The following is a 115,343-nucleotide window of genomic DNA, read 5'->3' on the forward strand; positions in this document are numbered from 1 at the left end:
TGCTAGGTATGACGATTTTTAGCTCTATCATAGAGACGATTGGGGTGGGAATCATTATGCCTTTTATCACCTTTGCTTCAAACCCCTCAATGCTTTTGGAAAATCGCTATGGATCGGCAATTTTTAACTTTTTTGATTTTTCTAGTACGCAAACCTTTATGTTTGTCTTTAGTGGTGCTTTGATTGTGTTTTATCTCTTTAGATTGTTTTACAATACATTTTATAGCTATTCTATCAATCTTTTTGCCTATAGAAAATATCACAATCTAGCCTTTAGAATGTTTCAAAAGATTTTGAAATCAAGTTTTTTGGATTTCACCAACAAAAATTCTGACATTTTGAGGCGAGGTATCACAGGAGATGCATTGAATGCATCAAACTATATCCGAAACTTTTTACTTCTTTATTCTGAGCTTTTTACAATAGGCTTTCTTTACTCAATTTTGCTTATTGTGAGTTGGAAGATGACTATTGTTTTGACTTGTATTCTCTCTTTTAAAGTTTTTTTGATCACCCAAACTGTATCTAAAATCATCAAAAAGAAGGGAGAGGAGAGGGTGAAGATTGAGGGGGGATTTTTGGGACTGCTCTCTAATAGTTTTGGAAATTTTAAAATCATCAAAATCAAAGATGCAAACTCTCAGCTAGAGCAAGATTTTTTGGATAAAGGCTATAATCGAGCAAAGATTGAGGTAACTACTCAAACTTTGATTGAGCTTCCTAGAAACTTGCTTGAGACTTTTGGATTTGCTATCCTTATCTCTTGTGTGGCTTATATCCTCTATCGTTATGAGGATGCAAGTGCAGTATTGCCTATCATGTCAATGTATGCATTGGCACTTTATAAGGTATTGCCCTCAGTGAATAAAATCTTGAATTATTTTAATGGAATGAAATCAATGAGTAAATCCCTTGAAATCGTCTATGATGAGCTTAAAAACTTCCCACAAGAAGAAGGAGATGAGAAGATAAAATTTGATAGAGAAATCATCTTGCAAAATATTTGCTTCTCCTATATTCAAGATAAGCCTGTCATACAAAACTTTAATTTGCAGATAAAAAAGGGTGAAAAGATAGCCTTTGTTGGAGCAAGTGGAGCAGGGAAAAGTACACTTGTAGATATCATCACAGGATTTTATCAACCTAGTTCAGGCAAGATATTAGTCGATAATGTATTGCTTACTCAAGAGAATATCAAGGATTGGAGAAAAAAGATAGGCTATATTCCTCAAAGTATTTATCTCTTTGATGGAGATGTAGCAGAAAATGTCGCCTTTGGTTCAGTCTATGATGAGCAAAAAATCATTCAAGCCTGTAAAATTGCCAAAATTTATGACTTCCTAGAAGAGCATGAGGGAATCCATACAAGAGTAGGAGATGGTGGGATTAAGCTTAGTGGAGGACAGAAGCAAAGGATAGGGATAGCAAGAGCAATCTATGATAATCCTGAAATCCTAGTGCTTGATGAAGCGACAAGTGCATTGGATAATGAAACAGAGGAGAAGATTATGGAAGAGATTTATGAGCTTAGCAAAGACAAAACCTTGCTTGTCATTGCTCATAGACTAAGCACTGTGGAGAGATGTGATAGGAGGATTGTGGTGGAAAATAGCAATTTGGGAGGAGGAAGAAGTGAATAATCTAGCAAAAAATCATCTTAATATTGTCGTGCCTTGCTACAATGAAGAAAAAAGTTTAGAAAGATTTTATCAAGAAGCCTTGAGAGAGATTGTGGAAATCAAAGAAAAAATCAATTCAAGCATTACTTATTCTTTCATTTTTGTCAATGATGGAAGCAGTGATAACACATTGGAGATTATGCACATGCTTAAGGCAAGAGATTATAATGTAAGGATACTTGATTTTTCAAGAAATTTTGGTAAAGAATCTGCAATCTTGGCAGGTTTGCAAGAATCAAAAAGTGTTTTGGACTCTATGGGGGGGGGGGTGCAACGATCTTAATTGATGCAGATTTGCAAGATCCCATAGCTTTTATTCATTTGATGTATCAATCCTTTTTTGGAGGAAATGATATTGTGTATGCACGACGAACCAATCGATCGGGGGAAAGTTTTTTTCGTTCGTTGTGTGGCAATATGTTTTATCAAATTTCAAATTTCTTCAGTGAGGTAAGTATTCCAAACGGATCAAGAGATTATCGAATTTTATCCTACGATGCTCTTGAAGCACTTTTGCAAATGCAAGAATATCATCGTTTTTCTAAGGCTATGTTTGAGTGGATAGGATTTGAAAAGAAGTGCTTAGAGTATGAATATATTCCACGTCAAGAGGGGCAAAGTAGTTGGAATTTTTGGAAGCTTTTTAAATATGCAATTGAAGGATTTGTGAGTTTTTCTACCGCACCATTGCGACTTGCTTTTATTTTGGGATTTTTAGCAAGTTTTCTTTCAATTTGTTATGGGGGATACATTGCAATTGATACGCTTATTTATGGCAACGAAGTGAAGGGATATCCTTCTTTGGTATGCATTATTACTTTTTTTGGAGGATTGCAACTACTTGTTTTGGGGGTTATTGGAGAATATATCGCAAGGATTTATGAACAAGTCAAAAATCGTCCACATTATTTTTTGAAAAGGAATAAAAATGAAAAATAAAAATGTGATTTTGTTCTTCGCTCTCTTTTTTGTGCTTTTTGCTTTTAATATTGTCTTTCCTCCTCAAAGCGATGATGTGATTCATCAAATTACTGCAAATTCCAATCAGGGATTCTTTTATTCCTATTTTGCTTGGAATGGAAGAATTGGAGAGATTTTTTATACAGGCTGTCTTGCTTCAATTAATCACACCATTTGGTTTGATATTATAAATTCTCTAGTTGGAAGTATTTTTATTTTTGCTTTCTTCTTTGTAGTTTTCGCAAGACTACCTAAAAACAGGCTTGATTTCCTTACTTTTGCTTTGATTTGTTTAATGATAGTAAATATGCATTTTGCTGATATTTTTCTTTGGGGTGCAGGAAGTTTGAATTATTTGTGGGGGATAGGGTTAATAATATTATTTTTGATCCCTTATCGATTGTTTTGGGGAGGTGTTTTGGGGGATTATGTTAGGGAAGGAAGTGTGTTTGTATATTTTTGTCTTATACCAATATCGGTCTTTGCAGGGTGGTCAAGTGAGCATATTGGAGCTACATTAAGCTTTGTTTTGATTTTTACTTATTTTTATGCTTATTATAAAAAGGTTCAGTTGCCAATGTGGTATCACATAGGTTCTATTTGCTTTTTGGGAGGATGGCTGATTTTATTTTTTTCTCCAGGTAGTGCAAAAAGAGCTGCGGCTATTGCTGCAGATAATGGTTTTGTCCCATTTAAAGTATTTTTTTCTATGAATTTTTTGGAGAAAATAATGCTTTTTAATGAAGTTATGACAAATTTTATAAAGCGTGGTTTTGCTATTTTTTATTGCTGTTTTATTGCTTTTTTTGTCTATAAAATGAGAATCAAGATAAGTTTTTGGCGTTGTATTGCATTTGTCGGCTTCATTGTTTTGTCGCTAGTTGTAGCAAGACATGTGAGTGGTTTTATTGTTTGTGGATTGGTTTGTTATTTGATGTGGATACTTGCAAGACATGAGAGAAAATATTTTTTATTTTTACTGCTGTTTTTGATATGGATGTTGATTGCATTGACATTGTTTCAGTTGCGTGGAGATATTGCACATAGAGCCCATTTGGGTGATGGTTTGATTTTGGCTACTTTGATTGTTTTGATGTTTAGGGATATTTATCATTTTGTGAGATATAAGAATTTTTTGGAAAAGTTTTTGGGTGGCCTTTTGGTTGTAAGTGTAGTTGCTTGTTTTTGTAATTGGGCTTATGTTGGATACAACTGGCACAAGGTTGTCAAAATGGTTGAAGAGCAAAAAAGCAGAGGGATTAGAGAAGTTGTAGTTCCTGAGGAATTTTTTTACTCTTATTATTCAAAGGGTTGGGGTGCTCCAGATAAAGAACCCAATTGGATCAATTTGGTTTATGCTAGATATTTTGATGTTGATAAATTCATAGTTAAATGAAATCTCTGCTTCTCTATTGTCTTGTGGGGGTGATGAATACTTGCATTGGGTTTGGCATTATTTTTGCCTTGACATTTTTGGGAATTTTACCTGAGCTATCAAATTTTTTGGGATATTTTTTTGGGATTATTTTTTCTTTTTTTCTTAACAATGCCATTACTTTCTCTCAAAACAAGATAGATAAAAAACAGGGGTTGATAAGATTTATTTTGTCTATGAGTATTGCGTATTTGATAAATCTTGCAGTATTGTTTCTAAGCTATCGTGTTTTGGAGATTGATGTGTATTTCTCACAAATTCTTGCAGGGGCAAGCTACACGCTTTGTGGTTTTTTGATGAGTAGATTTTTTGTGTGGGCTAGGAGGTAGTTTTACCCCCTTATCCTATGACTCACAAATTTTGAATAGTTATCAATGATCCCTCCACCTTTGCGAAATCCTAGCCCACAGCCCTCATAAGCAAAAAACACATTGGGCTGATAGAAGTTGCCATTACAAGAGTTGAGGGGGTAGTATTCTTGATAAAGCTCTTTGTGGTTACCATAGATTCCCTCTTTTCCCTCTAGTAGCTCAAGAGTAGGGGAGAGGATTTCTACATTTGCCCCCTCTTATCCTAAAGTCTTTTCTAACTTTTTATCCAAAAAGATAGTATGGAAGAGTTCAATTTTTCTATGCTTTGCTATTTTATAAAGATGTTTGAGATGATTTGTTTCCATTCAATTTCTAAGAATAATACCCATTTTTGTTGTTATTTTTCATAGTATTAAATATTTATTTTACTTTTTATATATAAATAAAGAAAATCAATCCCTTTATTTAAATTAAGAATAAATAAAGAAAATTGATTATTCAATAAATGAATGGAGTTATATTATGAGTAAGAAACCATTGGTTAGCGTAATTATCCCCATCTACAATGTCGCACCTTATTTGAGAGAGTGCTTGGATTCTGTGCTTAATCAGACTTACGAAAATCTTCAGATCATCTTGATTAATGATGGAAGTACAGATGAGAGTGGAAGCATTGCAAGAGAGTATCTGAATGATGTGAGAGTGGAGCTCTTTTTTGTCAAAAATGGAGGTTTGTCAAGAGCTAGAAATCTAGGAATGTCTGAAGCTAGAGGGACATATATCTATTTTATTGATAGTGATGATTATATTGAGTGCAATTATATAGAAGAGATGGTAAGAGTGGCACAAGAGTGTGAGGTTGATTTTGTTTGTAATGAGCAGGTTATACATTTTGGAAGTTATTTAAAAGGATTGAAAGCAAAAGAAGATCCCAAGATTTTAATCCCAGATTCCAAAAATATTGCTATTGGTGGATCTGTGTGGAGATGTCTTTTTTCTAGAGAGCTGATAGAGAGGGTTGGAGTGAGATTTTTAGAGGGAAAAATCCATGAAGATGAAGGATTTTTATATATGCTTTTACCCTTTTGTGAAAGGTTTGCAATGTATTGTGGGAGTGCATACTTTTATCGCCAAAGAGAGGGCAGCATCATGGCAGGACACAAGAAGTTTAGAAGCTATGATTTGCTTGATGTTTTTGAATCCATCTATCTGTTTTATCAGCAAAAGGGTTTATTGCACCTTTTTGAGCCTCCTTATTTTTTTCTTGGTGAATGTGCTATTGGTTATGTCAATGAAGAAGAGTATATTCAAAGAGCTCAAGTATTGATTGAGAGATTGGGGATCAAGCAAGGGAGTGTTTCATTGACAAAAAGAGTGCTTAATCAGTTTAAATTTTTATTAAAGCCTCTGCTAATCCGCACCTTATGGAGGGCATAGGAATTATCCCCTTATCCTATGACTTACAAATTTTGAATAGTTATCAATGATCCCTCCACCTTTGCGAAATCCTAGCCCACAACTCTCATAGGCAAAAAACACATTGGGTTGATAAAAGTTGCCATTACAAGAGTTGAGGGGGTAGTATTCTTGATAAAGCTCTTTGTGGTTGCCATAGATTCCTTCTTTTCCCTCTAGTAGCTCAAGAGTAGGGGAGAGGATTTCTACATTTGCCCCCTCTCGTCCAAATGCCCTTTTTCTCACTTGCTTTTTGCCTGTGAGTGGCTCAAAGGAGCTTTCAAGCAAAAGAGGATGATTGGGGAAGAGATCCCAAAGGATTTTTAGCATTCTCTTGCTTTGGAAGAGTAGAGTATAGGCAGGATTGAGGAAGATTGTATTTTTGTTGTTCATCATCTCTTTCATCAGCTCTGCCATTTCAGGCTCTTCTATGACGATGTCCTCCCAAGGCACAAGCTTAAACCAAAATTCATAATTACTTCCATTATAAGACAACCCCTCACTTCCATTTAGAATCGCCTCATCAACATAGCAAAATTCTGTGCCAAACCCATAAGAGCTTGCAATATCTTGGAGAAATCGCACTGTTCTCTCTTCCTCATTGCTCCCCCTAATGCTGGAGAATAAAATCTTCCACCCCTCATATATTTCTGAAAACCTAGAGATATCTTCCCCTAGGGTAATCATTCTTTGAAAATTCTCCCCAATAGCTTCAAAAATATTATTGAATTGGAGATTTTCATCCATTCCATTGGCTTTGAGAACTGCCCATTGGATAATCGCACTCTCATAGAGCATTGTGGGGGTATCGGCGTTGAATTCAAGGAGTTTGATAGGAGTGCCATCAAGCCCACCTGCAAAGTCAAATCTCCCATAGATATGCCAATGCACCTCTTGTTCAAAGCTTTGCTTGATTGGCTCAATTAAGCTTGGAGGGATATCAAGCTCAAAAAATAGATTATTTTCTATCACATACTCCCCAGCCTCCACATACATATCATAAAGCTCATTTCCTGCCTCATAGAATGCATCGGCTTCTTCTTGAGTGATTTCTATAATCTCATTGCTGATGTATGAGCTTTCATCAGGATCTGTGTGCCAAGAGCAACCAAGATTTTCTAATGTGATGCTATCTAGTGCTTTACCTTCAATGATATGCATTTTTATCCTCCATAAGTGCTAGTGCGTGTGTTTGAGTTGCTTCCAAAGAAGCCACTTTTTCCACTGCTAGAGGTTGTGGCTCTTGAAGTGGAAGAGGGGTTGGAGAAGCTGTTTTTGCTTCGCTCATAGGCTTGAGGGGATTTGTAATTTCGCATTTGGTTTTGCTGATAGGTGGGGTTGTTGAAGAGTTTGTTGCCAATATAACTCCCCAGAATCGCCCCTGCTGCACTTGCTAGGAGTGCTCCACCAAGTCCTAGTCCTCCACCTGTGGGGTTTGTAAGTTCACTTGTGCCATTGTTGATCTTTTTCTCCTCTTCTTTGATGAGCTTATCAACTTCTTCTTGGGAGAGAATACGCTCATTGCCGTTTTTGTCTTTGACAATGATTCGAGTTTGGTCGCTTGGATATTCCTCAAGCACTTTGTAGCTCCCATCACTTTGCTCTTCTAGGATAACAAATGCCCCCTTTTTCTTGCTATCTTGCAAGACTTGAGAGACATTATTCTCAGAGCTTGACTTTTGGATATCACAACCATTGAGGGCTAGGATAGCTAGTGTGCTAAGCCCTCCAATCATTGCGTAATTAGAGATTTTTTTGAAGTGTTTGTTCATATTTAATCCTTTGGAGTGAAAGCCAAATTCTAGCAAAAAGTGAAAAACTAATGAGATAAAACCCCACTTTCAATGATTTGTTTCCTCAATGGCTCAATATCATAAGCTTCTACCTTTTTTTTCATTTCTTCAAAGTAGCTATCTACATTTTCAAGAGTGATTCTGTGAGTGTCATTTTTTATGGCATCAAGCATAAAGGAATTAATTTTTTCATCGTAATGGACTAAATCCACATATCTTGAAATATCATCAGGGATATTTGTATTGTCAAATCCATAAATTTTGATATTTTTTAGATGATATGACAATATCTTTTTGACAATCGGATAGAAATTTTGATCGTATTCAAGCTTATTGCTAAGTCTTGAAATTGGAGGAATGACTAAATAAAAGTTTGTATTTTGATATTTTTGAAGGGTGTCAATCAAATACTCTGAAAGTTTTTGATTGTTTGTTTTAAGGGTTGTATTTTGAAAAGACACTATTTTCTTTAAAATTGTATTGATTTCTGGATGATTAGAATTCTTTATCCAAGATTGTATCCCACCTAGACGACTTGTAAAAGCTATAGAATCAAAAATACTTGCAGGACGATCAAGTTTGTGTTTTCCTCTAATGCATGATTTTTGAATAAACAAACAGAAGAAAAATTTTTCATTTAAATATGTTTTAAAATCATTAAAGGGATTACCATCATAAAGATATAAAAATTTGTTCTCTCTCTTATTGTCGGATATCCATCCCGGCTCAATAGAAAAAATAACATCTTTTATGTCTTTTCTACTCATTGCGTAGTTTAGAATATCCAATCTTTCATTAATTACTCCTCCACTTATGGAGAGATTAACCCAATGGTTTCCTAGTTTTTGACTTGCTTCATTTGAAGAAGTATTAACCATCAAAGAGCTTCCAAGTATGATAGAGTCAAAATCATAATTGTTAATAATTCCCGCATTTTGATAATGCATATTCGAATCAAAAATGTCGTTTCTAAAATAGGGTTTATGATAAAACTGATAGGGGTCAAAAATATATAGAGCCAAAAAAAGCATGGATAAAGGAATGAGTCCAGAAAATAGTTGCCACAATAAATTTTTCATCAGAAGTGTCCTAGAAATTAAAATATAAAAATTCTTGAAGAGGAGAGAAATGAATGCGTATCAACGCATACCAAAATACAAAACTTATGATAACCCTCAGATTGTTTGATGGGGAAATAGACAGCTCCCTACTATTTTTACAAAAGAGAATTATTGGAATAGCAAAAGCAAAATAGACAAGCATTGCAATAGTGTCCGTAAAAATCCCACTGACATTAAAAAATGGATTGGGATAGAAAGTGAAAAGGTTATCAAACCCTATTTTTTTACACCACTCCAAAAGAGCGATGGGGAGAGCAATTCCATTCATCCCCACCATACTCTTTAGCATACTCATAGCCCCACTCACACTCTCACTTCTAAAAAACACCCAAGAGAGATTGATGAAGTTAAAAGCAAGAATCCAACACATTGCAGTATAGAGTTTGCTTCTAATCTCCTCTATCCCAAACACACTCTTTAAAATATTGCGATACACTCTTTGAACTACCATTGCACTTGCGTGTAATACTCCCCAAATAATAAACCCCCATCCAGCTCCATGCCATATTCCACTCAAAGTAAAGACAATAAAGACATTGACTAGCTCTCTACTAAATCCTCTCTTATTTCCTCCTAGAGGGATATAGAGATATTCAGTAAGAAATCTCCCCAAAGTCATATGCCATCTCTTCCAAAACTCTTTGATATTACTTGCTTTATAAGGAGAGTTGAAATTGATTGGCAAAGTGATTCCAAAAAATAGAGCAATCCCTATTGCCATATCACAATACCCACTAAAATCAAAGTAGAGTTGAAAGGTATAAGAGAGAGAAGTAAGCCAAGATTCTAAGAAGTTTAAAGTCCCTCCACTCTCCACTGCATTAAATCCATTATTGGCATAGATTGCAAAGTTATCAGCTACAACAACTTTTTTAAATAATCCAATAGAAAAGATAAACAACCCTCTAGCAAATCTCTCCCAATCCACTAGCTCCTTTCCTTTGCTTAGAAGTGAAGCAAACTGAGGCATCATCTCTTTGTGATGGACAATAGGTCCAGCAATGAGTTGAGGAAAGAAAGTGATAAAAAGGGAATAATCAATAAAATCAATCCTTTTTATCTCTTCACTTCTATAAGTATCTACCAAAAATGCAATCTGCTGAAAGGTTACAAACGAGAGTGCAAGAGGAAGAAGAATGTGAGGAAGAGGAAGTGAGAGAGAAAAGAGAGAATTGAGATTAGTTAGAAGAAAATCAGTGTATTTAAACCCTCCAAGCAATAAGAGATTGAAGATTATGCCAACAATTAGCCAAAGCTTTCTATATCCCCCCCCCCCTAGAGCAGTAGGAGTAGAAGCAATCTTTGTAGCTAAGAGATAATTAGCAATAATAGAGAGAAGCAAAATAGGAAGATAAGAGAGTTTCCAAAATCCATAGAAAAACAAACTCCCACACACTAAAAACACTTTAGAGGCTCTAAAGTATCCCAATCTCTTCAAAACATAAAAGCCTATAAGCATTATAGGGAGAAAGGCAAAGATGAAGATGTAGGAGTTGAAGAGCATTGGGAATCCTTATTTATAGTTTTGCATCGGAGGATTTTAGCACACCTTTAAGATCATAGATGACACTTTGAGAGTGGGTGTGCTGAGTTAAGTTAATGCCTTCAAACTCTTGATGAGCTACGCACAAAAGCACTCCCTCAAATCTCTCAGAGATATTGCAGAGAGAGGAGTAGAGTGGGGAGGAAGTGAGTTTGGCGACTTCCTCAGGGAGAGCTAGAGGATCAAGCAATGTGATTTCACACCCGTATTCTTGCAACTCCTTCACTACCTCAAAGACTTTGGAGTTGCGAGTGTCGTTGCAGTTTTCTTTGAAAGTTACTCCAAGGACAAGAATCTTTGCCCCTAAAATCTTAATGTCTTTGGCGATGAGGAGTTTGATGAGCTTTTGGGCGACAAAGTTTGGCATCGCATCATTGACTAGCCTTCCTGCTGAAATCACGCGTGGGTGATAGCCTAGTTGATGAGCTTTGTGAGTGAGATAGTAGGGGTCAATACTGATGCAATGCCCTCCTACAAGCCCAGGTTTGAAGGGAAGGAAGTTCCATTTGGTTGATGAGGCTTTTAGCACTTCTTGGGTGTCTATCCCTAGCTTATCGCAAATGAGGGCGATTTCATTGACAAAAGCGATATTGAGATCCCTTTGGGCGTTTTCTATCACTTTTGCCATTTCTGCTATCTCAATGCTTGGGGCAAGGTAAGTGCCTGCTGTGATGATAGAGGAGTAGAGAGCGTCAATCTCTTGGGCAACCTCAGGTGTGCTTCCACTTGTGATTTTTTTGATTTGGGGGAGTTTGTGGGTGTGATCTCCAGGGTTGATACGCTCAGGGGAGTAGCCCACGAAAAAGTCGGTATTGAATTTGAGCGAGGAGTATTGCTCCAAAATCGGCACACAATCTTGAAGTGTGCAGGTAGGGTAGGTAGTGGATTCATAGATGATGATATTTTGAGAGGAGAGGAGAGGGGCAATCATCTTGGAGGCATTGATGAGATAAGAAATATCAGGATTTTTGTATTCATCTAGAGGCGTGGGAACGGTGATGATGTAGATTTGAGCATTTTTGAGTGCATCAAGTGTGGAGTGAAAGCTAAGAAGAGTGGAGCTGGCAAAATCGCTAGAGCTGATTTGATGAGTGCGATCGTGATGCTCTTCTAGCTCTTTGATGCGTGTAGGGTTGATATCAAATCCAAGTGTGGGATATTTTTTGCCAAACTCAATAGCCAATGGAAGCCCCACATATCCAAGTCCGATAATTGCGATAGTTTTTGTCATATATTTACCAATAACATCCATCCTCAATTTTTTGGGCATTTTTAATTCTTTCATTTTGATTTGGATATACCCAATGCTCATTAAATAAGATTTGTCCAACAGAGGGTTGTTCTTTCTCCCATCTTCTACCCTTAATACCAAAGAGCAGTTGCAATGTTCCTCCACAATGGATGGCGATTTTGCCTATATTCTTGATTCTTGAGGCAAGAGGAAAGCCATATGCTCCACATCCAATCAAGGCAATATCAAAGTCAATTTTTGAAATTTCCTCACTCATCCAGTCCAATGCTTCAAACCAACTTTTAAATCGTTTATCAATCTCTCCACCAGCAGTTTGAACGGCTTGAAAAGTCTTGAGATTAAAACGAGGCAAAACCTTCTTGTTAATAAATAGTTTATCATAGTTTTTATATTGTGATTGAATGCTTTGTGCAAAAGGATGAACAACCAAGACTGTTGCATCTTTAAGGGCATATGAGAAAGGTGTTTCAGCATCAATGTTTGGACCAAAGAAGCTATAGCCTACTATCATTGGAGTTGCATTGCAAAAGTTTTGTATGAAATATTTTTCAAAGTCATGCCATCCATTCCATGTACCAAAAACATCACAATTAGATGTGGCTTGAATCATGATTTCATAAAATTTTTCTGCTGCTTTTTTTTTATCCTCAGATTGATCAATAAAGAATCCAGCATTGTTGCACAACTTATTCCACTCTCTATTAAAAAGGAGATCTGTGATACCACTTTTGTATAGAAGAAACATTCTCATAAAGTCGTGTTCTGTCGCTCCATACCTTCCCATCATTAAGGGTTTTTTATTTTTTAAAGCCGAAATAATCAAATTATATATAATTTCATCATTGCTAATTTTTTGTTGCTCAAATGGAGCCGAAGGTTTTTTAATAAAAGAAAATCTTCTTGCTAAAAAACCTTGTATCCAAGATAGTATATATGGATGCAATTCTCTATTCTTCAATAACGCACATAAATTAAACATTAGTTTGTCCCTATCAATTTAATGGAGTAATAATACCTTTTTTATTGGTTTTTTGCTAGTATTCTTGTATTTTGTGCAGTGTATGGGATGATTTTGTTTTTAAAAAAAGTTTGGTCTGAAATATTTAAAATTAAAAATACACATATTTTTACATAGAACTTTTAAAAAATAATTTAAAACTATTTTTTTTAAGAAAATATTGCAAAGAGAAATTATTGTTTGATAAAAAAGGTGGTCAGTGTTGTTTTAGCAAAAAGTTTATAATTTTTTTCAAGCATATAGTTATATATGGGATCATTAAAAATGTCATCAGAATATGTTTCAACCAAGACAATTTGTGGTGCGAAAGAGTCCCAATCAATATCTTGGAGTATTTCTAAATCCAAGCCTTCTGTATCTAATGTAAGCAAATCAATAGTTTGTCCTTTTGGAATGTATTTTTTAAAAATATTGTTAATATTTTCTATTCTAATTTTAGCTACATGAGAGAATGAATGATTCTTTTTTCTTTCTTGTGCAATTTGCTCATCAAAAGTGCTCAATGCAAAATCATGAAAGATAAAGAAGTCTTTGGTTGTTTTATTTGGATTTTTTTCTGTAGTAATTCCCACTTCCAAATTTATGTCTCGTTTGCGATACAAGTTAAAAGATCTCATGCTGCCAGGTGTTGCATCTATGTTGATTCCTCTCCAACCATTCTTGTATAAAAAATAAGTATTAGAGTAGCGAAATGGATGGTGTGCTCCAATATCTACATAAAAACCTTGGTAATTTGAATTTATCTTTTTCTGCAAAAAAGAGCGAAGTATCATATCTTCCCCTTCTTGAGAGTATGTCATCTTTGCATAGTGAGTTAGATGTGTTCCAATAAATAGAGTAATTTTTCTATATAGCCAATAGGGCAGAATTTTTCTGATAAAGCTTTTCATTCTTTTATCCTTTGGTAGAGTAGTTTTTAAAATTATACACTATAATATAGGCTCAATGTGATTTCAATCATTTTTTCTTTTGTAAAAAAAGATTGAAAACGATTTCTTGCTTTTTCACTTAATCCTTCATATTCTTCTTGAATTTTTAATATTGCCTGAGTAATTGCTTGCGGATCTTTTGGTGGGACAACAAATCCCGTCCTTCTATCTTGATTGATCCAATCGCTCCCTGAAGGTGAAAGTTTGGTGCAGACAAGAGGAAGTCCAGAAGCCATTGCTTCAAGCAAAACGATACCATAAGATTCTTGGAGTGATGGAAGGACAAAGCAATTGGCTTGTTGATAGAATGTTTTAAGCTTCTCTTGGGACTTTGCTCCAAGTAAAAAAACTCTATCTTGAAGCTTTAGAGAATTAATAAGTGTTTGAAGTTGGAGCTTATAGTGGGGTTTGCCATCACCGATGATATGGATCTGAAAATGTTTAGGTAGATATAAGGCACTTTTGATGAGATATTCAAATCCTTTGAGTGGTACAAGTCGTCCGACACTCAGGATAATATTTGATTGTTTTGTGGGAAGGGGTGTGGGGGTTGGAAAATCGATTCCTATGGGGATACAGACACATTTTTTTTTATGTCTTTGTAGATAGGGAGACTCTAGGATATATTTCTCACTTGTTGCAATAATTTTATCTGCACGATTGAGTATCCAAGATTGCAAAGGCAGAAAGAAATTGAGCAAAAACTTTTGATTAATAATATCTGAATGCCAATGAATGATGATTTTTTTGTTTTTGTGATTTGAAAGAAATAAAGCAAGAGTTGCCATAGGATCAGGCAAATGGATGTGAATAATGTCATAGTTGTCGATCAACTCTTTGAGTTTTATAATCATTTGTGGTGAGATAGAAGTAGAGGCAATTTTGCCAAGGCTTGCAGTTCTGTAAATTTTTGCCCCATAGGGTGTAGTATCTTCTTGGTAGTGATTTGTTGAGTTGGAACATAGTACATCACAAATTATTTCCCTTTGTCTCAAACCATCGCAAAGATCTTGCATTACTTTTTCAATCCCACCAAGAACGGGGGGATAAAATTTACCAAACTGAAGGATTCTCATATTGATTTCCTGAGTCTTAAGAGAATTTTGGTTGCTGATTTGGGCATATAAAGTTTTATGATTTTCTTAATCAAGGCAAAAAGATAAAAAAGATAGATTTTAATCCTCATCACGTTACTATTTTGGTTGTAGAAGAGTGAGATTTTTAATGCCTCTTTGAGACTTCTAAAGCCCTGAGTATCACTAGCACCACCGGAAGTAAAAGTTGCAACAACATGATTTATAAACAAAAAACGTTTTTTTTGAATAAAAAGACGATAGATTAGATCATAATCCGCAGAGAGTTTAAAGTCGGTATTAAAGAGATTGTCTTTTGCAATAGGGTTTTTTACAAAACAATTTGGATGACCAAAATGATAGAAAAAAGCATAGAGTTTATTAAGATCGTGTGAGGTTTTTTTGAAAAAGTGCGTGTTTTCATCTTTGTAATAAATCATTAAATCTCCATACACCACATCATATTGCTCTATGTTTTCATTTGTCACTTTTTGCAAAACTTCCAAATCATAAAACCTATCTCCACAATTCATAAAATTTATCCACTCTTTTGAGGCTAGGGCAATGCCCTTATTCATCGCATCATAGATCCCCCTATCTCTCTCACTTAAAAATTTGAAAGTAAGAGTGGGGTAGGCATTGTGTGTGGCTTCAAGATAAAATCTATCTTTTTCTTGATTTTCCAATGTGATTGTGGCACAAGAAAAAAGATATTCCATAATTACCTCTTTTGTCCCATCATTACTCCACCCATCAACTAGGATATATTCTGTGTTTTTATAGCTTTGATTGATGACACTCTCCATCGTCTCTTTGATATGAGCAACATCGTTGTAGACAATGGTAACGATAGAAAAGCTTGTCATTGTGCTTTTCCTATCATAATATGTTTTAATCCAAAACTAGAGAGAGCAAGATGATGATAGATGTTGCGTCCATCAAAGATAATTTTCTCTCTCAAAAGCAAGGCAATTTTTGCAAAATCAGGAGAGCGAAACTCTTTCCACTCGGTGCAGATGATGAGTGCGTCGCAATCTCTCAGAGCTAGATATTTGTCTTCGCAATACTCCAGCAGTGGATTTTCTCCGATATAAAATCGTGCATTTTCACTTGCTTTAGGATCATAGGCTTGGATTTTTGCCCCCATTTGGGTGAGAGCTTGAATCATCACAATGGAAGTAGCCTCACGCATATCATCAGTCTCTGGCTTGAAACTAAGCCCCCACATACCAAAGGTTTTGCCACTCAAATCTTCTCCAAAGATTTTTTTGATTTTCTCTACCAAGATGAGTTTTTGAGAGGCATTGATGGATTCTGTAGCCTCTAGCATTGGGGTTTTCACACCATAAGAGCTAGCAATCTTGCTTAAAGCTTTGACATCTTTAGGGAAACAGCTTCCTCCATACCCACACCCTGGGTAGATGAAGTCATAACCTATCCTTGGATCAGAGCCTATACCTTGACGCACTGAGTTGATATCTGCACCCACAGCCTCACAAATCCTTGCCATCTCATTGATAAAGCTGATTTTTGTAGCAAGCATTGCATTGGCTGCGTATTTTGTCATCTCAGCTGATTTGATATCCATTACTAAAAGTCGCTCTTTTTTGAGAGTGAATGGAGAGTAGAGCTCTTGAAGGATTTTGATGGCTTTGGGAGAATCTGAGCCTATCACGACACGATCAGGACTCATAAAGTCTTTGATAGCCACGCCTTCTTTAAGAAATTCAGGATTGCTCACTACATTAAACTCAATTTCAACTCCTCTTTTGCATAATTCCTCTGCGATAGTTTCTCTCACAAGATTTGCTGTGCCGATAGGAACGGTGGATTTATCCACAATGATTGCATAGGAAGTGAGGTGCTTGCCTATCTCTTTGGCTGCACTTAGCACATAGCTCAAATCCGCACTTCCATCTTCTCCCATAGGTGTGCCTACAGCGATAAAGATAAGCAAAGCATTACCATAGGCTTCTTGGGGAGAAGTGGTGAAAGTGATGTTGCCTTTTTGGCTTGTTTCATCTACAATCTCTTTGAGTCCTTTTTCATAGATAGGAATCTCGCCATTTTGAAGCATTGAGATTTTTCTCTCATCTACATCAAAGCAAATAACCTCATTTCCCATTTGAGCAAAACACGCCCCACTGACTAATCCGACATATCCTGAACCTACGATTGTAATTTTCAATTTGATTTCCTCATGATACAAAAGAGGAAATTATATCAAAAATTATAGTTTTTGATAAACTGCGATAACGGTATGTCCAAAAGCTTCATTTGGAATTTTTTCAAAAAATCTTCCAAGACGATTAGTTATTTTTCTTAGGGGATTGGAGTCTAGAAGTTTTGGAGCAAAAAATCTTTTTGAGAACATTACAGATTTATAAAAATTAATATGCTCAGGCTGGACTTTTTCGTGATAAAGGTCAATGAGTTTGAGATTGAAAATTTGTGCAATATTATGAAGACACTTGTCATTAAAGCGTCCAACATGGTGTGGAGGCATATTTAAAATTCCGTTGACTGCATATTGAATAAAGCTATCTTCACTAGGAACAGCAATTAGAATTACCCCCCCCCCCCTACAAGCATCAACTTTTGCTTGGATAAAAGAGTGAGGGTTACTTACATGCTCAAGGACTTGAAAACTACAAACCACATCGGCTTCACCACTATGATTCTTTGCGTATTCTTGTATTGAAATATTTTGGACATTCACGCCATTTTCTTCAGCCATTTTTTTGGCATCTGTGCTAAATTCGAGACCTAAATACTGAGCTTGAGGAATATACTTGGCAAATGCACCTTTGCCACAACCCACTTCTAAGACTTTATCTCCATTGTGAATAAATTGCTTTGCAAAATCATATTCATGCTTTTCACTGAAGTAATACCATGAGATTTTGTTGAGTGCGTTGTAAAATTCATTGCTTCCAGAAATATCATTCTCTCCTTCTGTAGCAAAAAAAGAATAATCACACTTTGGACAATGATAAAAACCAATTTTTTCATTCGGTAGAGAAATGTGTAGTCTGAACTGTCGCTTGTATTCACAAATTAAGTTTTCATTTGAAATTCTTTCTTTTAGCACTGCTTGATTTTGACACATTTTACATTGCATTTTTGCTCCTTTGATTTTTAAGATACCACTCCACCGTTTTTCTAATCCCATCTTCAAAGCTAGTATTGGATTTCCAACCAAGTTGAGTTTTGATTTTGCTTGCATCAATTGCATAGCGTCTATCATGTCCTGCTCTATCTTGCACATAAGCGATAAGATCGCTATAAGAGCCTTGCTTTTTAGGGAGAAGTTCATCTAGGATTGAGCAAACCTTTTGGGCAATGATGATATTTGTATATTCATTGTTGCCACCGATATTGTAAGTTTCTCCATATTTTTGAGAGTGAAAAACTAAATCAATTCCCTCACAGTGATCTTGCACATAGAGCCAATCTCTGATATTTAAACCATCTCCATAGATAGGGATAGATTCATTTGCAAGAGATTTGCGGATAATGGTGGGGATAAGTTTTTCGCTATGTTGTTTTGGTCCATAGTTATTGGAGCAGTTTGTAATAAGTGTTTTTAGCCCATAGGTATGATGATAGCTTCTTACAAGCATATCGCTTGAGGCTTTTGAAGCAGAGTAGGGGGAGTTGGGTGCATAGGGACTCTCTTCACTAAAAAGCCCACTCTCTCCCAGTGAGCCATAGACTTCATCGGTGCTAATATGATGAAAGATTCCATAAGGGACTTTATAGCTAAAAGGCTTTTGTAGCCAGTAGTGATATGCGACATCAAGGAGAGTGAAAGTACCTTCAATATTGGTTTTGATGAAAACATTAGGGGAGCTGATAGAATTATCCACGTGAGATTCTGCTGCAAAGTGGATAATAGAATCAATTTGATATTTTTCAAAAAGTTCAATGATTAAATCCCTATCACAAATATCACCTTGGATAAAAGTATGATTGGGGTGGTGGAAAAAATCTTGCATATTTTCCATTTTCCCTGCATAAGTAAGCAAATCAAGATTATAGAGTTTATAGCTAGGGTGAGAGTGCAAAAAATAAGAGATGAAATTGCTTCCGATAAATCCTGCTCCGCCTGTGATAAGTATATTTCTCATTGTTGTGCAATCCTTAGAAGATATTGTCCGTATTGATTTTTTTGCATTTGTTGTGCGATTGAGAGGAGTTTTTCTCTAGAGATATATCCCATTTTGTAAGCTATCTCTTCCAAACACGCGATTTTCAACCCCTGTCTTTTCTCAATAATCTCGATGAAATTTCCTGCTTCTAGGAGATTTTCGTGAGTTCCTGTATCAAGCCAAGCATATCCTCGCCCCAAAAGCTCAACGCTTAGGCGGTTTTCTTGGAGATAGAGCTGATTGATTGAGGTGATTTCAAGCTCTCCTCTAGCTGAAGGAGTGATAGATTTTGATTTTTTGACTACATCATTTGGATAGAAATAAAGTCCAATAACTGCATAATTGCTTTTGGGATTTGTGGGTTTCTCCTCTATTGAGATAGCCTGAAAGTTATTATCAAACTCAACTACTCCATAGTCTTTGGGATTATTGACATAGTAGCCAAAAACGATACTTTTTTGACATTCTTTGACTTTCTTGACACTTATTTGCAATGTTTTGATAAGCCCCTCTCCATAGATAAGATTGTCCCCTAGCACCAAGCATACATCATCATCTCCAATAAACTCTTCTCCGATGATAAAGGCTTCAGCCAATCCATTTGGGTGTTCTTGAATAGCGTATTGGATAGAGATCCCCAAATCTTCTCCATTGCCAAAAATATCTTCAAATCTTTGGATATCTTTTGGAGTTGAGATGATTAAAATCTCTTTAATCCCTGCAAGAAGCAAGACAGATAGAGGGTAGTAAATCATTGGTTTGTCATATATGGGTAGAAGCTGTTTGACGACACCTTTTGTGATAGGATAAAGTCTTGTCCCACTTCCTCCTGCGAGTATTATTCCTTTCATCCTTGCCACCTATTGAGAATATCAATAATTTGAAGTATATCCTCTTTTGTGTGAAAAAGTGCGATAGGTAGGCTAAGGGTGGTTCTGTGAATCTCTTCACTAATAGGATATTCTCCTTGCAAGATTCCCTTCATTGCTTCTTGTTTGTGTGGAGGGATAGGGTAGTGAATCTCACTTGCCACACCTTGAGAGAGCAGATATTCTTTGAGCTTATCTCTTTTATCACATCGGATATTAAAGATATGATAGACATCAAAAAAATCTTGGTGAATTTGAGGAAGAATGTATTTTTCTTGAGAAATGCCTTGAAGGTAGAGTGAGGCAAGCTCTCTTTTGTGCTCTGTGATTTTGGGGAGCAATGCAAGTTTTTTGCGTAAAAAAGAGGCTTGGATTTCATCTAGTCTTGAGTTGTATCCTAGATATTTATTGACATATTTTTTGTGTGATCCATAGTTGCGAAGTGCTTTGAGTTTGTGATCCAATTCTTCATCATCTGTCGTGATAGCTCCCCCATCTCCCAATGCTCCTAGATTCTTTGTCGGATAGAAACTAAAACAACCGATACCAAATGTTCCTACTTGTTTGTCTTGAAATTTTGCATCGTGAGCTTGAGCACAATCTTCAAGTAAGAAAAGTTGATGCTCTTGAGCAATTTTTTGAATCTCACCCATATCACAGGCTTTACCATAGAGATGTACAACCAAAATCGCTCTAGTTTTGGAAGTAATTTTCTCTCTAATTTTTTGTGGATTGATATTGTATGTGTGGATATCAGGCTCTACCAAAACAGGTTTTAATCCTGCTCTAATCACTGCCATAATAGTGGCAATATAGGTATTTGAAGGCACAATGACTTCTGAGCCTTTTTCTAGCTCAAGTGCATCAAGGGCTAAAATCATTGCATCAAGTCCAGAAGCTACACCAATGCAGTGTTTGCTTCCTATGTAGTTTGCAAATTCCTCTTCAAAACTCTCAACTTGTTTGCCTAGGATAAACCACCCACTTTGAAGAAAGTCTTGAAAACTTTTGGCGTAATCTTCAAAAAGAGAGAGATTGGATTTGTAGAGATTTTCATATTCTATCATTGGGGTTGTGGCTCCTCATAGATATAATCTTGTGCATCATAGTTTTCTGAAGCTAGGACTAGAAGTGTGGTATTTGGAGTGAAGCTATGCATTGTGTGCCAATCTTGTGGATCCAAAAGTAGGCACATTGAAGGAGAGTTGAGAGTATATGTGCTTTTCTCTCCATAAGTATTGACTTCTATTTGGCACTCTCCACCCAAAGAGATGAGTGCAAGGCAAGTCTTGTGATGAGCGTGTCCTCCACGAGGGGAAGTAACATTGTAGATATAAAAAACTCTTTTTATCTCAAAAGGAAGAATTTTTTCTATCACGCTAAGTGTCCCACGATCATCGCTGAGGGTGGGGATCTGTAGTAGTCTTGCCATCAATATCCTAAAAAGTCTGAATTACTAAAAACATTATAACCATTTTTTAGCTTTCTTTTGATGAAGCGTAAAGGGGTTTTCCAAGTAAATTTTGGGATAGAGCGTGCGTCATAGTTGTTTTCTCCAAACTCTTCTCTTAGCCTAAGAAGGTGTTGAATATATGGTTTGTAGATAGACTCAAGAGTATTTTGAGGGAGAGTGTATGGACCCAAATCAACCTTGTTTTCTCCAATAAATTTGAGATGATGAAAGTGATAAAAGATTGGAGAGAGTGAGGGGAATTGCTGGATATTCCAAGGGGCAAGTCCTCCTCTTAGATTTTGTAAAATATGCACTCCTTCAAAGCGTGTACTCCAATCATCTAAGTATTTTTGATCTCCAAACTTTCCATCTTCAAATCTTGCATAACACCATTCATTGCACCTTTCTCTCCACCATTTGAGTGCCTTCATTCCTCTCTCATCGTTTTTGAAAGTCATAAATTGCACACAGTAGATTCCACTTGTTTTCTCTTGATTGTATCTAGGGGTATAGCGGTGAAGTGTGATGAGGATAGAATCTTCTCCCATCTCATCTACAAGAATTGCAGGATCATCATAAAAATACAAATCTGCATCAAGATAAGTGCAATGTGGAAGTGAGTAGGTCTGAATACAATAGAGGATGACTGAGGGAGTGCAAGTCCAACAATACTCCCCTCTAGTGCGATGGGGTTTGAGGGCTAGAAGCTCACTATCTTCAAAATCTTGCATTGAGATGATTGTAGTGTGGGGATAGTTGAGATCATTTAGGATTTTGTAAGCTATATCATCAAAGGCAAGGATATAGAGATGATAGTCTTGAGAGTGTTTTTGCAAACTCTCAAGCATCGCAATCCCTCTTGTAAGATAGTTTGAATCAAAAAGTGTGCAGTAGTAGTGCATTATCTTCCTTTAATAAATGAAAATCCAAGAGAATTAAAACGAGAAGTATGTGCATCACAATAGCTTTCAAACTCATCAAATAGCTTAAAACTTTTAGAGAGATTTTCTATAAAAACTCTCTTGGAAAATATATGGAAAGGAACTTGAGTTTGATAGATTTCTTTTGGAACTTTTTGTAAGACAATATGATGAGTTTCATCTTTGCTAAAAGGTGTGCGATCGATTAAAATTGCATCAAATTGAAACTCTTGGATAAGTTCAGAGAGGGTTTGATAGGGGTTTTCAAGATATTGCAAGACACTAGAGAGAATGAGGATTTTGCTATCTTGGGGTTTGATGTGAGATTTTGCCTCTTGTAAGTTTGAGTGAAATAAAAGCTCTTGGGTTTGAAAAAACTCTTTGCCTGCTCTAATGATCTTCTCTTGCTCCAAAATATTCCAAGTGAAAGGTGGTAGAGTGCGAAGAAATTTTCTATTTTGGAAATACAAACTTCCCAAACTTCCACCAAAATCTAGGATATACAAGCTTTTGACTTGAAAGTGTGAGATGATTGCAAAAAGATTGCTTAGAAGAGGGTAGGGATAAGTGATTTTGTCAAACAAGACACTATCTCGCTCACATTTGCTCTCATCATCTCTGACGATCTTGATTGCCTCAATGAGTTTGGGGAGATAAAGATCAGGATCGTAGCCTTTTGCCTGAGAATGGGCTTCTTGAAAAGTCTGAAAATCTCCTATCCATTGAATACTTCTTCCTGTGAGCTTATTGATAGCTCCAAGTGCAATGGGTGGAATAAGGGATTTTATAAAGTGTTTCATTGAAAAATCCTTTTAAGTTTTTTTATGATTCTATGCCATAGAGAGTTTTGAGTTTTGAAAAAGAGACAAAGCAAGTGTTTGGTAATGGGATTTTCTTGAAGAGGGATTTTTGATGGGGCAGTGTAGTTTTTGCTTATCTGTCCAAAGAAATCGTCTTTTTGTGCATTTTTAAAATGTGTCCCATCATAGCCTATATTTTCTACAAGAGATTCTTTGGGGTATAGGCAGAGCATATTTTCTAGGAATGCTGAGGCATACCAACGGATTGCCCAAGAGTTATTTTTGCCTTCAATCTGGCTTTGAAGCATTTTTGTATAAGGATAAGAGTCATTGATATCAAACTCTTTTTGAAGATTTTTATCTTGAATTTGAGAGAGGAGCTTTTTGCCATCTCTCTCAAACTTATCCCAAGCTCTTTTCCAAGTCGCCCAAGTCCAACAATCTGCCCCTTTGATAAAAAATGTGTTATCTTTAAAATCTGTGGGATAGGATAGAGGGAAATTAAATGCTGTGATACATGCGACCTCTTTATCATCTTTGTATAGTTCAAGATTGGTGTTCATATATTCCAAAAAAAACGGAGAGACAAGCAAATCGTCTTCTAGGACAATGGCTTTGTCGTATTGGTCGATAATGGTGGTTACCCCATCAATAATATTTTCTGCTAGTCCAAAATTTCTCTCACGCTCAATGATTGTGATATTTTTAAATCCAGCAATGCTATGGATATATTCTCTAACTTCTTGGACTTTTTCTTGAGCTTCTTGACTTTTGGGTGCATCAGAGTAGATAAAAATCTCACTCTCTTTTGCCAAAGGATTGCTAAGCAGGGCTTCAATGGTCTGTCGTGTGTGAGAAGGGCGATTATAGACAAAGAGTAGGATTGGGGCTAATTGCATGGGTTTTCTTTAATATCGTTGAGGATTGTTTCTAAAAAAATAGGAATCTCTTTATCTTGTGGAAGAGGGAAAAGGTATGCTTGAAGCTTATCTTGATCTTCTTGCGTGTTAATTTTGTTCGTAAAATCATCATAATGGTTGTAAAGTATATCTATTGCTTTTTTAACATCTTGATAAGATTCAATTCCAAGAGAATTGCTTAGCATACCCCCCAAGGATTGCTTGGGACAGAAATTGATAGCAGGTTTTTTAAGTAGCCATGCCTCAGTGCTAATTGATCCACCAATGGAGGCTACAGCTTTTGAATGAATGGTGAGTTCTTTTGGATGCGTTTTGAGATTAATCAATTGAACATTTTTCATTTTTGTTATTTCTTTATAAAACTCAATGCTCTTGTAGTAATCAATATTGTTGATAAAGTAGCTACATTCAGGATTATTGATTTTGAGTTGATGAGGGTGTTCTTTGACGTAAATTACCCAATCTTGAGGCATTGCCTCAGAAAGCATCTTGATAAGCAGTAATTGATTGTCTAACCCAACTCTTGCTAAAATCACAGCTTCTGGTTCAACATGGAGAGAAAAATAGATAAATTTTCTATTTAAATCAGGCACAACCGCATTTTTATGATAAAAGCGTATCGCTTTTTTGAATTTAAGAAAAGATCTTAGTTTCTCCCAATAATTGACTTTTATTCCCAATCTGTCATAATGATTAAAATCAAGATGAATAAGACATACGCAAAATTCTATAAGCATCTGTCCTCCAATTTTTTGGAGAATATTTTTAATTATTTTTTTGGGAGAAAAAGACCAAGAAATTTTGTCAGGGTTAAATGAGATATAGGCTTTTGTATCAATAGAATGTATATGTTGAGTTGAATTGATTTGAAGATATTTTTCATCATTGTAGCGATAGAGAAGAGAAAAAGCAAAATCGGCATCAATTGTGTATGAGGGAATTTTAAAAATCTTTGACAATCCTAAGGGAATGGTGATGCTTGGAACGCCAAGGTTATACTCTGAACACAAAACAAAGTCAATTTGATTAGCTTGAAAGATGGAGTAAAAAAAAGAAAGATGATTGTAGTAGATATATTTACTCAGATTATTATCATGAAAACATCTGTGTATTGTGGTTTCACAATCAAGTTGAATATCTCGCATTAGCTCTAAAATCTCAAGATTGATTTCTCCTGAGTGTTGGGTTTGCAAAAGATCATCGTAAAAAACAATATGTTTTATTCTTGAGATATTCAAAAATTCTCCACTTTCTGCTCTTTCCAATACCAAGCAAAGAATTTCCCAATCGGTATGTTTTAAAAGATGGCGAATAAAATGCGTGTCCCGATCAATAAGAATGATTTTTTTGCTCACCTGCTTATTCCTTGCAATAAAAACTCACAAAAATCAAAATCAAATTGTGTATCAATATCAGTAGAGTGTTTTTGAGACATTTCATAGGCAAAGCCTTTGTCTGTAAAAAAACTTTGATATCCCAAGAGAGATGAGGTCTTTGCTATATAGATGGCACCATTAAGTCGGTAATAGGCTGGAAGCTCTTGAGAACGGAGATTGAGAATCTCAGAGCTTAAGAAGTTGTCCATATTTTTATCTTTAGGTAGAGTATTGCACCAAAGAGGAGAATGCTCACATTTGCATACACTAATAACAGAGTTTGCTTGTTTTTGTATCAATAACTCTATCGCTTCATCAATATGTTGTGGAGTTCTCAGTGGGCTTGTGGGTTGAAGTAGGACAATATAGTCAAAAACTTGCTTATATTTTTCTTTATAAAAATCTATCATATGCTTAATGCTATCAAAGGTAGTGCTAGTATCTTTGCTTAGTTCCAAAGGTCTTATACATGGCACTTTTGCTCCATATTGCTCTGCAATTTCAGCATATTCTTGAGAGTCTGTGCTTACTACAATTCCATCAATATATTTTGATTGCAATCCAGCTTCTATTGACCAAGCTATAAGTGGTTTGCCACAAAGATTTTTAATATTTTTATTTGGAAGTCTTTTGCTCCCACTTCTTGCAGGGATAATAGCTAAAAATGTTTTGCCTTGATACAACTAATCCTCCTCTATTTCACTATTTGCTCTATCGTATTCTTCTTTTCTTCCAATATCAATCCAATAATCTTCAATCAAATAAGAGAATGTATTATAGTCATTTTTTGCAAGTATAGTTTCAAATAGTGCAGGCATATCAAAGAATTCATCTTTTGGGATAAGCTGTAAGACTTTTGGGTTGAGGGTATAAATCCCTGCACTGACATTGAAAGAAAGTGAAGGTTTTTCCTCAATTGATATGATTTTTGTCCCATTAGTATTGACTACCCCATAGGGAATTTGTGTGCTATATTCTCTGATTCCCATTGTGGCATCAGATTCATTTTGTTTATGAAAATGAAGCATTTTTGTAAAGTCAATATCTGTGAGAATGTCTCCATTCATTACGATAAAGTCATCATTGAGATTGGAAATCAGACTTAATGCTCCTGCCGTCCCCATTCGCTTCTCTTCTCTAATATAGGTAATGTGAAGTCCAAACTTTGAACCATCTCCAAAATACTTTTCGATAATATGTGATTTGTAGTTTACGCAAAGGAAAATATTTCTAAAGCCTTGTTGTTTAAATCTTTCCAAAATGATTTGCAAAATAGGTTTGCTTCCTACTTTTAGCATAGGTTTTGGGAGTGTGTCGGTAAGGGGTCTGAGGCGTGTTCCAAGTCCCCCTGCCATGATGACAACTTGATTGGGGTAGAGGGTAGGCTTGATGAGATTGGCAACTGAGACAATCTCTACAATTTTTCCCTCATCATTTTTGAGTGGAATCTCGTGAATATTATGCTGACTTGCAAGATGAAGAAGCTCTTCTCTAGGGGTATTAATGTGTGCAACGATAGGAGAGCGATTGATGATGGAAGAGATGTCATCTTCAAGCCTTAATCCTCGTAACAATCCTCGTCTAATGTCGGGATCTGTGATGATGCCGATAAAATTTTCCTGTTCATCATTGACGACAAGGAGTCTCAAGCCGTCGTGAGAGCCAAAAATTTCTAAAGCATCTTTAATACTTTTTTTGATAGAAATTGTAATTTTTTGAATATCTTTCAAAACCACTCACTTATTTTTAAGATATGGAATTGTATCTTGAAAAATAGGATTTTAGAACTTTATATCCCAAAACTCCTTCTTGATAATTTGATTTAAATCAATCTCTTTGAGTATTTCTTTTGTTTTTTTAGCACTTCCTCCCTCTCCATAGGGGTTGATAGTGCTAGAAAGTTTGGCTTGAAAACTAGGTGAGAAAAGTTTTTCAATAGCTTTAAGGATATCTTCTTTTTGCGGTAAGCAATCAATTACGCTTGAAGCCTTGATTCTTCCTTTTTGTCTATCTCCGATATTGATTGTTCCTACTTTAAAACTCGGTGCTTCTCCTAATCCACTTGAGCTATTTCCTACTACTCCATTGACATATTGCATAGTACTTAAATATCTCAATTGCCCCATAGAGGTGAAAGCAATTGCATTATGATGATTTGCAACAAACTCATCAATCATTGAATTAATAATTCTTCCATCAGTATCAGAATTTGCTTTTGTAAAAATCATTCCCACCTCTTTATCTTGAGAAAACTCTAGCAATGCGTCAAGTAATGCCTCGAATTGCTCTTTTGCTGTGGAATTCTCTAGTGTTACAGGATGAAAGGTAATCAAGAAGTTGTAATCTCTAAATCTAAAATCTAATTCTTTCTCTAAATCACTTTTGGAGAGCAGAGGAAGATTTTTGATATTATCAATCCCAAAACCTCCTACATTAAACACTCTTGAAGGGTTTTCTCCAAGCTGTATGACACGATTGGCGTATTCTTGAGTTGCCGTGAAGTGCAAAACACTCATTTTGCTTATACAATGTCTAAGAGAATCATCAAATGCTCCCTCAGTCTTCTCTCCCCCTGCGATATGTGCCACAGGGATTCTACATATCATTGCACTTGCTACACAAGCAAAAATCTCATATCTATCTCCTAGCACTACGACAATATCAGGAGAAAGCTCTTCATATGCATCAGCAATAAGAATCTGAGCCAATCCCATACTTTTACAAATCGAAGTAGGAGTATCAGCACTAAGAATGATTTCTATCTTTTTATTGATTGTAAATTCTTTTTCAATCTCTTTATATGTGAGTCCAAACTCAGGACTAAGATGCATTCCTGTTGCGATAATCTGAAGCTCTAGTGAGGGATCAGAGATAATCTCTTTGGCAAGGTAATAGAGCAATCCCCATTCTGCTCTTGTTCCTGTGATGATGCAGATTTTTCTCATAATTCTATGCATTCATCTTCATCAAAATCTTTTTTTGCAATTTTTCCAATGACATTATCCCATTCCATTGGAGAAAGCCCATTTGCTGGACGCTTGACATAGAGGTTTTCTTCGCTAAAAACTTCACCTGCCTTGATGGCTCTATTTGCGACAATGGATTTTCTTACCACTTTTTTGTTTTCTTTTTCGCTTTTGCTCTCCTGCTTGATTCCATTGCCAAGTGCGATTTCAATCTCTCGGATACACCCAATCATTTCTTTGAGTTCATGAGGTTCAAGACTTGCTTTGTGATCTGGTCCTTCCATATTTTTATCAAGTGTGAAGTGTTTTTCTATCACTTTTGCACCCATTGCCACGGCTGCAATTGGGATATGAATCCCTTGGGTGTGATCAGAATAGCCCACAGGGAGATGAAAGGCATTGGCAATGGTTTGCATAGCCCTGAGATTGACATCTTGCATAGGAGTAGGGTATTCTGTATTGCAATGCAAGATAGTGATATTTTCTCGCTTTGTCCCTGCGTCAGTGAGGATAGAGATTGCCGTCTCTATCTCTCCAAGATTTGACATTCCTGTGGAAAGGATGATTTTCTTATCAAGTTTTCCAATTTTTCTAAGGTAGGGGAGATTTGTAATCTCTCCACTTGGGATTTTGAAAGTTTGCATTCCAAGTTTATCAAGTAATTCAATGCTTTCAAAATCAAAAGGAGAAGAAAGAAATAGGATATTTTTCTTATCACAATAATCTTTGAGGATTGGCCATACACTATCATCTTGAAAATCATATTTTTCATCCATCTCCAATTGACTCTCCTGAGAATTATTTGTATTCTCTATTTGATATTGAGCTTTTGGTGCAAAACGACTGATAACATTTTTTGATTTTCCTGTCTGAAACTTGATGGCATCAACCTTTAAATCCTTTGCTACATCAATCATTTGTTTCGCTAATTCTAGATTGCCATTATGATTAATCCCTGCCTCAGCAATAATAAAAACTTTTGATTGCATTATTTTTCCTCCTGCCTGTATTGGTGCAATACAGCTTTTCTATCAATCTTGCCATTCCGATTGAGGGGAATGGGGGTATAAAACACTTTTGTTGGAAACATATATTTTGGAATCTTGTTTTTTAAATGTTTGAAAACATCGGCTTTTGAGATATTTTCATTGCTTGTAGCTAGAATAATCTCATCTTGATAAATGATGCAAAACTCATCAAGTCCATCAAGTCCTAGAAGAGCGTGTTCAATCTCTCCAAGCTCAATTCTATATCCATTGTGTTTGATTTGTGAGTCTTTTCTTCCCGTAATGATAAGTTCTCCCAAGTCATTGTAGTATCCCAAATCCCCAGTTTTGTAGATAATATCTCTATAAAGGTTGTGGGTAGGATTTTGGATAAATACTTCTGAAGTTTTTTGTGGGTCATTGTAGTATCCAAGAGAGACCCCCTCACCTCTAATGCAAATTTCTCCACGATTTGAGACTCGGTTCTCTTCATCTAAAAGGAGAATAGAGGAATTTTTGCATGCTTTGCCGATTGGAACCATTTCATTCTCCCCAAATTCACGATTGACAAGATAGTAGGAGCAATCAACGGTGATTTCTGTTGGACCATATAAATTTGCAAAAGTTGAACATGGGAATAGTTCTTGTAATTTTTTTAGCAATATCGGAGACATTGCCTCTCCAGCAAATAGAATTTTTGATATTTCTAATTTTTCTTGGATTTGAGATAGAGTTTTGAGTGCTGTTGGAACCCAAAAAATAAAATCAATACTGTATTTTTTTATAATTTCATATAAGTATTTTGGAAAAGAGAAACTATCTTCTGAGATTAGAACAAGGGTTGAACCAAAAAAAAGCATAGAATAGATATCTAAAACGGAATTATCAAAATAGAATGGAGATTGGCTTCCTATAATATTTTTGTTGGTTGGCAAAATTAATGGTTCAGTTTTAAAAAAGGTTAGATAATCTATAATATTTCGATGAGATACAATAACTCCTTTTGGAACTCCTGTGCTGCCACTGGTGTTGATGATATAGGCAGGATCTGTGGAAATGAGATTTTGATAGTTTGTTTGAGTTTTTGATGGAGAGGATAAAAGAGCGGAGAAGTCAAGATAGGTTTCTTGAAGCTCTGCTGCGTATTCGTCTGATGAGATGATGAGAGCAGGTTTGATATTTTGCAAGATTGCTTTTGTCCTCTCCATTGGACTTTTTACATCAAGTGGCATATAGATATTGCCACTCATTAGGATTCCAAAAAAGCTAAGAAGTGCCTGATGGGATTTGGGTAGAAATACTGCAATTACTTGGGGTTGAGTTTGCCTAGAGAGTAGGGGGATGAGATTTGAAGAAATATTTAGAGCCATATCCCACATTTGCTCAAATGTAAGTTGTGTATCTCTATCAATGAGTGCAATTTTTTGTGGATAAAGATTTTTGGTTTCTTCAAAATAATCTAAAACATTGATTTTCATTATTGTCCTTTAATACTATTTCCACCATCAACGATAAGTGTTTGCCCTGTAATCCATTTGGATTTTGGTGATAGTAGATAGGCTATTGCATCGGCAATATCTTCTGGTTTGCCTGTTCCTAGCGGATATTCACTTTCAATGAAGTTTTTTTGTTCTTGAGAATATAGATGTCCAGTCATTTTTGTGTCAAAAATCATACCTGGTGCAACAGCATTAATACGCACTTTTGGAGCAAGTTCGATGGCAAAACCTCGCACTATTGCTTCTAAAGCATTTTTGCTCGAGGCGTAAAGAGCTTCGCTCTTTACGCCTCGTTGGGAGGAAATGCTTGAGAGCAAAACGGTGTTTTCGAAGTATTCAGAGAAAGGTTTGCGACTTAATGTTCTAATAACTTCCAAAGCAGAAAAAAGATTAACATTCATCATTTCTAGCATACTTTTATATTCAAAGTTTTTTGCACCTGCAAGATAGCAGATTCCTGCGATATGGACAAAGGCTTTGACTTTGCATCTTGCATTCTTTAGTATTGTGATAAAAGATTGTATTCCCTCATGGCTAGAAAGGTCTGCTTGAATGATTTTATGCTTCTTTGGATCATCTAGTGTGTCTCTTAGATTCTTAAGAGAGCTTTCATCTCTTCCTACTAGGATGAGTGGCGATTTTTGGAGCTCTTTAATTGTCGCTTGTCCAATTCCACCATTGGCACCAGTAACAAGAATGTAGCTATTTTCCACATTTACTCTCAAGTAGAGAAATAATATCAGCGATTGTTTGGCATTTTTGTAAATCTTGCGTATAGAGCGTAATTTTTAGATTTTGATCTACCCAAGATACGAAAGTAATTTTAGCCAAAGAATCCCAATCTTGAATATCTTCAAGTTTTTGGTTTTGTGTTAAGCTGTCATCATCAACAATATCTTTGATTTGGTTTAGAATCTTATTCTGCACTTTTATCCTTTGAATTAAACTTCGCCTATTATTTTAGCAGGGTTTCCAAATAATAATACATTGGATTTAAATTTTTTGAAAATGATACTGCCTGCAGATACTTGACAATTGCTTTCAAGACTGGCATTGGGCAAAAGTGTCGAAAAAGTTCCCATAAAGTTTAAGTCTTTAATCTTTGCCGATCCATTTAAAATGCAACCACTACTTATGGTATTGAAATTACCAATAGAGCAATCATGAGAAATACTAGATGAGGAGTTTAAAAGATTGCAATCCCCTATTTGAACATTAAGTCCAATTGTGCAAAAAGGTGCAATGATATTGCCCTCACCTATTTGAAGACTTGGACTTTCTGTAATAAAGGCACGGGGAGATATAAGATTGAAAAGCTTGATGTTATGTTTTTTTAGTTTGATAAAAATTTGTTGCTTGATTTTAGGATCAGCAATAGCAATGATTGCATAGTCATTGTCAGCAAAAGTATAGTCATCTTCTTTTCCTAGATAATGGTGTTCTAAATTGTATGAGTGCAATGTATTTGTTGGAGACAAAAATCCCTTGAAGACTAGAGAACTATCATTTTGCAATACTTCTTGCAGGTATTGGTAGCACTCACTTGCTAATCCGCCAGAACCTAGTATGAGGATATTTTTTTGCATTTTTAGATCTCTTGAATATTAAGAAAATCAATTGGTGGAAGATCTGCGATTATTGCATTGACACCCAAACCACTGCCAAATCCAGAAATGCAAACTTTTTCTATTTTTTTCTTAAAAAGCTCAGAAAAGTTAAAACAAATATTGAGGGGAATGGTCAAGCTACTACCATTGCCGAAATTTTCAACAATATTGCTAGGCATTTTGGAATAGGGGATATTCATTTTGTCTGCAAGTTTGGTAAGCATAAATTTGTTGGGTTGATGAAAAATAAAAGATAAAATCTCTTCTTTATTTACTTTTGCATATTGGAGCAATTCATCAATTGTTTGTGGAACATATTCTTGAACAAATGAAAAAACGCTTGTTCCGTCCATATAAAAATCTTCCATGGATCGAACATTTCCATCTTTTTCTTCTTTTTCAATTCGAGTAAGGGGTGATGAAGGGATACAAAATGCTCCTGCAGGTATTTGTACGGCTTCAAAATTTTGAGTATATATTTTGTTAATACAAAAAATCTGATTTTTGAGTGAATTATCTTTGCTTAAGATTGTAACTGCCCCTCCATCTCCAATAATAGGATAGGAGTTTCTATCTTTTTTATTTACTTTTTTTGTCAAGACATCGGAAGTAATGAGTGCAACATTGTTGATTGAAGGGTGTTCTAGGAGAAAGAAAGCATTGAATAAACCGCCAACAAAACCTGTGCAACCAAATGTTAAGTCAAAAGTAAGGATATCTTCTTTGAGTCCCAATGCCTTATGTAAAATGCTGCTTGTTTGAGGGATAAAAAAATCAGGAGTTTGTGTCACATAAACAATAACATCCAATTCGTTTGGAGAGATGATTTGTTGCTCAAAAATATTTTTAAGTGCAGAAATTGCAAAAGTTGAAGAGTATTGATCTTCCAAAGAGACACAATGGGCATTGAGTCCAATCACATCTTTGAGTAGCATGGATTTTTTGAGAGGGAAGTTGTAGTTTTTGGCTTCTTCATCAAAAAAACCTTTGTTTTTGGGGATAGAGCAAGAGATGGCTTTGATATATTTGTTGTGAAAGGTGAATTTCATTGTTTTACCTCATTGATGAGAGAAATGATTGAGGAGATATCGTGGAAATATTCAGGCAAAATCTTTTCTGCTGGAATTTTGATAGAAAACTTATCCTCAATAGAGGCGATGATTGTAACAATATCAAAGCTATCAATTTCTTCTAGTAGATTTTGTGCTTCAGGATTAATATCTGGTCGAATTTCTTCTATGATTTGTTTGATAGAGTTTTGCATCTTTATTCCTCATCTTTTTAAAATCCAAGAATAATTATACAACTATATTTTAATTCTAGCACTACTTGGTAGATTGACAATCCTATCTTGCAGATAGATTGAGTTTTTTAAACCATCGTTTTGACAATGCTTATACATTGGATTTTGATGATTGAGATACCAAATAGGACGCGTCATTATACCATTTGCATTACTTTGAGTGAGGAAATCATCTCTTTGGGCTTTATCTTCTAGTTTGATTGCATTGAGCCAAAAGTTTGGCATCGTTCCCTCTCGTGCATGGATAAACTCAATTCCATTTTTGCCACAAAACTCCTCATAGCTTTTGGCAACCTCTAGTTTGCTTGACAAGAAACTAGGGAGTTGTTCTAGTTGTGCTAGGGCAAGAGCGGCATTGAGATTGGGCAAACGATAATTAAAACCTAGCATATCGTGATAATACTCATAGGGGTGAGGAGCTTTGGCAGTGGTGGTGATATGCTTGAGCTTTTTTGCCAAAGCTTCATCATCTGTAAGGATTGCTCCACCTCCCCCACTTGTGATAGTCTTGTTACCATTAAAGCTCAATGCACTTGCGACTCCCTCAAGTCCTGTGTGGGTTTGCACTCCATTTTTGAGAAAGTAGCTCCCTAAACTCTCAGCACTATCTTCTACCAAAATGATATTCCACTCTTTGCAAATCTTTGCAATCTCCTCAATCCTTGCAGGGTGTCCAAAGGTATGCATCGGCACACAAGCTTTGATGACTTTGTGAGTGTGTTTGTTTATGGTGTGGGTTTCTAGCTTTTGAGCGTTGTTGTGGAGAAACTCTTCTAGTGCAGTAGGGGAGAGTGAGAGCGTGTCTAAATCCACATCGACATACACAGGAGTAGCCCCAGTGTAGGCTATGGCATTGCTTGTAGCAATGAAGCTTAGAGATTGCGTGATGACTTCACAATCTTGATCCACCCCAATAGCGTGAAGGATTGCGTGCAAGGCACTTGTGCCATTGCTTGTCGCCACGGCGTATTTACTCCCACAAAATTTGGCAATCTCTCTTTCAAACTGATTGACAAACTCTCCCACACTTGAGACAAATCCACTATCAATGCACTCATTAAGATATTTTTTCTCATTTCCCAAAAATCTTGGCTCATGGAGAGGGATAAAGCCCCCCTCAGGCGTGTCATAAAGTTCTTTGACTAAGTTAAAGAGAGATTTGAGATTCATTCAATTACCATATATGAAATTCTTGGTGTGAAGCTAAATTTTTGTAATTTGCAATTGTTAAAACTTTTAAAATATTCAAATGCTGCAATACTTTCTCCCTTCCAGTTTTCCTCATTGAGCTCATCAAAAGCAATAATACCTCCTTTGACAATCCTTGGAGCAAGATAGTCCAATGCAACTTTTGTCGGTTCATAGAGATCGAAATCCAAATAAAGAAGGGAAATTAAAGTATGAGGATTATCTTTTAGATATTGAGGAATTGTTTGACAGGCATCTCCTTTAACCAACTCTATTTTGTTGTATTGATTTATAAAACGATTATTGTCAAATTCCTCAATGCATTCCCTTAATTCTTCTTCAATAGCCATAAAACTTTGAAATCCTCCAACTTTTAATTCCTCATGAGATGTGGATTGCATATCCCTTTCATCAAGATGAGGAAATCCCTCAAATGTATCAAAACCAATTACTTTCCGATCAAAATTTAGCAAATCAAATCCAGCACAGAGTTTAGCAAATGCTAGAACCCCCCCCCCCCAGTGTACTCCACATTCAATAATAGAACCTTTAACATCCATAACCTTTTTAAAAAGCTCATATCTCGCAATAAAACGGGCAAGACTTTGTCTTGAAACATATTTTTCAAAATTATTGAGCTTATACTCCATTGGATAGTTGTATTTCATAATAAGTTCACTCATTTTTTCTCCTTTTCTTATTATTTAAAGCAGAAATTATACATTATAAATTTCACTTTTGTATCTTATGAGATTTTGGGGCTGTGTGATCCAATCAATCGTCTCTTGAAGTCCCTTTCTCATATCATATTTGGGGCTAAATCCTGTGAGATTTTTAATCTTGGTGTTATCACACCATAGGCGGAATACCTCGCTGTTTTTTGGGCGGATTCTTTGAGAATCAGTGATAAACTCCACATCACTTCCCATAAGCTCTTTGATGAGATTGAGTGTATCGCCTACGCTGATTTCAAAGTTTGAACCGATATTGATGACTTCTCCTATGGTTTTCTCACTCTCAGCAAGTGCGATAAAGCCCTCACAAGTATCTAGCACGAAATTGAAGTCGCGTGTAGGGGTGGTATCTCCAAGCTTGATTTGCTTAGCACCATTGGCGATTTGGGTGATGATAGTAGGGATGACAGCCCTTGCACTTTGTCTTGGCCCATAAGTATTGAAGGGTCGAGCAGTAGTGAGTGGGAGAGAGAATGAGTTGTAAAAGCTCATTGCGATGCAATCTGCTCCAATCTTGCTTGCACTATAAGGGCTTTGGGGTTGCAGTGGGTGAAGTTCATTGATGGGAACATATTGGGCTGTGCCATAGACTTCGCTTGTGCTAGTGTGGATGATGCGTTTGACACCATTTTCTAGTGCGGCTTGACAGATATTAAGAGTGCCTTTGATATTGGTATCTACATAACTCTCAGGTGCGACATAAGAGTAGGGGATAGCAATCAATGCAGCAAGATGAAAGATGATATCCACATCTTTACAAATACTTTTGCAGAAGTGTGGATCACGGATATCCCCACTGATAACCTCAATATCTTTAAGACAAGAAACTTCCTCAAGCCAACCCCAATAGTTGAAAGAGTTGTATAGACTAAGAGCTTTGATTTTTGCCCCAAAAAACGATGACGAAGGAGTTTGGGTATAGCGATAGAGTATCTCAACTAAATGTGAGCCGATAAACCCATCAGCCCCTGTGATAAGAATGGTTTTTTTCTGTTGCATGCAGATCTTCTCCTTGTTGTAATTGCAAATAAGATTTTTCTAGATTGCAAAAGACAGCATGTCCTATTTGCTGCTCTTTTGGAGGAAAAGTCATATAATCACCATAAAATCTTCTTAGATAAAAATCTGCATTATTGGGAGATTTAAAAACAACACCTTCAAAAAAGATATCTTTGCTTTTTTCGTAAATATTTTTTTCTAAAATTTGTTTATCCCCATATGCCGTGCTTCCAAATTCTCCAACATATTTTGCATTCTTATATTTTTTTAATCGCAATAAAAAATCTATAACATAATACATAGTTGCACCTCGACATGTGAGACGCATAATCTTTAGAATATTCTTTTTAAAAAACGACCAATGTTGCTTTTCATCAAGATAAAAAGCAAGGTTTCGAATATTTTGAAAAAAAGAAAGTGTAGTAAAATGAATTTTTCTAAGCAAAGTGTTTTGAAAAGTTCCATCAAGAGGAAAAATATCAATCATTATTCCACCAATATGTTGGTGGCCAGAAGGAAAAACATCAACCAAAAAAGTGCTTGTTGTATCATGTATTTGAGAATACATAACACAAAAATTTTTCCCATCGGTTTTAAAATTTCTAATTGTAAGATGTTTGCTTAATAGATCGGGAGCTATTTTAAGAAATTTTTGATAATCTTCTCTTGGCATACAAAAATCCATATCGTCATCCCATGGTATAAAACCCTTATGTCGTATTGCACCAAGTAATGAACCCCCAGCAATAAAATATTGAAGATTGTTTTGATCGCAAATACATTTAAACTCTATTGCAATTTCTAATAATCTCTTTTGGATTGCTTTCGTTTTTGTATTCATCAACACTCCTTTTTTTGTCCATAGTATGCATTCTTGCCATTTTTTCTGTCATAAGCTTTTTTTACAAGAGAATGTGGAATCTTGCTTTCTATTTTCATGTTTAATGTAAAAAACGCATTCTTGCAGATTTCTTCAAGGATTACAGCATTGGTGCATGCATCAAATAAGTTTTTTTTATATCCAAAAATAAAAGGTGCATGATGAGCAACAAGAATGGCTGGTAACTGCTCATATTCTCTTAATATTTTATTGATAATAATCCCAGAATTTTGCTCGTATTTTTCAGTAATTTCATAATCAAAAAAGGTTCGAGTGATGGGGATTTCACTATGAAAGAAGTCGGCATGTGTCGTTCCTAGGATTGGAACTGGTGTTGCTGCTTGAGCAAAAATTGTTGCAAAAGTAGAATGTGTATGCACAATATTTGTAATGCTTGGATTCTCTTTATAGATCTCTAAATGGGTAGGGGTATCAACAGATGGAGAGAAATCACCCTCAATTATATTCCCTTCTAGGTCAATTACGACAATTGAATCTTCGGTAAGAAGTTCATAATCAATGCCACTAGGTTTGATGCAAAACATATTCGTGTTGGGTATTCTGCAAGAAAAATTTCCCCAAGTCAAAACACACAGATTATTCTTTTTTAAAAATTTATTTCCCTCAACACAAATTTTTTTATAGGTAGAAATCACATTTTTTTTATATGCGATTAAACTTTTAAAGATCTCAATATCGTAGGATGTTGTAATTTTAAGATTTTCTTCTGATCCCTCAGAAAAATAGCAAGTCATATCTAAAGAAGTGATTAATGTTGAAAGTGTTGTGGAATTTGAAATACCTTTCTCTTCTGCTAAATTATAAATTCTTTGTAATTCACCAAAAACTCCAGATTGAGGAGTTTGTGTTCTAACAACCAGATCACGATCAAGAGATAAATTGCTTGTTTTTGAATTGTTTTTTTGTAAAAGTGCCTCAACAATTGGAATATGAGTTATAGCATTCCCATTTTTTTTGCATATTCTTATGTTTTCACTAATGATATTGTGCGAAATCATTGGGCGAATTGCATCGTGAATTAAAATTATGTCATCTATTGATGCACCGTATTCTTGGATGGCACTTAAGCCTTTTTTTATTGAAGCATAGCCAGTTTCTCCTCCTAATGTTATTATTTTTAATTTTTTGATGTTATATTGATTTGCATATTGTTTTAGTTTATTCTCCCAACCATGCAAACAAGCCACACATATTAAATCAATTTCCTTGTGTCTTTCAAATGCTTCTAACGTGTATATGATAATTGGTTTTTTTTCAACAAGAATAAATTGTTTTGGTGTTTTCTCTCCAGTTCTTTGACCTACACCACCAGCAATTATAAGTGCAATATTCATTATAAAATCTCTCTTTTGTTTTAGAATAAAGAGAGTATTATATCATTACAAGAATATAATTTTTATAGAAATATTTTTTTTAAAAATTATCTGTTGAATTTCTGTATTGTAAACGGGATTGGCAATTATAATGGTATTGATATCCATTAATAGTGCATTGTCTAAAGAAACAATGGGTAATCCAGAATTTGCCATAAACCCCCCATATTTCTCTGCATTGCTGTCAATAAAGCATTGGATAGTGCAAATATCTTGAATTATGTTGTAGACTATATTGCCAGAATTACTAGCCCCCCATATAGCAATCCTAGAGTTTTTGTCTATTTGTGTCTTGATTTTTCTTTTTTTCTCCAAAAAAATATCTTTAAAAAAATTTCTTTGAATTTTTAGAAAATTACTCTTTTTTTTATTTGTTGCAATTATGATCTGAAAAGCTCCATCATAACAGGTATCCATTTCTAGAACATTAAAACCATTGTTTTGAAAGAGTTTTTGGAGGGATAGATTTGAAAAATAATTACAGTGTTCGTAGATAAAGTGTGTTAAGCATTGGGAGGTAATTATATAATCAAGATTGGGTACTTCAAATAAGATGATTACATCTTCCATATCCCTAAGATTTGAGAATAATGAGGAAATAAAGGCTGATGGATTAGGAATATGCTCTAAAACATGGCGACAAATAACTAGTTGGAATTTTTCCTTAAGCCCTTCTTCTGTAAAATAGTCTGGGATTATCGTAACATAATCTGCAAAATCTTTATGGCCATCTTCAATTTGCTGAAGTAATTCAATTCTATTTTTAAATGATGGTTCATACCCCACCCCTTTGCTTTGTGTGGTTTTTGAAAGATGATACAGGAAATCCGCATCCCCACAACCGATTTCTAGAATTTTTGATCCAAATATTTTGTATTTTTTTGAAATTTTTTCTATTAACCATTTTGCATGTTTTTGGTATTTTTCCGAGTATCTTAAACTAAAAGTATAGTTGCGATAAGTAGCTTTATTTGAATCAAAATCAATATTCCATGCAAAACCACATTTTGGACATTGAATAATAGAAAATGGGGCCAATTTTGCCATAATGGCATCATGAAATGAGCCAAAATAAGCATTACTTTCTGTGGGAATACTCTTGTAAACCTGTATGGGTTTCTTTTTTATATTTGCTTCACAGCATGGACATAATATACCCCCCCCCCCCCTATACGCCATTTATTTTTTTGTATCCTGTTTTTTTCCATGCTTTAACTCCTTTGTAATAATCTCAGAGAAATATTAATGCCATCTAAAATGGAGTAATGAGTTTTAAACCCCATACTTAAGGCTTTGCTTGTTTCTAAAACCGAATATTCTACTTTTGATGCAATATTGTCAAAAAAATCCTTATCGGAATATTTTTCAATGTTGATATCGTGTGGAGATAATGAGCAGACCATTGAACAAAAATCCCATAGGGTCAAAATCTCGGGATTTGAAATGTTGTATGTTTGATTTTTTTTAAAAACAAACATGGCAAATGCAATGCTTCGAATGCAGTCGCCAACATATAAAAAACTTAAAATCTGATTCCCATGACTTTTAAGTTGAATGTTCTGACCATGGGCGGATTGATATAAAAAAGAAGATAGGGCACGAGGATCGTTGTCTCGAATTGTTGACCCAAATGTTCTTGGCAGTCGTAATGAGACAAAATCGGTGTTATATTCGTAATTATATGCTGCACATATTGTTTCTGCCATTCTTTTGGATTGAGCATAACATCCATTGATTGAGCAAACATCAATAAAACCGAGATCGGTTTCTTGGATTGGTTTTTTTTTGCAAACCTTTCCATAAACCTCGCTTGAGCTCAAGAAAATTAAGAGTGATTTTTTTTTTGTGCAAATCCGCAATAAATTCTCTACAATTTGAGTGTTATATCTGATCACTGAGGTTGGGGAAAGTGCTACAGATTTAGGATCTGCAGGGGACGCCGCATGTATGATATAGTGAATTTCAAAAGAGGAGAGAATTTTAAAAAGCTCTTTCAGATTCAAGAGATCGACTTGGTAGACAGATACATTATTGTTTGAGCAAAAATAAGGAAAACGTTTAATAAAAAAATCAGAATTTGAAACAAGAATAATTAAATGAAAATCGATCGAATATCTCATTTGTAGAAGGAATAAGGTATCCGTTAAAAACTTTCCAATCATCCCCGTTGAACCAGTAAGTACGATATTTTTTTTGTTTAATTTTGCCCAATTTTCCAAATCAATATCTATATTTTCTTCGATATGTGAAAAATATAATTCCAAGATAATATCTCTCCAAAATCATTTGCATTCTATATTTTAACTATGATTTTAGAAGCATAACATAAAAAAAACATTCTTTTTTGGATTTTTTATATTTTTTGATATTTTGGATGGTTATAAGGGTGTATGAGGCTAGGTTTCACCCCACCTCCACCTCCCCATCTTTTTTGAATACCACCTTGCTTCCCTCTTTGACTTTGTCTTCTAGGATAAGCTCGGCTAGTTTGTCCTCTATGATTTCATATACTGCTCTCTTAAGCGGTCTGGCACCATAGATGGGATCAAACCCTGCTTGAGCGATCTGCTCTTTTGCCTCTGTAGTAAGCTCTAGGGTGATTCCCCTCTCATGTGCCTTTTTGGCAACTTCAGAGAACATAATATCCACAATCTTGACAATCCCTTGCAAATCCAAAGGATTGAAAATCACGATATCATCAAGGCGATTGAGGAATTCAGGCTTGAAGTAGGCTTTGAGGCTCTCTTGCACTGCTTTCTCTCTCTCGCTTTTGTCTTCTATCTCCATAATCTTATCGCTTCCGATATTGCTAGTGAGGATGATGATGGTATTTCTGAAATCCACCACTACACCCTTATTGTCAGTTAGTCTTCCATCATCAAGCACTTGGAGCAAGAGATTGAAGACATCAGGGTGAGCTTTTTCTATCTCATCAAATAGCACCACGCTATAAGGTTTGCGTCGCACAGCCTCTGTGAGTTGTCCGCCTTCCTCATACCCTACATACCCAGGAGGAGCTCCCACTAGACGAGAAACTGCGTGTTTCTCCATATACTCACTCATATCAATTCTTATAAGATTTTTCTCACTATCAAAGAGAAATTTCGCTAGAGATTTAGCACTTTGAGTTTTCCCAACTCCTGTGCTTCCTAAGAAAAGGAAGCTTCCGATAGGGCGATTAAGCTCACTTAGTCCTGCTTTGTTGCGTTTAATCACTCTTGAGATGGCTTTGAGTGCTTCTTCTTGTCCTACGACACTTTTTTCTAGCTCTTCTTGCACTTTTAGGATTTTCTCTTTCTCACTTTGGAGCATTTTTTGCACAGGGATTCCACTCCATCGGCTCACAATTCCCGCGATAATCTCTTCAGTTACAGCATTTTTGAGAAGTGTGCCACTCTCTTGCATACTCTTCCATTTGAGCTCTAATGCTTTGATTTTTTCCTCACACTCAGGCACTTTGCCATAATCAATCTCTGCAGCCTTGTTGTAATCTCCACTTCTTTTGGCAAGTTCAGATTCTCGCTTGAGTGAATCAATCTGACTTCTAAGTGTGGCAATGTCTTTGAAAACGGCTTTTTCATTCTCAAATTGACTTGCAAGCACACTTTGTTTCTCTAACTCATTGCTTAGCTCTCTTTGGATTTCTTCCAATCGCTCGGCATTGCTTTCTTTCTCCTCCATATTGAGGGCTTGTTTTTCTACTTCTAGGCGTTGGATATTGCGTTTGACTTTGCTAAGTTCGTGAGGTTCAGACTCAATTTGCATTTTTAGCTCTGCTGCTCCCTCATCAATCAAATCAATGGCTTTATCAGGCAAAAAGCGATTGGAGATATAGCGATCAGAGAGCTTGGCTGCTGCTACTAATGCACTATCAGTGATACTGACATTGTGGTGAGCTTCTAGCTTTTCTTTGATACCTCTGAGGATTTGAAGTGCTTCATTCACACTTGGTTCAGCCACATCAATGGGTTGAAATCTCCTCACAAGTGCGGCATCTTTCTCAAAGTATTTTCTGTATTCTTTGAGGGTGGTTGCACCGATAGTGTGAAGCTCCCCTCGTGCAAGAGCAGGCTTGAGGATATTTGCCGCATCCATACTTCCCTCACTTGCTCCTGCCCCTACGATAGTGTGAATCTCATCAATGAAGAGGATAATATTTCCTGCTTTTTTAACTTCTTCGATGATTTTTTTGAGCCTTTCTTCAAACTCCCCTCGATACTTCGCCCCTGCCACAAGTGTGCTCATATCAAGCGAAATTACGCGTTTATTTTGCAAACTTGTAGGCACATCTTTGCTTACTATTCTTTGAGCCAAGCCCTCTACTACTGCGGTTTTCCCTACCCCTGGCTCTCCTAGCAAGATTGGGTTGTTTTTGGTTTTGCGGATGAGGATTTGCATCATTCGCTGAATCTCCTCATCTCTGCCAATCACAGGATCAAGGGTGTTTTCTAGTGCTTTTTGGGTGAGATCGATTCCAAATTTCTCTAGCGATTCTAAAAGCTCATCATCGTTTTGATCTTGGATTTTTGCTCCACCACGGATAGCTTGAAGAGTTTTGATAATCTCTGTGGTATCAAGATAGCGTGAGAAAAGCGATTTGATTTTCTCATCATTTTTGAGAGTAGAGATGATATAGGTATCTACTGCTAGGTATTGATCGCCTTGCTGAGTGGCAAGTGCCAAAGCAGTGTCAAAGCTAGTAGATAGCTCTCTTGAGATTTGCATATTTTCTTTGCTTACAGCAGAGCTTTTAGGAAGCGAATCCACAGCACTTTTTAGCTCAAGCTCTAAAGCAGTTTTATCAAAATCCATTTTATTGAATGCTTGGTTGAGGATAGATTGATGATTGACTATCAGCGACCAGATGAGATGAAGGGGGGTAATCTCTTGATTTTTGGCGTGAAGTGCAAGAAGAAATGAACTATCAAGTGCTTCTTTGAGTTGGTTTGTCATTTTTTCAAAAATATTCATTTTGTTCTCCTAAGTGTCATTTAGATTATCTGAGTGCTAAAAAATTTTATACTCTAATAACTTTGGCATTATATAAGTTTAGTCATTTACTATCAATTTACTTTATAATTTGGTGCTAAAGAGAAGAATATACAGAAAGGATATTTTTTGTGATGTTATAATGCAGATACTATAAGAAAATATGAGTTTTGGGAGTTTTTGATGCAAATAACACTTTCTAAAGAGGTTGAAAACCTTATAAATACTTTTTCAGCACAACACAATATTTCACAAGCACAAATGGTTGAGAGAGCGATTTATAGGTTTTTGGAAGATGTGAGAGATTTAGAGATTGCCAAAGAGGCTTATGAGGAGTTTTTGCAAAGTGGGGGGCAAACCACACCTGCCAAGCAACTCTTTGATGAGCTAGGACTTTAAGTGAGAGTAGTATTCTCAGATAGGGCAGTAAAGCAGTTCAAAAAGATTGATTTTGCTATCCAAAAGAGAATAAAGCATTTTATTGATGAGCTTGAGGGGTTGGAAAATCCTCGTATGAGAGGAAAGGGATTGGGCGTTATAGGGTGGGGGATTATCGCTTGATTTGTAAAATCTTTGAAGATGAATTGGTGGTTTTGCTAGTAGATATTGGACATCGCAGTGAGATTTACTGATGTTTTTAGTGTAAAATTGATTGAATACTATTATTTATGAGGGAAGAATGAAAAGTCGTTTGAAGTTTTTTGGATTTGGAAGTTTGCTTATTGCATTGTTTATCGTTGTGGGACTCTATGCCACAGAGGGGCAAAAGGATCAGGCAAAAGAGCCACAAAATCGCCTAGAGCCATACAAGAAGCTCAGAAAGGTTATTAATCTTGTGGAAAACAACTATGTTGATGAAGTCGAACTCAATGCCATTGTAGATAAAGCTATTGAGGGATTACTTAGCAATCTTGATGCACACTCAGCTTACCTAGATGAAAAGAAGTTTAGGGATTTGCAAACCCAAACCAATGGTGAGTTTGGTGGGATTGGAATCACGCTAGGAATGAAAGATGGGGCATTGACAATCATCACCCCGCTTGATGACTCTCCTGCAGGGAAAGCAGGGATCAAAGCAGGAGATGTGATTTTAAAAATCAACGATCAAAATACACTGAATATGAGCATAGATGATGCAGTCAATATTATGAGAGGCAAAGCAGGGACTCCACTTCAGCTCACAATCTATCGCAAAGGCGAGAGTAAGCCTATGGTGTTTGATCTCAAAAGAGATAATATCAAGCTTGATTCTGTGATTGGTAGAAAGATTGATGGGACAAATTTTTACTATATTCGCGTAACTTCATTTGATAAAAATGTCGCAAGTAGTGTGGATAAACTCCTCAAAAAAGCAGGGAAGATTGATGGGGTGATTTTGGATTTGAGGAATAACCCTGGGGGATTGCTTAATCAAGCTGTGGGATTAACTGAACTCTTTGTCAAAGAAGGTGTAGTAGTTTCTCAAAAAGGAAGAGCCAAAGGCGAGAATATCGAGCTAAAAGTCAATGGAAAAGCCCCTTATGCTTCTATCCCTCTAGTGGTGCTTATCAATGGTGGAAGTGCAAGTGCGAGTGAGATTGTTGCAGGAGCATTGCAAGATCACAAAAGAGCGATTTTGGTAGGAGAGCAGAGCTTTGGGAAAGGAAGCGTGCAGGTTGTGCTAGAGCTAGGGAAAACTGATGCACTCAAACTCACAACAGCCAAATACTATCTCCCAAGTGGTAGGACGATTCAAGCAGTAGGGGTGAAGCCTGATATTGAAGCATTTTATGGCAATGTCCCACAAGGCAATAAGAGTGGATTTGAAATCAAAGAAGCAGATTTGCGAATGCACCTAGAAAACGAGCTTGAAAAGATTGAGAAAAAAGACAAAAAGCAAGAGAAAGACAAAAAAAGCAAAAAAGATGATAAAAAAGAGAAAACCATTACACAGGAGGACATCAACAAAGACAATCAACTCAAAGTAGGGATTGATACCCTTAAAGCGTGGAGTGTTATCAAACAGTAAGTAGTCTCAAATCCAAAAAGGAGAGAAGAAATGCTAATCTATGAAGGAAAAGGTAAGAAGCTCTATTTGACTCAAGAGCAAGGGTATATTCAAGCAGAGTTCAAAGATGATTTGACAGCGTTTAACGCTCAAAAGAGGGGAGAGCAGAAAGGTAAGGGAGAGCTAAATTGTCTGATTTCTCAAGCCCTTTTTGAGTTGCTAGAGAGCAAGGGGATAGCGACACATTATGTCAAGCTAATTGAAAATCACATTATGCTATGCAAAAAGATAGAGATGATTCCCCTAGAGGTGGTTGTCAGAAATATTGCCACAGGCTCATTGACTAAGAGATTGGGGCTAGAGGAGGGGAGAAGTCTGCCTTTTGCTCTTGTTGAGTTTTATTACAAAGATGATGCTTTGGGTGATCCACTTCTCAATGATGAGCATTGCTTGATTTTAGGGGCTGTGAGGGATAGAGAAGTATTGCAAGAGCTAAGAGAGATGGGAAAAAGAATCAATGAGATTTTGAGTGAATTTTTTATCTCAAGAGATTTGGTGCTTGTTGATTTCAAGCTTGAATTTGGCTTCAGTGAGGAGGGGGAGTTGCTTTTGGCTGATGAGCTAAGTCCTGATAATCTAAGGCTTTGGGACAAACACACAGGCAAAAAGCTTGACAAAGATGTATTCCGTCAAGATTTGGGTGATGTCAAAAATGCTTATGAGGAAGTTTTGCATAGAATCAAAGGAGAGGGAAAATGAGAGTTGAAGTAAAAATCATGCTTAAAAATGGTGTGCTAGATCCTCAAGCCAAAGCGATTGGTTCAGCCCTGCATTCTATGGGGTTTGAGTGCGTCAAAGATGTGAAAATGAGCAAAAGCATCTTTCTTGAGATAGAAGAGGGGGATAGAGAGAGAGCAGTCTTGCAGGTAGAGAAAATGTGTCAAGAGCTTCTAGCAAATCCTGTGATTGAAGATTATGAGATAGTGCTATGAGTGTAGCGATTTTACGATTCCCTGGGACAAATTGTGATTTGGATATGGGATATGCTTATGAGAGGCTGGGGGCAAAGGTAAGCTATGTGTGGCATACTGAGAGTTCTTTGCCTAGTGGAGTGGGACTAGTGGTTTTGGCAGGGGGGTTTAGCTATGGGGATTATCTAAGAAGTGGGGCGATTGCCAAAGAAGCTAGGGTGATGAGGGCAGTGAGAGAGTTTGCTTCTTGTGGGGGAAGAGTGCTTGGGATTTGCAATGGCTTTCAAATCTTGACAGAGAGTGGATTGCTAGAGGGGGTTTTGCATCGCAATAAGGGGTTGAGTTTTATTGCCAAAGATGTGAAGCTCAAAGTGAGTAATAATGACAATGCTTTCCTTTCTCCTTATCGTTTGGGCGAGGAGATTACATTGCCTATCGCTCACGCTGATGGGAACTACTATATTGGCGATGAGGGATTGAAGAGCTTGCAAGATAATGGACAGATTTTGTTGCAATACACTGAAGATGTCAATGGCTCTGTGCAAAGAATCGCAGGGGTTTGCAATAAAGAAAAAAATGTTTTTGGGCTTATGCCTCATCCTGAGAGAGCGATTGAGAAAGTGCTTGGAGGGGTTGATGGAATGGCAATGCTAGGGGCTTTGCTTTGAGAATCTTAGCCTTTTTTCTTGCTTTGGTTTTAGGCTTATTGGGGGTAGAGGAGCATTCAAAAATCGTTTATCTCAAATACAATCCCCCCAAACTTGAGGGTAGAGAGTTTTATGTGGGAGAGAAGATTGAGGTGAAATACACTCTTTTGCTTTTCTCCAATGCGACTTTGGTTGATGTGGAGTTTATCCCCAATGAAAACCCCAAGTTGAGTGAGGGTGTAGAGCTACTCAATCCCAATACAACTTGGAAAAAAATCAATGATGATACCTATGAGAATACCTATCTTTTCAAAATCAAATCTCCAAGCTTTGCACTTCCCACACTTAAAATCATCGCACTCTCTGAAGATGAAAGCTATACAGATACCTCTAGTGCCGAGGGAGTGATAATGGAAGCTGTGGATTTGGGAGGGGAGCGTTATTGTGGGGTGGTGGCTCAAAAAATGACTATCAGCAATATCCAAGCAAAAAAATATGATGAATGGAGCAATATCGTTGTCTTTGATTTGGTGGGGACTAGAAGCAATCTTGAGGATTTCAAACTTCCCAATATTGAGCGACAAGGGTTTAATGGGGATTTAATCCTCAATCAAAACAAGCTTAGTGGCACTTATTATGCTGTGATTCCTAGAGATATTCAAGAATTGCGAGTGAGTTATTTCAACTCTGAGGCATTGCGTTATGAAGAGATTGCACTGCCTATTGTTGTCAAGACAGAGAGAGTAAGCACCCAATCAGATTTGGAGCCAAAAAACACTTTTTTAATCTTTAGCAATATTATTTTTGGGATTTTGGCTTTACTTCTCTTTGTGGGTGCGATATATTTTCGCAAACAAAAGTTTTTGGCAATCATTTTGGTTTTGGTTGCTGTGGCATTGATAATTTATGTGTTTTTGAAATTTGAAGGCAATAAACATATCGTGCTAAGACAAAATAGCATTGTGGCAATCTTGCCTACAAGAAACTCCACGATTTTGGAGCAAGTCGATTATGAGATGAATGCTGAAGTAATCGGTGAGCGTGGGGAGTATTACAAAGTGAAATTAGGTGATTCAAGGATAGGTTGGATAAAAAAAGATGACTGCAAGTAAGATTAGAGGAATTTTTACAATGATTAGCATTGCCATAGGATTGGCAATCATTATGTTTTTTATGCATTTTGTTTTTCGCAAAAATAATTCGCGTTTTGCACGGACTTGGTGTAGGGTGTTTTTCCCACTCAATCGCTTCAAGCTTGAGATTTATGGAGCATTTGATGAGAGTGCTGATATTTTAATGCTCAATCATCAATCTGTGGTAGATATCATCTTCCTAGAAGCCCTGCACCCTCAAAACATTTGCTGGGTTGCCAAAAAACAACTAGGAGAAATCCCTTTTTATGGCTATGCACTCACAGGCCCTGAGATGATACTTATTGATAGAGAGGATAAAGCAAGTTTGATTTATCTACTCAAAGAGGCAAAAAACAAACTTGAGCAAGGTCGCCCATTGGTGATATTCCCTGAGGGAACACGATGCAAAGATGAGAGAGGGTTTCTACCCTTTAAGAGTGGAGCAAAGGTTTTGGCTGAAAAATACAACCTCAAAGTCCAACCCATCGTGCTTGTCAATTCTGTCAAGCTCTTCAACACCTCTCCATTGCAAACCACAGGAAAAGAAGCTAGGATTATCGCTCTTGAAGCTTTCACTCCTGAGAAGGGAAGCAATTGGTATGAGAAAATGGAAGAGCAAATGAAAGAGGTTTATCAAAAACACTATCAAGAGCTTAATCCCTAATGGCACTTCTTTCACTTTTTGAAATCACCAAAACCTATGAACACAAAGATATTCTCAAAAATATCTCTCTAAGTATCCAAGAGGGGGAACGCATCGCTGTTGTGGGGAAAAATGGGAGTGGCAAAAGCACCTTACTCAAAATCATTATGGGTTGTGAGGATATAGAGAGTGGAGAGAGGGTTACTCTTGGCAATCTTCAAATTGCCTATCTCCCTCAAATCCCAAGTTTTCCTAGAGGAATGAGCGTTGAGGGGGCGATAGAGGAGAGTTTAGATGAGCTAAAAAAAGCCCATACTCGACTAGAGATTGTCAATCTTGAGCTTCAAAAAAGCCAAGAGAAAAAACTTTTAGATGAATATGCGACTTTGAGTGCGTATATTGATAGGCATAATGCGTGGGATTTGAATGCAAGAGTAGAGGAGGTTATTGCTCACTTTGAGCTAGAGGACTTGCGTCATCGAGTCATTGATACCCTTAGTGGTGGGGAGCAAAAAAGGGTAGCACTCTCTCAAATCCTCTTCAAACAATGTGATCTCTTACTTCTTGATGAGCCGACAAACCACCTAGATGTAGAAATGGTAGAGTTTTTAGAGCAAAAACTTCTCTCTCTAAAATGCTCTCTGCTCTTTATCAGCCACGATAGGTATTTCATCGAAAACCTTGCTACAAGGGTGATTGAGGTTGAGAATGCAAAGCTTACAAGCTTTGAGGGGGGATATAGCTCATATTTGGCTAAAAAAGAGGAAATGCTAAGGGCATTAAGCAAGGAGCACGAAGTCTTACTAAAACTTCTCAAAAGCGAAGAGGAATGGCTAAGAAGAGGGGTGAGGGCAAGGCTGAAGAGAAATGAGGGGAGAAAAAAGCGAATCTTTGAGATGAGAGAAAAAGCCAAAACCAACCCCTCAATCATTAACAAAATGAAACTAGAGCTTGAGAGGGAGAGAAAGGCATTCAATCAAGAAGAGGGTAGAAACAACAAAAAAATGCTTTTTGAAGCTCATAACCTCTATAAAAAACTAGGGGATAAAGTGCTTTTCCAAGATCTCAATCTTAGAATCTTGCAAAGAGATAAAATCGCAATCGTGGGGAAAAATGGGAGTGGCAAAAGCTCGTTGCTGAAAGTTTTGTTAGGGGAGAGCGGATATGATAGTGGAGAGCTTAAGAGGGGAGAGGTAAGGATAGGGTATTTTGATCAGCACCGAGCAATGCTAGATGAGAGCAAAGATATCCTAGAGACTTTTTGTCCCAATGGTGGGGATAGGGTGCAAGTGCGTGATAAAAATATGCATGTCTATGGCTATCTCAAAAACTTTCTTTTCCCCAAAGAGTTTCTTACTCAAAAAATCTCCCAGCTCAGTGGTGGGGAGAAAAATCGTGTGGCTTTGGCATTGCTTTTTACCAAGGAATATGATTGCTTGATTTTAGATGAGCCTACAAATGATTTGGATATCAATACGATCAATATCTTAGAGGAGTATTTGCAGAGCTTTGAGGGGTGTATCCTCTTTGTCAGCCACGATAGGTATTTTGTAGATAAAATCGCTCAAAAGCTCCTAGTCTTTGAGGGTGGGGGCAAGGTAGTAGAGCGATATGAGAGTTATAGTGAGTATTTAGAAGACAAAAAAGAGCTATTAGAGTATGCTTTGATAGAAAAAGAGGTTGCTAGAGAGCAAAAGGAGAAAAAAGCCAAATCCCCCACTAAGCTAAGCTATAAAGATCAGAGGGCATTGGAGCTATTGCCTCAAGAGATTGAGGGGCTTGAGATGAGAATCAAGCGACTTGAATTAGAGCTAAGTGATCCAAAAATCTATGAGCAAAAGGGAATTGTGAGTATCGCAAATGAGCTAGAAGAATGCAAGAGGGAATATGAAGCCAAGCTAGAGCAGTATTTTGAGCTTATGGAGAGAAGTGAGAGTTTGGGGTAGGGTTGCTCCAAAATCGTTGATTTCTAGGGGGTTGTGTTTGATAGAATCTTGCCCCCTTTTTAAATCCAAAGATTTTAGATGAAAAATTCTGTGATACCTCTCCACTCTTATCCAAAGAGGTTTTAGCTCTGAAGAAGAGATGGAGGGGCTTTGTGATACCTCTCTTTGAGAGTTTCCCACCCCTTTTTCCACCCCCCCCCCTTTTTTTTTATTGAGCCTTATTTTCTTTACTCTCTTGAGTTTGCTCTGCATTCTCTTGCTTTGAGTTCTCTTCTACACTCTCTTTGCTCTCTTGTGGTGTTTGTGTATTCTCATCACTTACTTTAAGAGGAGCAACTTCTTTTTTCACTCCCATTGGAGTATAGCTAGTATTCTCTCCAAAGCTATATCTCACTCCTACATTGACTTGATAATCAGTATTGATTTTTCCTGCAAAGCTTTTCTCAAAGTCAAAGTAGATTCTAGTATTGTCTTTGATAGTCATATTGGTTCCTACATTCATCACTACTCTTCCATCAGAGGCTAGTGAGCTTTGAAGACTATTAACTCCTCCTAGATTTGTAGTGAGTGTTACATCTCCACCATTGAGATAATCATACTCATAGAATGCTCCTACATATACACTTGCTTTAATCGCTTTGCCTTCTGTGAAGTTTTTGAAGTCATATCCAAAGCTACTTCCAGCTCTAGCTCTAAGTTGCATCATCGCATCACTTTTGGCTAGAAGTGTAGAGTATCCACTTGTAAGAGTGTATTCTGTGCCATTGACATAACCAAATGAGAATTCAGCTTGTGGATCGATATACCACTCATTGTTTCCTCCAAGTCTAAATCGATATCCAAACTCATCACTCAAGATAATACCAAAGGTATCAGTGCTTACTGAATTGCCCATCGCAGTTCCAGTTGTGCTGAAGCTATTCATAATGTAGTTGAATTTGAAGATACTATCATTATACCAACCCTCATCTTGAACATAAGAGTTATAAAGTGCTACTTCTACCATATTGGATTTAAGATCTCCCTCAATTCCCTCGCTTACTCCATTGAGAGTGTTGGTAGCATTTGAGGTGCTAGAACTTGCATAACTATAAGCAAGTGCAACCCCTAGGTAGTTATTGGCTCCTTCAAATCCAAAAGCATAGTCATATCCTGCTTGAGTGGTTACATAACTAGTTTTGCTTCCTAGTCCAAAGCTAGAGCTTTGAGCTCCACCAAATACTCTTGCCCAAGCACCTTGGCTATTGTCATTATTTCTTAGCTCTCCCATTCTTTTATTGAGAGAGTTGAAGTTAGCCATAAAAATATCTAGGCTAGTTGCAAATGCTGAAGCTGTGGTGTCTTGAATAGAGCTGTCTGCTCCTGTGGTAGAGAGACTAGTGATGAAGTAGGTGGTGTAATCACCTGTGGCAGTCTTTGCATCTCCATTTGCTATACCATTTGCATCTGTTGCCACTCCCTTAATTGTCCCTCCAATAACATCAAATCCTTGAAGTGTATCTTGAGTTTCAAGCTTGATGAGAGCGTTTTCTGCTGTTGTATTGGTTGTAGAGTTTGCCACAGTAAGGATTGCCACATTGCCCTCGATTGCTGTTCCACCTTTGTTATCACTATTTAGAGTATCGTTGTATTTGATAGCTCCAAGATTTGTATCTGCATTGACTGCAAATTGCATATAGACAGAATCTTCACCTTTTGCTTGGGTTGTATTTGAGCTTGAAGTCTGAGAAACATTGTGGATAATGATTCTGTCTGCATAGGAGTAGCCATAAGTATTGTTTTTTTGTTCTCCACCTAGAGTTGCTTTGCTTTGATTTGCATTGGGATTGACATAAGTCATAAATACAATGCTCTCATTAGCCTCTCCTAGAAGTCCTGTGGTTGCTTTGTTTGCTCCATTACTACTTCCAATCTCAAGGAGTCTGAAGTTTTCTCTTGTAGCGATAGAGCTTGCACTTCCACCATTTGTAGCAAGGTTGATAACCCTATTATTGGTTTGTCCTAATGTTTCTAATTGGAGTTGATTGTGATCAATTGTGGTTTGATTTCCACTTAGAGTGAGGGTTGCCATTGTAGCCTTATCTCCTGTGAGGATAAGCTTGGTGTTTGCTTCCATAGTGAGGACTGAAGTTGATGATGTGTCAAGGGTAATACTTCCTACAAAAGCAGAATTTGCTGTAAGGGTGTTATTGTAGGTTTTTTGTGTTGGAGTAGTAGAAGTAGCCAAAGAACTAATCTCTCCCATTGCCAAACCTGTGAATATTCCTGTATCAGTAGCATCTGTTCTCTTTGAGGTGATTGTGAGAACATCTCCATTGTCATTGAGTGCTCTAAATTGTGCTCCATAGCGTTCAACTAGAGAAACACTCTCATTCCCAAACTCAACCACTCTGTTTTCAAGTTTGAATTTCACACCATCTTGGTAAGTGAGTCCAAAGAATTTATTGACCGAAGAGTCTGTATCGCTTGAAGCAAAAGATTCTGCTGGTAGAGTAGTTACATCTCTAGTTTTTGCAGTTGTTCCACCCACAACCTCACCTTGAACACCATCATTGCTATTGGCAAATACCATATTGGTTACACCATTGGCATAGTTGATGACAGCTTGAGTGTTGAGATTGATTGTTGAGGTAATCTGCATTACAATATTGCTCTCTCCACCATTGGCATTAACTTTGAAGACTAAGGGGTGTGTGTCATCCATAGTTCCTACAAGATCACTTCCCAATCTTGAAACCAATGTGGTTCTTCCACCATTTGTGGTGATTTCTCCTGTGCCATAAGTATCTACATAGGATTTAAGCAAGGCTTGATTTCCTGTGCCTGTTGGGATAGCAAGATTATTTGGAGCCCAAAGAGAATTTTCTAAAGAAATATTTGTATTTCCACTATTGGTTTGGATATTTCCAATGATTGCAGGAGTTTGTCCAGACGAATTAGAATCTGAGAGTGCAATAGTATTCTCCCCTACAACAGTAATAATATCTCCTACGATATGAGCTGTTGAAGTGTCATTGCTTTTGACACTGATTGTGTTTTTGGATGTAGCTGTATTTGCAAAAATTGCCACATTTCCGTTGAGGTTTATTGTTCCATTTTCACCGGTATTGGAAAGTTGTTTGTTTTCTACAAAGCTTCCACCTACGACTTTAAGGGTGTCAGTAGATGTAGTATCAATCACGCTGATTAGGACATTTTGTTCTGTTGCATTGGAGTTGTCAATCGTTAAAGTATTGACAAAACTTGCACTTCCTGTTCCATCCCATTTATTTCCTGCAATAAGTGCTGTTGTAAGAGAACCACCATTGGAAAAATTAAGAGTGAAAGTTCCATTACCGCTGTAATCGCTATGCCCATAGATAGCTTTTGCACTCAGAGCGTTTGCTCCACTAGTGTCTGTTCCCGTAATCGTAAGAGTTCCATTTTTGGTTAGGATTTTTCCTGCGACATTTGCTGTTTGGGCATTGATAGTTGAAGTTCCACCATAAGTGCCAATATCTCCATACACCTTCACATCTTTTGCTTCCAACCAAAGAATGGCTTTGGTTCCATTCGCACTTATATTTCCATTAAGGATTGTGTTGTTATTGCTATCTTTTACTCCATCTTGTCCAATTGTTATAGAGCTACTTGTTTTATCTCTGAAGCGTATAACAAAAGTGTGCCCCTTGTCTGATTGTTGGACACTTTGAGCTGTTGTGCCACTATTAATAACTGCATTTCCTTGATATGTATCAAGCACAAAAGTTTGTCCAGTTGCATCGTTGTTAGTGGAATTGGCATTGGCAATTCTGATCTGAGTGGTATCAAGATTAAATGAGGCACTAGTGTTGGTGGAAAAACTCTCATCAAAACCATTTTCTGTGCTGTCGTAATCTGTAATAAAAATTTTATTATTAGCTCCTCCCCCTGTTGAAGTGAGAGAAAAAGTGCTCTTTGCATTATTTTGTCCTATGATTTGTGCTGATGTTGAGGCTTTAAGCAAAATATAAGCTTGTCCTTCTCTAGTTACTTGGACGCTATCAGCTTTTATCACTGCACTAGATCCATCGGCCACAACAATACTTTTTGATTTTTGTGTTTCTCCATCAGAGCTAGAGGTAATGCTTCCTCCGTGTAAATCAATTTGATTACCCCATACAATAGTTTGAGATCCATAGTTTGAAGAAATATTTCCATAGGCATTGATAGTGTGAGCTTGGAAAAGTGCTTTTCCACTATTTCCACTTGTTGAGAGTTTTCCATTATTGTTTCCACTTGATCCAATGGTAATGGTGGAATTGGTGGCATCAGTCATATCCCTAAATCTCATTACAACAGTATTGCCGTGTTGGTTAGTCCATTTGATACTTTGATCATTCTCTGCACCTGAGTCAATAGTTGCTACTCCTTGATTGTAATCAATAAAAAGATTTTGTCCAACTCCTTTTTGGTATCCTCCAGTGGTGTTTTCAAAAATAATTTGCTTAAGAGTAAGAGTCAATGCACCTGTTCTAACTCCTGTGCTTGGCGTTTGCTGAAAACCACCATTTTGAGTGCTATCATAATCAGTGATATAAATGCTTGATCCAGAGCCTCCTCCCTCAAAACTCATTTGAAGCTTGTTGGTTCTGTCATTTTCTCCAATAGTGATATTTCCACTCCCCGTATTGGTAATGTAATTTATAGCTCCATTTGAAGTGATATCTCCAGTAATAGTTCCTGTGGCTGAATTAGAGAATTTAATTGCATTGTATGACTTAGAATTCTTATTGTTACTTAGAATAGCACTCATTGCTCCTGTGAGGGAAAAACCTCCAGAGGCAATTTGAATCGTATTTGTTCCACCGCGTACTGCTGATATATTCCCTTGCAATGTGGTTGTAGTAGCACCTGATTTGATATCAATCAATGTCGCTGAACTTCCTCCTCCATAAACTCCTGCCCAAACATTTCCTGTCAGATTGTTTGTGCTACCTTCTAAGGTAAGAGTGTTTTTGGAACTTCCATCTCCAGCAAAAGAAGCAAGAAAATTACCCCCACTATTTTTATACTCATCATTTGCTATGCTTCCATCAGCTTGGATTGTTGCATTGTTGTTAAAAGTTACATTGGTATATCCCTCACCAGCTTCTCTACCAATCACACCTTTTAGTGTATTGCTAGTATTGGTGTCATTTGAAAAAACGACATTGATAGTTCCTGCTTCTCCATAGATTTTGCCTTTGAAGTTTGCTCCTTGTGTGAAATTGTATTTTAAATTAGAACCTTGTCCTTGTCCTACAATATTTCCTACAAAGGCATAGGCAATACTATCTCCCCCTGTATATGTTCCATTGCCTTGGAAAGTGTTTGTAGTATTTGCATTCTGTTGAGATAGGATATTTCCTATAAAAGTAGAATTTATGAACTCAAAGTTTGTCGTAGAGGCATTACTTCCAGTGATATTGAGTGTATGATTGTTGTCTGTTCCATACCGAACCACCACACCCTTTGCTTTAATGCTCCCACCATATCCTTTTGAGTTATCGTGATAAACAAGCCCGCTCGCTCCACTCCAAATCAAATCAATCTTGTTCCCATTCTCTCCATTTCCAGAGGAAAGAGTTCCTAAAGTAGGACTATTTGGTAGAGTTCCAGAATCTACAACAAAATACTTGTCTGTTGTGGTTGTTGCACTATCGCCAGTATTTGTCCCATCGCCACCTATTTTTTGTGCCATTCCTACACTCACCCCCAAAGCAAGAGCTAAAGAACTTGCAACAAGAGGTTTAAAAAATCTGCTAGGTTTAGCGACTGAAGATTGCGAAGAGAGGGTATCAGAATTAGTTACTACCCCCCCCCCCATAAATGTGTATTAGTTTCATTTTTACTCCTACATTGTAAAGATTTAAAGACATTATTTTACCATAAACGAAGAGTAAATCAAGATAAAAATATATCTCCCACTTGGGGGGGGGGGATAGCAAAGTATCGTATTTTAGGGAGTTTGAGAGAGATTTGATTTAATCCTTTTTTGTCAAAAAATCACAAAAATCAAACAAATATTTCAAAATATTTAAATTTTTGCTAGAATTTTCTCCTGCTAGTGTCAAGGCTTGACAATACATTTTTTAGACTTCTTTATCTTGCAATCTAAAAAATCCTTTGAATACTACAATACAAGGATATTTATCAATGTGGCGACATTTTAAAGAGAGCTATTTGCTCAAGTTTTGGAATCCATTTTATGCGATTTTGCTTCTTGCTTTGCTTTCGACTTATTACTTCGGGATTACAGGGAAGCATTGGGCTGTTACAGGAGAATTCACGCGTTGGGGTGGAGGGATTTTGGAGTTTTTTGGTGTAGAAGTGAGGAGTTGGGAATACTTTGGTGTGATTGGATATAAGGGGAGTTGGTGGGAGAGAGTTGATGGGGTAATGCTTGTGGGAATGTTTGTGGGGGCATTGATTGCCACGCTTTTGGCGAGTCGATTCAATCTCACAATGCCTGCAAGCAAAATGAGAATGACTCAAGCCCTCATTGGTGGGATTATCGCAGGGTTTGGTGCAAGGCTAGGTATGGGGTGCAATCTTGCAAGTTTCTTTACAGGCATTCCTCAATTTAGCTTCCACGCTTGGGTTTTTACTTTTATGAGTATTTTGGGGATTTATGTGGGGACAAAGGTTATCCAAATGCCTTTTTTGCAATCCAAAGCGACACTACAAAAAGGAGCATTTGTCAGCAAACCCAAAGAGAAGAGGGATACCTTTGTGTGGGGTGTGGCTCTTTTGGTGGTGAGTTTGGGGGTAGTGGCGTGGCTTATGCAAGGCGATAGCTATGGAGCGAAAAAATCTGTTCTTGGAGTGGCATCTTTATTTGGACTAGCTTTTGGTTTTGTTATCGCTAGGGGGCAGATTTGTTTCACTTCAGCTTTTAGGGATTTGTTTCTTTTGGGGCGTGGAATGGTTGCCAAAGCCATTGTGCTAGGAATGTTTATCTCCACTCTTGGAATCTTTGCTTTCATTATGCTAGGACTCCCTCCCAAAATCACTTGGGTGGGGCTAAATGTAGTTTTTGGTGGATTTTTGTTTGGCTTTGGGATTGTTCTAGCAGGAGGTTGTGAGTGTGGGTGGCTTTATCGAGCGATGAGAGGGCAAGTGCAGTATGCAATCGTGGGGGTTGGCAATCTGATTGGCTCAGTATTACTAGCATATAGCTGGGATTGGTATGATGAAGTCCTAGCTACTTCTTTTCCCAAAATCAATCTTTTGGAGAGTTTTGGGAATTATGGAGGGTTGTTTGTGAATTATGCACTTCTTATGGTGCTGTTGGTTGTGGTGCTTGTGATTGAGAAAAAAGAGCAAGAGAGAGTGAAGAAGGGAGCGTTTTAGATGAAAAACTATGAGATAACTTATCATATCAACCTCAAAGGAGAGTCTTGTCCATATCCTGCGATAAAAGGCATTGAGGCTTTAAAAGAGTTGAGAAGAGGAGAGGTGCTAGAGATAGTCAGTGATTGCCCTCAAACAATCCACACTATTCCCATAGATGCCAAAAACTATGGCTATGATATGCTTGATATAATCCATAAGAGTGGGAATATCCACTTCATCATTCAAAAGAATTTTGATTGAGTTTTAGAGGGGGTGGGCTATTGATAGATTTTATCTCTTTTGCCAATATCAATACATAGGATTATACAAATCTCATCTCTTTCTTGGGTTTGAGTGTCTAGTTTTTGAAATTCCTTCTTTGCTTCTTCTGTGTATTCAAAAGTCATTGGCAGTTATTATGCACTGAAGAGGCAGAAAATCTTTTTTGTTTGCCTTGCTCGTATTTTTTGATTGCTTTTAAGTCGTCTTTGTATTCTTGATAGTACTCTTCAATTGCTCGATTGAGAATTGCATTGACATTAGAGATATTTCCCATTTTTTGGATTTGTTGAATTCTTGTGATTGCTTTTTTGGATAATTCGATTTGCATATTTTGCCTTTTTGTTTTGATTTATCTTAGATTATACCTCTTTTTTGTTTCTTGATGCCTATTCTTAAATCCTCAAAACTTAAGATACAATACTCAAAAATCAATACTAAGATATTCAAGGCAAGACAATGAAAAAAGAAATTTTTTTATGCTCGATTAGCAATGTTAGCAGTGGAGGGTGCAGTGAGGATTGTTCTTATTGCACTCAAAGTGCCAAATACGATACAGGGGTAGCACGCTACAAATACAAAGAACCTGCTCAAGTCATCAAAGAGGCAAAAGAGTTGAAAAAGTATGGAATGGTGGGATTCTGTCTTGTAACTTCAGGGCGTGGGCTTGATGATAAAAAATGTGAATATATCTCTTCCCTTGCTAAAGAAATCAAAAAAGAAATTTCAGATATTCATCTTATTGCTTGTTGTGGTAGGGCAGATTTGGATAAGCTCAAAGCTCTCAAACAAAGCGGGATTGACAGCTACAACCACAACCTAGAAACTTCTCAAAGCTTTTTCTCTCAAATCTGCACTACTCATACTTGGGAAGAGAGATTTGAGACTTGTGAGAATGCACTTAGGGCTGATCTTGGACTTTGTAGTGGTGGGATTTTTGGGCTAGGGGAGGGGTGGAATCATCGCATAGAGCTTCTTAAAGCCCTAAGAGAGCTTTCCCCTCACTCAATGCCTATCAACTTCTTTATCCCCAATCCTGCTCTTCCAATCAAGCAGAAGAAAATGAGTGTAGAAGAGGCTTTGGAGTGCATTACTTTAAGCAGGGAGTATCTGCCCAATGCAAGATTGATGATTGCAGGGGGGAGAGAAGTGGTGTTTGGAGAGGATCAGAAGAGTATGTTTAGCTCAGGGATTGATGCGATTGTGCTAGGCAACTATCTCACCACAGCAGGAGAGAGTCCTAAGAGGGATTTGGATATGTTAGAGAGCTATGGGCTAAGTATAGTGGAGGCAAAGAAGGGGGTTTCTATGCTTGAAGGGTATGGGCTAAAGGTGGCAAAAGAGTGCAGAGAATAAGATTTGAGAAGCTCAAAGAGAAGTTTTGGCAACTCTATAATTTCCTCACACACGAAGATGAACTCTTTGTCTATGCTTCATCTTTGAGTTTTTATACTATCTTTGCCCTCATTCCCCTGCTTTTGATTGTCAGCTCAATTCTCTTTTTGCTTCCAAATTTTCAAGAAAAGTTTGGAGAGTTCAAAGAGATTATCCTCTCTAATGTGATTCCTACACATATTGAGATGATTTCTGCTTGGATTGATCCTTTGATAGAAAATAGCTCTAGGATGGGAGTAGTGGGGTTTGTGTATATTGTCTTTACTTCTATTATGTTTTTTAGAAACTATGAGTATATCACTTCCAAAATGTTCAACTCCAAGCCTAGAAGTTTTTTCAACTCTCTTTCACTCTATTGGACTTTAATCACGCTCTTTCCTTTGGTGCTTGGAGTGTCGTTTTATTTTGCATTTCAGTTTAGGGAGTTGTGGGAGGGAAGTGGATTTTTGAGTGTTGTTTTGCCTTTCTCTCCTTTGCTTGTGGGGTGGGTGATGTTTGTAGTGCTTTTTAAAATCTCATCAAACAAAGAAATCACGCTCAAATCCCTTCTTATCTCCTCAGCCCTCACTTCCCTTGCGTGGAATATCGCTAAATGGGTGTTTGTGTATTATGTGGCTTATAATCAATCTTATAGCTCCATTTATGGCTCAATTTCTTTCATCCTCTTTGCAATGCTGTGGATTTATGTTTCGTGGTTTATTGTGCTTTTTGGTATGAGAATTTGTGAGGGATTGGATCAAAAACTCTCTTTCACCCCATAAAAAAATGTAAAATTTAGTCTTTAATTCATCTAGGAGAAAAATATGCAAGATCTTCAAAGTCTTCAAGCAATGTCAAATACGATTAGATTCTTATCAGCAGATATGGTGCAAAAAGCCAATAGCGGACATCCCGGTGCTCCTATGGGATTGGCTGATGTAGCAGTGGTTCTCACTCACCATCTCTCACTCTCTCCCACTCATAGCAATTGGCTCAATCGTGATAGAGTAGTTTTCAGTGGTGGGCATTGCTCAGCTTTGGTGTATTCTCTTTTGCATTTGTGGGGATATGATGTGAGTTTGCAAGATCTCAAAGCCTTTCGCCAACTTGGAAGTAAAACTGCAGGACACCCTGAGTTTGGACACACTCACGGCGTAGAAATCACTACAGGCCCTCTAGGACAAGGGGTAGCAAATGCAGTGGGATTTGCGATGGCAAGTGTATATGCTAGAGAGATTTTAGGGGAGAGTGTTATCAATCACAATGTTTTCTGTCTTTGTGGAGATGGGGATTTGGAAGAGGGGATAAGCTATGAGGCTTGCTCTCTTGCAGGACACCACAAGCTAAATAATCTCATTCTCATCTATGATAGTAATAGAATCACGATTGAGGGTGATACCCAACTAGCTTTGAGTGAGAATATCACAGAGCGTTTCATCTCTCAAGGTTTTGAGGTGTTTGAGTGTGATGGACACGATTTTGTAAGTATTGATTTAGCCCTCACTCAAGCCAAAGCTTCAGACAAACCCTCTCTTATCATCGCTCATACAACCATAGGAAAAAATGCGTGTGGAATGGAGGGGAGTCATAAAACTCACGGAGCACCTTTAGGGGAGAGTGTGATAGAGGAGAGCAAGAGGGCTTTGGGACTTGATCCAAAAGAGAGCTTTGTAGTGAGCGATGAGGTAAGAGAGGCTTTTAGACAAGCTATTAGCAAAGGAGAGATGGGCTACCTAGAGTGGGAGAGGGGATTAAGCAAAGAGCAGAGAGAAAAAATCCAAGAGCTTCTTAATCCTGATTTCTCAAAGATTGCTTATCCTAGCTTTGAGGTGGGCAAAAAGATTGCTACAAGGGTAAGCAATGGAGAGATTCTCAATGCCATTGCAAAAGTGCATCGTGGATTTTTGGGGGGAAGTGCAGATTTAGGCCCATCAAACAATACTCTTCTAGCAGGAGAGGGAGATTTCCCCAAAGGAAGAAATCTGCATTTTGGTGTAAGAGAGCATTCTATGGGAGCGATTTGTAATGGGATTGCAAACTATGGGCTATTTTTGCCTTATTGTGCGACATTCTTTGTCTTTAGTGATTATATGGCACCAAGTGTGAGGGTGGCAAGTATTATGAACTCTCAAGTGTTTTATATTTGGACTCACGATAGCATCGGAGTAGGAGAAGATGGTGCTACTCATCAGCCCATTGAGCAACTCTCACATTTTCGCTCTATGCCAAACCTCTATGTCTTCCGCCCTTCTGATGCCAATGAAAATGTCGCTTGTATGCAAATCGCACTTACACTAAAAGCTCCTAGTGCTTTTGTGCTAAGTCGCCAAAATCTTGAAGTCTTGCCTTTGGTGGAGAGAAGCAAAGTAGAGAGAGGGGGATATGTGGTGAGAGAGTGTGAGAATCCAAGTGTGATTTTACTTGCCACAGGTTCTGAACTCTCTCTTGCACTAAAGAGTGCAGAGGCACTAAGTGAGAGGGGAGAGAGAGTGAGGGTGGTGAGTATGCCTTGCCTTGAGCTATTTGAAAAGCAAGAGAGAAGCTATCAAGAGAGTGTATTGAGTGATAGAGAGAAAACCATAGCGATTGAGGCTTCAAGAGGGCTAGAGTGGTATAAATATGCCAAGATTGTGGTAGGAATGCAAACTTTTGGAGAATCAGGCAAAGGAGATGAGCTATTTGCTCATTTTGGATTTAGTGTAGAGCATATCCTAGAGGTTGCCAAACAACTCTAATCCTACAAAAAGGGGTGGGAGCAATCCACAAATAGGGGAAGTTATGAGTAAGCTTCATTTATTTTCAAACGCAAGGGCAATGCAGAGCTTTATGCAAAGTCAAGAGAGAGGGTTTTTGCCTAAATGTATGCTTCTGGGGGAGTTTTTTGCAGAAGTGATTGTGGTGAGGGGCAAAGTCAAAATCCCCTCATTTTTGAGAAAAATCTTTTTGATTGAGGTATTAAAGGAATTTAATTTCACTCAAAAAGATTTGGAGCTATTGTTTTTTGAGAGAAATTTTTTAGGATTTTTAGAGACTTCTCCATTCTTGCTTCAATTCTTCAATGAACTCAATCAGCACAAACTCAGCATTAAAGACATTCCCCAAAAAGATATTTATGGAGATTATGAAGATCATTTGAGGGTGCTTGAGGAGATTGAAGAGAGATATGAGCAGAAGCTAGGGGATAGGGGATTTTATGATTTTGCAAAAGAGTATGAGATCTTAGATGAATATTTGAGTGCATTTAGGGAGATAGAAATCTATCTTGATGGCTTTCTCTCCCCTTATGAGAAAGAGATTTTAGAGAAGATTTCTTCAAAAGTCCCCCTCTTTTTTCATCTCAATATTGATAGATATAACCAAAAGCATTTTGAATTTCTCTGCAAACTTGAGCCTGATTATAGCTATAAGATTAGCTTCCCTAGTGGGGAGATTGTAGAGAAAATCCCTCATAGACTTCTTGCTTTGCCCAAAGCTTATGGCTGTGAATTGAGAGTGGAGCAATGCTCTTTTGTCTTGCAGAGGATTGAGGAATGGCTAGAAGAGGGGATAGAGGCAGAGAAAATCGCAGTGATTTTGCCAAAAGAGGATTTCAAAGACTTTTTACTTGCCACAGATAGAGTAAGAAATCTCAATTTTGCAATGGGGTTTGAGTATGAGGGATTAAAAAAAGAGATTGAAACCTTAGCACTCCAAGAGGGTGGAGGATTGGAAGAGTTTATCCAAAGAGTGAGGGAGTGTGAGATCCCTCAAAGTTTGGGGGTAAGTATTGATGAGATTTTGTATGCTTATGAGAGGATAGGGGAGGTGATGAGAACTCTTAGCTTCAAAGAGATTGCTTATCTATTTTTAGAAGAGATTGAAAATCTTAGACTTGATGATAGCAAAGGGGGGAAAGTGAGGGTTGTGGGGGTTCTAGAGACAAGGGGAATGGAGCTTGAGAGGGCAATTATTGTGGATTTCAATCAAGAAAATATCCCCAAAATCACCCAAAGCGATATGTTTTTGAACTCCAAGATTAGAAGTGCTTTATCTATCCCAACCCTGCAAGATAGAGAAGAGCTTCAAAAACACTACTATCTTGAGATTTTCAAACGCACTCAAAGGGTTGAGCTTGTCTATATTGAGGGGCATTTAGCTCCATTTGCCAAAGAAGTGGGGGTAAAGAGTTTTGAGAGAAACAACTACACTCTTTTTGCCAAAGGAAAAGAGATCGTCTATAAAGAAGATGAGATAACGCTGTTTTTGGATAGGGAGTTTAGATTTTCAGCAAGTAATGTCAAGATGTTTAGAGAGTGCAAGAGGAAGTTTTATTGGCGTTATCTCAAAAAACTTAAAGAAAGCGAAGAAGAGGGAAGTGTGGCTTTGAGTGTGGGGAGTTTGTTGCACCATTTTCTTTTTCTTGCATATTCTCAAAATCCAAGTGGGGCTAAAGAGGTTTTTGAGCGATTGGTGTTTGAAGAGATTGAGAGGGGCAGTGATGAGCTAGTGAAAATGGAGCTAGGTTTAGCCCTAAGATATATGCAACATTTCTTCAAAATCCAAAGTAAAAATCCCAAAATCTTAGAGCTTGAGAGAGAGTTTGAGTTTATGAGTGAGGGGTTTAGGCTTTGGGGAAGAGTGGATAGGATAGAGGAGATTGAGGGGCGTGTGAGGGTGCTAGACTATAAACTTGGCAAATCAAACACCATAGAGCCCATTCAAAGTGCGTTTTATGGATTGTATGCAAGAGAGAAGTATCCTAGCTTCCCTGTGGAGGTGGGGTTTTATTTCATCAATGGCAAAAAACTCTGCCTTGATAATAAACTAGAAGAGCATATAGCAGAGCTAAAAACACTTTTAAAAGAAATGATTGAGGAGAGGGAGTTTGAAAAATGCACGACTCGTTCAAGTTGTAGAGAGTGCATTTACAAAATTTTATGTAATCGTTAGCAGATTTTTTCAAAATCATATTGTATTTTTATTTTTTTGTAGTATGCTTCTTAAAATTTTTGTTTGAGAGGTGTGTTATTATTAGGCTAAAAAATATTCAAAAAATTTATCCAAATGGTTTTTATGCTCTTAAAAATGTCGATTTGGAAGTTAAGGCAAATGAGATTATGGGAATTATTGGATATTCAGGTGCAGGGAAATCCACTCTAGTGCGACTAATTAACCGCTTAGAAGAGCCAAGCAGTGGAGAGGTGTTTGTAGATGGAGAAAATATCTTGCTTCTTGATAAAACCACTTTGAGAAAAAGAAGGAGAAAGATTGGAATGATTTTTCAACACTTTAATCTTCTAAGCTCTAAAAATGTCTATGATAATATCGCCTTTGCTCTCAAAATCGCCCATTGGCACAAGGATAAAATCCCTCAAAGAGTGGGTGAGCTCTTAGAGCTTGTGGGACTAGCTGACAAAGCAAAAAACTATCCTTCAGAGCTAAGTGGAGGGCAGAAGCAAAGGGTGGCTATCGCAAGGGCATTGGCTAATGAGCCAAAGATTTTGCTCTGTGATGAGGCAACAAGTGCGTTGGATAGTAAAAGCACCCATTCAATCCTCAAACTTCTCAAAGAGATTCAAAGCAAGATGAATCTAACAATCGTTCTTATCACTCATCAAATCGAAGTCATCAAGCAAATTGCTGATAGGGTGTGTGTGATGAGTGCAGGGGAGATTGTAGAAGTAGGGAGAAGTCAAGAGGTGCTAAGCTCTCCCAAACACCTATGCACGCAAGAAATCCTCTCTCACGCAAAAGAGTGTGAAACCCCTTTGGCTCTCACTCAAAGAAATATCTCTTCTTATCATTTGCAACTCCAAACCCTTTTTGACTTGCAAAAGGAGTTTGATGTGGAGATACAAATCATCAAAGAGGGAGGGGAGAGTCAAGTGAGCCTTTTGGGAGAAGAGAGTGAGGTGGATAGAGCAATGAAGAGATATTTTGGAGGGAGTGTGAGATGTTAAAAGAGTTTTTTTATCTTCCCTCTTATTTGGTGGAGGGATTGTTTGATGCGACACTTGAAACGCTGTATATGGTGAGTGTTTCAAGTGTGGTGGCGTTGTTTTTTGGACTGATTGTGGGAGTGGTTTTGAGTGTGAGTAGGAAAGATGGAATCCTGCCTTGCTTTTGGCTTCATCAGGTTTTGGGGTGGCTTGTGAATACCACAAGGAGTTTTCCATTTATCATTCTTATTATTTTGCTTTTGCCACTCTCTAAGTTTATCGTGGGGCAAAGCTATGGCACGACAGCGGCTATCGTGCCACTTTCACTCTCAGCTATCCCCTTTGTGGCTAGGTTGATTGAGGGGGCATTAAATGAGGTGGATAGTGGCTTGATAGAAGCCACTCAAAGTATGGGGGCAAATGAGTTTAGTATCATTATGATGATGATTTCAGAAGCCTTGCCCTCAATCATCAATGCTATAACAATCACAATCATCAGCCTTATCGGTTATTCAGCAATCGCAGGCGCGATAGGGGCAGGGGGACTAGGAGATTTGGCTATAAGGCTAGGGTATCAAACCTTTATGCCAAATGTGCTGTTTTGGGCTGTGGTGGTGATTGTCATAATGGTGCAGATGATTCAGAGCTGTGGGGATTACCTCGTATCTTGGATTAGAAAAAAACGATAAGGAGTAAATAATGAAAAAAATATTAGGTGTATTTTTGGGGGTATGGGTTGCGTTTTTGGGTGCTGTGGAGTTGAAAGTAGGGGCTTCTGCTGTGCCTCACGCTCAAATCCTTGAGTTTATCAAAGAAGATTTGGCTCAAGATGGCGTAGAGCTAAAGGTGGTGGTGTTTTCTGACTATGTTACACCAAACCTTGCTCTAAATGATGGCTCAATTGATGCAAATTATTTCCAGCATAAGCCATATTTGGAGAAAATGATTGCCGATCGTGGGCTAAAGCTCAAAGAGGAAGCCAAGATTCATATCGAGCCTTTGGGAGTGTATAGTAAGAGGTGCAGAAGTATTGCGACTTTGAAGAAAAATGCAAAAGTGGCAATCCCCAATGATCCTACCAATGGGGCAAGAGCGTTGATTTTGTTGCATAATGAGGGAGTAATCAAGCTTAGAAATCCTAGCAATCTCTCTTCTACTACTTTTGATATCATTGAAAACCCTAAAAAAATAAAAATCATTCCAATGGACGCAGCCACTTTGCCTAGAATCCTAGGAGATATGGACGCAGTGGTCATCAATGGTAACTATGCTCTCCAAGCAGGACTTTCTCACAAATCTGCTCTAGCCCTAGAGGATAGTCGCTCCTCTTATGCCAATATCATTGCCACAAGGGTGGATACAGGAGATAAGCAAGAGGCAATCAACAAGCTCATCAAACACCTCAAATCTCAAAAAGTCAAAGACTTTATGGAGAAGCGATATGGGGGAGAAGTGATTGCTGTGTTTGAATAAATAAAAAGTGGGGGTAAATTTTAAAATTTCAGTGGGGTTTAAGGAAAAATATTTTAAAATCTTGCCTTTGAATTTCAATACAAAGGACAGAAAATGTTTATTACCCCCCCCCCCTCATAAAGGAAAAACTCTACTTCTAAGTCTTGCTCTTGCTCAAGTGCTTTGTGCAAGTGATATTGTTTTTACTCCGACACTTGATCCTTTAACAAATCAGCCCAATGAAAATGAGGGAAATTTGTATGCAAAGTTTAATTCATCAGATAGATCTTTTAGCATTAGCGAAGAAAATTCGTTAGGCAAAACCCAAATTCCTCAAAAATCTACTATAACTTTTAAAACCTATGAAAAAACTTCAGCAGATAAATGGAGTGCATATGCTTGGTATGATGGGATTACAGGGTTAACCCATGATAATAATTTGGATTCTGATGTTTCGGTTATCAGTATTAATACGCCAACATCTACGATTGTATTAGATTCTTTTATGACTACACGACACAACAGACCTGATTGGAGTTTGGGTGGGGATACTGGAAAGGCTGTAAAGTTTACCAATATACAAGGGGATTTAAATATTGTTGCAAAGACATTGCAAATTGGTGGAGGGCACAATTTGAGATATGCATTCGAAAATGAAAGACCAGGGGAAGAAATTCGTGGAGAAGCCTCATTGGCTATTTTTCAAGGAAATAATTATGGCAAGGCAGATATTCAGACAGACATTCTTGTTAAGAGTGATGGGTTTTTACAGATTGATAATCTTTTAGAAACTGAGTTTAGCTTCACTCTTAGGGGTGGTTTGAGTATTGATGGTGGAAAGCTTGTGGTTGGATCAAGGACTGATGCACAGACAAATTTTGTGGTCACTAAAGAAGCCTTGATAAAAGATGCTTATATTGCTGTTTTTGTTTCAGGACAGAATAATATAAAAGAGCATAAAATTTTGACTGCACTTGGTGGGGTTGCTCTAGAGGGGCAACAAGAAATTGTTGGTTTTACTTCATATTTTTTAAGAGATTTTGTAGATGTAAGTGAGGGAAATAATAAATCACCATCTGTACATCAACAAGTAAGCAGATTATATGAGTTTACACCAGAAGTCGTAGGCAATTCTCTTTTTGCAAACGCAACATTAACTCAATATGCAAAAAACAACAAAATAGAAAAAATTGTTGAAGAAGAAAAAAATAATCTTGCATTATGGTTTTACACAAATGCACAAGAAAATGGTGATACCGAAGTACAAAACGCCTTGTTCACCTACCTCCAATCTCAAGGAATCAATCCTGATGGAACTAGTCTAATTGCAATGTGTTCTACTAGAGCTTCCACCCTCTCCACCACAGGATTTGATAATATTGACTCTAAACTCTCTACTATCAAAGAAGGGGTAAATAATGCTTTGGCTGAAAGCATTAAAAACTCTAGCAATAATCTTTTGGCTGTAAATTTTGTCAATACTCTAATGCAAGGCTATAATAATACTCCCATAGAGCTTATTAATGAAGTCAAAGACAATATCACTTCACTCTCTCACTCTCTCTCACTTTTAAGAAATGATCTTCCTACAGCTTTGGCTTTGTCTTCAAGATTTGCCTCTTTCTCTTTTGCTCCTAAAAAGAGTTCAAACTCTCAAGACAATCATCAAACTCCAAACTCTCCTAATCCTTCAAACTCACTCTCTCTCAAAGACACTCAAGTGAGTTTGAGTAAAGAGAGTGCTGTATCTATCCCAGATACTTCTCTAGCTCTCTCAAACTCTCTTTGGGCTAATGCCTTTGGAGGAGCTAATTTACTAGGAAGTAATATTGGAGCAAGTTATGGATTTAATCTAGGATATGATAAGGCTTTAGGCAATACTTTATTGGGAGTATATCTCTCTTATGCTTATGATACCCTCTCTCCCCTCTCCACCCTCTCTCTTAACTCTCACAATCTCAAACTTGGAGTGTATTCAAGGATAGAGAAAGAAAGCAATGAAATCGATTTAGAGCTTAACTCTCTTCTCTCAATCATCTCAGAAGAGAGTGATACACAAGCCTTGTCTTCAAAGAGTAGTGCAAACTTCCTCTCTTCTCTCTCAGAACTCAAAGCCACTTATGGTTATGCCTTTTTAGAGGGAGAGTTTAGAGTTAAACCCCTCTTAGGAATCTCTTTATCCCTCTCTTACACTCCAAGCTTTAGAGAGAGTGGAGATATCCAAAAAGACTTTGGCTCTCAAACTAACTTTAGCACTGCTCTTGAAGTAGGAGTAGAATTTAGAAAAACATTTGCAAATCAAGGATTTCTCTATTCTCTCCTAAGTATTGAGCAAGACTTGTTTCACTCTCAAAAGAGCTTAGAGATAGATTCTCAATCTCTCTCCCTCTCTCCTTCTCTTAAAACTTATGCTCAAATCCTGTTAGGAGGAGAGGTAGCAATCTCAAAGGATTGGAGCATTGATTTAAATCTAGGAGTAAAGCAAGGGATATTAGGGGAGAGAGATAATCAAGATAAGCAAATCAATGAAACTTATGTGAGTGGAAGTGTGGGAGTGGGGTATAGGTTTTAGGGGATTACCTAAAAAGTTGAGAGTGTGTGCCAATCCTTACAAGATAAAGCACACTATCTTCAATCTTATAAATAACAAGCAAATCACTTCCGATATGAAATTCACGATATTGGTTGTATTCCCCTTGAAGGGGATGATTTTTTGCGTGGGTGGGGAGTTGATTGTTGCTTTGAAGGATTGAGAGAAAGAGAATTAGGTTTTCAAATTCGTGATTTTTGAAACGAGTTTTTTGAAAATCATTGATGAAAATTTTTGTCCTCAAAATCTTAAGCATTTTGTTTTAGACTTTTTAGCTCTTTTATACTGAGGGGTTGCAAATCTATTTTTTCCTCTACTTCTTTTATCGCTTTTTGTGTTTCTGTATTTGGAAAATGACTTGCACCTCTAAGCTCAAAAGGAATAGCATTTTCTCTAATCACAGCTTTGATAAAGACATTGAAGGCTGTGCTTAGATTCAATCCCAATGAATTGATAACTTTTTCAAATTCTTGTTTGTCTTGTAAATCTGTGCGAAATGTGATATTTGTCGTTGCCATATTTTGCTCCTTGTTTTTATTTATTATGCCATTTTATATATAAACACTTGCATTACAAGTGCAATGTATTGCAACTACTCTCTACTCAACTGAGCTTTTTTCTCACAATCATTGAGCCAAATGAAGACTTCTACAAGTGCAGAGTATAGCTCACTTGGGACTTCTTCATCTACTTCAAGACCAAGCAGAGAATCTACTAAAACTTGATTTTGAAATAAGGGGATATTAAACTCTTTGGCTTTAGAGATAATGCTTTGAGCGATTGCCCCTTTGCCACTAGCAAGGACTTTGGGAGCATTATGCAAGGCTTGATTGTAAGCTAGGGCAGCGGCTTTTTTCATCTCTAGTATCCTAGAGTGAGAGCGTCAAATCTCTCCCACGATCCTTTCCTCATTTTGCCCATAAGATGAGCGATACTCCTCACAATCACATCACTTTCAATATTGACTCTTCTATTGGGTTTGTAGGTGTGAAAGAGAGTGTTTTGGAGTGTGTGAGGAATAAGGGTAAGGGTAAGATAGGGGGCTGAGAAGTCTGTGATTGTCAGACTTACCCCATCAACACTCACAGAGCCATCAGTTACCATTAGATGATGAAGATGAGGGGGGAGCTTGATATTAAAGAGTGTTTGAGAGCTTTCTTTTTTGATATGAGTAAGCACTCCCACTCCATCGATATGCCCTTGCACAATATGCCCATCAAGTCTATCACTAAAACGCAGAGCAGGTTCTAAATGCACTTTACCTCTAAGATTTTCTATGGCGATTTTCTCTTGAGTGTGAGAAGTAAGATTGAGGGAAAATCCCCACTTATAAATCTCTACAACAGTAAGACAAGCTCCATTGATAGCGATACTATCCCCAATATTTGGAACATAAGGAGAGAGGATTTCTAAAGTATTGTTTTTGAAACTCTTAACTTCTGCAATTTCTCGGATCAAACCACTAAACATATCTTGCCTTTTTTGTTTTGCAAAATTATATAATTTCTTTTGATTATAAAAGCAAAAGGAAAAAAATGATCACTGATACGCATTGTCATCTTGATAGTGAAGTTTTTAGAGAAGATTTGGCGATTGTGATTGACAATGCCAAAGCTGTGGGAGTGAAGAGGTTTGTTATCCCTGCGGCAGATTTGAAGGATTTAGAATATGCCAAAGCGATTGCAAGTAAGTATGAAGAGGTGTATTTTGCTAGTGGGGTTCATCCCTATCACTTAGAGAGCTATGACTTTGAGAGAGTGAGGGCAATGTGTGAGGAGAAGAAGTGTATTGCTGTGGGGGAGTGTGGGCTTGATTATTTTAGATTGAGTGAGGGAAGAGAGCAAGAGGAGAGGGAAGAGCAAAAAAGGGTTTTGATAGAGCAAATTGAGCTTTCTATCAAGCTCAATCTTCCTCTAATCTTGCATGTAAGAGAAGCAAGTCATGATATAGCAGAAATTTTGAGGCATTATCCCAAAGCTAGAGGGGTATTTCACTGCTTCAATGCTGATGAAGTCTTGCTAGAGTTTAAAGAGAGGTTTTTTTATGGAATCGGAGGGGTTTTGACTTTCAAAAATGCAAGGCGATTGCTTGAAGTGTTGCCAAAGATTCCACTTAGTCGCCTTGTGCTAGAAACTGACGCTCCCTATCTTACTCCCCACCCACATCGTGGAGAGAGAAATGAGCCAAAGTTTATCCCTCTAGTTTTGCAAAAAATTTCAGAGATTTTAGCAATCCCTGTGGAGCAAATTTCAGAGCAGTGTGAGAAAAATACAAAAGAACTCTTTGATTTATAGGATAAAATTATCCTTTTTGTAATTTGGAGATGATAGATTGAGAATTTTTAGCCTATGTTGTTTGAGTTTTTTATCTTTATTTGGTGCGATTGATTATCAAAGCTCTGTGGATTTCAAAATGCCCCAAGTGAGGACAAGTGAGAATATTTTGAACTCCTTTGATTTGGACGCTTCATTTTTGCCCTCACTCAATATGTCAAATGCGACTTATAAACGCAGTGTGAAAGCAAGGTGGGATTATTTTGTAGAGAAGTTTGATAAGGGCTATGAGGTGATTCCTACATTGCGTTTGATGATGATAGAGCAGGGGATTCCTCAAGAATTTTTATTTCTTGCAATGGCAGAATCTGAGTTTTCTATGAGGGCTTTTAGTCCTAAGAAAGCAAGTGGGATATGGCAGTTGATGCCTAAGACTGCCAAAGAAATGGGGCTAAAAATCAACAACTACATTGATGAGCGTCGCGACCCTATCAAAAGCACAAAAGCAGCGATAAAATACCTCAAATTTCTCAAAAACATTACAGGGGAGTGGTATCTAGCCGCAATGGCTTATAATTGTGGTGTAGGGCGATTGCAAAAGGCAATCAAAAAGGCAGGAAGTAAGGATTTGGAAGTGTTATTAGATCCTCAAAAAGCATATTTGCCAAGAGAGACAAGGAATTATATTCGTATGATTTTGGGAATGAGTTTGGCCTTTAATGATGCAGATGTGCTAAAAAATGAGGATAGAGAATACTTCCTTAATCGTGGGGCAGGAAGTATGATTACAGGAGTGGAGGTGCAAGCAGGCACACCACTAGTGGATATTGCCAAAGCCATTGGCTTGGATCTCAATGAGCTGAAGCGATACAACAAGCAATTTCGCTACAACTTCCTTCCCCCTGGTAAGGGCAAATACACCGTTTATATCCCTTATGATAAATTAGCTCTTTTTAGGCAAGAGTTTCAATCCTCACGCCGAGCGAATGAAATGTTTGTGCTTCACTATGTCAAAAAAGGTGAAACGCTCTCAAGTATCGCCAAAAAATATAAAAGTGATATTAAAGAGATAAAAAATATCAATGAGGTAAAAAGCTCACATTTGAGTATCAAACAAGCTTTGATTATTCCTGTGTTAAAAGATCAATACAAAAAGAGAGTGGCACAAAAACAATGAGAGTTTATATTTTAGCTTTAGGTTTTTTAGTTTTGGCTGGATGTTCAAGCAAGAGTGTTTATCGTGGAGGAAGTGGGGGATTTGAAAATTATGAGGATATGGCTCTTTATCGCAAAGGCACAAGCTTAGATCCTGATATGACACCTCCAAGCAATCCAAGTGAGATTAGAGGTGGAGTAGGGGTAGATACAAGGGGAATGAGAGAATCTCAAGCGATTCAGAGGGCGACAATGCGTCCTTATAAGATTGATGGAAAGTGGTATTATCCTCAAAGAGTGAGTTTGGGTGAGAAATTTGATGGGATTGCAAGTTGGTATGGTCCAAACTTCCACGCCAAAAAAACCTCAAATGGAGAGATTTATAATATGCACGCTCACACTGCTGCAAGTAAGATTTTGCCGATGAATACCGTGGTGCGTGTGTATAACAAAGAAAATGGCAAAAGCACAATTGTAAGAATCAATGATAGAGGGCCTTTTGTAGATGGAAGGATTATTGATCTCTCCAATGCCGCAGCACACGATATTGATATGGTGCAAAAAGGCACAGCTCAAGTGCAACTTGAAGTTATAGGATTTAAAGGAATTATTGGCACACAAATGAATCGCCCAAGCGAGATGAATAAAGAGCTTAGTGCAGAATTTAAAGTCGGAAATAGCGATGAGAGCGTTGATGGTGGAAGCTTTGCATTGCAAGTGGGGGCATTCAGACGCAAAGAAGGAGCAGAGGAAACCAAAGCCCAATTTGATCAGCTCAGAAACTATCAGACAATCATTCAAGAGCAAGAGCTTGATGATGGCGTGATTTATCGTGTGCTTATTCAAGGCTTTAGAAGCGAAGAAGAAGCCAATGACTTCCTCTCTTCTCATCCAAATATCAAGGCAAAAGTGATTATCAGACAATGATAGAGATGTTGCTTTTAGACGTCGATGGGACTTTGAGTGATGGCAAGATTTATTATAGTGATAATGGAGGGGAGTATAAAGTCTTTGATGTCAAAGATGGCTTAGGGCTTAGGGTATGGAAAAAACTAGGGAAAAAGTCTGCCATTATTACAGGAAGAAAGTCGCTAATTGTTGAGAGAAGAGCCAAAGAGCTAGGAATAGATGAAATCTATATGGGGGTAGAGGATAAGGCAGAGGTAGCAAAAGAGATTAAACAAAAGTATTCCCTTTCTCAAGAGCAAGTGGCTTGTATTGGTGATGATTATAATGATTTGCCAATGTTTAAAGAAAGTGGATTAAAGTTTTCTCCACAAAACGCAGTTGAATTCATCAAGAAAAATGCCGATATGGTGTTGTCAAAAAAAGGTGGTGATGGAGCTGTAAGAGAGCTTATTGAGTTTTTAATGAGGCAAGAGGGTTTGGAGGAGAAGTGGCTTGAGTTCTTCACTTAAGACATATTTGTTTTTTTTGTGCATTTTATTTTTCTCTGTGTATTTTGTCGTGCAACCTCCTGAGGGGGGAGAGAAAAAAGAGCGAAGCAATGAAGAAGTTGCAACGCTTGAAATCAATCAATTCACACTTTACTCTATCAGAGAGAGCAAACCTGAATTACTTGTAGTGGGGCTAAAGGCATTGCGATATGATGATAGAGAAGAGTTTTTTGATTTTTTTCTTGCCAATTTTGGGCTTCAAAGAGAGAAAAAAAAGGATTTTAAGCAAGAAGATATTGAGTATTTCAAAGTCGGACACGCAATCAAAAAGAAAGATATGTATTGGTTTTATAAAGGGATTGATTATTTGAGTGAGGGGGGAATGAGTTTTGTAGCAAAAGAGGGGATATATAACTCTAGTGCAAAAATCTTTGATAGTATAGGGTATTTTCAATTCCAAAGCCAAGAGGGGAATTTTGAGGGGGAAAACTTGCATTTTGATGGAGAAAAGCAAGTGCTTGATGCAAATAATCCAAAAGGAAAGATATGGTTAGAAAACTCGCTTTGATTTGTTGCCTTATCACTTCTTTTTGGGCAAAAGACTTGCTAGAAGTGAGTGCTGAAAAAATCCATAGTAACCAAGAAAAGGGGCTAACTACTATCAGTGGAAATGTTGTGATAAAAAAAGGGTTGGATATTCTCAAAGCCCAAAAAGTAGTCATCAAAACCGATTCTAAGCGAAATCCTACATTTTATGATGCAAGTGGCAATGTGAATTTTAGAGTTACCCTAGAGGATAAAAGAGTGATGAATGGTGAGGCTCAAAAAGTAACCTATGATGCACTCAAAAATGAATATCGCCTCAAAGGAAAAGCGTGGATCAAGGAAGAGGGTAAAAAAAACACAATTAGAGGAGAGGAGATTGTATTTAATCCTGTGAATGGTTATGCAAGTGTTGTGGGAGATAAGAAGAAACCTGCAAAAATCACATTCACACTTGAGGAGAAGGGAAAAAATGGCAAATAAAATCCTCTCCCCTCGCTTCATCACCTCAGCCTCTAAGCTCCTAGAGTGTCCAAGTGCAGATTGCATAGAGATTGCGATTTTGGGAAGAAGTAATGTGGGAAAATCAAGCTTTATCAATCTATTTTTGGGCAAAAATGGATTAGCCAAAAGCTCTTCTACCCCTGGTAAAACTCAGCTTATCAACTTCTTTGGTGCAGAGTATATTGATGAGAGCAAAACCCTTGCTTTCAAAATCGTGGATTTGCCTGGTTTTGGTTATGCCAAAGTTTCCAAAGGGCAAAAGAGAGAATGGGATAAAAATCTAGTAGAGTTCTTATCTCAAAGAAATAGTATCAAACTCTTTTTGCATCTCATTGATTCAAGGCATACAGATTTGGAAAACGACAAATCTGTGGCAGATTTTCTCAAAGGATTTATTCGAGGCGATCAGAGTATTTTGCAGATTTACACCAAAGCCGATAAGCTCAAAAATCAAGAAAAAATGCGTTTCCTCTCTCGCAATCAAATCCTTGCCTCCACCAATCTCTCAGAGCCAAAAATCACGCCTTTGGCAGAAGTGAGAAAGATAGTGATAGATAAGGCTTTGGAGGGCTAAAATGGAGTTTGTCAAACCCACATTGAAAGATATTGCTGAAATGATTGCTCTTGTTGAGCCTGAAGTCAAAAAAGGTGTTATCTTGCCTAGAAGTCAAGAAGAAATGGCAAATACCATTCGCTCATACTATGTGGCAAAGGTAGAGGGCAGGATCGTGGGGTTTTGTGCTTTGCATATTTACTCCCCTTCTTTGGCAGAAGTGAGGAGTTTGATTGTCAAAGAAGAATATCGCTCCAATGGGATAGGCAAAGGGCTTGTAGAGCTTCTTTTGGAAGAGGGCAAGAGATTGGGGATAGAAGAAGTGCTAGTTTTAACCTATCAAGAGAGGTTTTTTAAAGCTTTAGGGTTTAGTGTGATTGAAAAAGAAGAGATTCCCAACCCCAAAATTTGGACGGATTGTATCAAATGCAAACATTTTCCAAAATGCAACGAAATCGCATTGTTAAAAAGAATCTAGGCTATTTTTTAGTCTTTATTGCTTTGGCAATTTATTGTTTTTTGGGAGATATTTTTGTCTTTTTGCCTCCATTGCTAGGAGTAATGTTTGTGCTATTTTCTCACTCAATTGTCCAAAGAAAGACAGCAAATCTCATCTTAATCTTTGCCTATTTGCTTTGGATAGAGTGTGATAGGGGATTGGCTTTGGGGACTTTGATTGTCTTTTATACTCTTTATTATATTTTGGTATTTAATCCTATTGAGTTTTGGATCAGAAAAAAAATGAATTTTTTGTATGTAGCTTTGGTGTATTTGGGGTTTTTTATCTTATTGGGATTTGTGGGGAGCTATGGCGAGGGTATGGAGCTAGGGAGTTTGGCAGGATTATTTGTATATTATGCAATCTTAGAGGGGGCGATAAGCTATGCGTTTAAGGTTTAAAATCCTTGTAGGATTCTTTGGCATTGTTTGTTTGGTCTTGGTGGTAAGGATTTATTTTTTGGGGGTGAAGTCTAATGTGTATTTTGAAAAAATCGCACAAAGAAATACAGAAAAGACTGAAACCCTTATTCCCTCAAGAGGGCAGATTTTTGATCGCAATGGCGAGGTTTTGGCAACCAATGAGCTAGGATTTTCAATCGCACTCAATCCCTTGCTCAATACCAAAGCAAAACTTGAGAGAGAGATTGATTATATTTTGCGTTTTTTTCCTTCTTTGAATAAAGAAAAACTAATCAAAGAATATCGCAATGAATACTCCCCCTACAATCACTCTCCAATCATTCTCATCCCCTTTGTAGAATATGCTCAAATGCAAAAGATTTACACTCAAATGATTCAAAACCCCAATCTCTATATCACTCCAAGCACAAAGCGATTTTATCCTTATGATTCTTTGGCTTCTCATATCATCGGCTATGCAGGGAGTGCCAATCAAAAAGATATCCAAGAAGACCCTGTGGCAAAATACACCCATATTATCGGAAAGCTTGGGATTGAGAGAGAATACAATCTTGAGCTTCAAGGCTCACTAGGGTATCGCAAAGTCAAAGTCAATGCCCTCAACAAAGAAGTGGATTTCCTCTCTGAGCAAGCACTCAAAAACGGAGAGAGTGTGCAAATCAGTATCGATGTGGCATTGCAAAAAGTGGTTGATAAGCAGTTTAGGGATAAAAGTGGGGCAGTGGTGATTATGGATGTGGAGAGTGGGGAGATTTTGGCAGGAGGAAGCTATCCAGAGTATAATCTCAATGACTTTGTAGGGGGAATCTCTCATGCTAAATGGAATGCCCTGCTTGATAACCCCTATAAACCACTTTTAAATAAATTTCTAGCAGGTGTTTATCCCCCTGGTTCTGTTGTGAAAATGGGAATCGCATTGAGTTTTTTAGAGCATGGAGGGATTGATGAGAAGACATTAGTGGATACGCCTGAGTATGTAGAGCTTGGAGGGAGAAGATTTAGGGATTGGAAAGTGGGGGGACATGGGAAATCAGATATGATAAAGGCTATTAGAGAGAGCGTTGATGTGTATTTTTATATTTTTTCTCAAAAAGTGGGAGTAGAAAATATCACAGGGACACTCAAGAAAATGGGCTTTGGAGAGAGAAGTGGGGTGGATTTGGGAGGAGAGGTTAGAGGGATTTTGCCAAATCCTGAGTGGAAAATGAAGCAATATGGACAACAATGGTTTGTAGGAGATACGATCAATATCTCTATTGGACAAGGAGCATTCCTCACCACACCTCTTCAAATCGCAAGATATACAGCACTTTTGGCTAGTGGCACACTTCCTACCCCTCATTTTGCGAAAAAAATTGGTAACAAAGAGTTAGAATATCAAAAGCAAGATGTCCTTACCCCTTTGCAAAAAAGCAAACTTCAAGCTATTGCTTTGGGAATGTATCAAGTTTGCAATGATAGTGATGGTGGGACAGCTTATCGCTATACCCAAGGCTCAAAAGTCAAACTAGCCTGTAAAACGGGGACAGCTCAAGTGGTAGGAATCCCCCAAGAGGTAAAAAAAAGGATCAAAGAGGAGGATATGGCATATTTTCATCGCTCTCACGGATGGATTACAGCCTTTGCCCCTTATAAAAATCCAAGATATGCTATCACAATCCTAGTCGAGCATGGAGGTGGGAGTCGCTCTGCTAGTCCGATTTTGGTAGATATTGTCAATGAAATGGAAGCTATGGGATATTTTTCTAAGGAGAAAGTAAAATGATTGATAATAAAGTGGTGTTGGTTACAGGTGGGACAGGAAGTTTTGGCAAGGCGTTTATCTCTAAGATTCTCAAAGACTACAATCCTAAAAAAGTCATCGTTTATAGTCGTGATGAGCTAAAACAATACGAAATGGCTCAAACTTTTAGCGATAAAAGAATGCGATTTTTTATCGGAGATGTAAGGGATAGCGAGAGATTAAGAAGTGCAATGGAGGGGGTAGATATTTGTATTCACGCCGCAGCACTCAAGCACGTGCCAATCGCTGAATACAATCCAATTGAGTGTATTAAGACTAATATTCATGGAGCAATGAATGTGATTGATGCCACCCTTTATCACGGAGTAGAGCATATCGTCGCATTAAGCACGGATAAGGCTGCAAGTCCAATCAATCTCTATGGAGCCACAAAACTATGCTCTGATAAGCTTTTTGTGAGTGCAAACAATATCAAAGGAAGCAAAAAATCTAAATTTTGTGTCGTGCGTTATGGCAATGTTGTAGGCTCTAGGGGAAGTGTAGTGCCATTTTTCAAGCAACTCATCTCTCAAGGAGCAAGTGAGCTTCCCATCACTGATGAGAGAATGACAAGATTTTGGATTACCCTAGAGGGTGGGGTGGAGTTTGTGCTAAAAAATATGGAGAGAATGCATGGAGGGGAGATTTTTATCCCAAAGATTCCAAGTATGAAAATCACAGACTTAGCTCACGCCCTAGCCCCCTCACTTCCTCTCAAAATCATTGGAATCCGCCCTGGGGAGAAGCTTCATGAAGTGATGATTCCCAAAGATGAAAGCCATTTGGCCATAGAATTTGATGACTTTTTTATCCTAGAGCCTACAATCAACTTCCAAACCCCTATTGATTATTTCTGCACTGCTTTAGGAGAGAGGGGGCAGAGGGTGGAGAGTAGCTTTGAGTATAGTAGCGATAAAAATAAGCATTGGCTTAGCTCCTCTCAGCTTCTAGGAATGATTGAGGAGTAAGAGTGGAATTCTTGCAAGACAAAAAGATTCTATTGTGTGTGAGTGGGGGAATCGCAGTCTATAAAAGCTTAGAGCTTGTAAGATTTTTCAAAAAAAGGGGAGCTAGGGTTAGGGTGGTGATGAGTGAGGGGGCAGAGCGATTTGTGGGGGCATTGAGCTTTGAGGCTTTGAGTGGAGAAGTGGTGTTAAAAGAGGGGAGTGAGAGCTGGAGTGAGGGAGGAGCAAACCATATTAGCTATGCGAGTTGGGCTGATGTGTGTGTGATTGCCCCCTCTACCATAAACACACTTTGTAAATTTGCCTATGGGATTGCTGATAATGTAATGCTTAGCACCCTTTTGGCCTCTCCCTCTCCTAAACTCATCGCTCCAAGTGCCAATACAACTATGTATCTCTCCCCACAAAGCCAAAACGCACTCAAAAGGTTGCAAGAAATAGGAGTGCAGATTATATCCCCAAGAGAGGATTTACTAGCGTGTGGGGTAAAGGGCGTGGGGGCAATGGCAGAAGTAGAGGAGATTGGCTATGAGGTGGCTAGAGCTTTAAAAAAAAATAAGTTTTGGAGTGGGAAAGAAGTGGTGATTAGTGGTGGGGGGAGCAGTGAGGCTATTGATGAAGTCAGATGCATTAGCAATCATTCAAGCGGACTACAAGCAAGTTATCTAGCCCTAGTGTTATATCTTTTGGGAGCAAATGTAACTTTTGTAACTTCTAAAATCCCAATCTTTCTCCCTAGTGGGATAAGAATCATCAAAGCCCAAAGCACACAAGAGTTTTATGAAAAGATTTCAATGAATGTGAGTGAGGGGGGGTATTATTTTGGAGTGGGGGCAATGAGTGATTTCAAACCCAAAGATTCTCAAAAGGGCAAAATCAAAAAATCTCAAGGCTTAGAGCTAGAGTTTGTCCCCACGATTGACATTCTCAAAACATTGCAAAAAGAAGGGCTAATCAAAGTCGGATTTAAGGCTGAAAAAGACAAGCAAAACGCCAAAAGTTATGCCACAAAAATGCTAGAGGAGAAAGGGTGCAAATATGTTTGCCTCAATGTCTTAGGAGAGCAAAACCCCTTTGGTTCAGAGCAAAATGCCATAACGCTTTTTTATGAGGGTGGGAGCAAAGAGTTTGCACTTAGCAATAAGCTCTCATTGTGCTTCTCTCTTTTGGAGTTTATCGCTAATGATTGAGAGGCTTTTGGAAATCCAAAGACTAAATCTAGCAAGTAAAATTGGCAAAGAAAGTATCTTTAACTCCACACTCCCAATCAAACTCAAAGTCCTAGCCAAAAAAGGGGGAATGAAATATCTCCTAGAAGTAGGCAAACGCACTCTAGAAACTCGCTCCCTCAAAGAGCTTGAGGTGGGAGCGAAGTATTTTGCGATGATGAAGAGTGGCAAGGCAGGAAATATCATTCTCTCTTCCCTCACCCCTGAGCCAAAACTCAACAAAACTCCTCTAAGCCTTGATTTTATAGAGAGCAAGGAGCTAATGAGTAAGAATACTTTCAAAGAGATTGCAGAGTTTGCAAGCGAGCGTTTAGCAAGAGCTGAGGGCAAGGAAGAGTTTATGGAGTGGGCGTTTGTGCTGAGTGGATTGCAAAAGGGAGTTTTGAGCTTTTGTATCCAAGATGAAGAAAAAAAGCACTACACACAAGTGAAAAAGAGAAAAAATAGTTTAGAATTTTACGCAGTTTTTAGCCATTTGGGGATTTTGAGTGGCAAACTCTCTAGTATTTTGGAGCTTGAAGTGATGTATCCTTCAGTTGCCAAGCTTTTGGAAGAAAATTTAGATTTGCTAAAGTGGGGAGGAGAAGTGAGGATTGAAGTCAAAGAGGGGATTAAGCCTTTGTTTTGTATGCAAGAGAGTTTATTGGATTTAAGCATTTAGGAATGAGTGATGAGTAATCAACTAAAACATTTGGCAATCATTATGGATGGCAATGGGCGATGGGCGACAAATAGGGGAGAGAAGAGGGTAGAGGGGCATAAAAAGGGAGCTAGGGTTGTCGATGAGATCACACAATGGTGTGTAAAAGAGAGTATCCAAACCCTCACCTTATATGCTTTCTCCACTGAAAATTGGAAACGCCCCAAATATGAAGTGAAATTTTTGATGAAAATGCTTGAGGACTATTTGGAGAGTGAGCTAGAAAAATACCAAAAATACGACATTCGATTCTATGCCATAGGGGATATGGAGAGATTTTCTGCTCCACTCAAAGAAAAAATCGCCTACACTCAAGAAGCCACCAAAGACAATAAAGGACTAAACCAAGTCCTAGCACTCAATTATGGAGCTAGAAATGAGCTTTCAAGAGCGATTCAAAAAATCACTAATCAGCTAGAGGGCAAGAGTGCAGAGCAGATAGAATCTCTCATCTCTTCTCACCTTGATACCCAAGAGTTTGGAGATGTGGATTTGCTGATTCGCACAGGAGGGGAGAGGAGATTATCAAACTTTTTGCTTTGGCAAATCTCTTATGCAGAGCTGTTTTTCACCCCCACTCTTTGGCCTGATTTTACCCCTAGTGAGCTAGAGGAAATCATCAAAGACTACAAAGCAAGAGAGAGGAGATTTGGGGGATTATAAGGCTAGAAAAAGTGCTTATAGCCAAGAGAGAGGGTGTAGTTGTAGGGATCTTCTCTTGGTAAAAACATTGGCATAATTGGAAGCTCCAAAACCAAATCAATAAATCCTGTCGGTAATCCAACTTGAAAACCTGTTCTTAAGTTACTAAAAACCCCATAAGTATTTGCACCATCAATAATAAAATGATAACTCCCACCTTTATTCATCATAAGAACACTAGCCCCTCCATTGATTCCTAGAATCATTCCAAAGCTACTTTCATTATTCTTCACAAAATCAAAGATTCCATCAATCCCTGCTGAAAATTCAATGGAAAGAGCAGAACTAAAATTATCAGGAATTGGAGCAGAGAAAATTGGAGATTTAAAATCAGGTGCATAGCTTAATCGCCCACGAAACATTACTTGATGTCCTATTTTTTCAGATGTGTATTTTTGCCACCCTCCCTCAATTGCTAAGGCAATATCAAAAGAGTTGGCATAAATATCTCCTCTTTTCCAGTATCTTGGATTAAACATAGGACAAGCCAAATCCATAATCCCTGCTCCCACACTAAAGCCGATAAAATGCTTTTTCTTTTTCTCCTCTTCTTCCTCAAGCAATCTTTCTTCTTCTGTCATTGAAGCCTCTCTGATTGCACCAAAAGCCCAAAAGATTGCGTGAGATTGATTCACACAAAGACACAAAAATAAAATAGCAAATATTCTTTTCATCAAATCCCTTAATTGTGTCAAGTTTTAGAAAAATATCCAAAATTTTTTCTAAGCAAACTTTATCAGATTCTCTAAGACTTAGTCAAGAAAAAAGAGCCAAAAGCGTGAAGAAAAACAAAATGATTACAAAAAGTAAATAGAGAAGTGTTACAAAACAGAAAGCATCGCCTTATGTGAGAATATATATACCACATTTCTAATATTTTCAATTAAATCATCTAAAAATCTTAATCGGGCTTTATTTCCGCAATTGTTTGATTGCTTCTCTCTTTGTTTTTGGATAGATTGTTGCATTGCAAGGATATGTTTCCCCTTTGATGATATGAATTTTGAGTAGGTTTTCCCAATGAAATACACGATTTCTAATCACTTGAATAAGATTGGATTTAAGACATTAGAGAGATTTGTCTTTTTCCTTTGTTTCTGAAATCTAGTTTTCTAAGATTTAGCATATAGGCTTCACTTTGTGTTTTCTATCAATCCCACAAGTTCTCCAAACATAAGAGAGGGGATTTGGGGGATTATAAGGCTAGAAAAAGTGCTTATAGCCAAGAGAGAGGGTGTAGCTAAATGGGCTTTTCATAAAAAGCATAGGTGCAAAAGGAATTTCAGCAACCAAATCGATAAAACCTGTGGGCACACCGACTTGAAATCCTGTCCTTAGATTGCTAAAAATCCCATAAGAGTTGTGAGATAGGGCATCAAGGCTATCTTTTGCCTCTTGGAATGGAGAGAAGATTGCTACTCCTCCATTGATACCCAAAATCATTCCAAAACTACAATCCTCACTCTTGATAAAATCAAAGATTCCATCAACCCCTGCTGAAATCTCAACAGAAAGCCCTGAGTTGAATTTATCGGGAATTGGAGCTGAGAAAATAGGAGAGGAAAAATCAGACATATACACAAATCGCCCACGAAACATTGTCTGATAACCCACTTTCTCATAAGTGTATTTCTGCCACCCTCCCTCAATTGCTAAAGCATATTCAAGTGAATTGCCTACAAGCTCTTTTTTTGCAACTTCAAAAAATCTAGGATTAATCAGTGTAAGGCTTAAATCTCCCACCCCTGCCCCTATGCTAAAGCCAATAAAGTGTTTTTTCTTTTTCTCTTCTTCCTCTTCAAGTCTTCTTTCTTCTGCTGTCATTGTGGCTTCTTTGATTGCATTGATAGCCCAAAAAATTGCGTAAGATTGAGTGGTGTAAAGACATAGGAAAAAAATGGCAAATATTTTTTTCATTCACTACCTTTATTTTCTCAAGAGAATGTTTTATGCTTAGTTTCTCTTGAAAAGAGATTAAAAATTTTCTCTAAATAATCTTGGAATTTTATCGGATTTTCTAAGGCTAAGTCAAGAAAAAAGAGCCAAAATATGTAGAGAGAGCAGGTGGATTACAAAAAGTAATGCAAGTGTCAGCAAAAATCCTCTTGCTTATAGATACTCCCATCATAGCTATCTTTGGCAATCCCATTGACAAACTCTAGCCTCACCCCTCCCTTATCTAGCCAGCCAATGATTCTAGCAGGATTGCCTACGACAAGGGCGTGAGGGGGGATATCTTTGGTTACCACACTTCCTGCCCCCACAAGTGCATACTCTCCGATACTCACCCCACAAACAATAGTGCTATTAGCCCCTAGAGAGCAACCTTTTTTGAGCAATGTGGTTTTAAACTCATCGTGGCGATTGATAAAACTTCTAGGGTTTAAAACATTAGTGAAAACCACACTTGGGCCAATAAAGACATCATCTTCACACACTACGCCCTCATAAAGGCTGACATTGTTTTGCACTTTGACACCATTGCCGACTTTGACTTTGGGGCCAATGACACAATTTTGTCCAAAAGAGCAATTCTCTCCAATAATGCTATGGGGCAAAATATGACAGAAGTGCCAAATCTTGGTATTTGCACCGATTTGCACCTCTTCTTCTATGATAGAGCTTGGGTGGGAGAAAAACTTAGTCATTTTTGCAAAAATGGGTGAAGTGTTTGGCTATCTCCACTAGAGAGTGGGGCATTACGCAAAGCATAAACGACATTGATAGAGGGTTGAGCCTCAATCGCACTAAAGCCCCCACCACTAAATATATCTTGATAGCTTAGGGTATGCAAATCAGTAAATCCCTCACTAAACTCAAACTCTTCTTGATTGATTTTTAGGCTTCGATAGGTAGGTTTGCCACTTTCTTTGACTTCTTGGGGAAGAGTGGTGGCATCAACACTCAAAAACCAACGCACTCTAGCGTTTCTAAGCTCCAAAAATCCTGCCATAGTCTTCTCACTCTCAAAATACAACTCACTTGCCTTGCACTCTCCAAAAATCCAAAGTAACATATCAAAAAAGTGGATTCCAATATTACTTGCAATGCCCCCACTTTTGCTTTTATCCCCTTTCCAGCTTGTGAAATACCAGTTCCCTCGACTTGTAATATAGCTCAAATCAATATCATAAATATGGTTGGGGTGGGATTTGAGGTGGGCTTGCACACTTTCTTTGAGGGCAATGATTTTGGGGTGTAGGCGAAGTTGAAGGATATTATAAACCTTTTTGCCACACTCTTGCTCTAGGGAAAGGAGGGCATCAAGATTCCAAGGATTGAGAACCAAAGGCTTCTCACAAATTGCATCAGCTCCATTTCTTAAGGCATAGCGGATATGGGCGTCGTGAAGGTAGTTGGGAGAGCAGATACTAAAATAGTTTAGCCCCTTGCCCTCTCGCTTGAGTTTATCCACGTGGCGATCAAACCTCTCAAACTCGGTAAAAAAATGCGTATGAGGAAAATAGCTATCCATAATCCCTACACTATCGTGCTTGTCAATCGCACAAAGCACATCTCCACCGCACTCTTTTATCGCTCTTAAGTGGCGTGGTGCGACATATCCACCCACACCAATAACTGCAAAATTTTTCATTTTCTACTCCTTAAAAAGTCTTCATAGGTTTGCCTCACTCCCTCTTTGAGCGTAATGCTCGGCTTCCACCCCAAAGAGTTAAGCTTGGAGCAATCAAGCAATTTTTTCATCGTGCCATCAAGTTTGGAGGAATCAAAGGTGATTTCCCCCTCATAGCCTACAATCTCTTTGACAAGTAGAGCCAAGTCTTTGATAGTGATATCCTCTCCATATCCGATATTGATATGAGTATTTCTAATCTCTTCTTTGCCCTCTATCAAGTCTTTGAAATTGATATTTTGCATAATAAACACACAAGCCCTTGCCATATCTTTGGAGTGCAAAAACTCTCTTCTTGGATTGCCACTGCCCCAAAGCGTGATACTCTCTTGGGTGATATTGTGTTTTTGAAGAAGTGAGAGATCGCCAATTTCTTTTTGGATTTGCTCCAAGTTGTTTTCTCTAAGGAGTTTGCCTAAGTGAATCTTTTTGATAAGGGCAGGGAGGACGTGAGAGTTTTCTAAATCAAAGTTATCATTCTCTCCATAAAGATTTGTGGGCATTACAGAGAGGAAGTTTGTGCCATATTGGAGATTGAAACTCTCACACATTTTAAGTCCTGCGATTTTGGCAATTGCATAAGGCTCATTGGTGTATTCTAGCTCACTTGTAAGCAAGACGTCCTCACTCATCGGCTGAGGGGCATTTTTGGGATAAATACAGCTTGAGCCAAGAAAAAGGAGCTTTTTTACTCCATATTTGTAAGCTGAGTAAATCATCGCATTTTGAATGGCTAGGTTTTGATAGATGAAATCTGCTCTATAAGTGTTGTTGGCATAGATTCCCCCTACTTTTGCTGCACAGAAAAACACATACTCAGGCTTCTCTTTAGCAAAAAACTCTTCAACTTTGAGCTGATTGCTCAAATCAAGCTCACTATGGGTTTGAGTGATGAGATTGCTATACCCTTGGGCTTCTAGCTCGGATTTTATTGCAGAGCCTACAAGCCCACGATGCCCTGCAATGAAGATTTTTGAATCTTTGTTCATTTGTTTTATTTCTCCTTATCTAAAAAATTGACAATTCGTTTTTTTACAAAATTGATAGGGTGTGCTAAATCTTTGATATACATCAATCTTCTCTGTTTGTCTTGATAGGCTTTGCGTGTATTGGAAAGCACAATTTGTTTGCCTTGGGGGGGGGGGATAGAGAAAATATTATCAAAGAAATCTTCTAATTGCTTTTTATAAAACTCCTGTATATTTTCCTTGAGAAAAGCAGGTTCTTGCAGGATTTGCATATATAACTGATGATTTGAATGAACCTCTTTGATAAAATCCAGTGCCTCGCCAATAGAGGAGAAAGAGGAGAGATTGATATAGCTTTTTGGATTGATTAGATTGAGCTTTGAATCAAGTAGGGAGGGGTCTCCCCAATAGATTGGAATTGTTTTGGCGGCGAAAGCTTCTATAAGTTTTTCTGTGCAATAGCCAATAGATTGAGAATTCTCAAAAGCAATATTAAACTTATATTGCTTCAAAAATTCCATTTTATTTTCTACTTTTTTGCCTATATTGTTTCTAAATCCCCCTCCACTTGCAACAAAATCAATTTTGGATATTTCATCAAAAAAGCGTTCTCGAATTGGATCTGCATTCTTTCCATTACTCACCAAAAAACTACAAAAGCCACGATTTTTAATCTCGTCTTGATTAAAAATATGCTTCTTTTCAGCTTCTTTTAGTGCTTGAGTATATGTGAGAAAAAGTGGATACCTCAGATATCGCTTATCAAAATCAATATAATCAAATCCCATAGCATAATCATAGAGATTAAAATCGGGAGTTAGATTCTCTCCTGTAAAAAAGATTTTGGTGCAATTGAAGTTTAAATGATCAAAACCAAAGCAACTGCATAGTAGGTAGTCAGGATTTTTGCTCCTAACTACTTTGTATTTTTTTGATAAAAATTGAATAAAGTGGTTTTCTTCAAAATCATCATTCCACCAATCAATGATGTTTATCTTGATTTCTTTCATAGCAAAAAATTTATCTTACTCAAAATATCTCATAATCTTATGCCCACCATCTTGAAGATAGCGATCTTTTTTCATCAACGCCAAGTCTGATTTCATCATATCCTCTACAATATCTTGAAGTGTGTGTTTTGGCTCCCAGCCTAGCTCTCTCTTGGCTTTCTCAGGGTTTCCTAGCAAGAAATCCACTTCTGTGGGGCGGAAGTATTTTGGCGATACTGCGACAACTTCTTTGCCTATTTCTAGCTGATAATCAGGATTAGAGCAAGAAGCGATATAACCCCTCTCTTCAATTCCCTCTCCTCTAAACTCAATCTCAACCCCAATATAAGAAAACGCCATTCTCACAAAATCACGCACTTCTGTGCTAATCCCTGTGGCGATACAGAAATCTTGAGGTTTGTCTTGCTGAAGGATAAGCCACATTGCCTCTACATAGTCTTTGGCGTGTCCCCAATCCCTTTTGGCTGAGAGATTGCCTAGATAGAGTTTGTCTTGCAATCCTAAAGCGATTTTGCTTACAGCTCTTGTGATTTTTCTAGTAACAAAAGTTTCCCCTCTAATAGGGCTTTCGTGATTGAAGAGGATTCCATTGCACGCAAAGATATTGTAAGCTTCACGATAGTTGATTGTAATCCAATAAGAATAAAGCTTGGCACATGCATAAGGAGAGCGAGGATAGAAGGGAGTTTTCTCACTTTGTGGGACTTCTTGTACTAAGCCATATAGCTCACTTGTTGAGGCTTGATAGATTTTTGTCTTTTTCTCTAGTCCTAAGATTCTAATCGCTTCAAGCAATCTTAATGTCCCAATACCATCGGCATTTGCCACATACTCAGGCTCTTCAAAGCTCACTGCCACATGACTCATTGCTGCAAGGTTGTAAATCTCATCAGGTTGCACTTCTTGAATGATACGGATAAGGTTTGTGCTATCAGTCAAATCCCCGTGGTGCAAGATAAACTTCACATCACTCTCGTGTGGATCTTGATAGAGATGATCGATTCTATCGGTGTTGAAAAGCGAAGTTCTTCTTTTGATCCCATGCACTTCATAGCCTTTCTCAAGTAAAAATTCAGCCAAATATGCACCATCTTGTCCTGTAATTCCTGTAATTAAAGCTTTTTTCATTTTCTCTCCTTGTATGGGGTTATTCCTCTTCTCTTATTCGCAAAAAGATAGGAAATTTGGGCAAACCTTTTTTAGTCAGTCCAAAATATTTATAAGTGATAATTGTGCCAAGTTTTGGAGGATTTTTTCTAAAATCTTCACTCATTCCACTGCCGATTTTAAAAGTTTTGTTTTTATCTTGGCAGATGATAGAGCCGACTTGACTAGCAAATTTTCCCTCTCCTTGAGTGTAGGAGAGGATTTTGCACTCTCTATCCAGATAGGCTTTGAGCTTCATTGCCTTTTTGCTTCTGCCTGTGTAATAAGACTCGTTTTTATCTCTCAGCACCAAGCCCTCACCCCCTAACTTTGTGATTGCATCAAGTTTTTGCATTAGCTCTTTGCTATCACTTACTTGGAGTTGAGGAATGATTTGGATAAATGGAGCAGGGTGGGTGGAGAGATAGCTCTCTAGCACTTCCAATCTTTGCAAAATCCCACCCTTTTGATTAGGCACTTCAAAGATATAAAACTTTAGCTTCTCCCAATTTTTTGGATTTTTGCTTGATTTCACAATTGAGGCAATCCCTTCAAAATCCCCTCTTTTGCTCCACAGCTCCCCCTCAATAGCAAAAGGAGGGAAGTTTTGAGTAAAAAATGAAGGAGGAGATAGCCTTTTGCCTCCTCTGCTATAAAGCACCTCTCCATCCCAATAGGCTCGGACTCCATCAAGTTTTTCACTATAAAGATAATTTTGTGCATTTTTTTCAAAAGCTTTAGAATCAAAGTTTTGAAGTAGCCACAGCTCCCTAGCATTGCAAAAGAGACAAAGCAGTAGAGCAAGAAGCACTCTAGGCACGATGATAATCATCCTCAATTCTTACAATATCATCTTCCCCTACATAATCCCCCACTTGCACCTCAATCATCACCAAATCCATTTGCCCTGGGTTTTCAAGGCGATGAGGAGTCCCCATAGGAATATAGGTGGATTGATTTTTTTGCAAAAAGATTTCTCTCTCCCCAATTTTTACAAGTGCAGAGCCACTGACGATGATCCAATGCTCATTGCGATGAAAGTGTTTTTGCAAACTCAATCGCTTTTGAGGGAGAACGATGATTTTTTTGATTTTGTAGTTTGCACTCTCTTCTAGCACCTCATAACTTCCCCAAGGGCGATAGGTGAGGGGGTGGGTGAGGGTAGAGGGGTGAGAGTGAGATTTGAGGGTATTGACAATATCTTTGATTTCTTGTGTGCGTCCATTTTGGGCGATAAGCAAGGCGTCTTTGGTGTCAATGATTGTGAGATTTTGCACCCCAATGGTAGCAATTGGTTTGTTTGCGATGATAAAATTATCATTGCTTTCTTTGGAGTAAAGCTCTGAAGTGCTGATATTTCCCTCACTATCAGCTACAAATTCTTCTTTTAGACTATCAAAGCTCCCCACATCATTCCAATCAAACTCACCTTTTACCATTGCGATTTTTTGAGTTTTCTCCATCAATGCATAATCAATGCTGATTTTGGGAATCTCACTCATATGAGTGAGCCAAATGTAGTTTTGCTCTCTTTCTGATTTTTCATAGACTTCTTTTGCCTTCTCTAGTAGCTCACTTGCATAAATCTTGCACTCTTCAAGCAAACTTTGAGCTTTGAAGCAAAACATTCCACTATTCCAAAAATACTCTTTGCTCTCAAAATACTCTCTAGCTCTCTCCAAAGCAGGTTTCTCATAAAAACCTAGCACCTCATTGCCTTTGGAGTGGATATAGCCATAGCCTGTATGAGGAGAGGTGGGAGTGATTCCAAAAGTGATGATTTTCCCCTCTTTTGCTAGGTTTAGAGCTTCTTGAATGCTTTGAGAGAAAAGCGTAAGGTTATTGATGATGTGATCACTTGGGACAACAAGGACAAGCTCCTCAGGATTGGAACTCAATGCACTCAAAACCACAGCCCCTGCTGTATCTCTTGGAGAGTCTTCAAGCAAATAGGAGCTAATAGGGATTTGCAAATCTTTGGCTTCTTGCTGAATGAGAAAATAATGCTCTTTATTGGTAATCACGCCAATCTCCCCCTCTATTTGAAGCTCTTTTAGAAGATCGCTAGAGCGTTTGAGGGTTTTTTGAAAAAGGGTTTCGCTATGAGCAAAGAGTGGGACAAACTGCTTGGGCAGTGAATCTCTTGAGAGAGGCCAAAGCCTCGTGCCTGAACCCCCACAGAGAATAAAGATTTTCATTTGCTTACTCCTAGTTTTTATCTCTCAAAATAATTGTATTGAAAGTTTTTGCAAAAACTTCGTAATCTTGAGAGGAGAGAAAAAGATAGACTTCTGAATGTAAAAATTCCTTGATACCCCCCCCCCCTAGAGATTCTACAAGCAAAATCTTTGGGCGATATTTTTGCCAATCATTGCTTTTTAAAACTTCAAAGTCTAATCCCTCAACATCAACACTCAAAAAATCAATTTGTTGATTTTTGGGGAGATATTGGTCAAGAATATCTTTAAGTGATTTGATTTGAATTTGAATCTTTTTAATTAGTGTAAATTCTGGATTTTTTAGGATTTCTTGAATGCGACTTGCATCAAAAGTATTGAGTGCAGGTTCGTTAAAAATATGGTAGGTAAGCTCCCTATCACTTTCTCCAATAGGAATTTCCAAGTTAATATCTCTTGGGCGATATTTTTTGAAGAGCTTCATACTTTCAGGCATTGCATCAAGGTTAATGCCTCTCCACCCTTTTTTGTAGAATAAATAGGTGTTTGAAAATCTAAAGGGGTGATGAGCTCCTACATCAACATAAAACCCCTTTTTTTGTCGCTCAAAGATTCTTTTCAAAATCAAATCTTCCCCCTCTTGGGAAAAAGATTGTGTAGAGTAGAGTTTGAGGGTATTTTTTGTCCATTGATAAATTTTTTTTACAAATGGAATCTTTTTTAAAACTTGTTTCATTCTAATACTCCTTTAGTGTTTATGTGGATAGATAAAGACGCTTTCTTTTTGGATAGAGAGGTTAGGGTCTTGGGTTGAGTAGAGTTTGAGTGTGAAAGGGATAGATTTATCGTGATCTTTGACTTCAAGCTTTTTGTCATACTCTAGCACCAAAATCACTCGTTTCTTTTCTTTGGCATTGATAGAAAACTCGCCTTCAGGTCGCAGGATTTTTATATCTTGATTTTGCAACACTGAGAGGGAAAAATTTTGATCCTTTGGTGTGGCATTCTCAATAAACAATACATATTCATTGCTGACTTTTCCATTTTTGTGGATTGTGTAGAGTGAAGTAGGGCGAGTGATATTTAAAAGCACATCATCTTTTTTGCTCCCCATAAAGGTAGCTAGGATAATAGAGAGAGCCAAAATCAGCATATACCCAATCGTTTTGGGGCGGATATAACGCACTTTTGAGTGAGTCTGAAGGGCGTTGTTGCTACTCCAATTTACAAGTGTAGGCAAACTTCTCTCTCCCATAACCTTACTACAAGCATCAACACACTCTAGGCAGTTGATACATTCAAGTTGCATACCTGCACGAATATCAATATGAGTGGGGCAAACCTTGACACATTTTTGGCACTCAATACACTCACCTTGAGGATCTCTAAGTCTCAAGGATTGATGAAACTTCTCCCCATTGTCTTGATAAATCGCTCCACCTCTTCTCTGATCATAAATCACAGTTTGTGTGTCATTATCATAAAGCACACTTTGCACCCTAGAATATGGGCAAACATAGATACAAAAATTCTCTTTTAAAAGAGTGATATCAAGTGTGAAAAATGTTCCGATACTTAGCCAAAACCCTAGCAAAACCAAATGATCTTTGGGGTGAGAGAGGTAAGAGAAAAAATCATAAGGAGGCACAAAATAGAAAAGCAAAACAGCACTAGCACTAAAGGTGCAAAGAGAGATGAGGACAATAGAGCAAAGTTTTTTGAGCTTATTGATTGGAGTGCTTAAATCAGGAGCTTTTTGCTTATTGCTAATTTGTGTAAGTCCAAAGATTTTCCCCTCAATCAAATCACGATAAATCACTCTAAAGATTGTCTGAGGACAACCCCAACCACACCACACACGCCCCAAAAGGTTTGTGGCAAAAAACACACCCACAAAGAGCAAAATCAATAAAAAAGGCAAGACAAAAAGCTCTTGGATATTGAAAACTGCTCCAAGCAAGTGAAACTCTTTTCTATCAAAAGAGAGCAAAAAAAGTTGATTTCCATTGATTTGGATAAATGGAAGCAACACGACACAAAAAGTGATGATTAGATAGGTAATATAGCGTTTTGAACGATATGTCATCATTGATCCTTATATAATAAATTGGCAATTTCATTCCTTTGGAACAAAATTAGCTAGAATTATATAACTTTAATTTGAGTAGAGAGAAGGTTTTTGTTGTTTAAGAGAGGATTTCTAAGTTTAATATTCTTTTCCTTTTGTTATGCAGAGATTTCTAGCGATTATGCACAGACTCTTTATACAATCTTGCAATCTCAATATAACATTTACAAAATCCACTCCACCACGCTTTTCTCACGAGTAGGGGAGCTGAGAGGTTTGCAACTTCCCAATGGTTTGTGGGTAAATGAAAGCTTTGGATTCCTCTCTCATCAAAGCACAGATCATATCCTCAAAGTCAAAGAGAGCTATAATGACTTGATTTTGGGGCTTGATACCTCTTTTGATGTGATTGGAGGGAAGGTGTTTTTGGGTGGGAGTTTTAATGCCATAGTCGCAGATGAGAGAACAAGACTTTATCAAAACACTCAAGAGAGCTACTCAACCACTGCTTATCTCTCCTATCTTGGAGATAGTCAGCTCTTTTTTGATGTGTATGCCAAATACTTTTATAACGCAGGAGAATACACTTTTCAAAACTCGCCTATTGCTTCAAAAATTCAAAGCCTAAACTCTCACAATTTCTTACTTGGAGCAGATATAGGACAGCGTTTTGCATTGATGTTTTCAATCTCGCAAAGCTTTATTTTTTGGGAACCAAGTTTGCAGATTTATACAGGATATTTGCCTAGACAAGTCTTCTATCTCCCAAGTGGAGTGAGTGGGAGAATGGCTCATCAGATTCCTTTTGCACTTGATTTGAGAGTGGCATTTGGAAAAGAGTTTAACTCCAAATATCTAGGAGATATTAAGGGGGGAATCTCTTTTGGCTATGATAATCGTATCGGAGGGAATATCGCAATAGGCGATGGGACAAGCTCTCAAGGATTGTCTGCCAAAAGTGATATGAGATTGGGACTATTTTTGGAATCAGATTTTGTCTATAACAAAAACTTCAGATTCTTTTTTAGAAGTGAGAGCAGTTTTTTTGGAGATTTAAACATTGTATATAAGGCAAGTTTAGGCTTTAGATTTAGCTTTGGAAAAATCTTACAGCAATCTTTGAAGAAAGCCAATGATCTTAATTGGCAAGATGAGAGTTTGCAATGAGAAAGCTCTCCCTCTTTTTTCTTTTATTTTTGGGGGTTGTGTGGGCTGAACGCTCCCCATTGTTTTTGCAACTCAAGATTATGAGTTTGGAGCAAATGCTTCAGAGAAAACATATTGAGCAAATGCATTTCCAATCACTCTCAAGCTGGAGGGTTTGGGGGCTAACTCATCTTGGCGTGAAGCAAACCTTTATCGGAGATGGGAGCAACTATACAGCAATCTTGCCTCAAATAGGGGCTGATAAAGAGCTTTTATTTGATGGCTCATCTCTTTTTGTAGGGGGTGATATCAATGCTGATATTACCTCACCCTCTTATGGAGATTACAATCTCTCAGGCTATGGCTATGGGGTAGGGGGATATGCAATGTGGGTGGCAGAGAGTGGGTGGTTTGCCAATCTCTCAGTCAAAATGGCTCAAATCTTCTTGGAGCTTGATTCTCAAAAGTTTAATAACACAATGTGGCTTTTTGATATGGGAGGAGGGAAGACTTTTTTTCTCCCACAAGAGTATTATCTAAGAGCGTCATTTAATTTTGGTACAGGGGTATTATTTGATAGTAAAATCACTCTCTCAAACCTCACTCAAATTATGAATCCTGCTATCCCTTTCTCGCTTCTTGGAAGATTTTCTATCGGCAAACAAATAGGCAAACAAGATATTAGAATTGACATTGATTCTTTATATGAAAATTATGCAGGGGGAAGGGTAACAAGTGAGCTTCACAGTGGAGGGCTAGAGGTGGCAAAGCCCAAAGGAAGCTATGATTTAAGGCTTTCAATCCACTATGATGTCAATCTCTTTGAGGGTGGGGCGTTTTATACTTATGCAGATTTTAGCACTCTCAATCTTGAAGTAATGGCAGGGATTGGGTTTAGAATGGAGTTTGGTGTGAAAGAAGAAGTTTTGCTCAAATATCCCAAAATCCGACTAAAAAAACTCCCAAATACTGATATTAAGTAATGCTCAAAATTCAAGAAATCCAAACCAAAAGCATACTTTCTAAAACTAATCTTCCTATAGGGGATTACTCAGCAAACCCTTATACAGGTTGCACTTTTGCGTGTAAGTATTGCTATGCGTGTTTTATGAAAAGATTTAGCAATCACCCTGAAGTGTGGGGAGAGTTTTTAGATGTGAAGTATTGGCAACCTTTGAAAAACACTCAAAAATATGCCAACAAAGAGCTTTTCATCGGCTCAGTAACTGATCCTTACAATCCCCAAGAGAGGACATATCAACGCACAAAAGCACTTCTTGAAGAGCTTAAAGATAGTGGGATAAAGCTTAGCATTGCTACAAAGTCAGACTTGATACTTAGAGATTTGGAGTTGATAAAAAGTTTTAAAAATCCTAGAGTGTCTTTCTCAATCAATACTTTAGATGAGAACTTTAGAAGAGATATGGATAGAGCAGTGCCGATAAAAAGGCGACTTGAAGCGATGAGGATACTCTATAATGAAGGAATTACCACAACTTGTTTCATCTCTCCTATCTTCCCACAAATCACTGATATAGAGGCGATTATCAATGAAGCTCAGAGCTATTGTCATTTTATTTGGCTTGAAAACCTCAATCTTAGAGGAAGCTATAAACCTGTGATTATGGAGTATATCCGCACTAAATACCCCAAACTCCTCCCCCTCTATCAAGAGATTTACACTCAAGGCAAGAAAAACTATTGGCAGTGGTTAGATTCAAAACTCAAAGCATTTGCAGAGAGCAAGGGGCTAGAGTATGTCTATAATGATGATACCCTCACCCCACGCTCTAAGCCTATCATAGTCAATTATTTTTATCACGAGCTAATCAAGAAAAATGCCAAAGTGATTTAGAGGGAGAGAATCAAAAAGAATGGGGGATTTGAGATTGAAATAATCTCTAAAATAATCTATAATCTCCCCTTAGAAACTTCCCTTAAGGACTAGAAATGTTACAAACGATCAATCTCACAATGCGTTATGCGACAAAAAAACTCTTTGAAAATGTCAATATCAAGCTTGATAGTGGCAAAAGATATGGACTTATTGGTGCAAATGGTGCAGGAAAATCCACATTGCTAAAAATCCTTAGTGGAGAGTATGAGGCAAGTAGCGGAGAGGTTGTCATCAATCCAAATGCTCGTCTTGGAGTGCTAGGGCAAAATCAATATGCATTTGAAGACTTGAGCCTCAAAGACGCTGTGCTTATCGGAAATAAGCGACTTTATGAGGCAGTCAAAGAAAAAGAGAAGCTCTATATGGAGGGGGATTTGAGCGATGAAAAAGTCAATGAAAGACTAGGAGAGCTTGAAATCATCTGTGCTGAAGAAGATCCGATGTATGAGTATGATGTGGTGATTGAGAAGATTTTGCAAGATTTGGGATTCCCAAGCTCTCAACACGATGAGCTGATGAGCACACTCACAGGGGGAGATAAGTTTAAAATTTTGCTTGCTCAAGTGCTTTTCCCCAAACCTGATATTCTCTTCCTTGATGAGCCTACAAACAACCTTGATTTGGCTTCAATTTCTTGGCTAGAAGAGAATCTTAAGCGACACGAGGGGACAATGGTGGTCATCAGCCACGATAGACACTTCCTCAATGAGGTTTGCACCCATATTTTAGATGTGGATTTTGGAGGGGTGAGAGAGTTTAGTGGAAATTATGATGATTGGTATATTGCCTCCACCCTTATCGCCAAACAACAAGAAGCAGAGCGAAACAAAAAGCTCAAAGAAAAAGAAGAGTTAGAAAACTTCATCGCTAGATTTTCAGCCAATGCAAGTAAAGCCAAACAAGCCACTTCACGCCAAAAGCAACTTGAAAAACTTGACATTCAAGCCCTAGCCGTGAGCTCAAGAAGAGATCCAAGCATTGTTTTTAAACCTAAGAGAACCATTGGAAATGAGGCTTTGGAGTGCGAGGGGATTAGCCACTCTTATGGGGATAAAAAAGTGCTAAATAATGTCAGCTTGAAAATCCTGCCAGGGGATAAGATTGCACTCATTGGTGCAAATGGTGTGGGAAAAAGCACATTGTGTAAAATCCTAGTTGAAGAGCTTAAGCCTGATAGTGGAAGCGTGAAATGGGGTGCGACAACCCAAAGAGGATACTTCCCTCAAAATGTAAGTGAGGAGATTAAAGGGGAAGAAACGCTTTATGAGTGGCTAAGAAGCTTTGATAAAAAAGCCGATAGCAATGAGATTCGATCTAATCTAGGAAGAATGCTCTTTAGTGGAGAGGAGCAAGAGAAAAGTATCAATGCTCTAAGTGGAGGAGAGAAGCATAGAATGGTATTAAGCAAACTAATGCTTGAGGGTGGAAACTTTTTAGTCCTTGATGAGCCTACCAATCACCTTGATCTTGAGAGCATTATCGCTTTGGGTGAGGCGTTGTATAAATTTAATGGCAATGTGATTTGTGTAAGCCACGATAGGGAGCTTATCGATGCGTATGCTAATCGAATCATTGAGCTAAAGTTTGGAGAGAATGGGGCAGAGGTGATTGACTTTAGGGGGAGCTATGAGGAGTATTTGGAGAAAAATAAGTAGGGAAAACTCCAAAGATTCCCCTATAATTTGAGTAATTATTTTTAAAAGGTGTGAAATGAATCAAGTTGAAATTTTGGTGCTAGATTTTGGGAGTCAATACACTCAGCTTATCGCTAGAAGATTGCGAGAATATGGGGTTTATACAGAGATTGTGCCTTATTTTGAAAAGCTAGAGGATATCAAAGCTAGAGCTCCTAAGGGGATTATCCTTAGTGGTGGGCCTGCAAGTGTGTATGAAGAGGGGGCATACAAGCCCGATAGTGGCGTGTTTGCTCTAGGTGTGCCAGTGCTTGGAATCTGCTATGGAATGCAATATATTGCTGATTTTTTTGGGGGGAGTGTAGTGAGGGCTGAGGAGCAGGAGTTTGGAAAGGCAGAACTTGAGATTATCCAAGCCAAAGGGGTGCTAGAGGGGATAAAAAATAAAAGCATTGTGTGGATGAGCCACGCTGATAAGGTAGAGAAAATCCCTGAGGGCTTTGTAGAACTAGCCAAAAGTGGCAATACACATTATTGTGCAATTGCTGATTTTGAGAGAAAGATTTATGCGATTCAATACCACCCAGAAGTCGTGCATAGCGAGTGTGGGGGAGAAATGCTCAAAAATTTTGCAGTGAATATCTGTGGAGCAAAGACAAGTTGGAATATGCACAATTTTGCTGAGAGTGAGATTGCCAAACTTCGTGAGATTGCCAAAGATGGCAAGGTGCTTTGTGCTGTGAGTGGGGGAGTGGATAGCTCTGTGGTGGCGACATTGCTCTATCGTGCTATTGGAGAGAGGGTGATTCCTGTCTTTGTCGATCACGGACTTTTGAGGGCTGATGAGAGAGAGGCAGTAGAGGCAATGTTTAGAGAGAATCTAGGCGTGCCACTCATCACCGTGGATGCTAGGGAGATTTTCTTAGGTAAGCTAAAGGGTGTGAGAGATCCTGAAGTGAAGCGAAAAATCATCGGAGAGACATTTATTGAGGTGTTTGAAGCTGAAGCCAAAAAGCACAATGCCAATGGAGAGATAAAATTCCTAGCTCAAGGCACGCTCTATCCTGATGTGATTGAATCTGTGAGTGTCAAAGGACCAAGTAAGACGATCAAATCTCATCACAATGTAGGGGGATTGCCTGATTGGATGAAGTTTGAACTCATTGAGCCACTCAGAGAGCTATTCAAAGATGAAGTGAGGGCATTAGGAAGAGAGCTTGGAATGCCTGAATCTATGCTAATGCGACACCCTTTCCCAGGGCCAGGACTTGCTATAAGGATTATGGGGGAAGTCAATGAAGAGGATTTGGAGCTTCTTAGAAGGGCTGATCGAATCTTCCTTCAAGAGCTTCACTCTAGTGGGTATTATGACAAGGTATGGCAGGCGTTTTGTGTGCTTCTCAATGTCAAGAGTGTGGGTGTGATGGGAGATAATCGCACCTATGATAATACAATCTGTGTAAGAGCAGTGGAAGCACTAGATGGAATGACAGCGACTTTTGCTCATCTCCCTCACGACTTGCTAGAGAGGATTTCTAATCGCATTATCAATGAAGTGGAGGGAATCAATCGCGTAGTGTATGACATCACAAGCAAACCCCCAGGCACGATTGAGTGGGAGTAGGAGAATGGATAAAAGATACAAAACGGTTATAGAGAAGAATTCTTTCTTTTTTTCGAATCCTGTTTTTGAGGAAAAATATGAGGCACATACAATACAAGTCCTAAAAACATTAATTTACAATCTTAAGAACAATATCGCCAACGATGGAAGCAGGGAGGAGGTGTTTGTGAGTTTTATTGTGAAAAATGAACTAGGACTTGAAGCTCTGCTTGTTCTCAATGGTTTGGCCAAAGAAAATTTAAAACGTATTATTACGCTCGCAAGAGCTGTGAGAGATGAAGAGTTATCTAAGCTTTTATATTTAAATGAATGGGAAAAGTCAAAAGATGATGAGGATATAAAAGAATGGAGTGATGAAAAAATAAAGAGAACAATCAGAGAGAATGGTTGGTTTGCTATGGGCATTATCAATTTATTTTTTTATGGTTCATCCAATTTATTTTTGGCCAATACTCTTCCATTGTTTGAATTAAATAAACTAAGTATTGCAAAAATTAATTTTGATGTATCGGCTATGTATGATACTTTAATTAGATATCGACAAAAAGGAAGCTATGCTGCAGAATCTGAAAATAATCCAGAGAAGGTAATTGAAAAAATATTGCTTGCCCTTAATTTGAGTTATGAAAAAGGAGATTTACCAATTTTGGCAGAAAGAGAACCAAATCGTAAACGCACTATGGATTTTATTATTCCAAACAAGGACAATCCTATACTTATTATTGAATCTTCATATCTTAGTACAACAAGTTCTGGGATGGGAGATAAAGCTAAGACAGAAATAAGTGTTTCTGAACTAATAAAAAAATATTATAAACAAACTAGATTTTTTGGCTTTGTCGATGGAATTGGTTGGTATGTGAGAAAAAAAGATATGGCAAGAATATGTAGTGCTTTTGATGATGTATTTACATTTCATAGGGATGAACTTCTCAGATTTGAAAGAGAATTGAAAGATATTTTTGGACTCAAATAGTTTTATGAATAAAGATTTGCCTATCAATCAAATTTTACAAGGCGACTGTCTTGAATTATTTAAAAAAATTCCAAGCGAATCTGTTGATTGTGTTTTTGCCGATCCCCCATTTAATCTAAAAAAAAAATATAATTCTCATATAGATAATTTGAGAGAAGAAGAGTATCTAGAATGGTGCCAAGAATGGATTCGGGAATGTGTGCGTATTTTAAAGCATGATGGTTTTTTATTTTTACATAATATTCCAAGATGGCTAACTTGTTATTCTAGTTTTCTTAATAAAAGTATGTATTTTAGACATTGGATTAGCTGGGAAGCAATGACTGCACCAATGGGAAAAACACTGCAACCTGCTCATTATGGTATTTTATTTTATTCAAAAAATAAAGATTGTAAACGTTTTAATGAGATTCGATATCCACATAAAAGAGATCGGAATGGAAGATTAATTAAGGATTATGGAGGAAAAAAACACCTTTTACATCCATATGGCCCATTGTGCTCAGATGTGTGGACAGACATTCATCGAATTCGTCATTCAAAAAATAGAGACGAGCATCCATGTCAACTTCCTATTCATTTATTGGAAAGAATAATTCTGATGAGTACAAATGAGGGAGATATTGTTCTAGATCCCTTTATGGGTACAGGTACAACGGCGTTAGCTGCAAAGAGATTGGGGAGAAATTTTATTGGTTTTGAAAAAGATATTGTTTATCATGAAATTGCATGCAATAAGCTTGACAATGAATGGCATATCTCTAAGATTGGTAATGTATGGTGTAGCTCTTATCTTAATGAAATCATCACTATAAGAGATTGTGATTGGAATCAGATTAGTGTTTATTTTCAAATTCCTGACGATGTAAAAGAAATTGATCGACAAAAAATTAGATTGCAATGCAAAAATGTCTTATAGTGTTAATTTCCTACAAACCCAAAAATGAGATTTCTCCTCTCACTTCACTCAAAGTTTGAGGATTGATTCTTTCACCAAACTCAACTTTCCTCGCCCCTACAATCCAAGCTTTTGGTTTGATTGCTTTGAGAAATCCACTGATTTTTCTCCAAAAAAATGATAAAAATATCAACAAAACAGTATTTGCAAGAAAGCTTCACTACCCCCTCACTTGCCAATCCCCATAGATTTTGTATTTGTAAGTTACCAATCCCTCTAGCCCCACAGGCCCTCTTGCGTGGAGTTTGTTGGTAGAGATTCCAATCTCAGCACCAAAGCCAAATTCCCCTCCATCGCTAAACCTTGTGGAAGCATTGAGATACACACAAGAGGCATCAATCTCATTTAGGAATTTCTCAGCACTTCTTATATCCCTTGTAAGAATGCCCTCAGAGTGCTTAGAGCCATAGGTGTTGATATGCTCTATTGCACTCTCCAAATCCTCTACTATGGCTATATTGAGGATATTATCGCCATATTCCTTGCTAAAGTCCTCGCTCTCCAAATCCTCCACCCTCTCAGGAAGAAGTTCTTGCACACCTTGAGAAGCCTTGATTTGAGTGCCTTTCTCTTTGAGGGCAGAGTAGAGCAGTGGCAAAAGGCTAGGGGCGATGTCTTTGTGGATAAGCAAAGTTTCAATAGAATTGCAAGTGGAGGGGCGTTGGGTTTTGGCATTGATAACTATTTTTATAGCTTCTTCAAGAAGTGAATCTTTGTGGATATAGAGATGACACACCCCTTTGTCGTGCTTGAGTGTAGGGATTGTTGCATTTTGAGAGATAAAAGAGATTAGCCCCTCTCCACCTCGAGGGATAAGCAAATCAATATATTTGTCTTGCTTGATAAACTCTAGCACACTCTCCCTAGAGTAATCTTGCAAAACACTAATGCACTCACTAGGAAGAGAAAACTTCTTAAGGGTATCTTGCAAAATTTTGGCAATACTCATATTGCTCTCTTTTGCCTCTTTGCCTCCTTTGAGGATACAGACATTTCCACTCTTGAAGCACAAAGAAGCACTATCGCTTGTTACATTGGGGCGTGATTCATAGATGACTCCTATCACTCCAATTGGCACACTCACTTTCTCTATCCTAAGCCCACTCTCACTCTGCCATCCCTTAAGGATTTGCCCCAAAGGATTGGGAAGTGAGGCAATCTCTTGGACACTCTTTGCCATAAGCTCAATTTTACTCTCATTCAAAGCTAGTCGCTCCCTCATTGCCACACTTAGATGGGTGGCATTCTGTAAATCTAGGGCATTGGCTTTGAGGATAGAATCCTTGCAAGATAAAAGATTGTCTGCCATTGCGTTAAGCGCTTGGACTTTGAGAGAGTGAGAGGTTTGCTCTAGGATATATCGTGCTTGTTTGATTTTCTCAAAATTCATTTATTTTCTCCCATTTCATTGGCAAGTTGTTGCACTTCAAAGACAAATTTCTCCAATAATTCATTTTCTTTAAATTTCCCCAAAATCTTCCCACCTTTGATAATCAATCCATCGTGGTTTCCAAATGCGATTGCGATATCGGCGTGTTTTGCCTCTCCTAGTGCATTGACAGCACAACCCATTACGCTTACCTGCATTGGAGTTTTGATATGTTTGAGGCGTTTTTCTACTTCTTTGACCATACTCACCAAATCTGCTTCAATCCTCCCACAAGTCGGACAAGACACGATACTCACGCCCTCTTTTAGTCTTCCGCTATATCGCAAGATATTGCGTGCGACATTGACTTCTTCTTCTAGCTCTCCTGTGATAGATACCCTCATTGTATCTCCTATCCCCTCCAAGAGAAGATTCCCTAGTGCCATTGAGCTTTTTATCATTGAGTGAGGTAATGTCCCTGCTTCAGTTACACCTAAATGAAAGGGGTAGATAATGCCACTTTGAGCCAAAAGCTTATAGGCTTCTATGGTGCGAATCACATCACTAGCTTTGAGCGATACCTTAATATCTGTGAAATCAAAGTCTTCTAAAAGCTTGATATTGTAGAGGGCAGATTGCACCATTCCTTGAGGTGTGGCACCATATTTTTCTTCAAATTGCTTCTCTAGACTTCCACCATTAACGCCGATTCGGATAGGAATCCCTCTTTGCTTACACGCTTCAACTACGGCTTTTATCCTATCTTTGCTTCCGATATTCCCAGGGTTTATGCGAATTGCATCGACACTCTCAGAAGCGATGAGGGCGAGTTTGTATCTGAAGTGAATGTCTGCGACGATTGGGAGAGGGGAGTGGGCTTTGAGTTCTTTGAGGGCGTGAGCGTCCTTTTCATCACTCACTGCCACCCTTACGATATCACACCCTGCCAAAGCTAAGCGATTGATTTGCTCTAGTGTGGCTTGAGTATCGCAAGTTTTTGAGAAAGTCATACTTTGGATAGAAATAGGCGAATCTCCACCGATTGGGACATTACCGACATATATGGTTTTGGTTTTGCGTCTGCTAAAGTGAGTAATTTTTTCCATTTTTTCACCATTACTTAAGAGTTTTTAGTGATTTTATCACAATGCACGATAAAATATAAGCTTTACATTTCTCTTTTTGGAGGAACTTTTGAGGATTTTAGTGAGTGCCTTAGAGGTGAGTTCAAATCTTCATCTCAAAGAGTTAAGCAAACATTTGGAGGGGGTTGAGTTTATAGGGATTTATGAATTTGAGGATCAAAAAGGGATTTATACCCCCAAAGATTTTTCAATTATGGGTTTTATTGATATTTTTAGGAAAATTAGATTTTTCAAAAGTATTTTAAAAGAGATGTGTGAAATGGCAAAAGAGGCTGATAAGGTGCTTTTGCTTGATTCTTCAGGCTTTAATCTCCCCTTAGCCAAAGCAATTAGAAAAAAATACCCCCACAAAGAAATCATCTACTATATTCTCCCTCAAGTTTGGGCTTGGAAACCTTGGAGAGTGAAAGCACTGAAGAGATATTGCAATAAACTCTATGGAATCCTCCCCTTTGAGATAGGAATGTATCGAGGAAGGGCAGAGTATATCGGACACCCTTTGCTTGATGAGATTCCTCACTTCAAAACTGAAGTGAGTGAGGAGGGGAGTATCGTTTTTATGCCAGGAAGCAGGAAGCAAGAAATCAAGCGAATGTTCCCCCTCTTTTGTGAAGTGGCAAAAGAGCTAGAGAATGAAAGAAAGGTTTTGGTGATTCCTCATCAATTTGATGAAGAGAAAATCAAAGAGTATTATGGAGAGATACCTGAAGAGTTTGAGGTTGTAAGTGATGCAAATTTAGCTCTTTATGAAGCAAAATTTGCTTTCATTTGCAGTGGGACAGCCACTTTGCAATCTGCCCTTATTGGCACTCCTTTTGTGCTAGGATATAAAGCCAAAACGCTTGATTTGTGGATTGCCAAAATGTTTGTCAAACTCCGATATATTGGACTTGCAAACATTCTATCAAGCCATTGTGGAGGAGGGGTCGTTCATCAAGAATTTATTCAAGGTGAATGCAATGCTACAAATTTGCTTCAGTCTTATTGGGCGACAAATAGAGAAGAATTTTTTGAAAAAATTCAAAGATTGAGAGAATATCTTGCTTTTGGTAGCTCTCAAAGACTAGCTCAAAAGATTTTAGAGTAAAATTTTTGATATGATTGTTATAAATTTTTTAAAGGGCAAAAATGAGTAAAGAACCAATGACAGCCTATGGCTATCAAATTTTATGTGATGAGTTGAAAAATCTCAAAGAAGTGGAGCGTCCAAATATTATCAAAGAGATTGATATCGCACGCTCTTATGGGGATTTGAAAGAAAATGCAGAATATCACGCAGCAAAAGACAAACAGCTTTTTATTGAGGCAAGGATTGCAGAGCTTGGAGAAATGCTCCTAAACGCACAAGTCATCGATCCAAGTCAGCTCTCTCACGATAAAGTGAGCTTTGGAAGCACGGTGAAAATCATCAATCTTGATGATGACAAAGAATCTTCTTATACAATCGTAGGGGGGATTGAGAGCAATCCAAGCAGGGGACTTATCTCTTTTGGCTCTCCTATTGCAAGAAGTCTTATGGGAAAATCTGAGGGCGATGAAGTAACGATTACCTTGCCAAGTGGTGAGAGTGAGTATGAGATTTTAGAGGTTTGCTATAAGCCTATTGTGTTTGGAGAGAAGTAATGCAAATCAAAATCAAAAAACTTCATCAAGATGCCAAAATCCCTGCTTATCAAAGCAGTGGCTCGGCAGGATTTGATTTTTGCTCTATTGAGAGAAAGACAATCAAAGCAGGAGAATGGGAGCTAGTCAAAACAGGACTTGCTTTTGAGATAGAAAATGGATATGAGTTGCAAGTGCGTCCAAGAAGTGGATTAGCACTCAAAAATGGCATTAGTGTTCTTAACTCCCCTGGGACGATTGATAGCGATTATAGGGGGGAGATTTGTGTGATTCTTATCAATCATTCAAAAACTGATTTTAGCATTGAAGTAGGGGATAGGATTGCTCAAGGCGTGGTTGCAAAGGTGGAGCAAGTGGGGTTTGTAGAAGTAGAAGAGCTATCTCAAACCCAAAGGGGTGAGGGTGGATTTGGAAGCAGTGGAATCAAAGGATAAGAAATGAGTATCAAAGAAAATTTACAAGTTGTCAAAGAAGAGATTTCAAGCGATGAGAAAATGCTTGAGAGTGTGTTTAGGATTGAGGCATTTATCAAAAAATACAAATTCCTCTTTATCGCCCTTATTGTGGCAGGTTTAGGCTGGATTGCGTGGTTTTATGCAGGTGATTATTTCAAAGAGCAAAAAGCGATAAAAAGCACAGCTTTAATGGAGAAGATTCAAAGCAATATTGAAGATGAGAGTGCGTGGAATGAGCTAAAGAAAGAAAATGTTCCACTTTATGAGATGATGAGATTTTCTTATGCAATCAAAAACAACAACACCCAAGAGCTAGAGCAAATGAAAAGCTCCAAAAACCCCTTTATCGCCACTTATGCAGACTATGAAGTGGCTTCAATCACAGAGAATTTCACTTCTCTCAAAGAGGGGGCATTTAGCGATTTGGCACTTTTGCAAGAGGGATATTTGCTTGTAAGCAAAAAAGATTATCCTCAAGCATTAAATAAACTCAATGCGATTGCCAATACTTCTGAACTCAAAGATTTTGCTTTAAGGATAGGGCATTATGGTATCACTCAATAAGCACACGCTTTGTGCTTGTTTGCTCTTTTTTTCTTTTTGGGGTTGCTCTCAAAAAGAATATTTCAAACCCCTTGAAGTCAATGGCAAGGCTTCTTTTACCTCAAAACTCCCATCTAAAATGGTAGAAACCAACAAAAGTGGGGCATTGCTTCACAACTCTCAAATCCTCTCAAGCGATGGATTGAGTAGCTTCAAGCTCCAAGAGGGTGAAACATTTATCGGATATAGCAGTGGAGTTTATCTCATTACTTCTCATTGTAATACTTTGAGATTTTATGATGAGAAAGGGAGTGTAACTCAGAGCTTTTCTTTCCCTTCCTGCCCTGTGAGTGCAAGTATTTCAGGCAATCAACTTGCAGTGGTAAGCAATGAGAATACAATCTATCTCTATGATATCCCAAGCCAAAAAGAAATCTTTAGCAAAAAATCAAATTCAGCAATCGCAGTAAATTCAATGCTTCAAGCTCCTGTGTTTTTTGGTGGAATGATTTATTATCCTATGCTTGATGGAAGCGTGATGGTGGTAGGAGAGAAAAGTCTTGAAGTGGAGAAAACAATCGTAATTGATTCAGCTCCATTTTTCAATAATGTAATCTTTGCTCAAGTTAGCTCCAATCTCTCTCTTTTTGCCACAGCCAAAAAGATTTTGAGTATTTATGCAGGAAGCACATATAACTATGAGGCAGAAGTGAGAGATCTTAAAGTGTTTAACAATCTCATCTATATCACCACACTTGATGGCTCAATACAAGAGCTTGATTTTACGCTCAAACCTCTAAGAAAGCTCAAATTTCAGTTTGCGACTTTCTCAGCTATCAATATCACTGATGGTTTTTTGAGTGTGCTAGAGAGTGGTTCAGGCTATCTTATCAAAGTTAATCTGAAAGATTTTACTCCTTTGATTTATAAGATTGGAATCTCAAGAGAAGAAAATGTCTTTTCTCAAGGCAATAAGCTTTATTATGAAAAGGATATTTTGGAGTTTAAGTGATGATTTTGTGTGATATTGGTAACACATTTTTGCATTTCTACCACGAGGGGCGAGTATGGAAAGAATCTCCTCAAAAAATCTTACGCAAGAGAGAAGATAAAATCTTTTATATTAGTGTAAGCAACAAAAACTTAGAAGCTCTTTTAAATATTTGCCCTCAAAGTATCAATCTTGCTCCTTATTTTACCCTTGATACAGCTTATAGGGGGTTGGGGATTGATCGCATTGCAGCGTGTCAAACCATAAGTGATGGGGTGGTGATTGATGCAGGGAGTGCGATTACGATTGATATTATGCAAGATGGTATGCATTTAGGAGGATATATCTTGCCAGGGATTGCAAGCTATCTAAGACTATTTTCTGGCATTTCAGAGAGATTACGCATAATGCCTGATTTATCCCTTGACCTAGATTTGATGCCACAAAACACCAAAGAGGCGATTAGTCTTGGAATGCTTAAGAGTATTGTTAATTTTATCCAAGAGGTTTCCAAAGGTAAAATTATCTATTTTTCAGGGGGAGATGGAAAGTTTTTTTCCAAATTTTTTAAAAATAGCATTTACAATGAAATGTTAGTTTTCAATGGAATGCAAAAAGCTATGGAGGTTTATTATGAAAAAAATTCTTAAAGTTGCACTTTTGTGTGCGTGTATTTCGCCTTTGTTTGCAGAGTGGGTAATGTTTGCAGATAAGAGTGATACCTATCTTTACAATAACCAAACAGGAGAAATCTATATCCGCTACAAAAAAGGGGGCAAAAACTATAATGATGTGTTCGTCAAAATGCCTCACGGATTGCAACCTCAAGAATTGCAAGGTTCAACCCCAAAAAATGTAGAGAAAAAAGCTCAAGATATAAGACTTGAAGGTTTGAAAAAAAGCCAAGAATTGCTAGATGAAGCTATTGAAGGGGCTTTTTAGGTGAAATAAGTGGAGCTTGATTTTTTCCTTATTTTCAATATTGCTTTTTGGAGTGCTTTGGGACATTGTATTGGAATGTGTGGGGGAATTGTTTTGGCAATGAATACCAAAATCGCCCAAAATTCCTTCCCCCCTCTCCCTTGCAATCTCCTCTATAATCTTGGACGCATAAGCTCTTATATCGTGATAGGAGCATTGTGTGGAGGAGCAGGAAAAGTGTTTGAAATCAATCCCTACACCAAAGGAGGGGCGTTGATTCTTATTGGGATTTTGACTTCTCTTTTTGGTGCTTTTATGCTTCTCTCTCCCAAATTTTTGAGCAAAATCGAACCCTCATTTACAGAAACAAAAGGCTTTAGGGCTTTTTTTGCTAAAATCTATACTTCAAAAAGTTTGGGGAGTTTTTTTCTTTTGGGCTTACTCAATGGGTTTTTGCCTTGTGGGATTGTTTATTATTTTGCTTTGATTGCTCTAGCTAGTGGTGGAGTTTGGAGTGGAGTGGCGATTATGGGTATTTTTGGGGTAGCGACTTTATTTCCTATGCTCCTAGCAGGGATTCTCTCCTCTCTTTTGCTAGGCTCAAGAGCAAAGCAAATTTTTCTCAAGCTCTCTTCAATTGTTATGATTCTTTTTGGAATCTATACGATTTATAAGGGAGTGAAACTTTTTTAAGGAGGTAGAATGAAAAGAAAAGCAGTTTTTTTCGATAGAGACGGAGTGGTAAATATCGATAAGGGCTATGTGTATTCTCAAAATGAATTTGAGTTTAACTCAGGCATTTTTGATCTCCTCGCTTTTTACAAATCCAAAGGATACTTGCTTTTGATTGTTACCAATCAATCAGGGATTGCAAGAGGGTATTATTCTATTGATGATTTTTTAAAACTCACAGAGTTTATGCAAGAGAGTATCAAATCCAAGCTTGGCTTTGCATTTGATAAGGTGTATTTTTGCCCCCATTTAGAGGGGTGTAATTGCAGGAAGCCCAAAGTGGGAATGTTTGAAGAGGCAGATATGGATTTTGGTATCGACTTTGAAAACAGCATTATGATAGGAGATAAAGATACAGATATGCAAGCCGCCCAAAAAATGGGGATTGGTAAGAAGTTTTATCTCTCACTCAAAAAACCGGAGTTTAAAGAGATAGACAATCTCAAATGGGCGATTGCACTCTCACAAATCAAAACTTTTGAAGAAAAGGAGAACTAAAAATGAGATATATCAACAATGAATTAGAAGGGAAAAATATCCTCATCACCGGTGGTGCAGGATTTATCGGTAGTGCTTTGGCGTTTTATTTTCAAGAGAATCACCCCAAAGCCAATATCTATGTGCTAGATTGCTTCAGAAATGATGAGACTTTTCCAAGTGGCAATCTCAAGTCTTTGGGGCATTTCAAGAATCTTATGGGATTCAAAGGGCATACAATTTGTGAAAATATCAACAACACTCAAGCGATGAGCAGATTGTTTGAAAAAATCAAGTTTGATTATGTCTTTCATCAAGCCGCAATCTCTGATACAACCGTGCTAAATCAAGAAATTGTAATGCAAACCAACCACGACAATTTCCTCCACCTCCTAGAGCTTACTCAAAAGCAGGGAGGAGTGATGATTTATGCCTCAAGTGCAGGGACTTATGGTAACTCTCCTGCCCCCAATCGTATCGGAGAGGGAGAAGTGCCTGAAAATGTGTATGGATTTTCAAAGCTTTGTATGGATGAAAGCGTGAGAAGTATTCTCAAATCCAATCCCCAAGCTCCAATCATTGGAATGAGATTTTTCAATGTCTATGGAGCTAGAGAGTTTTACAAAAGCAAAACAGCCTCAATGATTTTGCAACTCTCACTCCAAGCAATGCACAATAAAAAAGTGCGACTTTTCAAGTATGGAGAGCAAAAGAGGGATTTTGTCTATATTGAAGATGTGGTTCAAGCCAATGTTTTGGCAATGGAAGCCAAAAAAGGTGGGATTTACAATGTAGGAAGTGGAAAGGCAAGATGCTTTAATGATATTGTAGAGAGGATCAAACACCATTTAGGAGAGTTTGAAGTAGAATATATTGACAATCCCTATACATTCTATCAAAACCACACAGAGGCAGATATTAGCCTCACTATCAAGGATTTGGGATATTCTCCAAGATTTGAGCTAGAGCAGGGGATAGATGATTATATGCCTGAGATTAGAGCAATTTATGCAAGGGAGAAAAAGTGCTTCTAAAAACTCCCAATATCCTAGTCGTAGGGGATTTAATGCTAGATCATTATATTCTAGGAGATTGCTCTAGGATTTCCCCTGAAGCTCCCGTGCAAGTAGTAGAAGTCAAAAAAGAGCAAAATCGCTTAGGGGGTGCGTGCAATGTGGCTCACAATCTCATCTCTTTGGGGGCAAAGGTTGAGCTTTGTGGTGTGATAGGAGAAGATAGAGCAGGAGAAGAGTTGCTCTCCCAAGCCAAAGAGTTAGGCATAGGGATAACTCATATCTATCAAGACAGCCAAAGACAAACCACTCAAAAAAGCAGGGTTTTGGTATCTAATCAGCAGATTTTGCGTGTGGATAGAGAAGATAAGGGCGAGGTTTCTAGCGAGGTATTATCTGCAATGTTTGAGAGGATTGTCAAAGAGATAGAGAGCTTTGATGGTGTGATACTTTCAGATTATGGCAAGGGAGTTTTGAGTGAGAAGATGACAAAAGAGCTTATCGCTCTAGCCAATCAACACCAAAAGATTATCCTTTGTGATCCAAAGGGAAGCGATTATAGTAAATACAAAAATGCCACGCTCCTCACACCCAACAAAAAAGAAGCCAAAGAAGCCACAGGGATTGAAATCAACAACCCTCAAACTCTCCTTTTGGCACTTAATTTCCTCAAAACACAATGCAATCTAGCTTATCCTCTCATCACACTCAGTGAAGATGGGATTGGGATTTTAGAGAATGAAGAGCTAAAAATCTTCCCCACCCTAGCTCAAGAAGTCTATGATGTAACAGGGGCAGGGGATACTGTGATTGCTTCACTTTGCTTCTCACTCTCTCAAGGCAAGAGCATTGAGGAGGCGTGCAAATTTGCCAATAGTGCAGCAGCAGTGGTAGTAGCAAAGGTAGGAAGTGCCACAGCCACACAAGAGGAGATTTATCTTTTCTCTTGCGATAATGGAGTGGAGAGCAAAATCCTCTCTTCTCCCAAAGATTTGCCTCAAAACGCAAATATCGTTTTCACAAATGGGTGTTTTGATATTTTGCATAAAGGACACGTGAGCTATTTGCAAAAAGCCAAAGAGCTAGGCGATATTTTGGTGGTGGGGTTAAACTCTGATCGCTCAATCAAAGCCCTCAAAGGAGAGGAACGCCCTATCAATCCCCAAGAAGACAGAGCTTATCTTTTGGCTTCATTAGAATGTGTGGATTTTGTGATTATCTTTGATGAGCTAACCCCTTATGAGCTAATCAAAGAAATCTCTCCAAATATTTTAGTCAAAGGGGCAGACTATGAGGGCAAAGAAGTGGTAGGAAGTGAGTTTGCAAAAGAAGTGAGATTGCTAGAGTTTGTCGAGGGCAAAAGCACGACAAATATCATCAAAAAAATCAAAGGATAGAGAATGCAAGAATTTCAAGAACATATACAAGTCGCACAGCTTACAAGTGAAAAAATGGGAGCAAAGATTGACATTTTGGCTCAAAGATGTGTAGAGGTGCTAAAAAGTGGAGGGAAAATCCTCATCTGTGGAAATGGTGGGAGTGCAGCAGATGCTCAACACTTTAGTGCCGAGCTTACAGGTAGATATAAAGTAGAGCGTATAGGACTTCCTGCAATCGCACTAAGCACGGATACTTCAGCTCTAAGTGCTATTGGCAATGACTATGGGTTTGAGCATATATTCTCACGCCAAGTCCAAGCACTAGCCAAAAGTGATGATATGATTTTTGCAATCTCTACAAGTGGAAATTCAGCAAATGTCATCAACGCCCTAAGAGAGGGGAGAAAAAGAGGGTGTTATTGTGTGGGATTGAGTGGCAAAGATGGGGGAGAGATGAATGAATGGTGTGAGCCAAATATCGTAATCCCTAGTGCAAACACTCCAAGAATCCAAGAAATGCATATCTTAATCATTCACTACCTTTGCCAAAAGATTGATGAGGCTTTCAATGGAAGATAAGATTCTTAAAACCCCACGCCTTAGCTCTACACTTCTAAGAAAAATCTTTGTTTCAGCTTCAATCCGAAGGTGGAATGATCAGGCTTGTCCTGTGGAGTTTGTCGAGCTTGACAAACAAGCCCACAAAATGGTAATCGCCTACTTCCTTGCACGATTTGAAGAGTATCGCAATGGGGCAGAAATCGACTGGGAGAAGTTGATTTGCTTTTTTTGTTTTGAGTTTTTTGAGAGAATGGTTCTCACTGATATCAAACCCCCTGTGTTTCATAAACTTCAAAAACATCATCGCAACGAATTGGCTGAATTTGTAGTGGAAGCTTTGAGAGAGGATTTAGAGCCTTATGGGTTGCTAACTTCACTTCAAGAGTATCTCAAAAACCCTCCAAAATGCCTAGAAGTAGATATTTTGAGGGCTTCACACTTCTATGCTTCCAAATGGGAATTTGATATCATCTACAACTTCAATCCCAAAATGTATGGTGTGGAAAATATCAAAAAGATTATTGATTGTGAGGTAGAGCAGTTTTATCATCTTGCAGGAATGAGTGAGATTGTGCTATATCAGAAAAGCAAAGAAGTGATAGATATGTTTGGGCAGTTGAGATTTCAAAAGCGTTGGAGTCAGACTCCAAGAGTGCCTGAAACAAGTGTGCTAGGACATACGCTTGTAGTGGCGATGAGTGGGTATCTACTTAGCCTTGATTTGGGGGTGTGTAAGCAAATGCGACTAAATCACTTCCTTTGTGGCTTGTTCCACGATTTGCCTGAAATCCTAACGCGTGATATTATCTCCCCAATCAAGCACAATGTCAAGGGGCTTGATGAGCAGATTAAGAGGATTGAGAGAGAAGCAGTGCAGGAGAAAATCCTAGCCAATGTCCCACCCAATGTCATTGCAGATATTGAATACTTTACACAAAATGAATTTAGCAATCGCTATAAGCTTGATTCTTCTTTTGCTCCTATTTATATTGAGAGTGGAGAGGAGTTTTTGAGAGAGTTTGATAAAGATGAGCTAGATCCTGTGTGTGGGGAGTTTCTGAAGTTTTGCGATCATTTAAGTGCGTTTTTGGAAGCTAGGATATCTATCGCTCATGGAATCTCAAGTCAAGACTTGATACAAGGTTCAGAGGGGATTTATCAAAAATGTGCTTCCAAAGAGATGAGGGGTGTGGATTTGGGAGCGATTATTAGGGATTTTGAGTAAGAAAATATTAACTTCATTTCATAAAATCCTCACACTTGGATATAATTATCTTTTTTAAGATAAAAGATTCAAGGAGGATTTATGAGAAATCAAAAAGGTGTATGCCCCCCCCCCCAAGAGAAATGAAAAAGATACTTATCTCATCAGCTTTAGCAGTATTGCTTGGTGTGAGTGCTGAAGCAAGTAATGGCTCAGGTGTAAGTGTTGATTCTAGTAACAATGTGATATTTTCTGATACAAATTCAAATACAAGTACTCAGAGTACAAACAACACTTTTGCACCAAGTGGTGGTGTATATGAAGCTAATAGTACGAATAATACAATTACTTTCAATTTAGGAGTTCAAACTGCTCATATTGATGGAGGAATAAAAGCAGGAAGTGGAACAAAAATCACTCTTGACTTTCAGGGTGCAGGTGTGGGGCAAGGACAGATTCTTAACTTTGGTTCTGCAACAAATACCGATTCTCAAGTTATTCAAACACAATCTGGTGGAGGGGTTGTGTTTAATTTTAGTGATAATGGTGCTACTAAGGACAACAAAAACAATTATGTACTTTACGGAATGACAGCAGACACAAAAATGCTTAATGATGGAAATATGGAATTTAATCTTAATAAACACACATTGTTAATGATTGGAAATAGTGCCAATTTTGTTATTGAGAACAAAAATGGAAACTTGACTTTTAATTTTTCTGATAATTCGGCACTTCAGAGCAATCCTGATTTGTATATTACTAATTCTGGGAGTGGAAAAACAATTTTTAATTTTAATAATTTTTCTGACACTTCAAATAAAGCAGAGCTTGATGTGGAAAGTGTTGAATTAAAAAATAATTCAACTGGTTCTGTCGAGTTTGTTTTTCAAGATTCTTCAGCAAGACTTGTATCTCTTTTTGAAAACAATAAGCTGTTAGTGACAAAAACGGATTTTGTTTTTAATTTTAAGGGAAATTCATTTGTCGTGCTTCAAAATGAAAATATGACAGAAGGTAGTTTGGATACCCCCTCAAATCTTAAAGATGTTACTTTTACATTTTCCTCATCAGACAATAAACTTTCTT

The 115,343-nt window shown here is 37.8% G+C and carries 117 protein-coding genes and 1 pseudogene (2 of these 118 running past the window's edge); 61 read left to right on the forward strand and 57 right to left on the reverse strand.

Annotated features, from left to right (window positions below; all coding sequences use genetic code 11):
• The 5 genes from CQA58_RS00485 to CQA58_RS00505 form a co-directional block, all read left to right on the forward strand.
• A protein-coding gene (locus CQA58_RS00485; RefSeq protein ID WP_115568746.1) for an ABC transporter ATP-binding protein/permease crosses the window boundary here: on the forward strand, positions 1-1,640 show its 3' portion. The gene continues 73 nt to the left of window position 1, outside the view; the window shows 1,640 of its 1,713 coding nt (coding positions 74-1,713); its start codon lies off the left edge, out of view; it ends in the stop codon at positions 1,638-1,640.
• Positions 1,633-1,962 (forward strand): glycosyltransferase, encoded by a 330-nt coding sequence (locus CQA58_RS00490; protein WP_170126703.1) that lies wholly within the window; start codon positions 1,633-1,635, stop codon positions 1,960-1,962. Before CQA58_RS00485 ends, CQA58_RS00490 begins: the two co-directional genes overlap by 8 nt.
• A 74-nt stretch (positions 1,963-2,036) precedes the next feature.
• Positions 2,037-2,618, forward strand: a complete 582-nt coding sequence (locus CQA58_RS00495; protein WP_147288584.1) for a glycosyltransferase — start codon at positions 2,037-2,039, stop codon at positions 2,616-2,618.
• On the forward strand, positions 2,608-4,035 hold the full coding sequence (locus CQA58_RS00500) for a DUF6056 family protein (RefSeq protein ID WP_115568749.1): 1,428 nt from the start codon (positions 2,608-2,610) through the stop codon (positions 4,033-4,035). The genes CQA58_RS00495 and CQA58_RS00500 overlap by 11 nt, the downstream gene beginning before the upstream one ends.
• Entirely contained in the window at positions 4,032-4,403 is a 372-nt protein-coding gene (locus CQA58_RS00505; protein ID WP_115568750.1) for a GtrA family protein, read from the forward strand. Before CQA58_RS00500 ends, CQA58_RS00505 begins: the two co-directional genes overlap by 4 nt.
• 2 nt (positions 4,404-4,405) lie before the next feature.
• Here CQA58_RS00505 and CQA58_RS00510 read toward each other — a convergent pair.
• Positions 4,406-4,642 (reverse strand): annotated as a pseudogene (locus CQA58_RS00510) (glutathionylspermidine synthase family protein); the annotation flags it as partial.
• A 265-nt stretch (positions 4,643-4,907) separates the two neighbouring features.
• Between CQA58_RS00510 and CQA58_RS00515 the strand changes: the two are divergent.
• Positions 4,908-5,822, forward strand: a complete 915-nt coding sequence (locus tag CQA58_RS00515; RefSeq protein ID WP_115568751.1) for a glycosyltransferase family 2 protein — start codon at positions 4,908-4,910, stop codon at positions 5,820-5,822.
• Positions 5,823-5,825: 3 nt separating this feature from the next.
• On the opposite strand, the gene CQA58_RS00520 is transcribed toward CQA58_RS00515, so the two are convergent.
• The 37 genes from CQA58_RS00520 to CQA58_RS00700 all read right to left on the reverse strand — a co-directional run bounded on the left by CQA58_RS00520 (position 5,826) and on the right by CQA58_RS00700 (position 43,585).
• The gene (locus CQA58_RS00520; protein WP_115568752.1) at positions 5,826-7,001 is read right to left on the reverse strand and encodes a glutathionylspermidine synthase family protein; all 1,176 of its coding nucleotides are present in this window, start codon (positions 6,999-7,001) and stop codon (positions 5,826-5,828) included.
• Between the two features lie 2 nt (positions 7,002-7,003).
• Positions 7,004-7,612 (reverse strand): UPF0323 family lipoprotein, encoded by a 609-nt coding sequence (locus CQA58_RS00525; RefSeq protein WP_115568753.1) that lies wholly within the window; start codon positions 7,610-7,612, stop codon positions 7,004-7,006.
• Positions 7,613-7,659: 47 nt separating this feature from the next.
• Positions 7,660-8,712, reverse strand: coding sequence for a hypothetical protein (locus CQA58_RS00530; protein WP_115568754.1), 1,053 nt, complete (start codon positions 8,710-8,712; stop codon positions 7,660-7,662).
• 10 nt (positions 8,713-8,722) lie between these two features.
• Positions 8,723-10,258, reverse strand: coding sequence for an MBOAT family O-acyltransferase (locus tag CQA58_RS00535; protein ID WP_115568755.1), 1,536 nt, complete (start codon positions 10,256-10,258; stop codon positions 8,723-8,725).
• Positions 10,259-10,271: 13 nt separating this feature from the next.
• Positions 10,272-11,528 (reverse strand): nucleotide sugar dehydrogenase, encoded by a 1,257-nt coding sequence (locus CQA58_RS00540; RefSeq protein ID WP_115568887.1) that lies wholly within the window; start codon positions 11,526-11,528, stop codon positions 10,272-10,274.
• A gap of 4 nt (positions 11,529-11,532) precedes the next feature.
• Positions 11,533-12,528 carry a GT-D fold domain-containing protein gene (locus CQA58_RS00545; RefSeq protein ID WP_147288585.1) on the reverse strand — a complete coding sequence of 332 codons (996 nt, stop codon included), beginning with the start codon at positions 12,526-12,528 and terminating at the stop codon, positions 11,533-11,535.
• 212 nt (positions 12,529-12,740) lie between these two features.
• Entirely contained in the window at positions 12,741-13,457 is a 717-nt protein-coding gene (locus CQA58_RS00550) for an FkbM family methyltransferase (protein ID WP_115568757.1), read from the reverse strand.
• Positions 13,458-13,489: 32 nt separating this feature from the next.
• Positions 13,490-14,572, reverse strand: a complete 1,083-nt coding sequence (locus CQA58_RS00555; protein WP_115568758.1) for a glycosyltransferase — start codon at positions 14,570-14,572, stop codon at positions 13,490-13,492.
• A complete protein-coding gene (locus CQA58_RS00560) occupies positions 14,569-15,435 on the reverse strand; it encodes a glycosyltransferase family 2 protein (protein WP_115568759.1) in 867 nt (288 codons plus the stop codon). Before CQA58_RS00560 ends, CQA58_RS00555 begins: the two co-directional genes overlap by 4 nt.
• Complete coding sequence (locus CQA58_RS00565; protein ID WP_115568760.1) at positions 15,432-16,757, reverse strand: UDP-glucose dehydrogenase family protein; 1,326 nt, start codon at positions 16,755-16,757, stop codon at positions 15,432-15,434. Before CQA58_RS00565 ends, CQA58_RS00560 begins: the two co-directional genes overlap by 4 nt.
• Positions 16,758-16,799: 42 nt before the next feature.
• Positions 16,800-17,690, reverse strand: a complete 891-nt coding sequence (locus CQA58_RS00570; RefSeq protein ID WP_170126704.1) for a class I SAM-dependent methyltransferase — start codon at positions 17,688-17,690, stop codon at positions 16,800-16,802.
• Positions 17,680-18,699 (reverse strand): dTDP-glucose 4,6-dehydratase, encoded by a 1,020-nt coding sequence (rfbB, locus tag CQA58_RS00575; RefSeq protein ID WP_115568762.1) that lies wholly within the window; start codon positions 18,697-18,699, stop codon positions 17,680-17,682. Before rfbB ends, CQA58_RS00570 begins: the two co-directional genes overlap by 11 nt.
• Entirely contained in the window at positions 18,696-19,571 is an 876-nt protein-coding gene (gene rfbA, locus CQA58_RS00580; protein WP_115568763.1) for a glucose-1-phosphate thymidylyltransferase RfbA, read from the reverse strand. Before rfbA ends, rfbB begins: the two co-directional genes overlap by 4 nt.
• Entirely contained in the window at positions 19,568-20,656 is a 1,089-nt protein-coding gene (locus CQA58_RS00585) for a DegT/DnrJ/EryC1/StrS family aminotransferase (protein WP_115568764.1), read from the reverse strand. The genes rfbA and CQA58_RS00585 overlap by 4 nt, the downstream gene beginning before the upstream one ends.
• Positions 20,653-21,021 (reverse strand): sugar 3,4-ketoisomerase, encoded by a 369-nt coding sequence (locus CQA58_RS00590; protein WP_115568765.1) that lies wholly within the window; start codon positions 21,019-21,021, stop codon positions 20,653-20,655. Before CQA58_RS00590 ends, CQA58_RS00585 begins: the two co-directional genes overlap by 4 nt.
• Complete coding sequence (locus CQA58_RS00595) at positions 21,021-21,944, reverse strand: glycosyl transferase (protein WP_115568766.1); 924 nt, start codon at positions 21,942-21,944, stop codon at positions 21,021-21,023. The genes CQA58_RS00590 and CQA58_RS00595 overlap by 1 nt, the downstream gene beginning before the upstream one ends.
• Positions 21,944-22,762 carry a methyltransferase, TIGR04325 family gene (locus CQA58_RS00600; protein WP_115568767.1) on the reverse strand — a complete coding sequence of 273 codons (819 nt, stop codon included), beginning with the start codon at positions 22,760-22,762 and terminating at the stop codon, positions 21,944-21,946. The genes CQA58_RS00595 and CQA58_RS00600 overlap by 1 nt, the downstream gene beginning before the upstream one ends.
• Positions 22,759-23,661 carry a glycosyltransferase gene (locus CQA58_RS00605; protein ID WP_115568768.1) on the reverse strand — a complete coding sequence of 301 codons (903 nt, stop codon included), beginning with the start codon at positions 23,659-23,661 and terminating at the stop codon, positions 22,759-22,761. The genes CQA58_RS00600 and CQA58_RS00605 overlap by 4 nt, the downstream gene beginning before the upstream one ends.
• The gene (locus tag CQA58_RS00610) at positions 23,652-25,037 is read right to left on the reverse strand and encodes a hypothetical protein (protein WP_115568769.1); all 1,386 of its coding nucleotides are present in this window, start codon (positions 25,035-25,037) and stop codon (positions 23,652-23,654) included. The genes CQA58_RS00605 and CQA58_RS00610 overlap by 10 nt, the downstream gene beginning before the upstream one ends.
• The gene (locus CQA58_RS00615) at positions 25,034-25,741 is read right to left on the reverse strand and encodes an acylneuraminate cytidylyltransferase family protein (protein ID WP_115568770.1); all 708 of its coding nucleotides are present in this window, start codon (positions 25,739-25,741) and stop codon (positions 25,034-25,036) included. Before CQA58_RS00615 ends, CQA58_RS00610 begins: the two co-directional genes overlap by 4 nt.
• The gene (locus CQA58_RS00620) at positions 25,742-26,788 is read right to left on the reverse strand and encodes a nucleotidyltransferase family protein (RefSeq protein ID WP_115568771.1); all 1,047 of its coding nucleotides are present in this window, start codon (positions 26,786-26,788) and stop codon (positions 25,742-25,744) included. It abuts the gene before it with no gap.
• A 51-nt stretch (positions 26,789-26,839) separates the two neighbouring features.
• Positions 26,840-28,003 carry a UDP-N-acetylglucosamine 2-epimerase gene (neuC, locus tag CQA58_RS00625; protein ID WP_245942717.1) on the reverse strand — a complete coding sequence of 388 codons (1,164 nt, stop codon included), beginning with the start codon at positions 28,001-28,003 and terminating at the stop codon, positions 26,840-26,842.
• A complete protein-coding gene (gene neuB / locus CQA58_RS00630; protein ID WP_115568773.1) occupies positions 28,000-29,013 on the reverse strand; it encodes an N-acetylneuraminate synthase in 1,014 nt (337 codons plus the stop codon). Before neuB ends, neuC begins: the two co-directional genes overlap by 4 nt.
• Positions 29,013-30,488 (reverse strand): amino acid adenylation domain-containing protein, encoded by a 1,476-nt coding sequence (locus CQA58_RS00635; RefSeq protein WP_115568774.1) that lies wholly within the window; start codon positions 30,486-30,488, stop codon positions 29,013-29,015. The genes neuB and CQA58_RS00635 overlap by 1 nt, the downstream gene beginning before the upstream one ends.
• Positions 30,488-31,222 carry an SDR family NAD(P)-dependent oxidoreductase gene (locus tag CQA58_RS00640; protein ID WP_170126705.1) on the reverse strand — a complete coding sequence of 245 codons (735 nt, stop codon included), beginning with the start codon at positions 31,220-31,222 and terminating at the stop codon, positions 30,488-30,490. Before CQA58_RS00640 ends, CQA58_RS00635 begins: the two co-directional genes overlap by 1 nt.
• Positions 31,212-31,436, reverse strand: coding sequence for a phosphopantetheine-binding protein (locus tag CQA58_RS00645; RefSeq protein ID WP_115568776.1), 225 nt, complete (start codon positions 31,434-31,436; stop codon positions 31,212-31,214). The genes CQA58_RS00640 and CQA58_RS00645 overlap by 11 nt, the downstream gene beginning before the upstream one ends.
• A 14-nt stretch (positions 31,437-31,450) precedes the next feature.
• On the reverse strand, positions 31,451-32,095 hold the full coding sequence (locus CQA58_RS00650) for an LbetaH domain-containing protein (protein WP_115568777.1): 645 nt from the start codon (positions 32,093-32,095) through the stop codon (positions 31,451-31,453).
• Between the two features lie 2 nt (positions 32,096-32,097).
• Positions 32,098-33,165 (reverse strand): 3-oxoacyl-[acyl-carrier-protein] synthase III C-terminal domain-containing protein, encoded by a 1,068-nt coding sequence (locus CQA58_RS00655; RefSeq protein WP_115568778.1) that lies wholly within the window; start codon positions 33,163-33,165, stop codon positions 32,098-32,100.
• Complete coding sequence (locus CQA58_RS00660) at positions 33,162-33,380, reverse strand: phosphopantetheine-binding protein (protein ID WP_115568779.1); 219 nt, start codon at positions 33,378-33,380, stop codon at positions 33,162-33,164. Before CQA58_RS00660 ends, CQA58_RS00655 begins: the two co-directional genes overlap by 4 nt.
• A 42-nt stretch (positions 33,381-33,422) precedes the next feature.
• Positions 33,423-34,589, reverse strand: coding sequence for a LegC family aminotransferase (locus CQA58_RS00665; protein ID WP_115568780.1), 1,167 nt, complete (start codon positions 34,587-34,589; stop codon positions 33,423-33,425).
• A complete protein-coding gene (locus CQA58_RS00670) occupies positions 34,586-35,290 on the reverse strand; it encodes a TylF/MycF/NovP-related O-methyltransferase (protein WP_115568781.1) in 705 nt (234 codons plus the stop codon). The genes CQA58_RS00665 and CQA58_RS00670 overlap by 4 nt, the downstream gene beginning before the upstream one ends.
• A 33-nt stretch (positions 35,291-35,323) precedes the next feature.
• Complete coding sequence (locus CQA58_RS00675; RefSeq protein ID WP_115568782.1) at positions 35,324-36,340, reverse strand: NAD-dependent 4,6-dehydratase LegB; 1,017 nt, start codon at positions 36,338-36,340, stop codon at positions 35,324-35,326.
• Entirely contained in the window at positions 36,303-37,181 is an 879-nt protein-coding gene (locus tag CQA58_RS00680; protein ID WP_115568783.1) for a LicD family protein, read from the reverse strand. The genes CQA58_RS00675 and CQA58_RS00680 overlap by 38 nt, the downstream gene beginning before the upstream one ends.
• Positions 37,181-38,575: a class II aldolase/adducin family protein gene (locus tag CQA58_RS00685; protein ID WP_115568784.1), complete on the reverse strand. Its 1,395-nt coding sequence runs from the start codon at positions 38,573-38,575 to the stop codon at positions 37,181-37,183. Before CQA58_RS00685 ends, CQA58_RS00680 begins: the two co-directional genes overlap by 1 nt.
• Before the next feature lie 45 nt (positions 38,576-38,620).
• Entirely contained in the window at positions 38,621-39,793 is a 1,173-nt protein-coding gene (locus CQA58_RS00690) for a class I SAM-dependent methyltransferase (protein WP_115568785.1), read from the reverse strand.
• Positions 39,794-39,825: 32 nt separating this feature from the next.
• Positions 39,826-40,878 carry an NAD-dependent epimerase/dehydratase family protein gene (locus CQA58_RS00695; protein WP_115568786.1) on the reverse strand — a complete coding sequence of 351 codons (1,053 nt, stop codon included), beginning with the start codon at positions 40,876-40,878 and terminating at the stop codon, positions 39,826-39,828.
• A gap of 139 nt (positions 40,879-41,017) precedes the next feature.
• On the reverse strand, positions 41,018-43,585 hold the full coding sequence (locus CQA58_RS00700; RefSeq protein ID WP_115568787.1) for an ATP-dependent Clp protease ATP-binding subunit: 2,568 nt from the start codon (positions 43,583-43,585) through the stop codon (positions 41,018-41,020).
• A gap of 201 nt (positions 43,586-43,786) precedes the next feature.
• Here CQA58_RS00700 and CQA58_RS00705 point away from each other — a divergent pair, with 201 nt between their 5' ends.
• The 10 genes from CQA58_RS00705 to abc-f are packed head-to-tail and all read left to right on the forward strand — an operon-like array spanning position 43,787 to position 50,930.
• Positions 43,787-44,002: a DUF6290 family protein gene (locus CQA58_RS00705; RefSeq protein WP_115568788.1), complete on the forward strand. Its 216-nt coding sequence runs from the start codon at positions 43,787-43,789 to the stop codon at positions 44,000-44,002.
• Positions 44,003-44,164, forward strand: coding sequence for a type II toxin-antitoxin system RelE family toxin (locus tag CQA58_RS00710; protein ID WP_245942718.1), 162 nt, complete (start codon positions 44,003-44,005; stop codon positions 44,162-44,164).
• Entirely contained in the window at positions 44,146-44,235 is a 90-nt protein-coding gene (locus CQA58_RS08440; protein WP_245942719.1) for a type II toxin-antitoxin system RelE family toxin, read from the forward strand. The genes CQA58_RS00710 and CQA58_RS08440 overlap by 19 nt, the downstream gene beginning before the upstream one ends.
• Before the next feature lie 47 nt (positions 44,236-44,282).
• Entirely contained in the window at positions 44,283-45,611 is a 1,329-nt protein-coding gene (locus CQA58_RS00715) for a S41 family peptidase (RefSeq protein WP_115568789.1), read from the forward strand.
• 30 nt (positions 45,612-45,641) lie between these two features.
• On the forward strand, positions 45,642-46,349 hold the full coding sequence (gene purC, locus CQA58_RS00720; protein ID WP_115568790.1) for a phosphoribosylaminoimidazolesuccinocarboxamide synthase: 708 nt from the start codon (positions 45,642-45,644) through the stop codon (positions 46,347-46,349).
• On the forward strand, positions 46,346-46,582 hold the full coding sequence (gene purS / locus CQA58_RS00725) for a phosphoribosylformylglycinamidine synthase subunit PurS (RefSeq protein WP_115568791.1): 237 nt from the start codon (positions 46,346-46,348) through the stop codon (positions 46,580-46,582). The genes purC and purS overlap by 4 nt, the downstream gene beginning before the upstream one ends.
• On the forward strand, positions 46,579-47,229 hold the full coding sequence (gene purQ, locus CQA58_RS00730; protein ID WP_115568792.1) for a phosphoribosylformylglycinamidine synthase subunit PurQ: 651 nt from the start codon (positions 46,579-46,581) through the stop codon (positions 47,227-47,229). Before purS ends, purQ begins: the two co-directional genes overlap by 4 nt.
• Positions 47,226-48,320, forward strand: a complete 1,095-nt coding sequence (locus CQA58_RS00735; protein ID WP_115568793.1) for an SH3 domain-containing protein — start codon at positions 47,226-47,228, stop codon at positions 48,318-48,320. The genes purQ and CQA58_RS00735 overlap by 4 nt, the downstream gene beginning before the upstream one ends.
• Complete coding sequence (locus tag CQA58_RS00740; protein ID WP_115568794.1) at positions 48,307-49,005, forward strand: lysophospholipid acyltransferase family protein; 699 nt, start codon at positions 48,307-48,309, stop codon at positions 49,003-49,005. Before CQA58_RS00735 ends, CQA58_RS00740 begins: the two co-directional genes overlap by 14 nt.
• Complete coding sequence (gene abc-f, locus CQA58_RS00745; protein WP_115568795.1) at positions 49,005-50,930, forward strand: ribosomal protection-like ABC-F family protein; 1,926 nt, start codon at positions 49,005-49,007, stop codon at positions 50,928-50,930. Before CQA58_RS00740 ends, abc-f begins: the two co-directional genes overlap by 1 nt.
• 208 nt (positions 50,931-51,138) lie before the next feature.
• Here the strand turns inward: abc-f and CQA58_RS00755 are convergent, their stop codons facing one another.
• Entirely contained in the window at positions 51,139-56,757 is a 5,619-nt protein-coding gene (locus tag CQA58_RS00755; protein ID WP_115568797.1) for an autotransporter outer membrane beta-barrel domain-containing protein, read from the reverse strand.
• A 329-nt stretch (positions 56,758-57,086) separates the two neighbouring features.
• Between CQA58_RS00755 and yedE the strand changes: the two genes are divergently transcribed.
• Together yedE and yedF are read left to right on the forward strand one after the other, a co-directional pair.
• Complete coding sequence (yedE, locus tag CQA58_RS00760; RefSeq protein ID WP_115568798.1) at positions 57,087-58,283, forward strand: selenium metabolism membrane protein YedE/FdhT; 1,197 nt, start codon at positions 57,087-57,089, stop codon at positions 58,281-58,283.
• Complete coding sequence (gene yedF / locus CQA58_RS00765; RefSeq protein ID WP_115568799.1) at positions 58,284-58,526, forward strand: sulfurtransferase-like selenium metabolism protein YedF; 243 nt, start codon at positions 58,284-58,286, stop codon at positions 58,524-58,526.
• 142 nt (positions 58,527-58,668) lie between these two features.
• Here yedF and CQA58_RS00770 read toward each other — a convergent pair whose 3' ends face one another.
• Entirely contained in the window at positions 58,669-58,875 is a 207-nt protein-coding gene (locus CQA58_RS00770; RefSeq protein ID WP_115568800.1) for a hypothetical protein, read from the reverse strand.
• 128 nt (positions 58,876-59,003) lie between these two features.
• Here CQA58_RS00770 and CQA58_RS00775 point away from each other — a divergent pair, with 128 nt between their 5' ends.
• The 8 genes from CQA58_RS00775 (at position 59,004) to CQA58_RS00810 (ending at position 69,860) form a co-directional block, all read left to right on the forward strand.
• Complete coding sequence (locus CQA58_RS00775) at positions 59,004-59,900, forward strand: biotin synthase (RefSeq protein ID WP_115568801.1); 897 nt, start codon at positions 59,004-59,006, stop codon at positions 59,898-59,900.
• Positions 59,888-60,700 (forward strand): YihY family inner membrane protein, encoded by an 813-nt coding sequence (locus CQA58_RS00780; protein WP_245942720.1) that lies wholly within the window; start codon positions 59,888-59,890, stop codon positions 60,698-60,700. Before CQA58_RS00775 ends, CQA58_RS00780 begins: the two co-directional genes overlap by 13 nt.
• A 42-nt stretch (positions 60,701-60,742) precedes the next feature.
• On the forward strand, positions 60,743-62,653 hold the full coding sequence (gene tkt / locus CQA58_RS00785) for a transketolase (RefSeq protein ID WP_115568802.1): 1,911 nt from the start codon (positions 60,743-60,745) through the stop codon (positions 62,651-62,653).
• A gap of 43 nt (positions 62,654-62,696) precedes the next feature.
• On the forward strand, positions 62,697-64,847 hold the full coding sequence (locus tag CQA58_RS00790; protein WP_147288587.1) for a PD-(D/E)XK nuclease family protein: 2,151 nt from the start codon (positions 62,697-62,699) through the stop codon (positions 64,845-64,847).
• Positions 64,848-64,906: 59 nt separating this feature from the next.
• Positions 64,907-65,857, forward strand: a complete 951-nt coding sequence (locus CQA58_RS00795) for a methionine ABC transporter ATP-binding protein (protein ID WP_245942722.1) — start codon at positions 64,907-64,909, stop codon at positions 65,855-65,857.
• The gene (locus CQA58_RS00800) at positions 65,851-66,525 is read left to right on the forward strand and encodes a methionine ABC transporter permease (protein ID WP_115568804.1); all 675 of its coding nucleotides are present in this window, start codon (positions 65,851-65,853) and stop codon (positions 66,523-66,525) included. Before CQA58_RS00795 ends, CQA58_RS00800 begins: the two co-directional genes overlap by 7 nt.
• Before the next feature lie 10 nt (positions 66,526-66,535).
• The gene (locus CQA58_RS00805; protein ID WP_115568805.1) at positions 66,536-67,309 is read left to right on the forward strand and encodes a MetQ/NlpA family ABC transporter substrate-binding protein; all 774 of its coding nucleotides are present in this window, start codon (positions 66,536-66,538) and stop codon (positions 67,307-67,309) included.
• Between the two features lie 157 nt (positions 67,310-67,466).
• Positions 67,467-69,860 carry an autotransporter outer membrane beta-barrel domain-containing protein gene (locus CQA58_RS00810; RefSeq protein ID WP_147288588.1) on the forward strand — a complete coding sequence of 798 codons (2,394 nt, stop codon included), beginning with the start codon at positions 67,467-67,469 and terminating at the stop codon, positions 69,858-69,860.
• 4 nt (positions 69,861-69,864) lie between these two features.
• Here CQA58_RS00810 and CQA58_RS00815 read toward each other — a convergent pair whose 3' ends face one another.
• The 4 genes from CQA58_RS00815 to ribE all read right to left on the reverse strand — a co-directional run bounded on the left by CQA58_RS00815 (position 69,865) and on the right by ribE (position 71,348).
• On the reverse strand, positions 69,865-70,134 hold the full coding sequence (locus CQA58_RS00815) for a type II toxin-antitoxin system RelE/ParE family toxin (protein WP_115568807.1): 270 nt from the start codon (positions 70,132-70,134) through the stop codon (positions 69,865-69,867).
• On the reverse strand, positions 70,127-70,396 hold the full coding sequence (locus CQA58_RS00820) for a type II toxin-antitoxin system RelB/DinJ family antitoxin (RefSeq protein ID WP_115568808.1): 270 nt from the start codon (positions 70,394-70,396) through the stop codon (positions 70,127-70,129). The genes CQA58_RS00815 and CQA58_RS00820 overlap by 8 nt, the downstream gene beginning before the upstream one ends.
• 74 nt (positions 70,397-70,470) lie before the next feature.
• Complete coding sequence (locus CQA58_RS00825; protein WP_115568809.1) at positions 70,471-70,737, reverse strand: EscU/YscU/HrcU family type III secretion system export apparatus switch protein; 267 nt, start codon at positions 70,735-70,737, stop codon at positions 70,471-70,473.
• 2 nt (positions 70,738-70,739) lie between these two features.
• Positions 70,740-71,348 carry a riboflavin synthase gene (gene ribE / locus CQA58_RS00830; RefSeq protein WP_115568810.1) on the reverse strand — a complete coding sequence of 203 codons (609 nt, stop codon included), beginning with the start codon at positions 71,346-71,348 and terminating at the stop codon, positions 70,740-70,742.
• A 65-nt stretch (positions 71,349-71,413) separates the two neighbouring features.
• On the opposite strand from ribE, the gene CQA58_RS00835 reads away from it, so the two are divergent.
• From CQA58_RS00835 to CQA58_RS00895, 14 genes are all read left to right on the forward strand, one after another.
• Complete coding sequence (locus CQA58_RS00835; protein WP_115568811.1) at positions 71,414-72,172, forward strand: TatD family hydrolase; 759 nt, start codon at positions 71,414-71,416, stop codon at positions 72,170-72,172.
• Between the two features lie 37 nt (positions 72,173-72,209).
• Complete coding sequence (locus tag CQA58_RS00840) at positions 72,210-73,328, forward strand: lytic transglycosylase domain-containing protein (RefSeq protein ID WP_245942725.1); 1,119 nt, start codon at positions 72,210-72,212, stop codon at positions 73,326-73,328.
• Between the two features lie 137 nt (positions 73,329-73,465).
• Entirely contained in the window at positions 73,466-74,233 is a 768-nt protein-coding gene (locus CQA58_RS00845) for a septal ring lytic transglycosylase RlpA family protein (protein WP_425454669.1), read from the forward strand.
• Positions 74,230-74,724, forward strand: a complete 495-nt coding sequence (locus CQA58_RS00850; protein WP_115568813.1) for a KdsC family phosphatase — start codon at positions 74,230-74,232, stop codon at positions 74,722-74,724. The genes CQA58_RS00845 and CQA58_RS00850 overlap by 4 nt, the downstream gene beginning before the upstream one ends.
• Entirely contained in the window at positions 74,708-75,271 is a 564-nt protein-coding gene (locus tag CQA58_RS00855) for a hypothetical protein (protein ID WP_115568814.1), read from the forward strand. The genes CQA58_RS00850 and CQA58_RS00855 overlap by 17 nt, the downstream gene beginning before the upstream one ends.
• Positions 75,250-75,729, forward strand: coding sequence for a lipopolysaccharide transport periplasmic protein LptA (lptA, locus tag CQA58_RS00860; RefSeq protein WP_115568815.1), 480 nt, complete (start codon positions 75,250-75,252; stop codon positions 75,727-75,729). The genes CQA58_RS00855 and lptA overlap by 22 nt, the downstream gene beginning before the upstream one ends.
• A complete protein-coding gene (gene yihA, locus CQA58_RS00865) occupies positions 75,719-76,324 on the forward strand; it encodes a ribosome biogenesis GTP-binding protein YihA/YsxC (RefSeq protein ID WP_115568816.1) in 606 nt (201 codons plus the stop codon). Before lptA ends, yihA begins: the two co-directional genes overlap by 11 nt.
• A 1-nt stretch (position 76,325) precedes the next feature.
• A complete protein-coding gene (locus tag CQA58_RS00870; RefSeq protein ID WP_115568817.1) occupies positions 76,326-76,781 on the forward strand; it encodes an N-acetyltransferase in 456 nt (151 codons plus the stop codon).
• Positions 76,730-77,203 (forward strand): hypothetical protein, encoded by a 474-nt coding sequence (locus CQA58_RS08150; protein WP_147288589.1) that lies wholly within the window; start codon positions 76,730-76,732, stop codon positions 77,201-77,203. The genes CQA58_RS00870 and CQA58_RS08150 overlap by 52 nt, the downstream gene beginning before the upstream one ends.
• Positions 77,187-78,989, forward strand: a complete 1,803-nt coding sequence (gene mrdA, locus CQA58_RS00875; protein ID WP_115568818.1) for a penicillin-binding protein 2 — start codon at positions 77,187-77,189, stop codon at positions 78,987-78,989. The genes CQA58_RS08150 and mrdA overlap by 17 nt, the downstream gene beginning before the upstream one ends.
• Positions 78,986-79,975 carry a UDP-N-acetylglucosamine 4,6-dehydratase (inverting) gene (gene pseB / locus CQA58_RS00880; RefSeq protein WP_115568819.1) on the forward strand — a complete coding sequence of 330 codons (990 nt, stop codon included), beginning with the start codon at positions 78,986-78,988 and terminating at the stop codon, positions 79,973-79,975. The genes mrdA and pseB overlap by 4 nt, the downstream gene beginning before the upstream one ends.
• A gap of 2 nt (positions 79,976-79,977) precedes the next feature.
• Positions 79,978-81,162 carry a bifunctional phosphopantothenoylcysteine decarboxylase/phosphopantothenate--cysteine ligase CoaBC gene (coaBC, locus tag CQA58_RS00885; RefSeq protein WP_115568820.1) on the forward strand — a complete coding sequence of 395 codons (1,185 nt, stop codon included), beginning with the start codon at positions 79,978-79,980 and terminating at the stop codon, positions 81,160-81,162.
• Positions 81,155-81,862 (forward strand): hypothetical protein, encoded by a 708-nt coding sequence (locus CQA58_RS00890; RefSeq protein ID WP_115568821.1) that lies wholly within the window; start codon positions 81,155-81,157, stop codon positions 81,860-81,862. Before coaBC ends, CQA58_RS00890 begins: the two co-directional genes overlap by 8 nt.
• Before the next feature lie 9 nt (positions 81,863-81,871).
• Positions 81,872-82,564, forward strand: coding sequence for a di-trans,poly-cis-decaprenylcistransferase (locus tag CQA58_RS00895; protein WP_115568822.1), 693 nt, complete (start codon positions 81,872-81,874; stop codon positions 82,562-82,564).
• A 2-nt stretch (positions 82,565-82,566) separates the two neighbouring features.
• Here CQA58_RS00895 and CQA58_RS00900 read toward each other — a convergent pair whose 3' ends face one another.
• The 11 genes from CQA58_RS00900 to ccoG form a co-directional block, all read right to left on the reverse strand.
• Entirely contained in the window at positions 82,567-83,277 is a 711-nt protein-coding gene (locus CQA58_RS00900; protein WP_115568823.1) for a hypothetical protein, read from the reverse strand.
• Positions 83,278-83,806: 529 nt separating this feature from the next.
• Positions 83,807-84,520 carry a hypothetical protein gene (locus CQA58_RS00905; protein WP_115568824.1) on the reverse strand — a complete coding sequence of 238 codons (714 nt, stop codon included), beginning with the start codon at positions 84,518-84,520 and terminating at the stop codon, positions 83,807-83,809.
• A gap of 173 nt (positions 84,521-84,693) precedes the next feature.
• Positions 84,694-85,251, reverse strand: a complete 558-nt coding sequence (locus CQA58_RS00910) for an acyltransferase (protein ID WP_115568825.1) — start codon at positions 85,249-85,251, stop codon at positions 84,694-84,696.
• Positions 85,248-86,198, reverse strand: coding sequence for a Gfo/Idh/MocA family oxidoreductase (locus tag CQA58_RS00915; protein WP_115568826.1), 951 nt, complete (start codon positions 86,196-86,198; stop codon positions 85,248-85,250). Before CQA58_RS00915 ends, CQA58_RS00910 begins: the two co-directional genes overlap by 4 nt.
• A complete protein-coding gene (locus CQA58_RS00920) occupies positions 86,195-87,226 on the reverse strand; it encodes a GDP-L-fucose synthase family protein (protein ID WP_115568827.1) in 1,032 nt (343 codons plus the stop codon). The genes CQA58_RS00915 and CQA58_RS00920 overlap by 4 nt, the downstream gene beginning before the upstream one ends.
• Before the next feature lie 5 nt (positions 87,227-87,231).
• Positions 87,232-88,215 carry a glycosyltransferase family 10 domain-containing protein gene (locus CQA58_RS00925; RefSeq protein WP_115568828.1) on the reverse strand — a complete coding sequence of 328 codons (984 nt, stop codon included), beginning with the start codon at positions 88,213-88,215 and terminating at the stop codon, positions 87,232-87,234.
• A gap of 15 nt (positions 88,216-88,230) precedes the next feature.
• Positions 88,231-89,343 carry a GDP-mannose 4,6-dehydratase gene (gene gmd / locus CQA58_RS00930; RefSeq protein WP_115568829.1) on the reverse strand — a complete coding sequence of 371 codons (1,113 nt, stop codon included), beginning with the start codon at positions 89,341-89,343 and terminating at the stop codon, positions 88,231-88,233.
• Positions 89,344-89,362: 19 nt separating this feature from the next.
• A complete protein-coding gene (locus CQA58_RS00935; protein ID WP_115568830.1) occupies positions 89,363-90,193 on the reverse strand; it encodes a DNA ligase in 831 nt (276 codons plus the stop codon).
• The gene (locus CQA58_RS00940; RefSeq protein ID WP_115568831.1) at positions 90,174-91,559 is read right to left on the reverse strand and encodes a mannose-1-phosphate guanylyltransferase/mannose-6-phosphate isomerase; all 1,386 of its coding nucleotides are present in this window, start codon (positions 91,557-91,559) and stop codon (positions 90,174-90,176) included. The genes CQA58_RS00935 and CQA58_RS00940 overlap by 20 nt, the downstream gene beginning before the upstream one ends.
• A gap of 10 nt (positions 91,560-91,569) precedes the next feature.
• Positions 91,570-92,274 carry an FkbM family methyltransferase gene (locus tag CQA58_RS00945; RefSeq protein WP_115568832.1) on the reverse strand — a complete coding sequence of 235 codons (705 nt, stop codon included), beginning with the start codon at positions 92,272-92,274 and terminating at the stop codon, positions 91,570-91,572.
• 12 nt (positions 92,275-92,286) lie between these two features.
• A complete protein-coding gene (ccoG, locus tag CQA58_RS00950) occupies positions 92,287-93,624 on the reverse strand; it encodes a cytochrome c oxidase accessory protein CcoG (RefSeq protein ID WP_245942727.1) in 1,338 nt (445 codons plus the stop codon).
• Between the two features lie 96 nt (positions 93,625-93,720).
• Between ccoG and CQA58_RS00955 the strand changes: the two genes are divergently transcribed.
• The 7 genes from CQA58_RS00955 (at position 93,721) to CQA58_RS00985 (ending at position 101,802) form a co-directional block, all read left to right on the forward strand.
• Positions 93,721-94,773, forward strand: coding sequence for an autotransporter outer membrane beta-barrel domain-containing protein (locus CQA58_RS00955; RefSeq protein WP_170126706.1), 1,053 nt, complete (start codon positions 93,721-93,723; stop codon positions 94,771-94,773).
• Positions 94,770-95,735 carry a hypothetical protein gene (locus tag CQA58_RS00960; protein ID WP_115568835.1) on the forward strand — a complete coding sequence of 322 codons (966 nt, stop codon included), beginning with the start codon at positions 94,770-94,772 and terminating at the stop codon, positions 95,733-95,735. Before CQA58_RS00955 ends, CQA58_RS00960 begins: the two co-directional genes overlap by 4 nt.
• Complete coding sequence (locus tag CQA58_RS00965; RefSeq protein WP_115568836.1) at positions 95,735-96,607, forward strand: radical SAM protein; 873 nt, start codon at positions 95,735-95,737, stop codon at positions 96,605-96,607. The genes CQA58_RS00960 and CQA58_RS00965 overlap by 1 nt, the downstream gene beginning before the upstream one ends.
• 95 nt (positions 96,608-96,702) lie before the next feature.
• The gene (locus CQA58_RS00970) at positions 96,703-98,304 is read left to right on the forward strand and encodes an ABC-F family ATP-binding cassette domain-containing protein (protein ID WP_115568837.1); all 1,602 of its coding nucleotides are present in this window, start codon (positions 96,703-96,705) and stop codon (positions 98,302-98,304) included.
• A 55-nt stretch (positions 98,305-98,359) separates the two neighbouring features.
• Positions 98,360-99,907, forward strand: coding sequence for a glutamine-hydrolyzing GMP synthase (guaA, locus tag CQA58_RS00975; protein WP_115568838.1), 1,548 nt, complete (start codon positions 98,360-98,362; stop codon positions 99,905-99,907).
• Between the two features lie 4 nt (positions 99,908-99,911).
• Positions 99,912-100,883: a DpnII family type II restriction endonuclease gene (locus tag CQA58_RS00980; RefSeq protein ID WP_115568839.1), complete on the forward strand. Its 972-nt coding sequence runs from the start codon at positions 99,912-99,914 to the stop codon at positions 100,881-100,883.
• A gap of 4 nt (positions 100,884-100,887) precedes the next feature.
• Complete coding sequence (locus tag CQA58_RS00985; RefSeq protein WP_115568840.1) at positions 100,888-101,802, forward strand: DNA-methyltransferase; 915 nt, start codon at positions 100,888-100,890, stop codon at positions 101,800-101,802.
• 199 nt (positions 101,803-102,001) lie between these two features.
• Here CQA58_RS00985 and CQA58_RS00990 read toward each other — a convergent pair whose 3' ends face one another.
• Both CQA58_RS00990 and ispG read right to left on the reverse strand, forming a co-directional pair.
• Positions 102,002-103,231 (reverse strand): glutamate-5-semialdehyde dehydrogenase, encoded by a 1,230-nt coding sequence (locus CQA58_RS00990; protein ID WP_115568841.1) that lies wholly within the window; start codon positions 103,229-103,231, stop codon positions 102,002-102,004.
• A complete protein-coding gene (ispG, locus tag CQA58_RS00995) occupies positions 103,228-104,316 on the reverse strand; it encodes a flavodoxin-dependent (E)-4-hydroxy-3-methylbut-2-enyl-diphosphate synthase (protein WP_115568842.1) in 1,089 nt (362 codons plus the stop codon). Before ispG ends, CQA58_RS00990 begins: the two co-directional genes overlap by 4 nt.
• An 88-nt stretch (positions 104,317-104,404) precedes the next feature.
• Here ispG and lpxB point away from each other — a divergent pair, with 88 nt between their 5' ends.
• The 14 genes from lpxB to CQA58_RS01065 form a co-directional block, all read left to right on the forward strand.
• Complete coding sequence (lpxB, locus tag CQA58_RS01000; protein ID WP_115568843.1) at positions 104,405-105,442, forward strand: lipid-A-disaccharide synthase; 1,038 nt, start codon at positions 104,405-104,407, stop codon at positions 105,440-105,442.
• A 41-nt stretch (positions 105,443-105,483) separates the two neighbouring features.
• Positions 105,484-105,978, forward strand: a complete 495-nt coding sequence (gene greA, locus CQA58_RS01005) for a transcription elongation factor GreA (RefSeq protein WP_115568844.1) — start codon at positions 105,484-105,486, stop codon at positions 105,976-105,978.
• Positions 105,978-106,412, forward strand: coding sequence for a dUTP diphosphatase (gene dut / locus CQA58_RS01010; protein ID WP_115568845.1), 435 nt, complete (start codon positions 105,978-105,980; stop codon positions 106,410-106,412). The genes greA and dut overlap by 1 nt, the downstream gene beginning before the upstream one ends.
• 3 nt (positions 106,413-106,415) lie before the next feature.
• The gene (locus tag CQA58_RS01015) at positions 106,416-106,997 is read left to right on the forward strand and encodes a hypothetical protein (protein ID WP_115568846.1); all 582 of its coding nucleotides are present in this window, start codon (positions 106,416-106,418) and stop codon (positions 106,995-106,997) included.
• A complete protein-coding gene (locus CQA58_RS01020) occupies positions 106,981-107,988 on the forward strand; it encodes a hypothetical protein (protein ID WP_115568847.1) in 1,008 nt (335 codons plus the stop codon). Before CQA58_RS01015 ends, CQA58_RS01020 begins: the two co-directional genes overlap by 17 nt.
• Positions 107,988-108,617 (forward strand): type III pantothenate kinase, encoded by a 630-nt coding sequence (locus CQA58_RS01025; RefSeq protein WP_115568848.1) that lies wholly within the window; start codon positions 107,988-107,990, stop codon positions 108,615-108,617. Before CQA58_RS01020 ends, CQA58_RS01025 begins: the two co-directional genes overlap by 1 nt.
• Positions 108,601-108,909 (forward strand): hypothetical protein, encoded by a 309-nt coding sequence (locus CQA58_RS01030; protein WP_115568849.1) that lies wholly within the window; start codon positions 108,601-108,603, stop codon positions 108,907-108,909. The genes CQA58_RS01025 and CQA58_RS01030 overlap by 17 nt, the downstream gene beginning before the upstream one ends.
• Positions 108,910-108,918: 9 nt before the next feature.
• Positions 108,919-109,581, forward strand: a complete 663-nt coding sequence (locus tag CQA58_RS01035) for a sulfite exporter TauE/SafE family protein (protein ID WP_115568850.1) — start codon at positions 108,919-108,921, stop codon at positions 109,579-109,581.
• A 9-nt stretch (positions 109,582-109,590) separates the two neighbouring features.
• Complete coding sequence (locus tag CQA58_RS01040; protein WP_115568851.1) at positions 109,591-110,118, forward strand: D-glycero-alpha-D-manno-heptose-1,7-bisphosphate 7-phosphatase; 528 nt, start codon at positions 109,591-109,593, stop codon at positions 110,116-110,118.
• 2 nt (positions 110,119-110,120) lie between these two features.
• Positions 110,121-111,131, forward strand: a complete 1,011-nt coding sequence (gene rfaD, locus CQA58_RS01045) for an ADP-glyceromanno-heptose 6-epimerase (protein ID WP_115568852.1) — start codon at positions 110,121-110,123, stop codon at positions 111,129-111,131.
• The gene (gene rfaE1, locus CQA58_RS01050) at positions 111,122-112,507 is read left to right on the forward strand and encodes a D-glycero-beta-D-manno-heptose-7-phosphate kinase (protein WP_115568853.1); all 1,386 of its coding nucleotides are present in this window, start codon (positions 111,122-111,124) and stop codon (positions 112,505-112,507) included. Before rfaD ends, rfaE1 begins: the two co-directional genes overlap by 10 nt.
• Positions 112,508-112,510: 3 nt before the next feature.
• The gene (gmhA, locus tag CQA58_RS01055; RefSeq protein WP_115568854.1) at positions 112,511-113,068 is read left to right on the forward strand and encodes a D-sedoheptulose 7-phosphate isomerase; all 558 of its coding nucleotides are present in this window, start codon (positions 112,511-112,513) and stop codon (positions 113,066-113,068) included.
• Positions 113,058-114,275, forward strand: a complete 1,218-nt coding sequence (locus CQA58_RS01060; RefSeq protein ID WP_115568855.1) for an HD domain-containing protein — start codon at positions 113,058-113,060, stop codon at positions 114,273-114,275. The genes gmhA and CQA58_RS01060 overlap by 11 nt, the downstream gene beginning before the upstream one ends.
• Before the next feature lie 122 nt (positions 114,276-114,397).
• Positions 114,398-115,343 carry the beginning of an autotransporter outer membrane beta-barrel domain-containing protein gene (locus tag CQA58_RS01065; RefSeq protein WP_170126707.1) on the forward strand. It continues 1,715 nt past the right edge of the window, so 946 of the gene's 2,661 nt are visible here — the first part of the coding sequence; its start codon is at positions 114,398-114,400; its stop codon lies beyond the right edge, outside the window.

This window comes from Helicobacter brantae, assembly GCF_003364205.1.
Taxonomy (GTDB): Bacteria; Campylobacterota; Campylobacteria; order Campylobacterales; family Helicobacteraceae; genus Helicobacter_G; species Helicobacter_G brantae.

Excerpts from the sequence above, each read along its gene's own strand:
- CQA58_RS01020 (WP_115568847.1), top strand. The coding sequence starts at position 106,981 with ATGGTATCACTCAATAAGCACACGCTTTGTGCTTGTTTGCTCTTTTTT.
- CQA58_RS00665 (WP_115568780.1), bottom strand. The coding sequence starts at position 34,589 with ATGAATCTCAAATCTCTCTTTAACTTAGTCAAAGAACTTTATGACACG.
- CQA58_RS00800 (WP_115568804.1), top strand. The coding sequence starts at position 65,851 with ATGTTAAAAGAGTTTTTTTATCTTCCCTCTTATTTGGTGGAGGGATTG.
- CQA58_RS00600 (WP_115568767.1), bottom strand. The coding sequence starts at position 22,762 with ATGAAACACTTTATAAAATCCCTTATTCCACCCATTGCACTTGGAGCT.
- CQA58_RS00845 (WP_425454669.1), top strand. The coding sequence starts at position 73,466 with ATGACACCTCCAAGCAATCCAAGTGAGATTAGAGGTGGAGTAGGGGTA.
- CQA58_RS00675 (WP_115568782.1), bottom strand. The coding sequence starts at position 36,340 with ATGCAACAGAAAAAAACCATTCTTATCACAGGGGCTGATGGGTTTATC.
- dut (WP_115568845.1), top strand. The coding sequence starts at position 105,978 with ATGCAAATCAAAATCAAAAAACTTCATCAAGATGCCAAAATCCCTGCT.
- ribE (WP_115568810.1), bottom strand. The coding sequence starts at position 71,348 with ATGTTTAGTGGTTTGATCCGAGAAATTGCAGAAGTTAAGAGTTTCAAA.
- CQA58_RS00650 (WP_115568777.1), bottom strand. The coding sequence starts at position 32,095 with ATGCAAAAAAATATCCTCATACTAGGTTCTGGCGGATTAGCAAGTGAG.
- pseB (WP_115568819.1), top strand. The coding sequence starts at position 78,986 with ATGATTGATAATAAAGTGGTGTTGGTTACAGGTGGGACAGGAAGTTTT.
- neuC (WP_245942717.1), bottom strand. The coding sequence starts at position 28,003 with ATGAGAAAAATCTGCATCATCACAGGAACAAGAGCAGAATGGGGATTG.
- CQA58_RS00605 (WP_115568768.1), bottom strand. The coding sequence starts at position 23,661 with ATGCAATTAGCCCCAATCCTACTCTTTGTCTATAATCGCCCTTCTCAC.
- CQA58_RS00910 (WP_115568825.1), bottom strand. The coding sequence starts at position 85,251 with ATGACTAAGTTTTTCTCCCACCCAAGCTCTATCATAGAAGAAGAGGTG.
- CQA58_RS00670 (WP_115568781.1), bottom strand. The coding sequence starts at position 35,290 with ATGAGTGAACTTATTATGAAATACAACTATCCAATGGAGTATAAGCTC.
- rfbA (WP_115568763.1), bottom strand. The coding sequence starts at position 19,571 with ATGAAAGGAATAATACTCGCAGGAGGAAGTGGGACAAGACTTTATCCT.
- CQA58_RS00540 (WP_115568887.1), bottom strand. The coding sequence starts at position 11,528 with ATGACAAAAACTATCGCAATTATCGGACTTGGATATGTGGGGCTTCCA.
- CQA58_RS00940 (WP_115568831.1), bottom strand. The coding sequence starts at position 91,559 with ATGAAAATCTTTATTCTCTGTGGGGGTTCAGGCACGAGGCTTTGGCCT.
- CQA58_RS00755 (WP_115568797.1), bottom strand. The coding sequence starts at position 56,757 with ATGGGGGGGGGGGTAGTAACTAATTCTGATACCCTCTCTTCGCAATCT.
- CQA58_RS00660 (WP_115568779.1), bottom strand. The coding sequence starts at position 33,380 with ATGCAAAACTCTATCAAACAAATCATAGAAGAAATTCGACCAGATATT.
- CQA58_RS00980 (WP_115568839.1), top strand. The coding sequence starts at position 99,912 with ATGGATAAAAGATACAAAACGGTTATAGAGAAGAATTCTTTCTTTTTT.
- CQA58_RS00680 (WP_115568783.1), bottom strand. The coding sequence starts at position 37,181 with ATGAATACAAAAACGAAAGCAATCCAAAAGAGATTATTAGAAATTGCA.
- CQA58_RS00985 (WP_115568840.1), top strand. The coding sequence starts at position 100,888 with ATGAATAAAGATTTGCCTATCAATCAAATTTTACAAGGCGACTGTCTT.
- tkt (WP_115568802.1), top strand. The coding sequence starts at position 60,743 with ATGCAAGATCTTCAAAGTCTTCAAGCAATGTCAAATACGATTAGATTC.
- CQA58_RS00965 (WP_115568836.1), top strand. The coding sequence starts at position 95,735 with ATGCTCAAAATTCAAGAAATCCAAACCAAAAGCATACTTTCTAAAACT.
- CQA58_RS00945 (WP_115568832.1), bottom strand. The coding sequence starts at position 92,274 with ATGAAACAAGTTTTAAAAAAGATTCCATTTGTAAAAAAAATTTATCAA.
- CQA58_RS00740 (WP_115568794.1), top strand. The coding sequence starts at position 48,307 with ATGACTGCAAGTAAGATTAGAGGAATTTTTACAATGATTAGCATTGCC.
- purS (WP_115568791.1), top strand. The coding sequence starts at position 46,346 with ATGAGAGTTGAAGTAAAAATCATGCTTAAAAATGGTGTGCTAGATCCT.
- CQA58_RS00850 (WP_115568813.1), top strand. The coding sequence starts at position 74,230 with ATGATAGAGATGTTGCTTTTAGACGTCGATGGGACTTTGAGTGATGGC.
- CQA58_RS00920 (WP_115568827.1), bottom strand. The coding sequence starts at position 87,226 with ATGAACAAAGATTCAAAAATCTTCATTGCAGGGCATCGTGGGCTTGTA.
- CQA58_RS00705 (WP_115568788.1), top strand. The coding sequence starts at position 43,787 with ATGCAAATAACACTTTCTAAAGAGGTTGAAAACCTTATAAATACTTTT.
- gmhA (WP_115568854.1), top strand. The coding sequence starts at position 112,511 with ATGCAAGAATTTCAAGAACATATACAAGTCGCACAGCTTACAAGTGAA.
- CQA58_RS00595 (WP_115568766.1), bottom strand. The coding sequence starts at position 21,944 with ATGCACTACTACTGCACACTTTTTGATTCAAACTATCTTACAAGAGGG.
- yedF (WP_115568799.1), top strand. The coding sequence starts at position 58,284 with ATGAAAAACTATGAGATAACTTATCATATCAACCTCAAAGGAGAGTCT.
- lptA (WP_115568815.1), top strand. The coding sequence starts at position 75,250 with ATGGTTAGAAAACTCGCTTTGATTTGTTGCCTTATCACTTCTTTTTGG.
- yedE (WP_115568798.1), top strand. The coding sequence starts at position 57,087 with ATGTGGCGACATTTTAAAGAGAGCTATTTGCTCAAGTTTTGGAATCCA.
- CQA58_RS01025 (WP_115568848.1), top strand. The coding sequence starts at position 107,988 with ATGATTTTGTGTGATATTGGTAACACATTTTTGCATTTCTACCACGAG.
- CQA58_RS00700 (WP_115568787.1), bottom strand. The coding sequence starts at position 43,585 with ATGAATATTTTTGAAAAAATGACAAACCAACTCAAAGAAGCACTTGAT.
- CQA58_RS01060 (WP_115568855.1), top strand. The coding sequence starts at position 113,058 with ATGGAAGATAAGATTCTTAAAACCCCACGCCTTAGCTCTACACTTCTA.
- CQA58_RS00775 (WP_115568801.1), top strand. The coding sequence starts at position 59,004 with ATGAAAAAAGAAATTTTTTTATGCTCGATTAGCAATGTTAGCAGTGGA.
- CQA58_RS00530 (WP_115568754.1), bottom strand. The coding sequence starts at position 8,712 with ATGAAAAATTTATTGTGGCAACTATTTTCTGGACTCATTCCTTTATCC.
- CQA58_RS00515 (WP_115568751.1), top strand. The coding sequence starts at position 4,908 with ATGAGTAAGAAACCATTGGTTAGCGTAATTATCCCCATCTACAATGTC.
- CQA58_RS01030 (WP_115568849.1), top strand. The coding sequence starts at position 108,601 with ATGAAAAAAATTCTTAAAGTTGCACTTTTGTGTGCGTGTATTTCGCCT.
- gmd (WP_115568829.1), bottom strand. The coding sequence starts at position 89,343 with ATGAAAAAAGCTTTAATTACAGGAATTACAGGACAAGATGGTGCATAT.
- CQA58_RS00520 (WP_115568752.1), bottom strand. The coding sequence starts at position 7,001 with ATGCATATCATTGAAGGTAAAGCACTAGATAGCATCACATTAGAAAAT.
- CQA58_RS00815 (WP_115568807.1), bottom strand. The coding sequence starts at position 70,134 with ATGCTTAAGATTTTGAGGACAAAAATTTTCATCAATGATTTTCAAAAA.
- neuB (WP_115568773.1), bottom strand. The coding sequence starts at position 29,013 with ATGCAATCAAAAGTTTTTATTATTGCTGAGGCAGGGATTAATCATAAT.
- CQA58_RS00500 (WP_115568749.1), top strand. The coding sequence starts at position 2,608 with ATGAAAAATAAAAATGTGATTTTGTTCTTCGCTCTCTTTTTTGTGCTT.
- CQA58_RS00655 (WP_115568778.1), bottom strand. The coding sequence starts at position 33,165 with ATGAAATTCACCTTTCACAACAAATATATCAAAGCCATCTCTTGCTCT.
- CQA58_RS00685 (WP_115568784.1), bottom strand. The coding sequence starts at position 38,575 with ATGAATATTGCACTTATAATTGCTGGTGGTGTAGGTCAAAGAACTGGA.
- guaA (WP_115568838.1), top strand. The coding sequence starts at position 98,360 with ATGAATCAAGTTGAAATTTTGGTGCTAGATTTTGGGAGTCAATACACT.
- CQA58_RS00535 (WP_115568755.1), bottom strand. The coding sequence starts at position 10,258 with ATGCTCTTCAACTCCTACATCTTCATCTTTGCCTTTCTCCCTATAATG.
- CQA58_RS00990 (WP_115568841.1), bottom strand. The coding sequence starts at position 103,231 with ATGAATTTTGAGAAAATCAAACAAGCACGATATATCCTAGAGCAAACC.
- CQA58_RS00570 (WP_170126704.1), bottom strand. The coding sequence starts at position 17,690 with ATGCAATGTAAAATGTGTCAAAATCAAGCAGTGCTAAAAGAAAGAATT.
- CQA58_RS00545 (WP_147288585.1), bottom strand. The coding sequence starts at position 12,528 with ATGTTTAATTTATGTGCGTTATTGAAGAATAGAGAATTGCATCCATAT.
- CQA58_RS00890 (WP_115568821.1), top strand. The coding sequence starts at position 81,155 with ATGATTGAGAGGCTTTTGGAAATCCAAAGACTAAATCTAGCAAGTAAA.
- CQA58_RS01015 (WP_115568846.1), top strand. The coding sequence starts at position 106,416 with ATGAGTATCAAAGAAAATTTACAAGTTGTCAAAGAAGAGATTTCAAGC.
- purQ (WP_115568792.1), top strand. The coding sequence starts at position 46,579 with ATGAGTGTAGCGATTTTACGATTCCCTGGGACAAATTGTGATTTGGAT.
- CQA58_RS00925 (WP_115568828.1), bottom strand. The coding sequence starts at position 88,215 with ATGAAAGAAATCAAGATAAACATCATTGATTGGTGGAATGATGATTTT.
- CQA58_RS00935 (WP_115568830.1), bottom strand. The coding sequence starts at position 90,193 with ATGATTATCATCGTGCCTAGAGTGCTTCTTGCTCTACTGCTTTGTCTC.
- rfaD (WP_115568852.1), top strand. The coding sequence starts at position 110,121 with ATGAGATATATCAACAATGAATTAGAAGGGAAAAATATCCTCATCACC.
- CQA58_RS00585 (WP_115568764.1), bottom strand. The coding sequence starts at position 20,656 with ATGATAGAATATGAAAATCTCTACAAATCCAATCTCTCTCTTTTTGAA.
- CQA58_RS00790 (WP_147288587.1), top strand. The coding sequence starts at position 62,697 with ATGAGTAAGCTTCATTTATTTTCAAACGCAAGGGCAATGCAGAGCTTT.
- yihA (WP_115568816.1), top strand. The coding sequence starts at position 75,719 with ATGGCAAATAAAATCCTCTCCCCTCGCTTCATCACCTCAGCCTCTAAG.
- CQA58_RS00895 (WP_115568822.1), top strand. The coding sequence starts at position 81,872 with ATGAGTAATCAACTAAAACATTTGGCAATCATTATGGATGGCAATGGG.
- CQA58_RS00960 (WP_115568835.1), top strand. The coding sequence starts at position 94,770 with ATGAGAAAGCTCTCCCTCTTTTTTCTTTTATTTTTGGGGGTTGTGTGG.
- CQA58_RS00915 (WP_115568826.1), bottom strand. The coding sequence starts at position 86,198 with ATGAAAAATTTTGCAGTTATTGGTGTGGGTGGATATGTCGCACCACGC.
- CQA58_RS01040 (WP_115568851.1), top strand. The coding sequence starts at position 109,591 with ATGAAAAGAAAAGCAGTTTTTTTCGATAGAGACGGAGTGGTAAATATC.
- CQA58_RS00870 (WP_115568817.1), top strand. The coding sequence starts at position 76,326 with ATGGAGTTTGTCAAACCCACATTGAAAGATATTGCTGAAATGATTGCT.
- rfbB (WP_115568762.1), bottom strand. The coding sequence starts at position 18,699 with ATGAGAAATATACTTATCACAGGCGGAGCAGGATTTATCGGAAGCAAT.
- CQA58_RS00805 (WP_115568805.1), top strand. The coding sequence starts at position 66,536 with ATGAAAAAAATATTAGGTGTATTTTTGGGGGTATGGGTTGCGTTTTTG.
- ccoG (WP_245942727.1), bottom strand. The coding sequence starts at position 93,624 with ATGACATATCGTTCAAAACGCTATATTACCTATCTAATCATCACTTTT.
- CQA58_RS00525 (WP_115568753.1), bottom strand. The coding sequence starts at position 7,612 with ATGAACAAACACTTCAAAAAAATCTCTAATTACGCAATGATTGGAGGG.
- greA (WP_115568844.1), top strand. The coding sequence starts at position 105,484 with ATGAGTAAAGAACCAATGACAGCCTATGGCTATCAAATTTTATGTGAT.
- CQA58_RS00590 (WP_115568765.1), bottom strand. The coding sequence starts at position 21,021 with ATGGCAAGACTACTACAGATCCCCACCCTCAGCGATGATCGTGGGACA.
- CQA58_RS08150 (WP_147288589.1), top strand. The coding sequence starts at position 76,730 with ATGCAAACATTTTCCAAAATGCAACGAAATCGCATTGTTAAAAAGAAT.
- CQA58_RS00905 (WP_115568824.1), bottom strand. The coding sequence starts at position 84,520 with ATGAAAAAAATATTTGCCATTTTTTTCCTATGTCTTTACACCACTCAA.
- CQA58_RS00550 (WP_115568757.1), bottom strand. The coding sequence starts at position 13,457 with ATGAAAAGCTTTATCAGAAAAATTCTGCCCTATTGGCTATATAGAAAA.
- CQA58_RS00900 (WP_115568823.1), bottom strand. The coding sequence starts at position 83,277 with ATGAAAAGAATATTTGCTATTTTATTTTTGTGTCTTTGTGTGAATCAA.
- CQA58_RS00770 (WP_115568800.1), bottom strand. The coding sequence starts at position 58,875 with ATGCAAATCGAATTATCCAAAAAAGCAATCACAAGAATTCAACAAATC.
- CQA58_RS00820 (WP_115568808.1), bottom strand. The coding sequence starts at position 70,396 with ATGGCAACGACAAATATCACATTTCGCACAGATTTACAAGACAAACAA.
- mrdA (WP_115568818.1), top strand. The coding sequence starts at position 77,187 with ATGCGTTTAAGGTTTAAAATCCTTGTAGGATTCTTTGGCATTGTTTGT.
- CQA58_RS00970 (WP_115568837.1), top strand. The coding sequence starts at position 96,703 with ATGTTACAAACGATCAATCTCACAATGCGTTATGCGACAAAAAAACTC.
- ispG (WP_115568842.1), bottom strand. The coding sequence starts at position 104,316 with ATGGAAAAAATTACTCACTTTAGCAGACGCAAAACCAAAACCATATAT.
- CQA58_RS00505 (WP_115568750.1), top strand. The coding sequence starts at position 4,032 with ATGAAATCTCTGCTTCTCTATTGTCTTGTGGGGGTGATGAATACTTGC.
- CQA58_RS00560 (WP_115568759.1), bottom strand. The coding sequence starts at position 15,435 with ATGACAAGCTTTTCTATCGTTACCATTGTCTACAACGATGTTGCTCAT.
- CQA58_RS00825 (WP_115568809.1), bottom strand. The coding sequence starts at position 70,737 with ATGAAAAAAGCCGCTGCCCTAGCTTACAATCAAGCCTTGCATAATGCT.
- purC (WP_115568790.1), top strand. The coding sequence starts at position 45,642 with ATGCTAATCTATGAAGGAAAAGGTAAGAAGCTCTATTTGACTCAAGAG.
- CQA58_RS00690 (WP_115568785.1), bottom strand. The coding sequence starts at position 39,793 with ATGGCGTATAGGGGGGGGGGGGGTATATTATGTCCATGCTGTGAAGCA.
- CQA58_RS00635 (WP_115568774.1), bottom strand. The coding sequence starts at position 30,488 with ATGAAAATCAATGTTTTAGATTATTTTGAAGAAACCAAAAATCTTTAT.
- CQA58_RS00555 (WP_115568758.1), bottom strand. The coding sequence starts at position 14,572 with ATGAGAATCCTTCAGTTTGGTAAATTTTATCCCCCCGTTCTTGGTGGG.
- CQA58_RS00835 (WP_115568811.1), top strand. The coding sequence starts at position 71,414 with ATGATCACTGATACGCATTGTCATCTTGATAGTGAAGTTTTTAGAGAA.
- abc-f (WP_115568795.1), top strand. The coding sequence starts at position 49,005 with ATGGCACTTCTTTCACTTTTTGAAATCACCAAAACCTATGAACACAAA.
- CQA58_RS00715 (WP_115568789.1), top strand. The coding sequence starts at position 44,283 with ATGAAAAGTCGTTTGAAGTTTTTTGGATTTGGAAGTTTGCTTATTGCA.